We start from the raw sequence: 92069 nt of genomic DNA on the forward strand, positions 1-92069 counted from the left end.
CAGCTTCATGACCGGATAGAAGAATTTTGCGCCCGGCACCGCCAACCGCAAGTCACAGGCCAGCGCCATGCCAAAAGCGCCGCCCGCCAGCGTGCCGTTCAACGCCGCGATGGTCAGGCAGGGCGCCGCCGCAATCCGCCCCGACAGCGCTTCCCACAAACCCGATGTTGCAAGCCCCGCGCGCGCTTCATCCAGATCGGCACCCGCACTGAAAACCTTGCCGCGCCCTGTCAGCACCAATGCACGCGCACCACCCACACAGGCCGCGTCCACCGCATCGCATAATTCCTGCAACATCGCGGCAGTCAGCGAATTCGCCTTGTCGGGCCTGTCCAGCGTCAGGGTCCAGACATTGCCCGTTTCGTGCAGGTGTATCACTGCACGCCCACGCGCGCGCGGATATCCGGTTGGCGCAGCGACACTTCGCGCCCGATCCAGCCATCGGCATCAGGGGTACACATCCAGACCAGCGCCTGCGCGGCCCATTCAGGCGGGATATGCGCGGACCAATCCAGCTGGCTTACAGCATTCACGCCGCTGGCCTTGATGTCGCGCTGCATATCGGTGGCCACAGTGCCAGGTGACAGACTCATGATGCGCAGACCATGGGCGCGCGCTTCGGTATCGGCCACGCGGGTCAGCATCAGCGCGCCCGCCTTGGAACTGCAATAGGCGCCCCACCCTTCCAGCGGGTTATGCGCCGCGCCCGACCCCACGGTGATGATACTGCCGCCACCCTGCGCCTGCATGACCGGCAGCGCCGCGCGCATGCCGTGGAACACACCTTTCAGGTTAATGTCGATCAAGCGTCCGAAATCATCAGGGGAAAGGTCCGACAGCATGCCGATAGGGTCGATAATGCCTGCATTGTTGACCAATACATCCAGCCGCCCGAACCGGTCGCACATGGCAGCAACCGCACCCTGAACAGCGGCAAAATCCGCCACATCGCAGGCCAGCGGCACTGCACCGGTTTCCTGCGCCAGCGCGTCCAGCGCATCCTTGCTGCGCGCGGCCATGCCCACCTGCGCGCCCGCGGCCACAAATGCACGCACCGCAGCTGCCCCTATACCGCGGCTGGCCCCTGTGACCAACACCACCTTGCCAGCCAGTGAAGTTGCATCAAACCCCATTCCTGCCCCCGTCATTCAGTAATCCCGTTCAAAAAACAGCCCGATACCCGCGCGACCCTGGTTGTCAATCCGCCCGCGCGCAGTCAATGACGGCGACAGGTCTATATTGATTGATACTTCACTGTCACCCTGCGGCTGAATTTCCACGTCCGTGTAGATATTCTCGGTCAGGTAACGCCCCAGCCGGACAGAGGTTTCCCCGTCTTCAGTCGTGCGCACATCCAGATCATCCAGCCCGATATTGCGCCGCAACCGTTCAAGGATGCCCTCACCATGCCCAGATAACGTGGCCAGTGACGAGGCAAGCTGCGCAGCCTGAAGCACACTCAGGGTTTCAAACCCGCGCCCGAACAACAGCAGGGACACGACCTCTTCTTCCGGCAGTTCGGGGGTGGATTCGAACCTGATTTCCGGCGCATCCGCCCGCCCTTCCAGCACAATCCGCGCTGTAATCCCCGACCGTTCAGTCGAGGCGACAAGCCGCACAAACGGCACCAGATCACCCTGCAGGCTGGCAAACCCTTCGTTCAGCGTGAAGCGGTTGCCCAGCAGATCCAGCCGCCCGCGGATCAGCCCGAACTGACCAATGGGAATCGGGTCCGCTGTGGTGCCTGTCAGGCGCAACTGCCCGCCCAACTCCGCATCTAGGCCCCGCCCGCGAATGAAAATCCGGTTGGGGGCATCAATCGTCAGGTCCAGACTTGACGGACGCCGCACACGGCCATGGGTTTCACCTGCAAAAATACCGGCGCGCTGGCGGGTTTGACGCGCGGTCGCTGTTTCGCCCTGATGCCGGATATTGGGTGGAATATATCCGCGCGACACCAGACCAACACGCGGAATGCGGATTTCCGTACCATCCAGCACCAGATTGCCTGCCAGATCAGGCCCTTGCGTCAACGCACCGGAAATCACCACATCACCCGATACATCTGTCTGGAACAGTTGCGGGTCCTGAATGCGCACATCTGTCAGGCGCGCGCGCAGATCAGCGTTCAGGGGGGGCGTCAGGTCGATATTGCCCGTCAGGCTGACATTGCCGCCTGCCGCCGCCCGCCCCTGCACATCAATTGCCGCCCGCCCGCCTGACAGTTGCGCGCGTGCGGAAATGTCTGTCAGGCGGATATTCCGCCGCGGCAACACCAGTTGCGCGCCCGTCGCCTCGGCGGTGCCGGAAACGGAACTCAGCGCAAGCGGGCCGTTCAACGCCAGATCAAACCGCGCCGGCCCCTGCACGGAACGCGGCTCAAGACGCGGGTTGATCAACGCAATATCACCGCCGCCACTGGCACGCAGATCACCGCGCATATCGCGCGATATGCTGCCGGACGCCTGCACCGACAGGCCCGCTGGCCCACTTGCCGTCAGGTCCAGCGCGAAGGCATCGCCAGTGTCACGCACATCGCCCGACAGGGTGACAGGACCGCTAATGCCCGGCGCGACCAGCGCCAGATCACGCAGCCGCGCATCCACACGCATGACCGGGCGATCCTGAACGCTTTCGCCGGAAATATTCGCCGTCAGGTTCGGCCCGGACAGACGCGCGTCTTCTATCATCAATGTATCGTCACGCTGGATAACCCGCGCAGTCACCTGATTGGTGCCTGCCAGCACACGGTTTGCCACATCATTCCCAAGGCGCAGGTCGCGCGCCGTCAGTTCCAGATCAAGCGCGCGGGTATCACCATCTTCGCGCAGGCCAACCCCGCCCTGGATATTGCCGCCGAAACCCGGACGAACGGACCCCAGCGACCCAAGGGTGAAATCCGCATCCAGCTGTGATGCGCCCGCTGCATAGCGACCAGTGGCCGATAAGTTCAGCACTGCATTTTCAAGGGTCAGCGCAGTCAGATCAAAGGCCGCGCCGTCACGCCGCCCTTCGATCTGCAACAGGGTTTCACCGCGCAATGCGCGGTTTGCGTCCTGCTGGCCCACTGTCAGGTCTTGCGCGCGGGCCTCGATGACCACAGCTTCACGTTCCAAAGGGCCATCAATGGCGATACGCGCATCAATCGCGCCACCAAAATCACCGCCAAGCACCGAAAGATCAGCAAAATCCACATCGCCGCGCAGGCGGATATCCTGCTGCGATACCTGCCCGCGCAGATCAGCGCGCAGGGTCTGGGCCTGTGCGGTCAGCTCATGCAGGGTCACAATCCCCCCGCGCCCGTCCGCATTCAGTGAAATCACGCTTTCGCCCGCCAGAAGGCGGTCAAGCTGTTCCTGCCCGAATGTCAGATCATCCCCGCTGAAACGGGTCTGCACAGTGAACCGGTCGCGCTCCGGCCCGATGCGCCCTTCGGCACGCGCGCGCACCGCCCCCGACAGGGGCCGCCCCGCCAACAGCGACAAGCGAGAGATATCCAGAAATTCCGCCTGACCATCGGCAAAAAGAACACCGTCTTCCAGCCGGGCGCGGCCATTGATGGTGAAATTCCGCCCCTCCAGTAGCACACCAGGCAGCAACAGCGGCCGCCCTTCGCGCCAGATAAACGCAACCGACCCCGTCATCGAGCGGCCCAGCGCTTCTGCAAGGCCCTGATCGCGCGCCGATATCCCCAGCGCCGAAAAATCGATCAAGGCATCAATAACGTCGATATCTTCGCCAAACCCTTGCGAGGTAATTCGCCCCAACCCATTGACGAACAGGCTTTCCACCGCGATATCGCCATTATCGAACCCGATCAGGTCCAGAACCAGCTCCCAGTCGTCGCTGACGGATGCATCAAACACCAGCCGCAAATCAGCCTGTTCGATGCTGGTATCCGAACCGGCCACCGGCAACAGCACACGCGCCCCGTCGCGGTCACGGATTTCGCCGCGCAGGTCAATCAGCTCCGGCAGATTATCCGCGCCCATGCGCACCCGACCGTCCAGTTGCAGTGTTTCGGTCTGAATGTGCAGATTATCCAGCGACAGGCGGCCATCATCAAATCTGCGGGCTTCTGTGCGCAAACGGCTGTCACCGCCGAAAAAGGGGTGGAATTCCGGCTGCAACAGCGGGCGCAGATCGCCGCCAAGATCCAGCCGCACCGCCTGTGCAACCCCCGGCAGCGTGGTCTGCAAGCCGAACTCGCCGGTGACACGGCGCTGACCATCCGTATCCAGCGCGATTTCGGCATCAAAGCTGTCAACCGGGCCTTCGCCCTGCACACGCAACGCCACTGACGGCAGATCGGGAACATTCAGCAACGTTACCGCCAACCCACCCGGCGCTTCCTGAACATTCAGGTCCAGAGACAATATGCGGGTATCGTTGGAAAACCCGGCATCCAGCAGAAACTGGCCCGCAATATCATCCAGCCGGTCAATCTGTAATCTTGCATCGCCTTCGCCATCCGCAAGCGTTGCACGCCCGCTGACACTTGCGCGTAATTCCTGCCCCAGAAGCGGCGCACCAAGGACCACTTCATCGAAGGTCAGTTGCCCAAGATCTATGGAGACGGGAAGTTCCGGCAGTTCAAACCGCCGCAGCGGCACCAGATCTTCCGGCGCTTCGCTTACCGGCGCGCGCAGGATTTCGACACGCTGCGCGGAAATTTCGGCGATTTCGATCCGGCGCTGGAACAAGGCGGAACGATTCCATTGCAGGGTGGCCCCTGTCACCCGCAGCCAGATGCCATCATCATCTTCGATGGTCATCTCATCAAATGTTGCGCGCGATGACAACGCCCCGCGAAACCCTGAAATCCGCACAGCGCGGCCGCGGTCCGACAGGCTGTCCTGCAACAGCCGCGTCAGGAAACCGACATCGCTTTCGCCCGGCTCAGGGGCGATATCTTCCAATCCCTGTGCTGTGACCGTCACCGGCAAAACCGTCATCAGACAGACAAGCGCCAATGATATGATGCGCAATATCCGCATCAAAACGCCTGACCTATGCCCAGATACAATTGCGGGCCGCGCCCCGTCGCCCCGCGCACAGGCATCCCGACATCCAGCCGCAGCGGGCCAACAGGCGTGTCATAGCGCAACCCCAGCCCCGCACCCGCATGCCAGCCGGACTGGCCGGAAAACACCCCTTCGGACACATAGCCCGCATCAGTAAAGGCAACCAGACCAATGGTTTCCGTGGCGCGCATGCGCCCTTCCAACGACAGCGCCGCAAAACCCCGCCCGCCAGACCGCACACCACCCGGCGACACGCCCAGCGACCGGAAGGGCTGGCCCCGGACGGACCCGCCGCCACCGGAATAAAACAGGAAATCGCGCGGCGTGCGGTCAATCGCCGCCCCGAGAACGGCACCCGCCTGCGCGCGCGCCGCCAGAACGAAACGGTCGTCTTCACCAAAACCGAAATAGCTACGCGCATCCACATAGGCGCGCGCGCCGCTATCAGCCGCGCCGACACCATAGAACGGCGTCAGATCGGCCTGAAGATAGGTACCGCCGGTGGGCGCGCGTTCATCGTCACGCCGGTCCCATTCCAGCGTCAGCGGCAACAAAAGTAGCCGGTAATTCCGCCGGATAGCCAATGTCGGGCCAAAACGCGCCTGTTCCACCAGCGCGCCCACACCGGCACCGAATGTCAACTGATCACTGAAACGATGCGACAGGCCAATGTCCAGCCGCGCGCGGCGGGCACGAAAATCATCTTCGCGCTCATTTTCTGCCAGAACACCAAGGGTCAGTGTTGTATCGGGGGTAAATGTCGCGGGGCGCGAAAATTCCAGTGCAAGGCGGTAATCGCGCCCACCCCGGCGCGCTGCAAGCCCGCCAACCATTGCTTCAATCCGCAACCGTTCGGCCCCGCCCAGAAGGTTCCGGTGCAACCAAAAGCCGGACACCTTCGCCCCGCTTTCGGTGTCCAGTTCAATGCTCGCGCCAATCCGGCGCAACGGCGCTTCGACCACAGCGGCGTTGATGTCCAGCGAACCATCGGGATTGCCTTCTTCCGCCTCGCGCAGGGCGACAGATGCAAAAGTGCCGGTGCGGCGCAACCGTTCCGCCGCGCGCTGCACATCATCGGGCGAGAAAACCTCGCCCGTGGGCAGCCCTGCGATTTTCACAATCCTGTTCGGGCGGGTGCGTTCCTGCCCGCTGGGGCGTAACTGACCGAAGGTGAAACGCGGGCCGGGGTCTATTGATACATCGACATCCAGTTCCTGCGCAGGATGGCGCGCGGTAATCTGCTGACGGACAGGTTCGGCCTTGGCATGGCCCTGATCACGCCAGCCATCAATGGCCGCGCCCGCAGTGTCACGAATGATGGTGCTGCGCGCCGACCGCCCGGTGGCAAACCCGGCGGGCAGTTCCGTTTCAGGCGCAAGCGGACCGATCTGCGCGCGCCCGAACACAAAAGGCGGCCCGGCATTTAACTGCACATCGATCACGCCAATATTGGCCGGCGGGTTCAGGGGTGAAATATCTGCCGCTTCGCGCCCGTTGATACGAATGCTGATACCCGGCGCATAATAGCCCGCCTCATAGAACAGGCCGATCAACTGGCCATATTCCGCCCGCGCGATGGTGAAAACCTCAAACGGGTCGGACAACCCGTCATCGCGCGCGGCGCGCAGCAAGGATGCCTGCTGCAATACCCGTTCCAGCGCGCTGTCACCGCCGGTTACGGTAAAGCGCAGGTCTTCGAACCCTGCCGCGGGATGGGCAAGTGCCAGACCAAACAGAAGTGATTGCGCCACGCTGGCCAGTCGGCTACGCGCGACCCCCTGCAGTTTCTTCAAGTGGCATTCCACCCATAAATATCGACGACGACGCATTACCCTTTTGTTGTTGCAGATCAACCGTCACGGGACAACTCGAAACTTTTGCTGCTGGCGATACACTGCCTGTTATCGGTGTGTTGACCAATAAGCCGGTGCGCCCTTGTTGCATTTGCGCCCGGGTGCTATGTCGCCTTGCAGAATTCATACGAAAAAGGAGCTTGGGCGGATGTCTCAAGACTATGTGATCAAGGATATCGCGCTGGCGGATTTCGGGCGTAAGGAAATCGACATTGCCGAAACGGAAATGCCCGGCCTGATGTCGCTGCGCGAAGAATATGGTGCCGCCCAGCCACTGAAAGGGGCGCGGATTGCCGGTTCCCTGCATATGACCATCCAGACCGCTGTTCTGATTGAAACGTTGGTCGCGCTGGGTGCGGATGTGCGCTGGGCGTCATGCAACATCTATTCCACCCAGGACCACGCTGCCGCTGCCATTGCCGCGGGCGGAACACCTGTTTTTGCCATCAAGGGCGAAACACTTGAAGAATACTGGACCTATACCGACCAGATCTTCCAGTTTGCGGATGGCGCGAACATGATCCTGGATGACGGTGGCGATGCGACAATGTACATCCTGCTGGGCGCAAGGGTGGAAGCGGGCGAAACCGACCTGATCGCCACACCTACCAGCGAAGAGGAAGAATTCCTGTTCGCGCAGATCAGGAAACGCCTTGCCGCTAGCCCGGGCTGGTTTGCGCGCCAGCGTGACCTGATCAAGGGTGTGTCCGAAGAAACCACAACCGGCGTTCACCGTCTGTATGAATTGCACAAGAAAGGGCAGCTTCCTTTCCCGGCAATCAACGTGAATGACAGCGTGACCAAGTCGAAATTCGACAATAAGTACGGCTGCAAGGAATCGCTGGTTGACGGTATCCGCCGCGCCACCGACACCATGATGGCCGGCAAGGTGGCCGTGGTCTGTGGCTATGGCGATGTCGGCAAAGGGTCCGCCGCCAGCCTGCAGGGCGCGGGTGCGCGCGTGAAAGTGACCGAAGTTGACCCGATCTGCGCGCTGCAAGCCGCCATGGACGGGTTCGAGGTTGTGTTGCTGGAAGATGTGGTGAAAACCGCCGATATCTTCATCACCACCACTGGCAACAAGGATGTCATCCGCATCGAGCATATGCGCGAGATGAAGGATATGGCGATTGTCGGCAATATCGGCCATTTCGACAATGAAATTCAGGTCGCCGCGCTGAAAAACCACAAATGGACCAATATCAAGGACCAGGTGGACATGATCGATCTGCCGTCCGGCAATCGCATGATCCTGCTGTCGCAAGGCCGCCTGCTGAACCTTGGCAATGCGACCGGCCACCCCAGTTTCGTGATGTCGGCAAGTTTCACCAATCAGGTTCTGGCCCAGATCGAGTTGTGGACCAAGGGTGATGAATACGCGCCCGGTGTCTTTATCCTGCCGAAGGCCCTGGATGAGAAGGTCGCGCGGCTGCATCTGGGCCGGATCGGGGTAAAGCTGACCGAATTGCGCCCCGATCAGGCCAGCTATATCGGCGTTCCCGTGGAAGGCCCGTTCAAGCCCGAGCATTACCGCTACTGATCCGGCTTTTGCTGACGGAAAAAGGGGGTGCTTGCACCCCCTTTTATTATGTCTGGCCCTGCGCTGCGCTACGGGCGGTTTAAGTATCTGGTTTGCATCCCCGTCAGGGCTTTTCGGGATGCAAGCCCAGATGCCGCGTGCCGCGTGCCGCCGCCAATGTGATCTGGTGCTGGCGTTCGCGAAAGGCCGCGCGTCGCGCCGGGGTGAATTCGTCCACGCAATGATGGCATTGCACGCCTTCTTCATACTCCGGCCTGCGCGTATCTTCGGGCCATAGCGGGCGGCGGCAGGCATGACACATGACATGCGGGCCGGGCTTCAGCCCGTGTTCAACAGACACGCGCTGATCAAAGACAAAACACGCGCCCTGCCACATGCTTTCATCCTGCGGCACGTCTTCCAGGTATTTCAGAATGCCCCCTTTCAGGTGATAGACATCCGTAACGCCTTGTTGCAGCAGGAAATTCGTTGACTTTTCGCACCGAATACCACCTGTGCAGAACATGGCGATCCGCTTGTTGTGGAAACGTTCGCGGTTTTCTTCCCACCATTGCGGAAAGTCGCGGAAAGATTTTGTGCCGGGGTCAACGGCCCCTTCGAATGTGCCGATAGCCACTTCGTAGTCATTGCGCGTGTCGATAACAGCGACATCCGGCGCGCTGATCAACGCGTTCCAGTCTTGCGGCGCAACATAGTGGCCAGTGCCTGCGCGGGGGTCCACATCCGGCTGGCCCATGGTGACGATTTCGCGTTTCAGCCGCACTTTCATCCGGCCAAAGGGCATGGTTTCTGCGGGGCTTTCCTTCCAGTCCAGCGCGGCACAGCCGGGCAGGGCACGGATATGCGCCAGAACCGCATCAATCCCGTCGCGCGTGCCCGCGATGGTGCCATTGATCCCTTCGCGCGCCAGCAGTAGCGATCCCTTGACGCCTTGCCCTTCGGCCAGCGCCAGCAGCGGGCCGCGCAAGGCGGCGGGGTCATCGAATCGGGTGAAGTGGTATAGCGCGGCAACTGTCAGCATGATGCTGCATTTACTGCCCGGTTTGCGACTGCGCAAGCCTGCGGCGTTGACGCAGGCAGATTGTGTGCTTAGCCATTCTTTCATGAACAGGAGGCCACGCCATGACCCATGCGCTGATCGTCATTGACATGCAGAACGACTTTTGCCCCGGCGGCGCGCTGGCTGTGGCGAACGGCGATACGATTGTCGCGGGCATAAACGCGCAGATGGCGCAGGCCGACGCAGTGGTTCTGACACAGGACTGGCATCCGGCCGGGCATTCATCCTTCGCAAGCATGCATGAAGGCTGCGCACCTATGGATTCTGTGGATATGCCCTATGGCACGCAGGTTTTATGGCCCGACCATTGTGTGCAGGGCAGCCATGGCGCGGATTTTCACCCGGAACTGGACACCACCCGCGCCGACCTGATCCTGCGCAAAGGGTTTCGCCCCGATATCGACAGTTATTCGGCGTTTTTCGAAAACGACCAGACCACCCCGACCGGGCTGGAGGGGTATCTGCGCACGCGCGGAATTACGGAACTGGATTTCGTGGGTCTGGCCATGGATTTCTGCGTTGCATGGTCTGCGCGCGATGCGGCACGACTGGGGTTCAATACGCGCGTTCTGACCGCGCTTTGCCGGGGGATAGACATTGACGGGTCCGTAGCGCGCGCGCAGGCTGATTTGCGCGCCGCCGGTGTGGAGTTGGTGTAACCATGGATATTGCCACGCGCGTTTACAACCACCGCTGGAAGCTGGACCCGATTGTGCGGTCACTGATCGACACGGATTTCTATAAACTATTGATGTGTCAGTCAGTTTTTACCAATCACCCGCATACGCAGGTGACCTTCAGTCTGATCAACCGGGCAACCCATATTCCATTGGCGCGGCTGATTGATGAAGGCGAGTTGCGCGAGCAGCTGGACCATATTCGCGCGCTGTCCCTGTCGCGCGGCGAATCCACCTTTTTGCGCGGCAACATGTTCTATGGCAAACGCCAGATGTTCCGCCCCGATTTCATGGAATGGTTCGAAGGGTTCCGCCTGCCGCCCTATCATCTGGAACGTGTCGGCGATCAGTATGAACTGACATTCGAGGGCACTTGGTCCGAAGTGATGCTGTGGGAAATACCGGCGCTGGCAGTGTTGATGGAATTGCGGTCACGCGCCGTGCTGGGGCGGATGAAACGCTTTGAACTGCAGGTATTGTATGCGCGCGCGATGACACGCCTTTGGGAAAAGATTACCCGCCTGCAACAGATTGACACGCTGCGCATTGCAGATTTCGGCACCCGCAGGCGGCATTCCTTTCTGTGGCAGGACTGGTGCGTGCAGGCCATGATGGAAGGGCTGGGCACGCGGTTCACCGGCACATCAAACTGTCTGATCGCCATGCGCCGAGAGGTAGAGGCCATCGGCACCAATGCCCATGAGTTGCCCATGGTTTACGCCGCGTTGGCCGAAGATGACGACGCGCTTGCCAGCGCACCCTATCAGGTGCTGGCCGACTGGCAGGCCGAACATTCCGGAAATCTGCGCATCATTCTGCCAGATACCTATGGCACTGCGGGTTTTCTGGACCGCGCGCCCGACTGGCTGTCGGACTGGACCGGCATTCGCATTGATTCGGGCGATCCAGCCGAAGGGGCCGAGACCGCCATACGCTGGTGGCAGGATCGTGGGCAGGACCCGCGCGAAAAACTGATCATTTTCTCGGACGGGCTGGATTTGAACCGCATTGAGGACCTGCACGCCAGGTTTGCCGGGCGCGTGAAGGTCAGTTTCGGCTGGGGCACATTGCTGACAAATGACTTTCGCGGGTTGGCGCCAGATGACGGGCTGACGCCGTTCAGCCTTGTGTGCAAGGCCGCAGCCGCCAACGGCCGCCCGACCGTCAAGCTGTCCGACAACCCGAACAAGGCGATGGGCCCCGCAGAGGAGATTGTGCGCTACAAGCGTGTTTTCGGGGTGGGCGATCAGGCAGCACAACCTGTGGTTGTTTAATCTCTGGTTACCATAACAGCAAAAATCAGCGCAGGCGGCACAATGTCACACCGATTTTTGGTGACAGGTGCCCTGTCCTGTGGTGCAATATAACTGTCGCAATCAGAGAAGGAGGACATTGAATGTCATTGAGTTCACATATTACAGAACTCCGCCGAAAGCACGAACACCTCTCTGAAAAGGTAGAAACAGCACAGCGAAGCCCCGGAATTGATGATCTGGAAGTCGCCGCCCTGAAAAAACAGAAGCTTCGCCTGAAAGAAGAAATCGAGCGTCTGTCCCATACATAACGCATATTTTCCACGAAAAAGAAACGGCCCGCATCACGCGGGCCGTTTTTTACCTTGCTGACAACCAGATCAGGCGAAGAACTGCGCGCCATTCGCGCTGATCGTTGATCCGTTGATGAATGCAGCGTCGTCAGCGACCAGAAAGGCCACGCAGCGCGCAATTTCTTCGGGCTCGCCAAGGCGGCCTGTCGGAATTTGGCCGATGATCGCCTCGCGCACCTTTTCAGGCACAGCCATGACCATTTCGGTCGCAATATAGCCGGGGCAGACCGCGTTTGCCGTAATGCCGAACCGCGCGCCTTCCTGAGCAAGGCTTTTCACAATGCCCAGATCACCGGCCTTGGTTGCGGCATAATTCACCTGACCAAACTGGCCCTTTTGCCCGTTGATCGAAGAAATCACCACGATTCGCCCGAATTTGCGTTCGCGCATGCCGGGCCATACCGGATGGACCGTGTTGAATACACCGGTCAGGTTGGTGTCGATCACTTCACGCCATTGTTCCGGTGTCATTTTATGAAACGGCGCGTCACGGGTGATGCCTGCATTCGCCACAACAATATCGATCGGGCCAAGATCGGCCTCTACCTGCGCGATGCCCGCCTTGGACGCATCATAATCCGCTGCGTTCCATTTATAGGTCTTGATACCGGTTTCTTCGGTGAATGCTGCGGCCGCCGTGTCATTTCCCGCATAGGTTGCGGCGACGGTGCATCCCTGTGCTTTCAACGCTTGCGAAATTGCCGCGCCAATGCCACGCGATCCGCCGGTTACCAATGCCACTCTTGCCATGTTCTCCCCCTCTGTCAGGAATTATGCTTGGAAATAATCGGTATCGAAAACTGAAGGGCTACGCAAGAATATTACGTAACCCTTCTAGTGCTTAGCGTTCCAGGCACATGGCAACGCCCATGCCGCCGCCGATGCACAATGTTGCCAGGCCTTTTTTCGCGTCACGGCGCTGCATTTCAAACAACAACGTGTTCAGGATGCGGCAACCCGATGCGCCGATCGGGTGACCAATGGCGATTGCGCCGCCATTCACATTCACCTTGTCGACATCCCAGCCCATATCCTTGTTCACGGCGCAGGCCTGTGCGGCAAAGGCTTCGTTCGCTTCGATCAGGTCCAGATCTTCGGGTTTCCAGCCGGCCTTTGCCAGAGCCTTGCGGCTGGCATAGATCGGCCCGACACCCATGACCGACGGGTCCAGCCCGGCGGTGGCGTAGCTGGCAATGCGTGCCAGCGGGGTCAATCCGCGCTTTTCGGCTTCTTCCGCGCTCATCAGCATCACCGCTGCCGCGCCATCATTCAGGCCCGATGCATTGGCCGCCGTGACGGACCCGTCCTTGGCAAACGCCGGGCGCAGTTTCTGCATCGCTTCAATGGTCGCGCCGTGGCGGATATACTCATCCTGATCGACGGTGATATCCCCCTTGCGGGTTTTGACGATGAAGGGCGCAATCTCATCGGCAAATTTACCGGCCTTCTGGGCGGCTTCGGCCTTGTTCTGGCTGGCAACGGCGAAAATGTCCTGCTCTTCGCGGCTGATCTGCCATTTCTCGGCCACGTTTTCGGCGGTCTGGCCCATGTGATAGCCGTTGAATGCGTCCCACAGCCCGTCGCGGATCATGGAATCGATCATTTTCATATCGCCCATTTTCTGACCTGCGCGCAAATGCGCAACATGCGGGCTGAGGGTCATGTTTTCCTGTCCGCCCGCCAACACGATGGCCGCATCGCCCAGCTGAATATGCTGCGCGCCCAGCGCAACTGCCCGAAGCCCGGACCCGCAGACCTGATTGATGCTCCAGGCGGCGGATTCGATGGGCAGGCCCGCATTGATATGCGCTTGCCGTGCGGGGTTCTGGCCCTGACCAGCGGTCAGCACCTGGCCCAGGATGGTTTCAGACACCTCTGCCTTGTCGACGCCGGCGCGCGCAACCACGGCGTCCAGAATGGCCGCGCCCAGATCATGCGCGGGTGTATTGGCAAATGCACCACCAAACGAGCCGACAGCCGTGCGGGCGGCAGAAACGATAACGACATTGGTCATGGAGACTCCTCTCTCGATCCTCAAACATCCTGATGACAATGGCAGAATTGCCATCAAGCGCCATGCAGGGATACCAATGTTTTAACATGCCCGCGCGTCAAGGCAATGAAACTTCCGACACTGCTGGCGCAATCACCAACCGCAAAGCACGGAATCGCCCCTGTTTCATAGAATTCCCGGGGAAATGCATATGGGTTTGTTCTGGCTGAAATGACAGTTTGTTTCCACGATTCGCCTCTCTGCCCATGGACAGATCTGCCAAGACTGCGCTAAAACGCGGGCGGAGGTTCCTGTTGGACAAACGTAACGCAAAATATCATCTGGGTCAGGTTGTGCGCCATCGTAAGCACCCGTTTCGCGGGGTCATCTTTGATGTCGATCCTGCATTTTCAAATACTGAAGAATGGTACGACGCCATCCCCGAAGAAAGCCGGCCCCACAGGGATCAGCCTTTTTACCACTTGCTGGCGGAAAACGATGAGAGCTTTTACGTCGCATATGTGTCCGAACAAAACCTTGTGCTGGATGATTCAGGGCAGCCGCTGGAACATCCGGACCTTCATGAATTGTTTGGGGATTTCCGCGAAGGCAGTTACCCGCTTCAGATTCACATGAATTAGGGCAGCCCCGCGTGTTCATTCGCATTTGTCCCAACCTGATCGCCTGATTGCCCACATTCGGATGCAGAACGCCGCTTTCAGGTTTGTCATGCGCATGCTCCCAAACATACGTCACACAAAACCGGTTTCGCTTTGTTTTGTAACATGCGCTAGGCATTCTGGCTGCAGGATTGGCAATTGACATCGCCCGCGCGCTGCCCGGCAATACGAAACTGCAGGATGTTCTGTTCCCCCATACGCGTATATGTCAGATCCCGCGTCAGAGCCCTGATCAGAAACCAGCCATAGCCCCCTTCGCTCAGGCTGTCCGGGGCGGGCAGGGTATTTCCCAGTGTTGCCGGGTCAAACGCGGCACCGTAATCACGAAGCATACAGACCACACCACAATCCGAGACGGATAATTGCAGACAAACCCGGCCATGGCAGTCGCCGTAGCCATGGCGCGCAATATTACTGAGGGCTTCTGCAAGCACCAACGTCAGATCATCATGCACTTGCGCGTGGACGGGGTTTGACCTGAGAAAGATGTCGACCTCCTCAAGCAGCGCCCTGAACCTGGGCAGGCTGCTTTCATCTTCAAGCACAAGCATCCTGATGGTATCCATAATCCGCTGGTTCTCCTGTCGTGCATAGGTTCTCTTGTCGTGCATATGGGGTGTTTGCCCCATCCGGTACGACCCTATTCCGCTGCAGACAGGTCGCGCATTTGCGGAAGTTCGTCATGAATGCGAAAGACAGTGTCCATTCTGGTCAGACGAAACACCTTCATCACACCCACACTTGGCGCAGCAAGTTCCAGTGGCCGTTCCGCCCCCAGCAGTTTCATCGCGCCGACAATGGCCCCAAGCCCGCTGCTGTCCATGAATTCGACATTTGATAATCCCAGAATCACGGGGCTTCCGGGATGTGCTGTCGCGCTGCGGATCGCATCCTTGAACGCAAGTGCGACGGCTGCATCAAGGCGGGTTTCCAGCACATCAATGACCAAGGCCCCCGCTGATTGCCCTATTGAGAGTTGCATGTAACCTGCTTCCTTTTCATTGCCTATGGCAAGCATAGGCGGCAAAGATTACCAGGAAGTTGCAACGCATATGTGATCAGGGGGAGGAATATGGAAAAAGTGGCAATTCTGGGGGCCGCGCGCACGGCTATGGGCGGGCTGCAAGGGGTGCTCAGTACCGTATCAGCGGCAGAACTGGGCGGCGCAGCCATTTCCGGCGCACTGAAGGATGCAGGCATCGGCCCGACACATATCGAAGAACTGCTGATGGGCTGTGTCCTGCCTGCAGGGCAGGGACAGGCCCCGGCGCGGCAGGCCGGGTTTGCCGCCGGGTTGTCACAGGATGTGCCCGCAACAACACTGAACAAGATGTGTGGATCAGGCATGAAGGCCGCAATGATTGCCCATGATCAGATCGCGCTGGGGCAGTCGGGCGCTGTGATTGCCGGCGGCATGGAAAGCATGAGCCTTGCGCCCTACCTGCTGCCGAAAATGCGGGTGGGCGCGCGACTGGGGCACGGGCAGGTGATTGACCACATGTTCCTTGACGGGCTGGAAGACGCCTATGACAAGGGCCGCCTGATGGGCAGTTTTGCCGAAGATTGCGCCGGGCATTACGGATTTACCCGCGAAGACCAGGATAAATACGCGCTGGAATCACTGTCGAATGCACTGTCAGCCATGGATAGCGGCGCGTTCGCGCGTGAACTCACGCCCGTTTCCGTGGCAACCCGCAAAGGCGATACATTGGTTTGCGAAGATGAACAGCCCCGGTCCGCCCGCCCCGACAAGATACCCCATCTGAAACCGGCATTCCGCAAGGATGGCACAGTGACGGCGGCAAATTCGTCCAGCATATCAGATGGTGCAGCGGCTTTGGTGCTGGCATCTGGCAACACCGCAGAGGCATTAGGCGTTGCGCCGCGCGGCTGGATCTGCGGCCATGCCAGCCATGCGCAGGAACCGGGCTGGTTCACAACCGCGCCCGTCCCTGCGGCGCGCAAATTGCTGGACCGGCTGGGTTGGCAGGTATCGGATGTGGACCTGTGGGAAGTGAATGAAGCCTTTGCCGTGGTTCCCATGGCCTTCATGCGCGAGATGGGATTGCCGCGCGATGTGGTCAATGTGAATGGCGGGGCCTGCGCGCTTGGTCACCCGATCGGCGCGTCAGGCGCGCGTATCATGGTCACGCTGCTGAACGCGCTGGAACGTCACGGGTTGAAGCGCGGGATTGCGGCAATCTGTATCGGCGGTGGCGAAGGGACTGCGATTGCCATTGAGCGCGGGTAGGGTAGCAAAAGGGGGCGCCCTTGCCCCCCATCGAGGGGGGACGCGGGCGCGAAGCATAGGGCTGCGCCCTTGCTTCATCTTATTGGAAAGGCCGGATAATGCAGGATTACGAAGCGCTTTCGCAACGCATCTTTGCGCTGACGGAAGGTGAAACCGATACCGTTGCGCTGATGGCAACCATCGCCTGCGAGGTGCATCACAGTGACGACCGGTTCAACTGGACGGGGTTCTACCGTGTCACAGCGCCCGGAATGCTGAAGATCGGTCCCTATCAGGGGGGACATGGCTGCCTGGTCATTCCGTTTTCACGCGGGGTTTGCGGGGCCTGCGCCCGCAGCGGGCAGGCGCAGCTTGTCGCGGATGTTCACGCCGTCGCGGACCATATCGCATGCTCCCACAGCACGCGGTCCGAACTTGTCCTGCCCGTCCATAACCGCGATGGGGAACTTATCGCCGTGTTCGACATTGACAGTGACCAGCCCGACGCCTTTAGCTGCGCTGACAGGGACGGGTTGCAAGCCATCCTCGACAGGGTATTCGCACAGGATCTGACATGACACATCTTTGGGTTCGCGCCGAACAGCGCCCGCAGGAAGAACGTGTGGGCATAACACCCGAAGGCGTTGCCGCCCTGATTGCGCGCGGCTTTCAAGTAACGATAGAGGACAGCCCTTGCCGCGCCCTGCCCTTTGCCCCCTATCTGGAGGCAGGCGCCGAGGCTGCGCCCTATGGCAGTTGGCCCGATGCCCCGGAGGATGCCATCATTTTCGGATTGAAAGAGCTGCCAGAGGATGACAGCCCGCTACGCCACCGTCACATCATGTTCGGCCATGCATTCAAGGGCCAGCCCGCAGGCCAGCGCCTGCTGGCGCGGTTTCGCGCGGGCGGGGGCGTATTGTATGATCTGGAATACCTGACGAATGATCAGGGCCGCCGCGTGGTGGCATTCGGCTACTGGGCGGGATATGCAGGTGCGGCAGTGTCGCTTCTGGCATTTGCAGCGCAGGCGCGCGGGGACATATGCCCGCCCGTTGCGCGCTTTGCCGACCGGCACACCATGGCCCATGCGGTTGCCGAAGCCCTGTCAGGGCTGGCGGCGCCGCGCGTGCTGATCATCGGGGCGTTGGGGCGTGTGGGAACGGGTGCCGCTGATCTTTGCGCTGCCGCTGGCGCCACGACCACCCGCTGGGACATGGCGGAAACCGCGCATGGCGGACCATTCCCCGAAGTGCTGGCGCATGATGTGTTTCTGAACTGCATTCTGGCCAGCCCCGGCACGCCGGTTTTCGTGACTGCCGATGCGGTCACATCACCACGCGCGCTGCGCGTCATCGGCGATATTGCCTGCGATCCGACATCGGAATTTTCGCCGGTCAAGGTTTATGACCGGGTGACGGATTGGGAAAACCCCGTGCTTCGGGTGGCGACGGATCCGGTTCTGGATGTGATGGCAATTGATAATCTGCCGTCACTTCTGCCGGTCGAGTCCTCCCATGATTTTGCAGCGCAGCTTCTGCCCCATCTGCTGGGTCTGGATGACCTTAGCGCGGGGGTATGGGGTCGGGCAGGGGCGGTGTTCGAACAGCATCGCGCATGACCACCCGCGCCCGTTGCACTGCCAGAATACCGGCCATGATGACCACGACACCGATGATGTCATACAGGCCCAGCGATTCTGACAACAGGACTGCGGCCACGGCCACGCCGAAAAACGGGTTCAGGAAGTGATAGGTCGCGGCCCTGACCGCACCAATCCGCGCAACCAGCAGAAACCAGACCCATGTCGCGGCCAGACCGGGCACCAGCACCGTATAGCTGAAAGCGCCCGCCAATTGCCATGTCCAGTTGACCTCAAAACTCTCAAATGCCAGCGCGGGGCCGATCAGGATCGCCGCGCCCACCAGCATTTGCAGGCCCACAATCATCAGCAGATTGCCCCCGCTGGCAGATGCACCCCGCACCGACAGGGTGGCAACCGTCAAGGCAACCACACCCGCCACGCATAATATCAGGCCAAACAGATCAACCCCGCCGGACAGACGCGCGCCCATGATGATGGCAACACCGGCAAACCCCGCAAACAGCCCCACCACCGCCAGCGGTCGCAACCGCTCGCCCAGTACCAGCCAGCTTGCCAGCGCCACCAGAAGCGGCATGGTTGATGCGATAATGGCGGCAAGCGAGGCTTCAATCGTCTGCATCGCGATGAAATTCAGCCCCAGATACAGCGCATTCTGCGACAGCCCGAAAATGAATGTCGCGCGCCATTGCGCAGGCGTCAGATGCCAGCTTTGGCCCAGCGCGCGCGCGATGGCTATGCCGATCAACCCCGACAATAGAAACCGCAGCGACAGCGCCAGCATGGGCGGCGCATCAGCAACGATCATCCGCGCGGAGGTAAAAGCCGACGACCACATCAACGCGAAGGCCAGACCCATCAGAAGCGCACGTATATCCAAAACCGGCCCCTTTCGCTGCACATGTGAAGCGATAACGCGATTTTGCGGCAAATGCCAGCGCAGGAATGCCCCCGCTGGCATCGGACGGGGAATCTGCTTATTTCGGGGGCAGGCGCGTCGCCCCGTCCAGCCGGATGGTAGTGCCGTTCAGATAGGGGTTTTCAATGATCTGCGCGACCATCAGCGCATATTCCGCCGGATCGCCCAGCCGCGCGGGAAAGGGAATATTTGCCGTAATCGCAGCAGTAGTTTCTTCGGGCAGGGTTTCCATCATCGGGGTGCGGAACAGTCCCGGTGCAATTGCCATGCAGCGAATGCCTGAACGCGCAAAATCCCGCGCAGCAGGCAGGCACAGTGCGGAAATGCCGCCCTTGGATGCAGCATAGGCCGCCTGGCCCACCTGCCCGTCCTGCCATGCCGCCGAGGATGTATTGATAACCACACCGCGTTCGCCGCCCGTCAGCGGGTCCAGCGCCTGCATGACCGCCGCACCATGGGCCATGACGTTGAATGACCCGATAAGGTTCACGCGGATCACCCGTTCAAACAGATCGGTCGAAGGGGTGCCGTCACGATTCACAACCCGCGCGGCCAGCCCGATACCCGCGCAATTTACCACCGCGCGCAATTGCCCGCCCGCATCCTCCACTGCCTGCGCGATATTTTCGCCGACCTGCGCGGCATCGGACACATCCACCTGATAGGCGCGGCCACCTGTTTCGGCCGCGACGGCCGCACCACGCGCCATATCGAAATCGAAAATCGCCACTTCTGCGCCCAGCGCCGCCAGATGGCGCGCTGTTGCCGCGCCCAGCCCACTGCCGCCACCTGTGACAATGGCCAGATGCCCCTTGATCTGCATATGCGTTCCTCCTCCTGCCTGAATGCATCAGGTTATGCCGCGCGCCGCACCCGCTGCCAAGCCCCGCTTGCCTGTTTGCCTGCCCTGTCCTATGTCTGACCAAAGCAAGAGGATCCCATGCCCCCACCCCGCGCCTGGCAAAGAATGCTGTCTGGCCGCAGGCTTGACCTGCTGGACCCGACACCTGTTGACATTGAAATCGAAGACATCGCCCATGGCCTTGCCTTCGTTGCGCGCTGGAACGGCCAGACGCGCGGTGACTGGCCCTATTCCGTGGCGGAACATTCGCTTCTGGTCGAAGAAATATTTACCCGCAGCACGTCCAAGCCGGAACCGCGCTGGCAGCTTGCGGCCTTGCTGCATGATGCGCCTGAATATGTCATCGGGGACATGATTTCGCCGGTCAAAGCCGCTGTCGGCCCCGGCTATGGCGCGCTGGATGACCGGCTGACTGCGGCGATTCATATCCGCTTTGGCCTGCCCGCGACGCTACCCGCGCCGGTAAAGCGCAGGATCAAGGCTGCAGACAAGCTGTCGGCATGGGTGGAGGCAACGCAGATCGCAGGCTTTTCCGTGACTGAAGCAAACCGCTTCTTCGGCCGCGCCGACCCCCATCTGGCCAACGGGTTGCAATTGCATCTGCGCCCCCCGACCAGAACGCGCGCCGCCTATATTGCCCGGTTTGAAACCCTGCTTGCCGCGCTTTGATTTCCCGCAATACCCCCAAAGGACGCGCCATGACTGACACGTTTGACACCCGCAAATCCGTTGCCGCCGCGTGGTTTCGTGAATTACGCGACCAGATTGTTGCCGCCTTTGAAGTGGTCGAGGATGGCCACACGACAGGCCCACTGTCAGACCGCGCGCCCGGGCGGTTTGAACTGCGCGAAACCACCCGCAGCGGGCCGGACGGACAGGATGCAGGCGGCGGCTTGATGAGCGTCATGCGCAATGGCCGCGTGTTCGAAAAAGTGGGGGTCAATGTATCGCAGGTCTATGGCCAGCTGGGCGAGGCTGCGCAGCGGTCCCTGACCGCACGCAAGGAAATTCCGGGGCTGGATGCCGACCCCCGTTTCTGGGCCAGCGGCATTTCCCTTGTCGCCCATATGCAGAACCCGCATGTCCCCGCTGTCCATATGAACACGCGCATGTTCTGGACACCGGGGGGCTGGTGGTTCGGGGGCGGCGCGGACCTGAACCCCTGCATCGAATATGCCGAAGATACCGCCGATTTTCACCAGACCCTGAAAGGGTATTGCGACCCGCATGGCGTAGAATTGTATCCGCGCTTCAAGGAATGGGCGGATGAGTATTTCTTCATCCCCCATCGCAAACGCGCGCGCGGGGTGGGCGGCATTTTCTATGATGATTACTGCACAGGCGACTGGGGCGCTGATTTTGCCTTCACCCGCGATGTGGGCCGCGCCTTCCTGCCCGCGTTTCTGGCACAGGTGGAACGCCGCCGCAACATGGGCTGGTCCGATGCCGACAAGGAAACGCAGCTTATCCATCGCGGGCTGTATGCGGAATATAACCTTGTTTATGACCGGGGCACCAAATTCGGGCTGCAAACCGGCCATGACCCCGATGCCGTGCTGATGTCGCTGCCGCCCTTCGCGCGCTGGGTGTAGGGCATGTTGCGGGACTAAGCAGGAATCGGCTTTCCACTTATCAAGTCAGCAAAATCAATGGGTTACAGTAAGTTGCGGGGCAAAGACCGTAAAGCCGCGCCGTCGGCGGGCCGTCCCGCAGCCCACCGATGTCGCGGGCTTTATCAATATTCCCGTGTCTGTTTCAGATCAGGAATATCCGCAAGCGCCCCGCACCGGCCCGCCTTATCCCCCGTATTTCCGCCAGATCGCACCATCGCCCAGACCCTGCACAAAGGCCGCATGCGCAGCGCTTTCAGCATCGGTCAGGCGTGGGGGTAGGGGGGCAGGGCGTTTTGGCAATGGCTGGCGCGACTGGTTCGCACTGGCACTGCCGGATGATGAACTCAGCCCGAAATCCGGCTGTTGCCCACCCAGAAGTTCCAGATACACCTCTGCCAGAATTTCACTGTCCAGAAGCGCACCGTGCAGGGTGCGCGACGAATTATCAATGGCAAAGCGGCGGCACAGCGCATCAAGCGACGCCGGCGAGCCGGGAAATTTCTTGCGCGCCAATGCCAGCGTGTCAAATGCGCGGTCATTGGGCAGCGGCGGCAGGTTCAGCCAGCCCAGTTCAGCGTTGATGAACCGCATGTCAAAGCTGGCATTATGGATCACCAGCCGGTCATCCCCGATAAAGGCCAGAAAATCCTGTACGATATGCTTGAACACCGGCTTGTCGCGCAGAAAATCATCGCCCAGACCATGCACCTCGAACGCTTCTTTCGGCATCGGGCGTTCGGGGTTGATATATTGGTGATAGGTATTCCCTGTGGGCATCAGATTCACCAGCTCAACCACACCGATCTCAACAATCCTGTGCCCTTCGCTGGGTTCAAACCCTGTCGTTTCGGTATCCATCACAAGTTCGCGCATCATCTGCCCCCAAGTTCCGCAATCACATCACGCACTTTGGCACGTGCGCTGTCCATATCAACGGTTTCAATGATGAAATCCGCGCGCGCACGTTTTTCCGCATCCGGCATCTGCCGCGACAGGATCATATCCAATTGTTCCGCCGTCATATCATCGCGCGCAAGCACACGGGTACGCTGAATATCAGGCGGCGCGGTCACAACCAATACCCCGTCCACCGATATGCCCCCTTCCAGCAGCAACGGCACGTCCAGCACCACCAACGGCGCCCCTGTGCCCGCGATGAACGCTTCCCTGTCTGCCGCCACCAGCGGGTGTACCACGGCTTCCAGGCGCCGCAACGCGGTCTTGTCCTGCGCGATCCAGTCTTTCAGGCGGGCGCGGTCAATTGCGCCATCCACCACGGCTTGCGGGCATAATGCGCCCACTGGCCCCACGGCAGCGCCGCCCTTGGCATATAACGCGTGTACCGCGGCATCTGCGTCCCATACCGGCACCCCCTCATTGCGGAACATTTGCGCGGTGGTTGATTTGCCCATGCCGATGGACCCGGTCAGGCCCAGCACATAGGGCGTCATTGGCCCAGCACCGCAAGGCGCAGCGCATCCGTCACCTGTGGTGTCTGCCCGAACCAGCGTTCAAACCCCGGAACCGCCTGATGCAACAACATGCCCAACCCATCCACAACCGGATTGCCCCGCGCCTGCGCGCGTATCAGCAAATCCGTCATCAAGGGCGTATAGACGATATCTGTGACCAGCGCCGCCGGTGACAGCCCGTCCAGCGGCATGTCCAATGCAGGATTCCCCGCCATGCCCAATGCGGATGTATTGACCAGTAAGCCCAGATCATCCAGCCCTTGCGCCCGGTCCGCCCAGTCGCAAACAGTAACCTGCGGGCCGAATTCCTGTGCCAGCCCTTCGGCGCGTGCACGTGTCCGGTTGCACAGCCGCACTTCCGGCACACCCGCATCCAGCAACGCCACGATAACGGCCCGCGCGGCACCACCGGCACCCAGCACCAGCGCCGGCGCGGCACTTGGCTGCCAATCCGGCGCGGCCTGTCGCAAATTCGCTAAAAACCCGTAACCATCGGTATTATCAGCATGAATATGCCCGTCAGCGCCAAATGTCAGCGTATTTGCCGCGCCAATTCGGGCCGCGACAGGCGACACATCATCCGCCAGCGTCAGAACATGTTCTTTATGCGGGATCGTAACATTGGCCCCTACAAAACCCATACGCGGCATGGTCCGCAACACGGTTTCCAGATCCGCCGGGTCAACATGAAGCGGCACATAATGCCCGCGCAAACCATATTCGCGCAGCCATGACCCATGCACCAGCGGCGATTTGCTGTGCCCGATCGGGCACCCGATGACCCCGGCCAGTGGTATCTTGCTCATCCCTCAATCACCCCGCGCAAGGACAAATAATTCAGCAATTCCAGCAAGGGCAGGCCAAGTATGGTGAAATAGTCGCCCTGCACCTGAGCAAACAGCCGCACGCCTTCTTCTTCCAGCTTATAGGCACCCACGGATTCGGAAATGCCGGGCCAATTCCGCGCGATATAGCTGTCCAGATAGCTGTCTGAAAACTGGCGCATCGTCAACCGCGCCACACCCACATGTCGCCAGACCGGCTCTCCATTCTGATACAGCACTGCCGCCGACAAAAGCTGATGCGTCTGGCCACGCAATTGCAGCAACTGGGCGCGCGCCTTCTGCGCGGTTTCGGGTTTCTCCAGACATGCGCCTTTCAGTGACAACACCTGATCACATCCCAACACCAATGCATCCGGCCTGCGCCCCGCAACCTTGCGCGCCTTGCTTTCGGCCAGCGTGTCGGCAATATCGCGCGGCGGCGCCCCATCCATGACCAAAGCGTCACGGATCGCGTGTTCATCAACCCGCGCCGGATGAACATCCACATCCAGCCCCGCGTTGCGCAACATTTGCGCCCGAATGCCAGAACCAGAAGCCAGAATGAAGGACATGTGGATAACCCTGTGTGAATCCCGCAGGACAACGAAGGTGCAAAACACCAACAACCCCGCCATTATGGCTTTGCTGTCATTTTACCCACCCTCACGCAAGGCCCCATGGCGGAAAATCCACATGTTCAATGCTGAATCCGGGCACTGTGGATAACATGAAATTCTGGTTTCTGAAATTTGTATATTCTTGTTTCGTTCCACTATAACTTATTGAATTATATTACACTTTAAGAAAAATCTTACATTTCTGACATTTGTATTCCTGTGTGTATAACTGTGGATAAAAACCTTATCCCCATATCAACAGGCCCTACTAACAACATCATTTCCTTTCTATATTTCTTTATTTATTAGAAGGGACAGATGAAAGGCTGAAACATGCTCGCAACCCTCTATCCCTGGATCAAGGCACTTCACATCATGGCTGTCATCAGCTGGATGGCCGGGTTGTTCTATCTGCCACGGCTGTTTGTCTATCACGTTGAACGTGGGCATGATGCACAGGGCATGGATAATGTGTTTCAGGTCATGGAACTGAAACTGCTGCGTGTCATCATGAACCCCGCAATGATCGTGGCATGGGTCAGTGGGCTGACATTGGCTGCAATGCCATGGGTGCTGAATACCAGTGCTATCTGGCCCTACAGCAAACTGGCAGCACTGATCGGCATGACATGGTTTCATATCTGGTGCGCCAGACGGCGGCGCATTTTTGCAGAAGGCGGGAATACACTGACCGGGCGGCACTACCGTATGATGAACGAAGTGCCCACTGTGCTGATGGTCATCATCGTTCTTTCAGTCGTGGTGAAATTCTAGCGCAGATTGACTCTGTCCTTGTATTGTTGTATCGGGACTTTGCTTTGCCGTCCGGCGAAAGCGTTTCACGTGAAACAGTCGCACCAATATCCCGCCACCCCCTGAACCGGGCATGCGGGCAAGCAGGATTTCCCATGTCTGATGTCATGACCCCGGATGCCGAAACCGATATCGAAATCGAAGAACCCGGCAGTCTGAACCTGGCCGACCTGAAGGCGAAAAGCCCGGCTGAGCTGTTGGCTATGGCCGAAGATCTGGAAATTGAAAACGCCCCGTCCATGCGCAAGGGCGAGATGATGTTTTCCATCCTGAAAGAACGCGCCGAAGAAGGCTGGACCATCTATGGCGATGGCGTGATAGAAGTGCTGCAGGACGGGTTTGGTTTTCTGCGCTCGCCAGAGGCAAACTATCTGCCCGGCCCTGATGATATTTATGTCTCCCCTGAAATGATCCGCCAGTATTCCCTGCGCAGTGGTGATACAATTGAAGGTGAAATTCAGGCGCCCGCTGAAAATGAACGCTATTTTGCCATTACCAAGGTAACCCAGATCAATTTCGACGGTCCGGAAATGGCCCGCCACAAGGTTCATTTCGACAACCTGACGCCGCTGTATCCGGATGAACGCCTGTGGATGGAAACCAGCGATCCCGCCACAAAGGACCGCTCTGCACGGATCATCGACATTGTGTCGCCCCTGGGCAAGGGGCAGCGCGCGCTGATCGTCGCGCCCCCGCGCACGGGTAAAACCGTTCTCCTGCAAAACATCGCCCACAGCATCGAGAAGAACCACCCCGAATGCTATCTTATCGTTCTGCTGATCGATGAACGCCCGGAAGAAGTGACGGACATGCAGCGTTCCGTGAAGGGAGAGGTGATTGCCTCCACCTTCGATGAACCGGCGACCCGCCACGTTGCCGTGTCCGAAATGGTCATCGAAAAAGCCAAGCGTTTGGTCGAACATAAACGCGATGTGGTCATTTTGCTGGATTCCATCACCCGCCTTGGCCGCGCGTTCAACACCGTTGTACCCAGCTCTGGCAAGGTGCTGACAGGTGGGGTCGATGCCAACGCCCTGCAGCGCCCCAAGCGCTTCTTTGGGGCCGCACGCAACATCGAAGAAGGTGGTTCACTGACCATTATCGCAACAGCCCTGATCGACACCGGCTCGCGCATGGATGAAGTGATCTTTGAAGAATTCAAGGGCACAGGTAACAGCGAAATCGTTCTTGACCGCAAGGTTGCTGACAAGCGCGTATTCCCGGCCATCGACATTCTGAAATCCGGCACCCGGAAAGAAGAACTTCTGATCGAGAAGATGGACATGCAGAAAACCTTCGTTCTGCGCCGTATCCTGAACCCGATGGGCACGACAGATGCGATCGAATTCCTGATTTCCAAACTGAAGCAAACCAAGACCAACAGCGATTTCTTCGACTCGATGAACGCATAAGGGGGCCGCGATGGATACGATTTTCGCGCTGGCCTCTGCCCGCGGGAAATCGGGCGTCGCGGTCATTCGTCTGTCTGGTCCGCAAGCACATGCTGTCGCAGGCGCGATGGCAGGCACCCTTCCGCCGCCGCGCCAGACCGCATTGCGCAAGCTGGTTACCCCCGCTGGCGAATTGCTGGACCATGGGCTGGTCGTGGTGTTCGGCCGCGGTGCCAGCTTCACCGGCGAAGATGTGGTCGAGTTCATGTTGCATGGCAGTCTTGCAACCGTTGCTGCGGTCGAATCCTGTCTGGCGCAGGATCACGGCTTGCGGCTTGCGGAACCGGGCGAATTTACCCGCCGTGCGCTGGAAAATGGCGTCATGGACCTCACGCAGGTCGAAGGGCTTGGCGATCTGCTGGATGCCGAAACTGAAAGCCAGCGCCGGCAAGCGCTGCGCGTGCTGGAAGGGGCAATCGGAAAACTGGTTGGCGGGTGGCGTAACCATCTGCTGAAAGCCGCCGCATTGGTTGAAGCTGGCATAGATTTCGTTGAAGAAGATGTTGGGAACTGGGATGACCAGATTCTTGTGGAACTTCAAACTGTTCGGGACCAACTGCAGTCTGAAATTGCAGGGCAGGGCGCACGTGAACGGGTACAGACCGGGTTTGAAATTGCGCTGGTCGGTTCCGTCAATGCGGGAAAATCCACCCTGCTGAATGCACTTGCGGGGCGCGAAGCGGCGATCACATCAGAAATTGCCGGAACCACCCGCGACGTGATTGAATTACGCATGGATATCGGCGGTTTTGCGGTCACGTTGCTGGATACGGCCGGTCTGCGCGAAACAGATGAAGTGATCGAATCCATCGGGATTGAACGCGGACAGGCGCGCGCCAGGCATGCCGATATGCGCATCATCTTGTGCGATTCGCCCTTTGACCCACCACCGGTAGCAGTTTTGCCAGATGATATTGTTCTGTTCAGCAAGGCCGATCTGTATCCTGACCAACCGGGTGGTGTTTCTGGTAAAACAGGGCAAGGGCTGGATATGCTGCTTGACCGGATCAAATCAGAGCTGGCGCAACGGGTAGCGCGAGACGGGGTGACAGTGCGCCGCCGCCATCTACAGGCGATGCTGTCCGCGCAAGCCGCCCTGAGCGAAGCGATTGATAAATTGTCGTCACAGGACTATATCCCGGAACTGTTGGCAGCCGACATCCGCCAGGCAATCAACGCGCTTGATTCGCTGATTGGTAAAATAGATGTAGAGGATCTGCTGGGGGATATTTTCAGTTCCTTCTGTATCGGCAAATAGGAGTGTTTCACGTGAAACATTACGACGTCATTGTGATTGGTGGTGGCCATGCCGGAACAGAAGCCGCGCTTGCGGCCGCGCGCATGGGGGCGCAGACGGCGCTTGTCACCTTCCGCAAGCAGGATCTGGGCGTCATGTCCTGCAACCCCGCGATTGGCGGTCTGGGCAAGGGCCATCTGGTGCGTGAAATTGACGCCCTTGATGGGCTGATGGGTCGCGCCGGGGACTATGCTGCAATTCAGTATCGGCTGTTGAACCGGTCCAAGGGGCCAGCGGTGCAGGGGCCACGGGTTCAGGCAGACCGCAAACGCTACGCTGAATTTGTCGGGCGCACCGTTCTGGCCGCTGACGGGCTGGATGTGATAGCCGGTGAAGTGACCGCATTGTTGATAGAAGGGGACTCTGTTGTCGGCATAACGCTGAACTCCGACACAGATATACGCGCGCAATCCGTTGTTCTGACCACCGGCACATTCCTTGGTGGCAAGGTGTTCATCGGCGATGTGAGCTTTGCGGCGGGGCGCATGGGAAATGCTGCATCCAGCATACTTGCCCAGCAATTGCGCGGGCTTGGCCTGCCGATGGGGCGGTTGAAAACCGGAACGCCGCCACGGTTGGACGGAAAAACCATCAACTGGGACATACTGGAGAAGCAACCGGGTGATGAAGACCCCGAATTCCTGTCCTTCCGGACCGACCATGTCATCGCAAATCAGGTGGCTTGCGCAATCACGCATACCAACCCGCAAACCCATGATATTATTCGTGAAAACCTGGCGCTGTCAGCCATGTATGGTGGCCATATCGAAGGGGTGGGGCCGCGCTACTGCCCGTCGATCGAAGACAAGATCACCCGCTTCGCTGATAAATCATCGCATCAGGTCTTTCTGGAACCCGAAGGGCTGGATGATGACACGGTATATCCCAACGGCATCTCCACATCTTTGCCGGAAAATGTGCAAGAAGCCTATGTCCGGACAATTTCCGGGTTGGAGGATGTTCGCATCCTGCAGCCGGGTTACGCCATTGAATATGATTATCTGGACCCCCGCGCGCTGAAATCCACCTTGCAATTGAAGGCGCTGAACGGGTTTTACCTGGCGGGGCAGATCAACGGCACAACCGGGTATGAGGAAGCGGGCGCACAAGGCTTGGTCGCGGGGCTGAATGCCGCGCTTGGTGCATTGGGGCGCCCGCCCGCAAGTTTCAGCCGGGCCGACAGCTATATCGGTGTCATGATTGATGACCTGATTTCCCGCGGCGTGGCCGAACCCTACCGCATGTTTACATCGCGCGCAGAATACCGCCTGTCCCTGCGCGCCGATAATGCAGATCAGCGGTTGACCCCGCTGGGGCTTGATCTGGGCTGCATTTCTGATGAACGCACGGCCGCGTTTCTGACCAAGACCGACCGGTTGGACCGCGCCCGCAACCAGATGCGCGCCGTCACGTTCACATCGCGGCAGTTGAACGCGAATGGCCATAAGGTCAGTGAAGACGGGGTCCGCCGCGACGCGCTGACTTTGCTCGGGTTGCAGGGGTTTGATTTCGCGACACTGGAATTGCTCGCGCCAGATCTGGCGCAGATCGATGCGCAAACCAAGGCGCAGCTGGAGAAAGAGATGGTGTATCACGCCTATCTGGAACGGCAGAATGCACAGATCAGGGCGCTGAAGGCTGATGAGAATCGTCGCTTTCCGGATGGGTTCGATTTTGCGTCCGTCAGCGGGTTATCGCATGAGTTGATTGGCAAACTGATGACGGCGCAGCCCGAAACGATGGCGCAGGCCGCCAGAATTGACGGCATGACCCCGGCCGCGCTGGTGCTGCTGCTGTCTCGTTTGCAGCAACGCGAAAGGCGTGCGTCGGCATGACAGAAACCACGATTGCCGGCATCAATGTTTCACGTGAAACAATGGACCGGCTGAATGCATATTCCGCGCTGCTGGAGAAGTGGAATCGCAAGATAAATCTGGTTGCGCCCGCCACGATACCGACCCTGTGGCAGCGGCATATCGTTGATTCCGCGCAGGTATTTGCCCTGACACCCCGCGATGTAGGGGTTTGGGCGGATTTCGGATCCGGGGGCGGCCTGCCCGGTGCGGTGTGTGCGATTCTGGCGGCGGAGCATATGCCGGAGTGTCATTTTACCCTTGTTGAAAGCGATAAACGCAAGGCCGCGTTCCTGATGACAGTTGCGCGTGAACTGGGCCTGCCGGTGCGTGTGCTGGCCCAACGGGTTGAGGCAGTAGATCCGTTGAATGCGGGGGCGGTTTCTGCGCGCGCGCTGGCGCCGCTCCCGCAACTATTGGCATGGATCAGCCCGCATCTTGCACAGGGGGGAATAGCGCTTTTGCCGAAGGGAAAAACATGGCAGGAAGAACTTGAAGCCGCCCGTTCTGAATGGCAATTTGCTGTTACTCCGCATATCAGCCAGACCGACCCGGCGGCGCGTTTGCTGGAAATAAAGGATCTTTCGCGTGTCTAATCCAGGAACCACCCGAATCATTGCGGTTGCCAATCAGAAGGGTGGCGTAGGCAAGACGACAACGGCCATCAACCTGGCTTCCGCATTGGCGGAGCAGGGCATGCGGACATTGCTGATTGATCTGGACCCGCAAGGAAATGCCTCGACCGGGCTGGGGGTGGAACCGGGGGCGCGAAAATACACCACATATGACCTGATTTTTGCAGAGGTTCCGGCAGGAAAAATCATCGTCCAGACGGAACAGGACGGTCTATATCTTGTCCCTGCAACGACTGATCTTTCGTCGGCGGATATTGAACTGATGTCGCGGGCCAGACGGTCGCATCTGCTGCATGATGCGCTGCGCCAGCCGGATATATTCCACGAGGGGTTTGACTATATCCTGATTGATTGCCCGCCATCGCTGAGTTTGCTGACGGTCAATGCGATGGTGGCGTCGCATTCGGTTCTGGTGCCGCTACAGGCGGAATTTTTTGCGCTGGAAGGATTGTCGCAACTTATGCTGACTGTACGCGAATTGCGTGACACGGCGAATCCGCAGCTGCGCATCGAAGGTATTTTGCTGACGATGTATGACAAGCGCAACAATCTGGCCCAACAGGTCGAAGAAGACGCACGCGGGAATCTGGGTGATCTGGTCTTTGAAACCATTATTCCGCGCAATGTACGTATCAGCGAAGCGCCATCCTATGCGGTGCCGGTCTTGCGCTATGACACGCAGTCAAAAGGGGCGGTGGCCTATCGGCAGCTTGCTGTAGAATTGCTGACAAAACATAATAAATCCCTAAGGGAAAGGGCAGTATCATGACCGAACGCAAGCTGGAACGCCGTGGGCTGGGCCGGGGTCTATCCGCGTTGATGGCGGATGTCACGGCAACGACGCAGACCGATAGCGCAGTGGGCGAACACCAGGGTCGTGAACAGCGCTTGCCGGTTGAAAAACTGGTGCCGAACCCTGATCAGCCACGGCGGCATTTTGATGACACCTCGCTTGCTGAACTTGCGGCTTCGATCAAGGAAAAGGGCGTTATCCAGCCGCTGATCGTCCGGATGAAGGGCGATATGTATGAAATCATCGCGGGCGAGCGGCGCTGGCGTGCCGCGCAGCGTGCGCAGGTTCATGAAGTCCCTGTAATCATTCGGGATTTTACCGATACTGAAGTGCTGGAAATCGCGATTATCGAGAATATCCAGCGCGCCGACCTGAACCCCGTGGAAGAGGCGATGGGCTACCGCCAGTTGATCGAGCGGTTTGGCCATACGCAGGAAAAACTGGCAGAGGCGATGGGCAAAAGCAGATCGCATATCGCCAACCTGATGCGCTTGCTGACCTTGCCTGAAGATGTGCTGGCCATGTTGCGCGAAGGGCGGTTAAGTGCCGGTCATGCGCGGGCGTTGATTACCGCTGATCTGCCATCGACATTGGCCCGCAAGGTTGTGGCCGAAGGGCTGAGCGTGCGTCAGACAGAGGCGCTGGTGAAAAAGCCAGATGTGGAATCGCGCAAGAAAACCGCAAGCCGTAGCAACCAGAAAGATGCGGATCTGATTGCCCTGCAAAATGACCTGTCAGCGGCGCTGAAACTGCCTGTCGATATTACCTATGACGGCGGCGGCAAGGGGCAGGTGGTCATCAAATACCGGTCGATGGAAGAAATGGACCGTCTGTGCAAGGTGTTGGGCAACCCTATTGTATAAGCAGTTCCCGCAGCAGGGCGTTCAGAATAGGGCGTCCTGTTGCGGTTGCGGCGATGCGGTCGGCGTTTCTGGTCATGAACCCGTCTGACACCAGTGAATCGATACGCTCAGCAGGCAGGGAATGCCCAGCAAGTGTTTGATAACGTTGAATATCTGCCCCTTCCGACAGGCGCAACGACATCATCAGATATTCCAGCGCCTGTTCATCCCGGGGAATGGTCCGGCGCGGGCTTTCGCCATGGCCTTTGGTTGTAACCTGATCCAGCCATGTCTGGGGGTGCAGGGGTGTTTGCGTGGCGATACGGGCGTTGCCAGTGGTCAGCCGCCCATGTGCGCCGGGGCCAATGCCTGCATAATCGCCATAGCGCCAGTAAATCAGGTTATGGCGCGATTGCGCGCCGTCGCGGGCATGGTTGGATATTTCATAGGCGGGCATGTCATGTGCATCACAAATTTCCTGTGTTATCATATACATATCAGCGGAAATATCGTCATCTGGCAGCCCTTGCAGCCCGCCTTTTGCATGCCGCGCCCCGAATGCAGTGCCGGATTCGATGGTCAGTTGATATAGCGATAAGTGGTCAACGGCCATAGACAGCGCTTCCTGCAATTCGGCCTGCCATTGTGGCAATGTCTGGAATTGCCGCGCATAGATCAGGTCAAAGCTGACACGATCAAACGCTGCACGGGCAATATCAAACGCCGCGCGCCCTTCGGCCACGGAATGCAGGCGGCCAAGGCGACGCAGATCAGTGTCATTCAGGGCCTGAATGCCCATGGACACGCGATTGACGCCCGCATCGGCATAGGCGCGAAAGCGCCCCGCTTCGACGGATGAGGGGTTTGCTTCCAGCGTCACCTCGAAATCATTGGCGGTGGTCCAGCGGGCGCGAATGCGGTCCAGCAGGGCGGCAACGGTTTCGGGGTCCATCAGGCTGGGGGTGCCGCCGCCGAAGAAAACGGTGTTCAGCAACCGGTCGCCGGTATCAAGTGCGATGCGATCAATTTCCGACAGATAGGCGGCAGCCCATGCGCGTTGATCGATATGGGCCGCGACATGGCTGTTAAAATCGCAATAGGGGCATTTCGACTGGCAGAACGGCCAATGAATATACAGGCCGAAGCCGCCATTCTGCCAGTCTTGCATGGTTCAGCCTTTCAGCGCGGTCACTTCGATCTCGATCAGCATTTCCGGCTTGATCAGACCGGCGATGACCATCGTGGCGGCGGGGCGGATTTCGCCCATTGCCTCGCCCAATGCGGGCAGCAGGTCATCCAGCAGGGCGGCATCGGTCAGGGTGTATTGCACACGCACAATGTCGTCCATGGCAAAACCGCCATCGGCAAGGGCCTTGGCGATGGTGGCAAAACAGTTGCGCGCCTGATCGGCCACGCCTGCGGGCATGGTCATTGTGGCATAGTCATAGCCGGTGACACCGGACACAAAGCACCAATCCCCTTTGACCACAGCGCGGCTGTAACCCATGGTTTTTTCGAACGGGGAACCGGTTGAGATGCGTTTCACGTGAAACATCCTTTCAGTAGGGCGGCGATGGCTGCGCCGCGATGGGAAAGCGCGTTCTTTTCATCCGGCGTCATTTCCGCAAATGTGCGTTGACTGCCTTCGGGCTGGAACATGGGGTCGTATCCGTGGCCGGTCTGGCCACGACAGGGCCAGACAAGCTGACCATGAACAAAACCTTCGAACACTTCTTCATGGCCATCGGGCCAGGCCAGCACCAACGTGCAGCAAAACCGTGCGTGCCAGGGCTGGGGCGCGTTGCGTTCCAGCAGTTTCGCATGGGTTTTTTCCATGGCCATGGTGAAATCACGGCCATTCGGGGTTTCGGCCCAATCGGCGGTATACACACCGGGGGCATTGTCGAGGGCCATGACCTCCAGCCCGGAATCATCGGCCAGCGCGGGCAGGCCGGTGGCATGCGCTGCGGCATGCGCCTTGATCCGCGCATTGCCGATGAAACTGGTTTCGGTTTCTGCGGGTTCGGGCAGGGCATATTCCGCAGCTGACGTGACCGAAATACCCAACGGTCCCATGATCTGGCGGAATTCTTCCAGTTTGCCAGCATTATGGGTGGCAAGCAGCAGGGTGTTTTCGGAAAACGTTCTCATATGATGGCGGCTTTCTGGGCGGCAACCAGTTCGCTGACGCCTTTTTCAGCAAGATCCATCAGCTTGTCCATCTCAGTGCGGGAAAATGTCGCGCCTTCGGCGCTCATCTGCACTTCTACCAACCGGCCGGAACCAAGCAGGATAAAGTTTCCGTCAACACCTGCGCTGCTGTCTTCGGCATAATCCAGATCCAGCACGGGCTGACCTGCATAAATTCCACAGCTTACCGCCGCCAGATAGTCGGTTACCGGGTCTGATACAATATCGCCTGCTTTCAGCAGTTTGTTCACCGCCAGCCGCAATGCAACCCAGCCGCCGGTAATGGCCGCGCAACGGGTGCCGCCATCGGCCTGAATGACATCGCAATCAATGGTGATCTGGCGTTCACCAAGCGCGGAACGGTCCACACAGGCGCGCAAGGAACGCCCGATAAGGCGTTGAATTTCAATGGTTCTTCCTTGCTGCTTGCCGGATGCGGATTCGCGGCGCATGCGGGTATTGGTGGACCGTGGCAGCATGCCATATTCCGCCGTGACCCAGCCAAGGCCGGTATTGCGCAGGAAGGGCGGTGTGCGGTCTTCCAGGGATGCAGTGCAGATGACCCGGGTGTCGCCGATGGTGATCAGGCATGACCCTTCGGCGTGTTTGGTGACATTGGGTTCGATTGAAATGTTGCGTAAACTGTCTAAGTCACGTCCAGAGGGGCGCATGGCAGATATCCTTTCATCCTTTGGGTTCCGCATACAGGGACGCATAGGCGGTGCGCAAGCCTGATACCCCTTGAATTATGTGCTGTTTTCAAGTCGATTTATGATGTTCTGAACCCGCATCCGCCATAAGGTTGCCCATGCCTGAAACCCGAACCTCCGCTGATCTTCTGTCTGAAATGAACGACCGCTCCCGCGAGGTGTTTCGCAGGGTGGTGGAATCCTATCTTGGATCAGGGGTGCCTGTCGGGTCGCGTAACCTGACACGCGACATGAGCGAGAAAGTATCCGCCGCAACGGTGCGCAATGTTATGCAGGATCTGGAATATCTGGGTCTGCTGGACAGCCCGCATGTGTCGGCGGGGCGCGTGCCCACCAATCTGGGCCTGCGCCTGTTTGTGGATTCATTGCTGGAAGTGGCGCCGCTGGATAATGCCGACCGCGCGAAGCTGGACAGCACCCTGGGCAGCAATGAGCGCGATGTTTCCAGTTTGCTGGATGCGGTGGGTGGCGCGTTGAGCGGCGTGACGCATGGCGCGTCGCTGGTGTTGTCGCCCAAACATGAAGCGGCGCTACGCCATATCGAATTTGTCAGTCTTGCCCCGGAACGGGCGCTGGTTGTGCTGGTTTTCGTGGACGGGCATGTTGAAAACCGCGTGTTTACCCCACCACGCGGGCTGACCCCTTCGGCCTTGCGCGAGGCCGCGAATTACCTGAATTCCATGGTGGAAGGGGCAAGTGTTACCGAACTTCTGGCGCGGTTCCGCCGTGAAATCAGCCGCAACCGGCGCGAGATTGACGTGCTGGCAGCAAGCCTTGTGGAACAGGGGCTTGCGGTCTGGGAAAATGAGGGCGAACCACAGGAACGCCTGATTGTGCGCGGGCGCGCGAATCTGCTTGACGAAGGGGCCGGCACTGAAGATATCGACCGCATCCGGACCCTGTTCGATGATCTGGAACGCAAGCGCGATATTGCTGAGTTTCTGGAACTGACCGAACAGGGCGAGGGCGTGCGCATTTTTATCGGGGCGGAGAACCGACTTTTTTCGCTGACGGGTTCAAGTCTGGTGGTTTCCCCTTATATGAACGCAGAACGCAAGATTATTGGTGCGGTCGGCGTGATTGGTCCAACGCGGCTGAATTACGGGCGGATCGTGCCGATTGTGGATTACACGGCGCAGCTTGTCGGGCGGATATTGTCCGACCGCCAGGCAGAGTGAAGGAAAGAAAAACGATGGCCGAGCCGAAACCAAAACTGCATCCGGAAACCGAAGCGGATGTATCGCAGGACCAGACAGCGCAGCAGGATGCGGACGCATCTGATTACGCCGACCCCTATCTGGCGCTGGAGGCGGAACTGGAAGCGCTGCGCAAGGAACGCGATGAAATGCGTGACCGCATGATGCGCGCACTGGCCGATGCGGAAAACAGCCGCAAACGCGCCGAAAAGGACCGTCGCGATGCGCAGCTGTATGGCGGGTCCAAGATCGCGCGTGATATTCTGCCGGTCTATGACAATCTGGCCCGCGCGCTGAATGCCGTGAACGAAGATACCCGCAGCGCTGCCGGTGGTCTGGTTGAAGGTGTGGAACTGACGCTGCGCGAATTGACGAATGTGATGCAGAAACATGGTGTCGAACGTATCAGCCCTGAAGTGGGGGACATGTTCGATCCCCATGCGCATCAGGCCATGTTTGAAGCGCCAGTGCCGGATTTCAAGGCAGGCCAGATCATTCAGGTCATGGCGGACGGGTTCAAACTGTATGAACAACTGCTGCGCCCCGCGCATGTGGGGGTTTCGTCCACGCCAGCAGGGTAAAGGGGTATTCCGCCCCTTTTATTGAGTGTTTCCAGTCAGATGAAGTTCAGGACCGGCTAAGGGATTTCAGTTCATACAGCAGGTCCAGCGCCTCTTTGGGTGACAGCTCGTCCGGGTTTATCCGGGCGAGTTTTTCTGTTGCGGGGCTGGATTGTGGCGCTTGCGGTGCGGGCGTGCGCGCGGCGGAAAACAGCGGCAGGTCATCGATCACGGCCTTGGGGTTCTTGCCGCTTTCGCCTTGTTCCAGGGCTGCAAGTACTTCGCGGGCGCGGGTGATCACGCTGTCGGGCAACCCAGCCAGCCGCGCCACCTGCACCCCATAGCTGCGATCGGCCGCGCCACGTTTGACTTCATGCAGGAAGATCACCTCGCCTTCCCATTCCTTGACCGTGACCGTGGCGTTTTCAACCCCTGTCAGGCGGCCCGCAAGCGCAGTCATTTCGTGGTAATGCGTGGCAAACAGGGCGCGGGTGCGGTTTACATCATGCAAGTGTTCCAATGTGGCCCAGGCAATGGACAGCCCGTCATATGTGGCCGTGCCGCGCCCGATTTCGTCCAGGATGACCAGCGCGCGGTCATCGGCCTGATTAAGGATCGCAGCAGTTTCGACCATTTCAACCATGAAGGTTGACCGCCCGCGCGCCAGGTCGTCACTGGCCCCCACGCGGCTGAATACCTGGCTGACAAGGCCGATATGTGCATCTGCTGCAGGCACCCATGCGCCCATCTGCGCCAGAATCGCAATCAGCGCGTTCTGGCGCAGGAAGGTTGATTTACCGGCCATGTTGGGACCGGTCAGCAGCCAGATTGCGGCACCATCCGCAGCGCTCAGGTCGCAATCATTGGCGATGAAGGTATCACCGGCGCGCGTGAGGGCGGATTCGACCACCGGATGACGCCCGGCGGTAACAGCAAAGGCGCGCGAATTGTCCAGACGCGGCGCGCACCAGTTGCGCGCCAGTGCCAGATCGGCCAGCGCGCAGGCAAGGTCGATTTCAGCCAATGCACGCGCAGCAAGTGCCAGATGATCAGCGCAGGCCAGAACCGCAGCACGCAATTGCGCAAACAGGCGTTTTTCGATTTCCAGTGCGCGGGCGCCTGCATTCAGGATGCGGGTTTCCATTTCTGACAGCTCGACGGTGGTGAACCGCACCTGATTGGCTGTTGTCTGGCGGTGAATGTAGCGTGCTGACAGGGGTTCGGACAGCATGCGGTCGGCATGGGTGCTGGTCACTTCGATAAAGTAACCCAACACGTTGTTATGCTTTATTTTCAGCGACTGGATGCCGGTGTCCTGCGCGTAATCGGCCTGCATTGTGGCGATCACACTGCGGCCTTCGTCGCGCAGCGTGCGCGCGTCGTCCAGGTCCGGGTCATGGCCGGGGGCGATGAAGCCGCCATCACGCGCCAGAAGCGGGGGTTCGGCCACAAGTGCGGCATCCAGCAGATCCAGAACCTGATCATGGCCGGTCAATGCCTGTTGCGCCTGTTCAATCAGGGGCGGGCATTCAGCATTGGCCAGAACCTGTGCAATCCGGGCGGCCTGTGTCAGCCCGTTGCGGATGGCGGCCAGATCGCGCGGACCGGCGCGGTCCAGCGCAATGCGCGACAAGGCGCGGTCGATATCGGGCACTTCCTTCAGGGAATCGCGCAGATCTTCGCGCAGGCGGTTCTGCCCGTGCATGAAACTGACAGCGGTCTGGCGCGCAAGGATCGTGTCCAGCCGGGATGAGGGCGAGGACAGGCGGCGTTCCAGCAGCCGTGCCCCTGCCGCCGTCACGGTGCGGTCGATAACCTGCAACAAGGCACCATCGCGCCCGCCCGCCAGCGATTGTGTCAGTTCCAGATTGCGGCGGGTGGCAGCGTCGATCTGGACAAGATCATTGGCTGAATCGCGGAAGGGCGGGTGCAGAAGCGGCAGCTTGCCGCGTTGGGTCATGTCCAGATAATCGACCAATGCACCAAGGGCCGCGTGTTCCGCGCGGCTGAACTGGCCGAACCCGTCAAGGGTCTGCACCTTGTAAAGGGTGCACAGGCGTTTCTCGGCGGACTGGCTGTCGAAACTGGCGGGCGCCAGAGGCGTCAGGGCCGCGCCCATATCATCGGCAACCGGGCGCAGGCTTTCGGCATGGGTGTCGCTGACCAGCATTTCGCGCGGGGCAAGCCGCGCGAGTTCAGGGCCAAGGCGCAGGCGCGTGCAGGGCATGACACGCAACTCGCCCGTTGAGATGTCGGCCCAGGCCAGCGCGCCATCGTCGCGCAGTTCCGCATAGGCGGCAAGGAAGTTGTGGCGGCGGGCATCCAGAAGCGAATCTTCAGTCAGGGTGCCGGGGGTGACAAGGCGCACGACATCACGCGCCACCACGGATTTATAGCCGCGTTTTTTTGCCTGTTCGGGGGTTTCCATCTGTTCGGCGATGGCCACGCGAAACCCCTTGCGGATAAGGGTCAGCAGATACCCCTCAGAGGCGTGATGGGGCACGCCGCACATGGCGATGTCGCGGCCCAGATGCTTGCCGCGTTTGGTCAGGGCAATATCAAGGGCGGCGGCGGCGGCCACTGCATCGTCAAAGAACAGTTCATAGAAATCGCCCATGCGGTAGAACAAGAGCGCATCGGGATGCTGTTCCTTGATCTGAAGATATTGGGCCATCATCGGGGTGACGGTGTCGTTCACGGGGCGCTGTTCCTTGTCGTGCAATTTGCGCGAAGGTAGCGAAAGGCGCGGGCGGGGGAAAGGGGGCGCTCGCGCCCCCTCTTGTGCGCGCTTGCGCACAATTCACCCCCTGAGGATATTTGAACCAGACTGAAACAGGGCATTGGCAGCGCTAACAACAGGATTCCCTTTATTTACCGCAACCGTTCAACTGGTTATGACAGACATAATCAGGAGGAGCAGTGCCCATGTCCCGCAAGTCGAAATTCACCGCAGAAGAGGCATTGGCCTATCATCATGCGCCCGCACCCGGCAAATATGAGATTGTCGCGTCAAAACCGATGGCGACGCAGGCGGATCTGTCGCTGGCCTATAGCCCGGGTGTGGCCATTCCCGTTCAGGCCATCGCGGACGACCCGCAGGCGGCCTATGATTACACCACCAAGGGCAATATGGTGGCTGTCATATCGAACGGGACGGCCATTCTGGGGATGGGGAACCTTGGTGCGCTGGCATCCAAGCCGGTGATGGAAGGCAAGGCGGTGCTGTTCAAGCGGTTTGCGGATGTGAACGCGATAGATATCCTGCTGGACACTGAAGATCCCGAAGAGATCATCAATGCCGTGAAGCTGATGGGACCGACCTTTGGCGGGGTAAATCTGGAAGATATCAAGGCACCGGAATGTTTTATTATTGAAACCCGGCTGAAGGAGATCATGGATATTCCGGTATTCCATGATGACCAGCATGGCACGGCGGTGATCTGTGCTGCGGGGCTGATCAATGCGCTGGAATTGTCGGGCAAGAAGATCGAAGATTGCCGGATTGTCCTGAACGGGGCCGGTGCTGCGGGGATTGCCTGTCTGGAGCTGATCAAGTCGATGGGCGCGCTGCATGACAATTGCATCATGTGTGACACCAAGGGGGTGATCTGGCAGGGCCGGACCGAGGGGATGAACCAGTGGAAATCCGCGCATGCCGCGCGCACAGACGCCCGCACGCTGGAAGAGGCGATGGTGGGCGCGGATGTGTTTCTGGGCGTGTCGGCCAAGGGGGCCGTAACCCCCGAGATGGTGGCGAGCATGGCCGATAACCCGGTGATTTTTGCCATGGCCAATCCCGATCCCGAGATTACGCCAGAAGAAGCGCAGGCCGTGCGCGCGGATGCGATTGTGGCCACGGGGCGCAGCGACTACCCCAATCAGGTGAACAATGTTCTGGGCTTTCCCTATCTGTTCCGGGGTGCGCTGGATATCAATGCGCGCGCCATCAATGACGAGATGAAGATCGCCTGCGCGCGTGCGCTTGCCGGACTGGCGCGCGAGGATGTGCCTGATGAAGTGGCCATGGCCTATGGGCGCAAGCTGAGTTTCGGGCGGGATTATATTATTCCCACGCCGTTTGACCCGCGGTTGATTTACACAATTCCGCCTGCTGTTGCGAAGGCGGGCATGAAAACCGGTGTGGCGCGGCGCCCGATTGTGGATATGGACGGCTATGTCCAGTCGCTGAAGGCGCGGATGGATCCGACCGCCAGCATCCTGCAGTCCATTCATGCGCGGGCAAAGCAGGCGCAATCACGCATGATTTTTGCCGAAGGCGATGACGAACGTGTTCTGCGTGCCGCTGTGGCCTATCAGCGCGGGGGGTATGGGCAGGCGCTGATTGTGGGCCGTGACGATGATGTCAGGGCCAAGCTGGAGGCAGAGGGCCTGGGCGATGCGGTGCGTGAACTGACGGTCGTGAATGCCGGAAATACCCGGCATCTGGGCACCTATAAGGACTATCTTTATGCGCGCCTGCAACGCCATGGGCATGACCAGAAGGATGTTCACCGTCTGGCCGCGCGCAACCGCCATGTCTTTGCGGCGCTGATGCTGGCGCATGGCCACGGGGATGCGTTGGTGACAGGTGCGACGCGCAAATCCGCGCATGTGCTGGGGCTGATTAACCATGTTTTTGACGCGCGTGCGCAGGATGGCGCAGTGGGTGTGACAGCGGTGTTGCACAAGGGCCGGATTGTGCTGATTGCCGACACGCTGGTGCATGAATGGCCGTCGGAAACCGACCTTGCCGATATTGCCACGCGCGCGGTATCGGTGGCGCGGCATCTGGGGTTGGAGCCGCGCGTGGCCTTTGTCAGTTTTTCGACATTCGGTTACCCGGTATCTGAGCGCGCCGAGAAGATGCAGCTTGCGCCGCGCATTCTGGACGAGCGCGGGGTGGATTTCGAATATGAAGGGGAAATGACCGTTGATGTTGCGCTGAACCCGAAGGCCGCCGCGCATTACCCGTTTTCACGCCTGACAGGGCCTGCGAATATTCTGGTCGTGCCCGCACGGCATTCCGCATCGATCAGCGTCAAGCTGATGCAGGAAATGGCAGGCGCAACTGTGATCGGCCCCATTCTGGCGGGTGCGCCAAAGCCCATCCAGATTTGTTCAACCGGATCAACAGTCAGCGACATCCTGAACATGGCCGTCATGGCCAGTTGCGAGATTGTCTGAAAACGGCGCATTTGCGCCGCCGCGCCATTGGTGGGCTTTGGCCCATAGTGGCGCGGCGGGCCGTATGTCTGGGCGGCGCGTCCTAGCCTGCGAAGGGCGCTGAACTGCCCCAGACCTCGCGCACGCGCTGGTCGCGCCCGCAGGCCTGACGATAGCCCTTATAGGCTACGCGCCGTTCCACCCAGCCAAAGCGCGTCAATGTGCGTTCGGCTGAATTGGCGTAATTCTGGTGAAAATCATCCGCATCATAGAATGTCGCGGCATCGCGGACCGGGGTGACGATGCTTCTGCCAAGTTCCGCTTCGGCAGCAGTGATGGCGGCTTTTGCCTGCGCGGTCTGGGCGGGGGTTGCAAAAATGGCGGTGGTATAATGCGCGCCACGGTCGCAGAACTGTCCGCCCGCATCCAGCGGATCAATGGAGCGCAGGAACATGTGCAAAATCTGGTCATAGCTGACGCGGCCAGGGTCAAAACTGATGATGGCTGCCTCCAGATGGTCGGTGCGCCCGCGCGCAACATCGTCATAAACGGGATTTGGCGTGGTGCCCCCGGTGAAGCCGACACGCACGTCAACAACGCCGTTCACGCGCCGGAAATCGGATTCCACACACCAGAAACAACCACCTGCGACAATGGCGGTCTGAACCTGTTGCGCGGTGGCAGGCAGGGTAGGGGAAAGCATGGCGATCAGCCAGAAAGCGAATGCGTGCAGCCTCATGTCCGGTATCCTTTGATATGGGTTCATGAACATTACGTTACAAAGCCGTGGAAATTTCGGGTATTGGTATCACAAGGGGGTGAAAACCGCACATTGTCTGCGTGAAAATCGCCAGTTCCCGCTGTGGTGCGCGCAACTTATGTGTTGGCGAGACAGAAAGGGTATATCATGAGCGGAAAATCAGAACCACGTAGCGGCCCCGTTATCGGCCATGTTCATCTAAAAATCGCGGATCTGGATCGTGCGATCGCATTCTACCGTTTGCTTGGGTTTGAGGTGACCCAGCGCCACGGCGCGCAGGCCGCTTTCATGGGCGCGGATGGCTATCACCACCATATCGGGCTGAACACATGGGAAAGCGCCGGTGCCGGCCCGGCGCCCTCCGGGCATACGGGCCTTTATCATCTGGCGGTGCTTTATCCGGACAGGGTTGCGCTGGCGCAGGCCTTGAATCGGGTGGTTCAGGCAGGTGTGCAGCTTGACGGCGCTGCTGATCATGGCGTGTCAGAAGCGCTGTATTTCCGCGACCCGGACGGCAATGGCGTGGAAATATACCGCGACCGTCACCCCGATGAGTGGCCCCGCGATGCGGATGGGCAGTTGAGTATGCACAATGCACGGCTGGATGTGGCGGCGCTGCTGGATCTGGCGCAGTCTGACTGACGCGATCAGATCGGCAGGCCCCGCATCAGGCGCGGCAGATCACCCGAAAGCCCCGCAGCTTCGCGGATGAACCGGCGGCGCAGGCCGGGCAGGGACTGAACAACCCCCATGCCAAGGCCCCGCACGCCCCGCAACAGCGCTGAATCGTTGGAAAACAGGCGGTTCACGCTGTCAGTGCCAAGCGCCATCATCATGGTGTCGAAGCGCCGCCATTGCTGGTAGCGCTCCAGCACGATGGGGCTTGAAATATCTTCACCACGGCGGGCGGCCAGAATCAACACCTCGGCCAGCGCGGCAATATCGCGCAGCCCGAAATTGAACCCCTGACCCGCGATCGGGTGCATGCCATGCGCTGCATCGCCCACCAGCGCCAGGCGCGGGCCGATGAAACTGTTGGCAAGGGTCAGCCGCAATGGATAGGCAAAGCGCTTACCCTCCAGCGCGATCGCGCCCAGAAAATCCCCGAAACGCGGGCGCAGCGCATCCAGATAATGCGCATCATCCATGGCGTGAATGTCTGCGGCAGTGGCGCTGCTCTCACTCCAGACAATCGATGACCGGTTCCCCGGCAGCGGCAGAATGGCAAGCGGGCCTGCGGGCATGAAGAACTGATGTGCGCAGCCCTGATGTGGATCGTCATGCGCAATGGCGCAAACCAGCGCGGTCTGGCCGTAATCCCAGCCGGTGCGCTTGATGCCCGCGCGCTGCGCCACAGCACTGTCGCGCCCGTCACAACCGACCAGAATCCGTGCGCGCAAGACCTGCCCGTCATCGGTGGTCGCGGTTATACCATTGGCGCCAATGTTCTGCGCCACCACGCGGCGCCCCTCTATCTGGGTGATGTTCGGATCCGTGTCCATCGCTTCCAGCAGCGCGCGGCGCAGATACCGGTCTTCCAGCATATGGCCCATCGGGCCTTCTTCAATCTCGGCATGGTCGAAATGCAGGAAAAAAGGCGCAGCCCCTTCGCCCGCGCGCCCGTCGCTGGCCTTGATTTGCAGGATGGGCTGCGCGTCCTGCACAACGTTTGCCCATATACCGATCCCGTCCAGAACGCGGGTAGATGCCAGCGCCAGCGCATAGGCCCGCCCGTCAAATTCCGCCCCTTCGCGCGTGTCGCGGGGCAGGGCGTCCACCACAGTTACGCGCAATCCGCCCTGTGCCAGCGCCAGCGCCAGCGATGGACCATTCAGCCCGCCGCCCACAATCAGGATATCTGCATCATATGTCATGCTCCAGATATGGCATGCGACCGGCGCTTGTCCATGCGGCAAAGCGGTCAAATTTGCTGTTCCCATTTCATCTTGTGCAAAATACTCTCTGGGGGTGCGGGGGCAGACAGGCCCCTGTCGGGTGCAAAATTCAGGGATTCCGCAATATGACCGATGCTTGGCTGACCAGACCTGCCGCAGATCAGGGGCGCGCCATCGATGCGGGCGACCTGTGCCCGCTTGCCCTGACCGAAGCCTATCTGGCGGCCATCAATGGCCATGACGCCGGGCCACGCATTTATGCGCGCCTGACCGAAAGCCGCGCGCTGGATGAAGCTATCGCCGCGCGTGACCGCGCCCGCGCGGGGTTGCGCCGTCATGCGCTGGACGGGGTGCCGCTGTCATGGAAAGATCTGTTCGACACGGCAGGGGTTGCCACCGAAAGCGGATCTGCCGTGCTGAAAGGCCGCGTGCCCGGTCATGATGCCGACCTGTTGCAGACCATGACACGCGCCGGGACAATCTGTCTGGGCAAAACACATCAGACGGAATTTGCCTATTCCGGTCTGGGGCTTAATCCGGTGACGGCCACGCCGCCCTGTGTGAATGACCCTGACGCCGTGCCGGGGGGCAGTTCTTCCGGGGCGGCCGCGTCGGTTGCGTTCGGGCTGGCAGCGGCGGCGATGGGGTCGGACACTGGCGGGTCGGTGCGGATTCCCGCAGCGTGGAATGATCTGGTCGGTCTGAAAACCACGCATGGACGGCTGTCCCTGCAAGGTGTGGTGCCCCTTGCCCCGAAATTCGACACCGCTGGCCCACTGGCCCGCAGTGTCGAGGATTGCGCGCTGCTGCTGTCGGCGCTGGAAAACCGGCCCGCGCCCGATCTGCGCGGGGCCAGCCTGTCGGGGCGGCGGTTTCTGGTGCTGGATGGTGCGCCTTTCGACGGTATCCGCGATCTGCCTGCGCGCGCATTTGAAGGCGCGGTTGACAGGCTGGCCGGGGCGGGTGCGCAGATTACACGCAGATCGCTGGCATGTGTTTCTGACGCATTGGCCTTGTCGGCGGTTATTTACACGCCTGAATGTTATGCCGTCTGGCGCGACCGGATCGAAGCCGCGCCCGATGTCATGTTCCCGCCGGTTCTGGAACGTTTCCGGTCCGGGCGGGACCATCTGGCCAGTGACTATATTGCCGCATGGGATGCGCTGATGCGCCATCGCGCCACCTATCTGGATGAAACGGCAGGCTATGACGCCGTGTTGTTGCCAACTGCCCCTAATATGCCGCCGAATGCACAGCGCCTGATGCAGGATCACGCCTATTTCACTGCAGAGAACCTGTTGACCCTGCGCAACACGCGGATCGGCAACATGCTGGGGTTATGCGCGTTGACCTTGCCGACGGGCGTGGCATCGACCGGCATCAGCCTGATGTGCCCGCCGATGAGTGAAGACAGGCTTCTGCGTTTGGGGGCCGCGGCGGAGGCGGTGATGGGCGGTGCATGACAAGACCCTCAGCAGCATAGCGACAAGGCATTACCCTCTGTGGTCATTCATGACGGCAATTCTGATCGTTTATTACGCAGTTCCGGTGTTTCAATACACGCTAAACGGCCCATACATAGAAGAATTGGACCGCGTTGGTTTTGAAGGGCCGGTTGCGAGGATAATGATTTTTAGCACGGCGCTGCAGCAAGCCGCAGGGCTTGGTCTGGCGGTACTGGCGGTGGGGTTTGCGGCCTTTGCCTATGGGCGCGTCGCGTTCCGGGTCGGGATGGTGTGCGCAGTTTCGGTCGTTTTTGTGCCGCATTTGATGGTCTTCGGCATTGTGTATGGCGGCATAGACGGCCCCACTCACACGGCGGCACTTACTTTTGCAGAACGGCTGTTCTGGATTGTTCCATCGACGATGGGATTTGCGCTCGCTCTGGCCTGTCTGAGGTTTTATCCGCGAGACCTTACGCGCAGTCTGTTTGTGGCGCTTCTGATGTTGTCGTTGGGCATGCCCTTGCTGGGCAAAGAGGTTTTGCTGGTCTATTGGGGTTTGCTGATCGCGTTTGTCATCGTGTTCGCATTGCGCCCATCCCGGCGCGGCGATGTTCCTCAAGCGGCCCGACCGTGGATGCTGGCATCAGCGGCCAGTTTTGCCTTGTCATTCCTTATATATGTCGTGCCAGATGTTGTTATTGCGCTGGGCCAAAGCAGCTTTTCCGTGCGGATGGAAAGCATAGTGAAGGCGCTTCAATTGCCCTATTTCAGCTATGAAATGTCGAGCGCGAAAGCGTTGGTGGTGGCTGCTTTGCTGAGTTTGAACGCGGGCTTGCCAATGCGACGGATATTGCTGGTTTTTGCTACGCTGGCCATAGGAAGCGAGTTGATCGTGATCGCGACAGAGATGCGGCTTCGTCTGTATATGGATCCTTATTTTGCGATTTGGATGTTGATTAATCTGGGGGCCGCTGTTCAGTTTTTTGCCCTGATCGTCGCGATCTTGCTGCATTGGTTGCGACCCAGCAGAGTTTGGCGGGGGTGATCCGGCTATCTGTAGTAGTTGTCTGCGACTAGATATCGATATGTAGTATTCGGGCGAAAGCTTCTATGAAAATGCCACAATTTCGCGGGGTTATTGGAAAAACTTCTGTCGTTTTTCTGGACGGCGCGGCCCCTGCGCGTTATCCTGCACCCAATAATGGGGCAAAAGACCCCGAGCAGTTGAGGCAGTCCATGGCATTCCCAGAGCGGTTTTCGAACCTGCCTGAATACGCATTTCCGCGCCTGCGCGCGCTTCTGGATCATCATCAGCCCGGTGGTGACCCTGTTGCCATGACCATTGGCGAACCGCGCCATGAAATGCCGCCCTTTCTGGCCGATGTGCTGAACGCACATATTGCGGGTTTCGCAAAATACCCGGTGAATGAGGGCGTTCCGCAGCTGCTGAATGAAATTCAGGGCTGGATTTCAAGGCGTTACGGCGTCACCCTGAAACCAGAGAACCTGATGGTTCTGAACGGCACCCGCGAAGGGCTGTTCAATGCGGCCCTTGCCCTGTGCCCCGAACACAAGAACGGGAAAACGCCTGTCATCCTGACGCCGAACCCGTTTTATCAGGTCTATGCTGTGGCGGCGCTTGCCGTGGGGGCAGAGCCGCGCTTTGTGGCCGCAACCGCAGCTACCGGTAATTTGCCCGATTATGGCAATCTGCCCGGCGATGTTCTGGACCGCGTGGCCATTGCCTATGTCTGCTCGCCTGCAAATCCACAAGGGTCGGTTGCTGATGCTGCCTATTGGCGTGATCTGATCGCGCTGGCTGAAAAGCATGATTTCCGCATTTTCGCTGATGAATGCTATTCCGAGATTTACCGCGACACGCCGCCCCCCGGTGCGTTGGAAATTGCCGCCGAAATGGGTGCGGACCCGGAAAGGGTGCTGTCCTTTCACTCGCTGTCGAAACGGTCAAATCTGCCGGGTCTGCGGTCGGGCTTCGTGGCGGGTGGTGTCGAATGCATACGCCGTATCCGGCAGTTGCGCGCCTATAGCGGTGCGCCGCTGCCTGAACCGTTGCAGTATGTTGCCGCCGCCGCCTGGGCGGATGAGGCGCATGTGGACCGGTCGCGGGCGCTGTATCAGCAGAAATATGCGCTGGCGGACCGCATTTTCGGAAATGTGCCCGGATATGTGGGGCCGGAAGGCGGGTTTTTCCTGTGGCTTGCGGTTGACGATGGCGAAGCCGCCGCGCTGAAGCTGTGGACGGAAACCGGCATCAGGGTATTGCCCGGCGCGTATCTGTCGCGCGATGTGGACGGTTTCAACCCCGGACACGGGTTTATCCGCGTGGCCATGGTGAATTTGATCGACGAATTGCAGGATGCGCTGATCCGGTTGCGCACCTGCCTGTATATCTAACCCGAAGGGCGCGTCAGATGGCATCTTACAATATTGACAAGCGCGATCCGCTTCTGGACAGCAAACTGCAGGCTGTTTTGCAAAAGCGTGGCCGCGAACTGGCAGGAATCGGGTTGGGGGTGCTGGCGGTTGTCTGTGGTCTGATGCTGGGGTCGTATTCGCCCGCCGATCCGGGCTGGATGGTGACAAGCGATGCGCCGGTGCAGAACTCCCTTGGCCGTCTGGGCGCCACGATTGCATCGCCCCTGATGGTGATTGCCGGTGTCGCATCCTGGGGGTTTGTTCTGTTTCTGGGGGGCTGGGGCCTACGGCTGGTTCTGGGGCGCGGTCATGAAGCCGTGATGTCGCGCGGCGTATTCCTGCCGCTGGCGGTTGCGGTGACGTCCATATGGTGCGCCAGTTTTGTGCCCAGCCAAAGCTGGGACATGTTGTATGGCATGGGCGGTGTGTTTGGCGACACGGTGCTGGGGGCAGTGGTAAACGCGCTTCCCATGTCGCCTGCGGCTGGTGTCGGGTTCATGTCGCTGCTGTTGCTGTTTGCAACGCTTGCGGTCTGGGGCTTCGTGATGGGTGTCAACCGGCACGAGGCGTTGCTTTTCGCGCGGTTCCTGCTGACGGGGCTTATTCTGACCTATGCAGGCGTTATGACGGCGTTGCGCGGTGGCGTTGTCGGCGGCGTCCGCGGGGCCAAAGTCGCCGGCGGTGTTGTGGCGCGCAGGGTGCAGGATCATATGCATGCCCGCGCAGAAAATGCGCACAGGGCGCCGCCCCCGCCCGAATATTACGACCGCGAACCGATGGTTCAGCGTGCGCAGGCATCGCAGGAACCGGTCCTGACCCGCCGGGGTGCGCCTGTCATCCGCCCCACCGGGTATGCCAACAATGACTGGCATCAGGATGATAACGATGTTCTGATTGACCCGATGGTTGCTGATATGCCCCCGCCCGCGCGTATGCGCGAACCCCTGCGTTACAGCGCCCCCCCCGAGGAAGAACAACGCGGCGGCCTGTTGTCCAAGCTTAAATCCCTGAGCATGCGCAGTGCGGAACCCGCGCCCATGCCGGAACCCGAATTGGTTGAACGGCAGCCGCACAGCGCTGCCATGTCAGCGCAGGCGCCCGCGCCTGATCGGATCAGCAGCCGCATTGCAGATGCCGTGCGCCACCGCAAGCATGCCAAACCGGTGCAAGTGTTCAACCCGAACCTGCGGCCGCCCCTAAATCCCGGCCAGCGCCCGGTGCAGGAGCCGCCATTGCGGGCACCTGTGCAGGACAATCGCCAGCCAGACCCGGTAGCTGAAGCAACACAGCCGCCCCTTGCCGCGGCGACATTCACGGCGCAGATGGCCGCACCGGTTCTGGGCAGTGTTCATATGCCCGACTGGATGCTGGCGGCGCAGCCTGTGGCGCCGGAACCAACACCTTCGGCGGAACCGGCAACCCCGCAAATGCAAGTGTCTTCACCACAGGAACCCGCAATGGCAATGCGCCCCGGTCAGGTTTTGCAGCGCCGCGTTGTGGCGACTGCGCCGGTCAAGCCGCAGACCTCGCGCCAGGCGCGCGCCGAGGCAGAGCCGGGTTTTACCTTTGATGCAGGCGAAAGCGTTGCCTATGAACTTCCGCCGTTGTTGCTGTTGGAAAACCCCGCCAATGTGCAGCGCTATTCCCTGAGCGATGAAGCGCTGGAAGAAAACGCGCGCATGCTGGAAGCGGTGCTGGATGATTATGGCGTGCGCGGTGAAATTGTCAGCGTGCGCCCCGGCCCTGTTGTCACGCAATATGAACTGGAACCCGCGCCGGGGCTGAAAGCCAGCCGTGTCATTGGTCTGGCCGATGACATTGCGCGGTCCATGTCGGCGCTGTCAGCGCGGGTGTCCACGGTTCCGGGCCGGTCCATCATCGGGATCGAACTGCCCAATGCGCACCGCGAAAAGGTGGTTTTGCGCGAAATCCTGTCCGCACGCGATTTTGGCGATACGCAGATGCGCCTGCCGCTGGCGCTGGGCAAGGCCATTGACGGTGAACCGGTGGTCGCCAACCTGGCCAAGATGCCGCATTTGCTGATCGCGGGTACCACGGGGTCAGGTAAATCCGTGGCCATCAATACCATGATCCTGTCATTGCTGTACCGGTTGACGCCGGATGAATGCCGCATGATCATGATTGACCCGAAAATGCTGGAACTGTCGGTATATGATGGCATTCCGCACCTGCTGTCGCCCGTTGTGACCGACCCGAAAAAGGCCGTTGTCGCGCTGAAATGGGTCGTGGGCGAGATGGAAGAACGCTATCGCAAGATGTCCAAGATGGGCGTGCGCAATATCGAGGGCTACAATGGCCGCGTGCGCGAAGCCCTGGCGCGTGGCGAAATGTTCAAGCGCACCATCCAGACCGGATTCGACGATGAAACCGGTGATCCGGTATTCGAAACGGAAGAATTCGCGCCGGAACTGCTGCCCTATATCGTTGTCGTCGTGGATGAGATGGCAGACCTGATGATGGTGGCCGGCAAGGAGATTGAGGCCTGCATTCAACGCCTTGCGCAAATGGCGCGGGCCTCGGGCATTCACCTGATCATGGCCACGCAGCGCCCGTCAGTCGATGTGATCACCGGCACCATCAAGGCGAACTTCCCCACGCGGATTTCGTTTCAGGTGACCAGCAAGATCGACTCGCGCACCATTCTGGGTGAACAGGGCGCCGAACAGCTGCTGGGTATGGGCGATATGCTGTATATGGCGGGTGGCGCGCGGATTACCCGTATCCACGGCCCCTTTGTCAGCGACGAAGAGGTGGAGGAAATCGTCAACCACCTGAAATCCTTTGGCCCGCCGGATTACAAATCGGGCGTGGTGGACGGGCCGGAATCCGACAAGGAAGCTGATATTGACGCTGTTCTTGGCCTTGGCGGCAATACCACGGGCGAAGATGCGTTGTATGATCAGGCCGTGCAGGTGGTTATTCAGGACCGGAAATGTTCGACAAGCTATATCCAGCGCAAACTGGGCATCGGTTATAACAAGGCCGCGCGTCTGGTTGAACAGATGGAAGATGAAGGGCTGGTCACAGCGGCAAACCATGTCGGCAAACGCGAAATCCTGATCCCGGAACAGGGGTAGCGGAAGCCGCCGACCCGATACTGTTCAGCATTTCAAGACAATCAGCGCTTATCGTGTTGATTGTTCTTTTGTGTCAGCATGACCCTTCATGTTGCAACCGTTAAGGCGGTGTTGTGCGTTGACAAGCCCGTGCTGATTGCATCAATTTATCGAAAATTTTCTGTGAGAGAGTGATGTTATGGAAAGTATGCTTTTTTGTTTTTAGGTATTGGCGCCGTGGCGATGATTGCGGCCATGGTCGACAATTCTTCCGACAGTGACCCCGACGAGGACAATGACGAAGAAATCGAACTGATCAGAGAGAATGGCCAGATAGTGCTGCAGGGCACCAGCGGGTCGGATCTGATAACGCCGCTGGATTTGCAGCGTATCTATATTGAAACCTGGCAAGAAAGTATGTTCCAGCAGCGGATTAACGAAATTCGGGGCGGTGCGGGCAATGATACGATCACCGCCGATAGTTTTGGTGACCCGGACAACCCCGGTATCTGGTTGTGGGGACAGAGTGTTGACCTTATTTCCGGCGGTCCGGGGGATGACCTGATCACCAAGAACACACCCTTTATGGCCGACATTTACGGCGGCGACGGGAATGACACCATTATCGCGGCCAATGCACGGATTTATGCTGGTGCCGGCGATGACGTAATTGTCTCGGAGTCGTATTATTCCGACGAAGAAGTTGAGACACAAATCATCCGCGCTGGCTCCGGGGACGATACTGTCATTGTTAACAACGGTTTTGCCGATATTCGCGGCGGCGACGGGAATGATACTTTCATTTTGAATTACGACCGCCCTGTCATGGATTCTAACGGAATTGTCGTTAATGACTTCCCGCGGTTCGGCAATGTGATCATCCGTGATTTCGACCCTGAAACAGACCTTCTGCGGATCAACCTGCCAGCATCCGGAAGTGGTAATGTCGAATTGGAATCGATCCAGCAGCGCGATGCCGGGGTGCGCATCAATCTGACGCTCACTGTGCCACCCTCGGGTGACGGTGAAGATGAAGGCGGCGTTTTCCGGGCGCGTATCTTCCTGCATGGCGTGACCGGCGTTGACGATTTCGACGTCGAAAACACAGATGCGGCGACAACTGTAACCTTCGGCAGGGACTGATGGGGCTGCGGTGGTTTGTCTGACGGGTAACCGGCCGGTAGAAAGGTGCCCGGCGGCAACTCTCTGCCTTGTGTAGGGCGCGTGATCACATCGTGGCTTTGCCAGACACGCATCCTGCATTATTTAGGTAATCATGAGTATTACACGCCGTTCCCTTTTCCTGTCCCTGCCAGCGCTTGCGCTGGTCCGGCCAGCCATGGCCCAGGCCATTCCGCTTGCGGAAATCTCGGGCTATTTTAACAGCTTCACCACCGCCGAAGGGGAGTTTACGCAGATAAACCCCGACGGGTCGCTGGTAACGGGCCGGATGTTCATCCGCCGCCCCGGCCGCATGCGGTTTGAATATGACCCGCCCGAACGCGCATTGGTCATGGCGGGCGGCAGTCAGGTGTCGGTGTTTGACGGGCGGTCCAATCAGGGACCAAACCAATACCCGCTGCGGCACACGCCGCTGAACATCATTCTGCAAGAGAATGTGGATTTCCAGCGCGCGCGCATGGTCGTTGGCCATACTGTTGATGGCGACGTGACAACCGTTGTCGCCCAGGACCCTGACAATCCGCAATACGGGTCCATCCGGCTGAACTTTTCCGCCAACCCCACGGAATTGCGCCAATGGGTGGTCCGCGATGATACTGGCGCGGAAACAACGGTCATTCTGGGCAATATGCGCTTTGGCGGCCAGCTGTCGGCGCGGTTATTCGATGTCTCGGCAGAAATGGAACAGCGGCGCCGGTAAACGCAGGCACGCGCCCCGGATATGACACCGCATTGCGGGTGATTCATGCTTGCAAATGCGGGATACGCTGTCATGATGATGGAATAACATCATTATGACCGGATTCCACCATGGCCAGACGCCCGACCGTGCAGGATGTGGCCCGCGAGGCCGGCGTAAGCGTGACCACGGTTGACCGCGCGCTGAACGGTCGCCTGCGTGTTCGCGAAGATACCTTGCGCAAGATCGCAGATGCTGCGCATCGCGTGGGCTATCACGCGCGCGGGCTGCTTTCGCAGAATCTGGATGCGGCCAAGCCCGAAGTCACGTTCGGTTTTGTCCTGATCAAGAAAGCGCAGGAATTCTATCAGAATTTCGCGCGCGAGATTGAAACCGCCATCGCCGCGCGCCCCGACATAAGGGGGCGGGCGATCATCCGCTATGCGTCATCTCAGTCGCCCGATGATTTTGCAGAAGCGCTCAAGGCGCTGGGGCCGAAATGTGATGCGGTGGCGGCGGTGGCGGTCAATCATCAGCGGTTGACACAGGCGGTGCAGGAACTGCAGGCAGATGGCGTGCCGGTCTTTTCGCTGCTCAATGACTTCGCCCAGGGCGTGCGGCGCAATTATCTGGGCCTGAACAATATGAAAATCGGGCGGGTTGCGGCCTGGATGGTCACGGGGCGCGCCAGACGGCCCGGCAAGCTGGCGGTCTTCGTGGGCGGAAATCGCTGGCATGGGCATGACCTGCGCGAAGTGGGGTTCCGGTCCTATGTACGCGAGAATGCGCCGGAATTCACCGTGCTGGAAACGCTGGTCAACCTGGAAACCCGACAACTTACCTATGAGGCAACACTGGATCTGGTACGCCGCCACCCGGACCTTGCGGGTATTTATATCGCGGGCGGCGGGATGGAGGGCGCGATTGCCGCGATGCGCGAATTGCATGCCAGCCCGCGCATTGCGCTTGTTGTCAATGAACTGACGGATGACAGCCGCGCCGCGCTGGCCGATGGTTATGTGACCATGGCCATCTGTACGCCTTTGGCGGAGCTTTGCACCGATCTGGTTGATCTGATGCTGCGCGCAACGCAGGGTGGCGATGGCGGGATTGCGGGCCAGCATTTTCTGGATCCGCGCATCATCCTGCCGGAAATGGCGTAAATACGTCATTTAGCATGCGCAGAAATACGTCATTAATGACGGAAAAACACGGCTGGCAGATTGACTGAATCGGTTTCCGGGGGCAGCGTGCAGCGCAACAGGCCTGTGCCGCAAGGATGATGCTTCATGAAATTCGCCCTCAACCAGATGACAGCCCCGCACCTGCAATTCGCCGGTTTTCTGGATCTGGCGCGTGATCTTGGATGCATGGGCGTGGAGTTGCGCAATGACATGGGTGCGCTGAACCGCCCGTTGTTTGACGGGCTGGCCCCCGAACAGGCGGGCGAGATGGTGCGCGCGCGGGGCTTACGGTTTCTGGGGTTGAGTCAGGTCTACCCGTTCAACAGCTGGAATGACGACCGCGCCGCAGAGGTAGTGTCGCTAATCGATACAGCAAAGCGTGCGGGTGCGGAAACCATCAGCCTGATCCCGCGCAATGACGGCACCGGTGGCGCAGAGGGCGAACGGCAGGCCAATCTGCGCGTGGCGCTGAAAGAATGCTATCCGATGCTGGGCGCCGCTGACATGATCGCGCTGGTCGAACCATTGGGCTTTGTCCGGTCGTCGCTGCGGTCCAAGACGGAACTGGTCGAGATGATTGCCGCGCTGGACATGGCTGACCGCGTTCGCATTGTGCATGACACGTTTCATCACACGCTGGCGGGTGGCGGGGCGCTGCATGCCGCGCAGACTGGCATTGTGCATATTTCTGCCGTGGTTGACCCGGCATTGCCGGTTGAACAGATGGAAGATGAACATCGCGTGCTGATCGACAGCCGTGACCGGCTGGGCAATATCGATCAGATCGCGGCGCTTCTTGCGGCGGGGTATGACGGTGTGTTCAGCTATGAATGTTTTTCACCCGAAACGCAGGCGCTGGCCGATCCGCTGACCGCGCTGCGCCAGTCTTTTGATTTCATTTCCGCCCGGTTACGGGCCAAGGCCGCCTGAGCGGAAAGGAATTCCGGCAGAGGAACAAGGTGCGCCGGACACCATCACTGGGAGGAGCCAGAAAAATGAAGAAAACCCTGTTAGCTGCCACAGCGGCCACCGCAATGATGGCATCTATGGCCAATGCGCAGAATATCGGCGTATCGATGGCACTGTTTGATGATAATTTCCTGACTGTGCTGCGCAATGGCATGATCGACCTGGCCGCAGAAATGGACGGCGTGAGCCTTCAGGTTGAAGATGCACAGAATGACGTGGCCCGGCAGCTGGACCAGATCAACAATTTCGTCGCCTCGGGCGTAGAGGCAATCATCGTCAACCCGGTTGACACCTCTGCCACGGAAGCCATGAGCAATGCCGCTGCAAGCGCTGGCGTGCCGCTGGTCTATGTGAACCGCCAGCCGGTCAATGTGGATACGCTGCCTGACAATCAGGCGTTTGTCGGCTCCAACGAAATCGAATCGGGCACTCTGGCTGCGTTCGAGGCCTGCATGTTGCTGCGCGCCGCAGGCAAGACAGAATCCGCCAATATCTATATCATGATGGGCGAATTGTCGAACCAGGCAGCCGTTCAGCGTACCAAGGATTTCGATGATATCCTTGGCATCGACATGTGTAATTTCATGAATGTGATTGACCGTCAGACCGCCAACTGGTCGCGCGATCAGGCACAGGATCTGATGACGAACTGGCTGTCATCAGGCGAACCGTTCGACGCGCTGCTGTCCAATAATGACGAAATGGCAATTGGCGCCATTCAGGCCATGAAGGCAGCGGGCATTTCCATGGATGATGTCATCGTCACCGGCGTGGATGCCACGCAGGATGCGCTGGCTTCAATGCAGGCCGGGGATCTGGACGTGACCGTGTTCCAGAACGCGGCGGGTCAGGGTTCCGGCGCGCTTCAGGCCGCGCTTGATCTGGCAGCGGGCGAGTCTGTCGCGACCAAGGTCTATATCCCGTTTGAACTGGTCACACCGGAAAACCTGGATGACTATCTGAGTGCCAACTGATCACGCATAAGATCGGACCGGCTGACGACAGGGGCGGCGGAACGCAGCGCCGCCCCAATGCCGGATAACATGGAGGATACCGTCATGGCAGACGCGATCATGGGAATTGGCGGTCTGAAATATGACCACAAGAAACGTCACCGGCCGCCGGAACTGAACGTTTTTCTGGCGTTGATCCTGATTATCGGGGTGTTCGAGATTCTGGGGCAGACCCTGCCCTATATGAACGGGCAAAGCTTTCTGTTCGACACACAGGGGCGGTTTGACAGCATTTTCAACGAAGCGCGTCTGAAAATCGTCATTCTTCAGGTTGCCATCATCGGGATTATCGCGCTGGGGGTAACGCAGGTTATTCTGACTGGCGGGATTGACCTTTCTTCCGGGTCTATTGTCGGGGCGACCGCGATGATCGCCATGAGTTTCGCGCAAGTCGGCGAAGTGAACGGAAGCCCCAATACACGGGCGGTATTCTTTGAACAGGGCTGGGTAGATCTGCCTGTGATGATACCGGTCATGGTCGGGCTGGCCTGTGGCCTGTTCGCGGGGCTGATCAACGGGCTGCTGGTGGCTTATACGCGCATTCCGCCCTTCATTGCGACACTTGGCATGATGGTTACCGCGCGCGGGGTGGCGAAATGGTGGACCAAAGGGCAGCCAGTGTCCTTCCCTACCGAAAGTTTCGCGACCATCGGTGCCGGGATGACACCTGTCTATATCTTCGTTGCGCTGGCGGTGCTGTTCTATCTGATCATGCGCCACACGGTTTATGGCAAGCATACCTATGCTATCGGGTCCAACATGGATGCCGCGCGCATGTCGGGTATCAATGTTCAGCGCCATCTGACCATGGTTTACACCATCGCGGGCGGGTTGGCAGCGATTGCTGCGATCGTGCTGAGTTCCAAGAACCTGACCGCGCAGGCGGGCATGGGCGTCATGTATGAACTGGACGCTATTGCCATGGCCGTGATCGGGGGCATTTCGCTGCAGGGCGGGCGCGGGTCGATCATCGGCACGGCGCTGGGCGCGCTGATTTTTGGGGTGATCATCAGCGGTTTCACCTATCTGCGGCTGGATGCCTATTACCAGGAAATGGCCAAGGGCGCGATCATCGTGGGCGCCGTTGTGCTGGATCAGTGGCGCCAACGCCGCGCCGCGCATCGGCTGTGAAGGGAGCATGGACATGAACGACATCATTCTGGAAACCCGTGGCCTGACCAAACACTATGGTGGTGTTCACGCGCTGGAAGACGCCAATTTCACCCTGCGCAGGGGTGAACATGTGGCCATCATGGGCGATAATGGCGCGGGTAAGTCCACCTTTGTCCGACAGATCACCGGCGTCGAACAACCTACCCGTGGCGAAATCCACTTCGATGGCAACAAGGTCGAGTTCAAAGGCCCGATCGAAGCACGCGAAGCCGGCATTGAAGCTGTCTTTCAGACACTTGCGCTGGCGGATCATCTGGACGTGCCCGATAACCTGTTTCTGGGGCGGGAAAAGACGAAATGGAACTGGCTTGGCCCGTTCCGGCGGCTGGATTACGCGGCAATGCATGCCGACACGCTGGCGGCGCTGGAAAAGACCGGGGTCAAGATCCCTTCCATCCGTAACACGATTCAGTTCATGTCGGGTGGGCAGCGGCAATGCGTGGCGATAGCGCGCACTGCGACCTTTCATTCCAAACTGACCATCATGGACGAACCCACAGCGGCGCTTGGCGTACAGGAAACCGCGCAGGTGGAAAACATTGTCCGCGCGCTGAAGGAACAGGGCGAACCATTGATCCTGATCAGCCATAACATGCGGCAGGTGATGGATCTGTGTGACCGGATTGTCGTGTTCCGGCGCGGGCGTATCTGCGCCAATCTGCGCGCCGCAGATGTGAGTGGTGAGGAGGTTGTGGCCTATATCACCGGCGCGAAAACCCAGGCGGAATACATGGTCGAAGACGCGCTGTAAGCTATATCGAACGAAAACCCGATGCGCCCGCCTTGCGGGGCATCCCTCCTTTCAAAGGTTCCGAAATGACAACACGTTTTGCCGTTCTGGGCGCAGGCCGCATCGGCCAGGTGCATGCCCGCGCCATCGCACAGGTTGACGGGGCGGCACTTGTCGCCATCGCCGACCCCATCAGCGCCGCAGCCGAAGCCATGGCCACGAAATATGGCTGCGATATCCGTTCCATTGACGCTATCGAAGCTGCGGATGATGTCGATGCCGTGGTTATCTGCACGCCCACCGACACGCATGCCGATCTGATTGAACGGTTCTGCCGCGCGGGCAAGGCGGTGTTTTGTGAAAAACCGGTTGATCTGGACACAGCGCGCGTGCGGGCCTGCCTGCAAGTGGTCAAGGAAACCGGCGGCCGGGTCATGGTGGGGTTCAACCGCCGTTTCGACCCCGATTTCGCGGCGCTGAAAGCCGCGATTGATGCAGGCCGCATTGGCAAGGTCGAAATGGTAACTCTGATCAGTCGCGACCCCGGCGCGCCGCCTTACGACTATATCACCAGTTCAGGCGGGATTTTCCGCGACATGACAATCCATGATTTTGACATGGCGCGCTGGCTGCTGGGCGAGGAGGTGGAAACCGTCATGGCACAGGCATCAGTGCTGACCGACCCGAAAATAGGCGCGCTGGGTGATTTTGACAGCGCGAATGTCATCCTGCGCACCGCAAGCGGGCGGCAGGCCATCATCACCAATTCCCGCCGCGCAACCTATGGCTATGACCAGCGGATCGAGGTTCTGGGCGAAACCGGCATGGTCAGTGCGCGCAATCAGCATGCAGCAAACATCCAGTTCGCCGATGCGCAGGGGTTTCATGATGCGCCTTTGCTGAATTTCTTCATGACCCGTTATACTGCGGCCTATGCTGCTGAAATCGCGGCATTTGCGGCGGCGCTGCGCGACGGCAGTGCCATGCCCATCACTGCCGGGGATGGGCTGCGCGCGCTGGAACTGGCCGATGCGGCGCTGCAATCGGCCCAAAGCGGGCAGGCGGTGCGGCTGGTCGCGTCAGCACAGAAAGTCGCATGATGTCCCATGGCGTGGCATTGATTGGCACCGGCTTCATGGGCAAATGCCATGCGCTTGCATGGCGTGGGGTCGCGCCTGTCTTTGGTGGTGTTCATCCGCGTCTGGAAATCCTGTGCGATGTGACACAGGCACAGGCCGACGAATTTGCCGCGCGTTTTGGCTTCGCGCGTGGCATGGCCGATTGGGAAGCGGCAATCAGTGATCCGGCGGTTGATGTGGTGTCCATCACGACGCCCAATGGTCTGCACCGCCCCATGGCGGAAGCCGCCTTGCGCGCGGGCAAGCATGTCTGGCTGGAAAAGCCGATGGCGCTGACGCTTGCGGACGCGCAGGCTATGGCCGCCCTCGCTGCCGCCCATCCCCGTCAGGTCACGCTTCTGGGTTATAACTACCTGCGTGCGCCTGCATTTCAGGCCGCCCTTGCATTGGTGCAGGACGGCAGGATCGGCACGCCGCTGGCCTTTCGCGGGGTCTATGACGAAGATTACTGCGCCGATCCGGCGCTGCCCTGGTCCTGGCGGATGACGCATGAAGGCGGCGGTCTTGGTGCGCTTGGGGATCTTGGCTGCCATCTGGTCAGTGTTATGGTGGCCCTGATGGGCGAAGTCACCGAAGTTACCGCGATGACGCAGATTGCCGTGCCACAGCGCCCTGCGCCCGATGGCCCCCGCACGGTCGAGAATGAGGACAGCGCACTGGCGCTTATCCGTTTCGCCAGTGGTGCGCAGGGGTCATTTGCCACCAGTCGCGTGGCGCGCGGTCGGAAATGCCGGTTGCAATGGGAAGTGCATGGCAGCGATGGGACAATCGTGTTCGATCAGGAAAACATGAACGAGCTTTGGATTCATCGTGCCGGTGAAGCGGGTTTTACCCGCCATCTGACAGGCCCGGACCAGCCTGATTTTGCAGCGTTCTGTCCCGCACCGGGCCATAATTTCGGCTTCAATGAACAGAAAGTAATAGAGGCGCGCGACCTGATCCGCGCTATTGATGGCGGCGTGCCCTGTGGCCCCGATTTTGCCGAAGGGGTGCAGATCGAGCGGATCATTCACGCCATGGCGCGTTCACAGGGCCGCCCCGTCCGCATGGAGGATATGAAACATGACGCAGCTTGACCTGATCACGATTGGCCGGTCGTCGGTGGATCTATACGGCGCGCAGGTTGGTGGGCGGCTGGAAGATATGGGCGGTTTCGCCAAGTATATCGGCGGCAGCCCCACGAATATTGCCTGTGGCACTGCGCGGCTGGGGCTGCGGTCAGCGGTAATCACGCGGGTCGGGGACGAACATATGGGCCGTTTCATCCGCGAACAGCTGGCCCGCGAAGGGGTGGATGTGCGCGGCGTGGTGACGGATGCGGACCGTCTGACCGCGCTGGTATTGCTGGGTATCCGTGATGAGGACCAGTTTCCGCTGATTTTCTACCGCGAGAATTGCGCGGATATGGCGCTGTGCGAAGATGACATTGACGAAGGGTTCATTGCATCCGCCCGCGCGCTGTTGCCCACGGGCACGCATCTAAGCCACCCGCGCACAGAAGCGGCGGTGCTGAAGGCGCTGCGTCTGGCGCGGAAGCATGGTGTCAGAACCGCGCTGGACATTGATTACCGCCCGAACCTGTGGGGCGTGGCCGGGCATGGTGATGGCGAAAACCGCTTTGTGGAATCGGCGGCGGTGACGGAAAAACTGCAAGCATCTTTGCATTTCTTTGACCTGATTGTGGGCACTGAAGAAGAATTCCACATCGCAGGCGGCACGACAGATACGATTGCCGCACTTCGTGCCGTGCGGGCCGTGTCGGATGCGGTGCTGGTGTGCAAACGCGGCGCGGCAGGCGCCGTGGCGTTTGAAGGCACGATCCCCGACAGGCTGGATGATGGCCAGACCGGCCCCGGATTCCCCATTGAGGTGTTCAATGTTCTGGGCGCGGGGGACGGGTTCTTTTCCGGCTTGATGAAGGGCTGGCTGGATGGGGCGGACTGGCCGACCGCACTGAAATACGCCAATGCCTGCGGGGCATTCGCGGTGTCGCGCCATGGCTGCACCCCCGCCTATCCGTCGCTTGCGGAACTGGAGTTCTTTCTGGAACGTGGCGTGATCCGGCCTGATCTGCGCAATGATGCGGCGCTGGAGCAGATTCACTGGTCCACCAACCGCGCGCGCAATCATGGGGCGGACTGGCCAGATTACCGCATCTTCGCCTTTGACCACCGGATTCAGCTTGAAGAAATGGATGGCTACACCCCTGAACGCGGCGCTGCGTTCAAGGAACTGTGCCTGCAAGCCGCGCTGTCGGTTCAGGATGGGCGCGCGGGCTATGGCATTCTGTGCGATGACCGGATCGGACGGCGGGCATTGCACGCGGCCAGTGGCACTGGGCTGTGGGTCGGGCGGCCTGCAGAATGGCCGGGGTCACGGCCCCTGACGCTGGAACCGGCACTTGGCCCCGATTGCGGTGGCCTGGAGGCATGGGCGCGGGGGAATGTGGTGAAGGTGCTGTGCTTTTGCCACCCTGATGATGACGCGGGCCTGTGGGCGGAACAGATTGCCACGGTCAGGCGGTTATACGCGGCGGCGCGGCGCAACGGGCTGGAATTCCTGCTGGAAGTAATCCCGTCCAAAGCGGGCGCAGTGGATGAGCAGACCACCGCACAGGTGATTTCACGGTTTTACGACGAAGGGGTGTTTCCGGACTGGTGGAAGCTGGAACCACTTAGGACGCGCGCGGCCTGGGCCAATGCCATTGCCGCGATTGAAGCGCATGACCGCTATACGCGCGGGATTGTCGTGCTGGGGCTGGACGCGCCAGAGGATGATCTGGCAGCCAGTTTCGCCACCGCCGCGCAATTTCCGCTGGTCAAGGGCTTTGCCGTGGGGCGCACGATCTTTGGGGATGTCGCGCGGCGCTGGTTTGCAGGCAAGGTCGATAATGCGGGCGCGATCGCCGAGATGGCTGCCCGCTACGCGCGGCTTTGTGCGGTCTGGGACGGTGCGCGGGCACAGGCACGCGATGCGGCCTGAAGGGGGTCTGGGGGCGCGGCCCCCGGAATATTCTGGGCAAGATGAAGACGGGAAGGATAAGGCATGAGCGGGACAGTTCGGTTGACAGCGGCGCAGGCCATGGTGCGTTGGTTGTCGGTACAAATGGCCGAGGATGGCGCGCGCTTCATCGCGGGTGCCTGGGCCATATTCGGGCATGGAAACGTCGCAGGACTGGGCGAGGCATTGCACGGCATTGGCGATGATTTCCCGACATGGCGGGGACAGAATGAACAGACCATGGCGCATGCTGCTATTGCCTATGCCAAGCAATTGCAGCGCAGGCATGCGATGATGGTGACATCCAGTATCGGGCCGGGGGCCACGAATATGGTGACCGCAGCGGCGCTGGCACATGTGAACCGCTTGCCGGTGCTGTTTGTGCCGGGGGATGTGTTTGCCGGGCGCGGGCCGGACCCGGTGCTGCAACAGATCGAGGATTTCACGGATGGTACGGTTTCCGCAAATGACTGCTTTCGCCCGGTCAGCCGTTATTTTGACCGCATCACCCGGCCTGAGCAGCTTCTGACCGCCCTGCCCCGCGCGCTTCGGGTCATGACTGATCCCGCCGATTGCGGGCCCGTTACGCTGGCGTTCTGCCAGGATGTTCAGGCCGAGGCCTATGACTGGCCAGAGGCATTCTTTACGCCCCGGATCTGGCGTATCCGGCGCCCCTCCCTTGATCAGGGCGAGATCTGGCGCGCCGGCAGCCTTATCCGCGCGGCGCAACGCCCAGTAATCGTCGCCGGGGGGGGCGTGCATTTTTCCGGGGCCTGTGACGATCTGGCGCGCTTCGCAGAGGCGCACGGCATTCCCGTGGTGGAAACGCAGGCGGGCAAATCGGCGTTGCACTGGGAACACCCTTGGAACTTTGGGCCGGTCGGCGTGACGGGCGCCGAATGTGCCAACCGGCTGTGCGCAGAGGCAGACCTCGTTATCGGCGTCGGCACCCGCTTTCAGGACTTTACCACCGGTTCATGGGCATTGTTCAAGAACCCCGGATGCCAGCTTCTGTCGATCAATGTGGCGGCTTATGATGCCCTCAAACACGGGGCCGAAGCTGTTCAGGGCGATGCTGCGCTGGCTTTGGCTGCGCTGGGGGCCGACCTGCGCGATCACAAGGCGCCGCCGCCGCTGGACCTGCGCGATGACTGGTTTGCCCGTGTCGATCCGCTGACGTTGCCCCCTGCCAACGCCAACAGTCTGCCAACCGACCAACAGGTGATCGGCGCCGTTCAGCGCACGGTGCACAATGATACGGTGGTCATGTCGGCGGCGGGGACCATGCCCGGAGAATTGCACAAGCTGTGGAAATCCACGCGCACGGGCGATTATCACATGGAATACGGCTATTCCTGCATGGGCTACGAGGTGGCGGGCGCGATGGGTATCAAACTGGCGGAGCCCGCGCGCGACGTGATCTGCATGCTGGGCGATGGCAGCTATATGATGGCCAATTCGGAACTGGCAACCGCGGTGATGATGGGCGTTCCCTTTACCGTCGTGCTGACCGATAATCGTGGGTATGGCTGCATCAACCGGTTGCAGATGGGCACAGGCGGGGCGGAGTTCAACAACCTCTATGCCCATGCGCGGGTTGAGAACCAGCCGCAGATTGATTTTGCTGCCCATGCAAGCGCCATGGGTGCAGAGGCCGTCAAGGTGGCCAGCATTGCCGAGCTGGAATCGGCACTGGCCGCGCGCGCGGGCAAGACGCGCCCCTATGTGATTGTCATTGACACTGACCCATACCCCAGCACGCCCCATGGCGGGCATTGGTGGGATGTGGCCGTGCCGGAAGTCAGCCCGCGTGCGGATGTGCGCGCGGCGCGTGAAAATTATGAAACCAAGCTGAAAGACCGCCCATGATCCAGTTCGGCACCAACCCCATCGCCTGGGCCAATGATGATGATCACAGCATTGGCGCAGATATTCCGACCGCGCGCATATTGCACGAAGCGGGTGAACTGATCGGCTTTGACGGGATCGAGAACGGCCATCGCTGGCCAGACGACCCCGAGGAGTTGCGCGCGACCCTTGCCGCGCATGGGCTGGCCTTCATTTCCGGCTGGTATTCGTGCCAGTTGCTGGTGCGGTCCGTGGCTGCGGAAATCGAAGCCTGTCAGGCGCATCTGGCGAAGCTGCGGCACAATGGCTGCAAGGTGATGATCGTATGCGAGACATCGAATGCGATTCATGGCGGCGATGTGCCGCTGGCGCAGCGCCCGAAGCTGACAGCGGCAGAAATGCAAGGTTTTGCCGCGAAGCTGGAGGAATTCGCAGCCTATCTGGCCGGGCAGGGGATCACGCTGGCCTATCACCACCATATGGGCACGGTTATTGAATCTCCGGATGACATTGACGCGCTGATGGCCGCGACCGGGCCGCATGTGCATCTGCTGTTTGACGCGGGGCATTGCCATTTCGGCGGGGGGAACCCTGAAACGGTGCTGGCGCGTCATGTCGGGCGCGTGGCCCATTTCCATGCCAAGAATGTGCGCGACCCCATTATGGCACAGGTCCGGGCGCAGGGGCTGTCCTTCCTTGACGGGGTGCGCGCGGGTGTGTTTACGGTGCCGGGTGATCAGGAAGGCGCGATTGATTTCGAACCCCTGCTGGCGATCCTTGCGCGGGCCGGTTATGATGGCTGGATCGTGATAGAGGCCGAACAACTGCCCGATGCGCGCAACCCGCTTCTGTACCAGACCCTTGGCCTGCATACGCTGAAGCGTCTGGCCGCAAAGACAGGATTGACCCCATCGCAATGAAATTTCTGGATGTGCAGCACCCGTTCTTTCGCCCGCTTTGGCGACGGGTGGCGGTGGTGACGCTGTGTCTGGGCTGGGCCGTGTTTGAAATTGTCACGGGCAGCCCGTTCTTTGCCATATTGTTTGGTGCGGCGGGGCTTTATTGCGCGCATCAGTTCTTCATCGCTTTTGACCCGAAAGACCCGGAATAAAGGAAATCCTGATGTCGCATTTGCTGCGGAAACCGACAAGCGCCACGGGCCTTGTCCATGATATTACACCGGAAAATGCGGGCTGGGGCTATGTGGGGTTTCAACTGCACCGGCTGGTGGCGGGTGCTGTGGCTTCGGGCCTGACGGGCGGTCAGGAAGCAATCCTTGTCATGGTCGAAGGGCGCGCGCAGGTGCAGGCCGCCGGGCAGGATTGGGGCCTTATGGGGGAGCGGATGGATGTGTTTGAAAAAACGCCGCCGCATTGCCTGTATATCCCGCCCGCGCAGGGCTGGCAGGTGGTGGCTGAAACCGACTGCACGGTTGCGCTGTGTCTGGCACCGGGCAAGGGCAACCACCCTGCGCGGCGTCTGGGGCCGGATGGCATAACCCTGACCCAGCGCGGCGAAGGCAGCAATACCCGCTGGATCAACAATATTGCCATGGAAGATGCGGATGTGGCCGACAGCCTGCTGGTGACAGAAGTGTTCACCCCTGCGGGGAACTGGTCCAGCTATCCCAGCCACCGCCATGATGAAGATGATTTTCCGCGCATCACCTATCTGGAGGAAAGCTATTACCACCGCCTGAACCCCGCGCAGGGTTTCGGCATCCAGCGGGTCTATACCGAAGATGGCAGCCTTGATGAAACCATGTCGGTGAAAAACCACGATGTGGTGCTGGTGCCGCGCGGCCACCACCCCTGCGCCGCGCCGCACGGGTATGAAATGTATTACCTGAATGTCATGGCCGGCCCGTTGCGCAAATGGCGCTTCGTGGCGGACCCGGACCATGAATGGCTGATGTGACGGGGTGGGCTGAAAGCGCGATTGCATCAGGCTGAAACGGTTATCGGGAATGCCTAAGCGCGGAACCAAGGGCGCAAGCCCGCCGCGCCACCGGCGGGCCGTCCCGCGGCCTGCCGGTTCGGCTGGTGTTGTGCCAAGCCATATAGGTCGGAGTTATGCCGCCTGCATAAATTGAACTCGTATAGCGTGGGACCGCCAGACCCCGGCCCACCGCTGGCGCGGCTTGGTGCATGACCTGCGGCCCGTTTCAGGCCGATCACGATGAAAGCGCTGCTCGGCGATGGTGGAATGCTCCGGATCGGGCCCGACAGAGAGGCCCGCGCGGAACATCGCCTCGATCTGGGCGCGGGTCAGGCCGTGCTTTTCACATTTGGCGCTAACGCCGTGGTCCCAGTCGAAAGTGATCATATTGTATGTACAAATGTGCGGACAGTAAAGACGCCCGTGTGGCGGTTCGAGTTACTCAATAGGCCCATATAAGGTCTTTGGGTTTGGGATAAGTATGAGGAATATCTGAAATTGAAAAGGGGACCTCCAATTCGTTGAAGGTTGCTCTTGGTGCTTCAATTATTCCTGTTTCGTTCGAGTAGCGAATTGAAATCTTTAAATATCTTCTTAATACGGAAAGCGGCAGAAACCTATCTTTTGACTTAGCCCAGACTAATGCATCTTGTTTCCCTTTGGAGCTGTTGCACCGTATACAACAAAAAACCAAATTCTCTGCGGAATCGGCTCCACCAGTTACTCGCGCGAACAAGTGGTCCAACGACGGATTATCTGTCGAGCCACAATAGCTGCATCGCCCTCTGGATAAAAGCTTGTCGCGTTCATCAAAATACAGAGATCGAGGAGAGGTTGTCCCATCAGTAAGCGCTTTATATAGCTTTGCGCGGATCATATAGTACGGGACGCCGTATTTTTCTGCCCCGTTTCTAACTGCGGCATCTGCCATTGCCAAGTTAGCGTATGACCAGAAAAGAACCTGTCCGAGCGTGTCGAAGCTACGGCGTCCCATCTTCCCTCTACCTCGTAAACTTCTTATACTTCACCCGCTTCGGTTCCAGCGCGTCCGGTCCAAGGCGGCGTTTCTTGTCGTCTTCGTAGGCGGCGAAATTGCCCTCGAACCATTCGACATGCGCCTCGCCTTCAAACGCTAGTATGTGCGTACACAGCCGGTCAAGGAAGAAGCGGTCGTGGGAGATGACCACGGCGCAGCCTGCGAAATCTTCCAGCGCGGCTTCGAGCGCCTGCAGGGTTTCCACGTCCAGATCGTTGGTCGGTTCATCGAGCAGCAGCACATTGCCGCCTGCGCGCAGCAGTTTGGCCATATGCACGCGGTTGCGTTCCCCCCCCGACAGCAGGCCGACTTTCTTTTGCTGATCGCCGCCCTTGAAGTTGAAGGCACCGACATAGGCGCGGGAATTCACCTCTGCATCGCCAAGGGCAATGATGTCCAGCCCGTCGCTGATTTCTTCCCAGACGGTTTTATTCGCGTCCAGCGCATCGCGCGACTGGTCCACATAGGACAGCTGCACTGTGTCGCCGAATTCAATCGTGCCCTCATCAGGTTGTTCCTGACCGGTCAGCATGCGGAACAGCGTGGATTTGCCCGCGCCATTGGGGCCGATCACGCCGACAATGCCGCCCGGCGGCAGGGCAAAGGACAGGTCTTCGATCAGCAGGCGGTCGTCATAGCCCTTTTTCAGGCCCTCAATCTCGATCACTTTGCTGCCAAGGCGCGGGCCGTTGGGAATGATGATCTGCGCGCGACCGATCTTTTCACGCTCGGACTGGCCTGCCTTTTCTTCATAAGCGGCGATCCGTGCCTTGGATTTGGTCTGCCGTGCTTTCGCACCAGCCCGGATCCATTCCAACTCGCGTTCCAGCGATTTCTGGCGCGACTTGTCTTCGCGCGTTTCCTGCGCCAGGCGTTTGGCCTTTTGTTCCAGCCATGCGGAATAATTCCCTTCATAGGGAATGCCGCGCCCACGGTCGAGTTCCAGAATCCAGCTGGTAATGTCATCCAGAAAGTAGCGGTCATGGGTGACGATCAGGATGGTGCCCTTGTAGTCGATCAGGTGTTTTTGCAGCCAGGCAATGGTTTCGGCGTCCAGGTGGTTGGTCGGTTCGTCCAGCAGCAGCATGTCGGGCGCTTCCAGCAGCAGCTTGCACAGCGCAACGCGGCGTTTTTCGCCACCTGACAAGGTTTCGACCGATGCTGTGTCGGGCGGGCAGCGCAGCGCTTCCATGGCGACATCGATCTGGCTGTCCAGATCCCACAGGTTTTCGGCGTCGATCTGGTCCTGCAGGGCGGCCATTTCATCGGCGGTTTCGTCCGAATAATTCATCGCCAGTTCGTTGTAGCGGTCCAGTTTCGCCTGTTTTTCAGCGACACCCAGCATGACATTGCCGCGCACATCCAGGCTGGCGTCAAGGTCGGGTTCCTGCGGCAGGTAGCCCACTTTCGCACCCTTCGCGGCCCATGCCTCGCCGGTGAAATCCTTGTCGGTGCCCGCCATGATGCGCAGCAGGGTGGATTTCCCCGCGCCATTCACGCCCACAACCCCGATCTTCACCCCCGGAAGGAAGGACAGGCGGATATTCTCAAAGCATTTCTTGCCGCCGGGATAGGTTTTGGACACACCATCCATGTGGTAGACATATTGATAGGACGCCATGTGCTTTCCTTCGTGTAACTTGGGGGTTTGGCCTTCCCTAGCGCATGGACGGACCGTGCTGCAAGCGGGACGGGCGGAAACGGAAAACCCCCGCGGCTTGCGCGGGGGCATATCATAGGGGCCAGCGTGCCTTAGTTGGCGACCGGCGCATCGCCCTGCTGGGCGCGCAAGGCGGCCTGACGCTGGATTTCCTGCTTGTACAGGGCCAGAAAATCAACTGTGTCGAGGTTCAGCGGCGGGAAGCCACCATCGCGCGTGACATCAGAAATGATGCGGCGTGCGAAAGGGAAGATCATGCGCGGGCATTCGATCAGCAAAAACGGATGCAGCTGTTCCGCGGGCACGTTTTCGATCAGGAAAACACCGACATAGTCCAGCTCAACGATGAACAGCGCCTGATCATCTTCCTTGTTCTTGGACGTGATCTTGAACTTGGTCGCCACTTCATACTGGTTTTCCACGTCGCGCTTGTTGGCGTCAAGGCTGACCTGAACCTGAATGTCGGGCTGGACATTGCTGCCCTGCAGCTTCTTCTGCGCGGCCACGTTTTCAAACGACAGGTCGCGGACAAACTGCGCCAGAACGCGCATGTTCACTTTCGGGGCTTCGGCGGGCTGCGCGCCGTTGGTTTCTTCTGCCATGGTTGCAAGGCTCCTGTTGATGGTCAGTTATTCTTGGGCGCGCTTGTAGCAGGGGGGGGCGGGTGGCTCAATCCCGCTTTTCCTGTGGTGGCAGGCGGTGTGGGTTTTCATGCACCTCTGGCTGGGTCTCATAGTCGCCGTCAATTATGTCATCACGGGCAGGGCGGACAGAATGCGCGGCGCGGGTCTGAAGAACCAGACGCGACAGGATCAGTGCGCGAACTGGCGGCAGCAGCAGCAACATGCCGAGAGTATCGGTAAAGAAGCCGGGCAGCACGACCAGCAACGCGCCGATCATACGCAAGGCGGAATGGGCCATCGGGCTTGCGGGGCTGGCATCGCGCGCAAGGGCCGCGCGCACGCTCTCGGCGTTGCGATGGGGTTCCAGCCGCATAAGCATAACGCCAAGCGCGGCCGTGGCAAAAACCCATGCCAGCGTGGCGATCACGCCAATTTCACTGCCGAGTTGAACAAAAAGCGCGATTTCAATGACAGGAACGGCCAGTATGGCTATCAGAATCCGCATCTTTCGGCCTTTCGTCAGAAATGATGTTACCGTGGAAGGTAGACTTGCCCGCCAACGCACCTTACATAGGCATCAGAACCGCCATACCAACCCCTGGCCGAGGTAACAATGGAACCCGCCGTGATCCAGCTTCTTATTCTTGCCGGCATTGCTGTCTTTCTTATCCTGCGCCTGCGCGCTGTTCTTGGAACGCGCGACGGGTTTGAATCAAAACCGGTGCAGCGTGGTGATGGCGCATCCGAACCATTGTCGAAACCCCGCTTCGAAGTGATAGAGGGGGGGCCTGACACGGATATCACCGATCATGTTCCTGAAGGGTCCGACATGGCCAGGACACTGGCGCGGATGAAAGCGGTTGATCCCGATTTCAGCGTGGGGGAATTTCTGCAAGGTGCGCGCGGCGCATATGAGATGATTCTGATGGCGTTTGAATCGTCGGATATGGATTCGATTCTGCCCTTCCTGTCGCGTGACGTGTTCAACAGTTTTGACGAAGTTGTGCAGTCGCGCGAACAGCAGGGGCTGCGGGTCGATGCGACATTCGTTGGCCTGCGCGAACTTGAACTGATTGGCGCGGTTTTCGATGAAACCAACAATGAGGGTGAAATCACCGTCAAGTTTCTGGGCGAACTGACATCCGTGGTGCGCAAGGCCGACAGTGGCGAAATCGTTGAAGGTGACCCGAATGAGATCAAGCGCCAGCGTGATGTCTGGACCTTCGGACGTGACATGACGTCTGACAGCCCGAACTGGAAACTGGTCGCCACCGGCGAGTGACATTCGGAGGCAGGGGATGAGATGACCCGCAAATCCCGCAGGTTGCATCCCGAAGACCTGGAATTATGGGGCCGCGTCGCGAAAAGCGCGCGGCCTTTGAAATCCGATTTGGCAAAGGCGTTTGATGCGCCGGAGCAGGCAGAACCGGTATTCGCGCCCACGCCGGTAAAGCCACCGCCGAAGCCCCCGCGTCAGGGTGGAACCGTCCTGCGGCCCACCCCCCCCGACAGGCCCGCCATGCATGACCTTGCGCGCCCGTTGCCGGATGCGCTGGCCGGGGCGCCGGTCAGCATGGACAAGCGCAAGTTCCAGCGCATGACGCGGGGAAAGTTGCAGCCGGATGCGCGGATTGATCTGCATGGCATGACGCTGGCACAGGCCCATGCCGCGCTGAATGGATTTATCCTGCGGGCGCAGTCGCAGGGTTTGCGGCTGGTACTGGTCATCACCGGCAAGGGGAAATCGGTTGCTGATGACGGCCCGATCCCGCGCAGACGCGGTGCATTGAAGCATGATGTGCCACAATGGCTGCGCATGGCCCCGCTGGCGGGCGCGGTACTGGAACTGCGCGAAGCGCATCTGCGCCATGGGGGCAGCGGTGCGTATTATGTATATTTGCGCAAGGGGCGATAAGGCTCTGCGCAGGCAAGCGCCGCCCCACCCACCCGCCCGCGTGCGCTTGCCTGCGCAGGTCGGCCCCTTGGCAAGCGGGGGGATTTGCGGCAAAGGGTCATGTCCGAGCAAGGGGCCAGACAGATGACATTCCGTTTTGACATATCCGCCCGTGACGGCAGTGCGCGCAGCGGCACCATTCACACCCCGCGCGGGGATATTCGCACGCCCGCCTTCATGCCGGTGGGCACGGCGGCGACGGTCAAGGCGATGATGCCTGAATCGGTGCGCGAAACCGGTGCGGATATCCTGCTTGGGAATACCTATCATCTGATGCTGCGCCCGACGGCCGAACGCATCGCGGCTTTGGGTGGGTTGCACAGGTTCATGAACTGGGACCGTCCTATATTGACGGATTCGGGCGGTTTTCAGGTCATGTCGCTGGCCAGTTTGCGCAAGCTGACGGAAGAAGGCGTGCGTTTTGCCAGCCATATCGACGGATCTCGCCATATGCTCAGCCCGGAACGGTCAATGGAAATCCAGCGATTGCTGGGGTCCGACATTGTGATGTCTTTTGACGAATGCACCCCGTTTCCCGCTGATGAAAAAGTGGCGCGCGCGTCGATGGAATTGTCGATGCGCTGGGCGGCGCGGTCGCGGGACGCATTCGGCGACAGGCCGGGTTATGCGCTGTTTGGCATACAGCAGGGGTCGGTTTACCGCGACCAGCGCGCCGAAAGCGCCGAAAAGTTGCGTGCGATCGGGTTTGATGGCTATGCCATCGGCGGGCTGGCCGTGGGCGAGGGGCAGGACCTGATGTTTGACGTGCTGGATTATGCGCCCGGCCAGCTGCCCGATGACAAGCCGCGCTATCTGATGGGGGTGGGCAAGCCCGATGACATTGTGGGCGCTGTGCAGCGCGGCGTTGATATGTTCGACTGCGTGCTGCCATCGCGTTCGGGGCGGACGGGGCAGGGCTGGACCGCGCGCGGGCCGGTGAATCTGCGCAATGCGCGACACCGCGACGACCCGCGCCCACTGGAAGAGGGCTGCCCCTGTCCGGCCTGCCGCAATTACAGCCGCGCCTATCTGCACCATGTCATCAAGGCGGATGAAATCATCGGTTCCATGCTGCTGACATGGCATAATCTGGCCTATTACCAGCGGCTGATGCAGGGGTTGCGTGACGCTATTTTTGCAGGCACCCTTGACAGGTTCGCTGCATCCTTTCATGCGATGCGTGCTGAGGGTGACATAGACCCCATCTGACACACACAGGAGGGCCGAATGGCCGCTGACATGCTTTCGACCGTGGTAAAGCCGATTCACCGCGAGGGATACAAGTTCATCCCCGTGTTTGCGGCTGCAACGCTGGTCATGTTTCTGATCTGGCAGCCGCTGGGGTGGGTCGGGCTTGGCCTGACTGTGTGGTGCTACTATTTTTTCCGTGACCCGGACCGCCAGACCCCGGTGCGCGAGGGGTTGCTGGTCAGCCCCGCCGATGGGGTGATTTCCCTGATTGAGCCCGCCGTACCGCCAGCAGAGCTGGAAATGGGCGATCAGCCACTGACACGCGTTTCGGTGTTCATGAATGTGTTCAACTGCCATGTGAACCGTGCGCCGATTGCGGGGCGGGTTACGAAAATCAGCTACCGGCCGGGTAAATTCCTGAACGCATCGCTGGACAAGGCATCGGTAGACAACGAGCGGAATTCCATGGCGCTGGAAATCGCGGACGGGCGCAGGATCGCCGTGGTCCAGATTGCCGGATTGGTGGCACGGCGCATCCTGTGCGAGGTGGAAGAAGGGCAGACGCTGGAAACCGGCGCGCGTTTCGGGATGATTCGGTTCGGGTCGCGCGTGGATGTGTATCTGCCTGAAGGTGTGCAGCCACTGGTAGCGCTTGGCCAGACGATGATTTCCGCCGAAACGGTGATTGCGGACCTGACCAGCACAGAGCCGCGCCGCGTGGCCGCGATCCGCTGACATGACACCGCGCCGCGATACCCTGTCATTCGTGCAGCTTGTGCCGAACCTTGTCACCATCATGGGCATGTGTGCGGGGTTAAGCGCCATTCGCTACACATTTGACGGGCGGTTCGAGCTGGCGGCGGCCCTGATCATTCTGGCGGCGATTCTGGATGGTATCGACGGGTTGCTGGCGCGCAAGCTGAATGCGGCAAGTTCCTTCGGCGCGGAACTGGACAGCTTTTCTGATTTTGTCAGTTTTGGTGTGGCGCCGGGGATTCTGGTTTTCGGTTATGCGCTGACAGGGCCAATGGCCGGGTTCGGCTGGGTGTTTGTACTGGTTTTCGCAGTCTGCGCCTGTCTGCGGCTGGCCCGTTTCAATATCAGCCGTACTGTCGCTGATGGCGCAAGCCAGCGTCATTTCGTGGGTGTGCCGGCACCGGCTGGCGCAATGCTGGGTTTGCTGCCGGTCTATGCGGGGCTGGCGGGTATGGTTGACCCGTCACGTTTTCCGGTGCTGACGGCGTTCTATCTGGCGGTGGTGGGCTTGCTGATGGTGTCGCGCCTGCCAACGCCGTCGCTGAAGGGAATCCGGATCAAGCGTGAACACGCGATCTGGGTGCTGGTCGGGATGAGCGTTTTTGTGGGTTTCCTGTTCTTGCGGACATGGTTCACACTGGTTGTCGCTGACCTGCTGTATCTGGGTGTTCTGGGGTCGCTGGCGCTGCGGCATTTCAGAAAACAAAAAGCAGTAGAGTAGGGCGTGTTTTTTGCCGATAGCCGCTTGACGCGGGCAGATGGTTCGCATAATTGGACCGCACAGCGCGGTTGTAGCTCAGTTGGTTAGAGTACCGGCCTGTCACGCCGGGGGTCGCGGGTTCGAGCCCCGTCAACCGCGCCACTTATAAAAAACTCCTGCCTTCGGGCAGGAGTTTTTTGCTTTTGGTCTGTGGAGAGCCCCGAAGGCGTGGGACAAACTTCTGGCTACTGTTGCGCTGTCACCGCCGCAATCGCCTGCGGCACCAACGCGCCGCGATGGCCGATGACTTCGCGGCTAAGGGCGTGTCCCGCGCGAATGGCAGTGGTGCAATCCGCCCCGTTCAGCCATGCGGCCAGATAGCCCGCGTTGAAACTGTCGCCTGCCGATGTTGTATCAACAGGGGTTTCGGGGATCAGATCCATGATGTCGCCAGTGCCATGCGCGCCGCCAAAACACATCGGCCCGCCCCCGTTCTTGACCACGACATGGCCTGCGCCAAGTGTCAGATAGCGATTGATCGTGGTTTGCATGTCAGCATCGCCGAAATGGGCGGCCTCGTCATCGAAGCTGGGCAGGACCAGGTCCGCCAATGCAGCGGTCGTTTCGACACTTTCGCGCATCGTGGTTGTATTGTCCCACAGGCGCGGGCGCAGATTGGGGTCGAATATGACCTGCGTTCCCGCCGCACGCGCCGCTTTCAGCGCATCCAGCAGGGTTGCGCGGGCCTTGGGCGGCAGAATCGCGATTGTAATGCCGGACAGATAGGCGATTTTGCAGCCAGCAAGGGCATCATGCAGGCGTGCAGGATCATCTGCCAGCGCCTTGGCGGCGGATGAGTCGCGCCAATAGCTGAAACTGCGTTCGCCCTGATCCAGACTGATGGCATACAGACCGATTTCGCGTGATGGGTCACGGCTGACATGGGTGGCGTCAATGCCTTCGGTGGTCAGGAAATCCAGCATACGCTGCGAAAACCGCCCTTCGCCCACCCGCGACAGATAACCCACGCGCCAGTCTTCGCCCAACAGGCGGCGCAGATACCAGGCTGTGTTCAGGGTGTCCCCTGCAATGCCAAGCCGCCAGTATTCCGCCTGGTCTGATTGTGACAACTCGACCATCGCTTCACCGATGGACAGGATAAAGGGTGTGGTCATGCGTGTGGTCCCGGCTTTGCAGTCTGAATCGGTCGGAAGTGATGTATCGGGCAGGCCCCGATTTCCGCCGAAAACTGGAATATTAGTCTGCTACATGTTTCGGATGCCGCGCGGCGATTGTCAATCGCTTTGCCAAAGACGCGCATGTGGGAAGGGAAAGCCCAAAGCGCGGCGCAAAGGGCGAAACCCGCCGCGCGTATGGGCGCGCGGCCGGATGACTGGTTAGAGGTTTTTCGGGCAATTGTGAGTTGCGCCACGATGCACTTTATTTGGGGATTGAGTGAATATCGTGCACGGATTACCGGATATGCAGTGCGATCTTCAGGTCATTCACCGCATTGACCTGACTCTCGCTCAGATCATTGCCGACAGCGTTCTCAAAAATCTGTCCAACCTGATCCCAGGCTTGACTGCCTTCAATTTTATAGAGACGTCGGCCAAGGCGAGACACAGCCGCCTGAGCACCACCGCATTGATCCACCAGCCAAACTGACAGAACCCGCATTTCTTCCGCGTCTGCCCCTGAAAGGCGGTAAGCGTTGTGCAAAGCCAGATCCAGCCGGGTACGTGATTCTTTGGTCGGCAGGTCATCCAGGCGGATAAATGCTTCACCCAAGGCCGCGATTGCCAGTCGCACATCGTCGATTCCCTCGACCGGGTGCGCCTTTAGTTGCCGACGGAAGGCGATCTTGCGCGGCGCATTGCGCGCCACCGTCACGGCATCCTGAGCAGCAGAGATCGCATCCTCCGGGTTGCGCCGCGCCCACCACCAGATAGCACCACCAATCGCCAGAATAATCCCAGCCAGAATATGCATCTCATCAACCCCGTATGCCGCAGAACCACAAAAAACGGCATGCTACACCAACGGCGGTCGGCCGCAAGATCCCACATTGCTGTCACCCGAACATCGTCTGCGCAACCGAGGGCGCGTCTGTGGCAGACAGGGAACCGTTTGTCAGGTGGCGGACACTAGATATCCTTCATCAGGCGCAGTGCATCATAGATTGCCGCGTGAATATTGCGCGCGCTGACCGCATCGCCAATGCGGAAAAGCCTGAAATCCCCTTGCGTGTTATGCGTCAGGGTTTGTGGTCGGCCAGTGGTCAGGGCGTCATAATCCACAGCCCCCAGATTGACCGAATGCGGCTTCAGGTCGAAATACAGATCATCCAGCGGCATGGTGCCGTAATTCACGACAATCTGGTCATAGCTCTGGCTTGTGGTGAAATCGCTGTAATCAGTGCCGATGGTTGCTTTCAGGCGGTTGCCGTCGCGGGTGACGTTCAGCAGGCGCCGCGCCACTGTGAACATTACGTCCTTATCCTGGAGTGCGCGCATATATGGTACAAGGTTCATGGCCATGATATCAGGCGCGATGCTGCGGTCCGGGGTCATGATTTCAACGCTGGACCCTGCGTTTGCGGCCACTTCTGCGGCCATCACCCCCGGATGATCGCCGCTTTCATCATAGATCAGCACGCGGGTTGCGGGTTTCACATCGCCCGCGATCATGTCCCATGCACTGATAACCAGTGGCTGGTCGTGGCCGGATTCAAACAATTCGGTATTGGGCAGGCCGCCTGTCGCAATGATCACCACATCAGGTTTTTGCGCAATGACATCATCTGCGTCTGCAAAGGTGTTGAACCGGAACACCACATCGCGCGCGGCGCATTGGGCCATGCGCCAGTCAATGATGCCGATCATCTCGCGGCGGCGGGGGTTCTGCGCGGTCAGCCGGATCTGCCCGCCGGGGTCTGGTTGTGCCTCAAATACGGTCACGTCATGGCCGCGCTGTGCGGCCACGCGCGCCGCTTCCAGACCGGCAGGTCCGGCACCGACCACCACCACGCGCTTGCGGTTGCGCGCGGGCGTGATGACATGGGGCATGGTCTGTTCGCGGCCCGTGGCGGGGTTGTGGATGCACAGTGCTTCGCCCGCCTGATAGATGCGGTCCAGGCAATAGGTCGCGCCAACGCAGGGGCGGATATCTTCTTCGCGCCCTTCGATGATTTTGCGGACGATATGCGGGTCGGCCATATGGGCGCGCGTCATACCCACCATATCCAGCAGGCCAGCCGCAACAGCATGGCGCGCAGTGGCGACATCAGGGATGCGGGCGGCGTGAAAAACCGGCATGCCAGTGGCCGCCTTGACCGCGCCTGCGAAATCCAGGTGCGGGGCGGATTTCATACCCTGAATGGGAATCACGTCGGTCATTGCAGGGTCGGTATGAATGCGCCCGCGAATGACATTCAGGAAATCGACCATCCCGCAGGCTGCCAGCCGCCTGGAAATTTCCAGCCCTTCGGTAGCCGTGATCCCGCCTTCCGTCACTTCGTCTGCGGTATAGCGGATACCAAGTATAAAGCCATCACCCACCCGCGCACGAATTCCGCGCAGCACGTCAAACAAAAGCTGCATGCGGGTGTCGAGGGTCCGGCCCCCATATGGCCCATCCAGATCATTGGTCAGCGGTGACCAGAACTGGTCCAGCAGGTGGCCGTAAACCTGCAACTCGATCCCGTCCATGCCGCCCGCCTGCATGCGTTCGGTCGCATCTGCGAAATCACGGATGATGCGGTCAATATCCCAATCTTCCGCGCGTTTCGGGAAGGCGCGGTGCGCGGGTTCGCGGTGTTTGCTGGACGACAGGGATGGCAGCCAGTCGCCCTTGTTCCAGCCGGTGCGGCGGCCCAGATGTGTCAACTGGATCATGACAGCGCAGCCGTGGTCATGGCAGGCATCGGTCAGCGCGCGGATATGCGGCACGACTTCATCCTTCCAGGCCAGAATATTGTTGAACACCGGCGGGCTGTCGCGCGACACGGACGCGGACCCCGCTGTCATGGCCAGCGCCACGCCCGCCCGGGCGCGTTCAGCATGATAGGCGACATACCGTGCTTTCGGCATGCCATCTTCGGGATAGGCCGGTTCATGCGCCGTGGTCATGATCCGGTTGCGCAATGTCAGGTGTTTCAGCTGATAGGGTTGCAGTAGGGGGTCATTGCGCATGTCGGGTTCCGTTTGGCTGAATGCGGTGTGGGCAATAGCTTGCATCGGCAGGTTTGGTTTCGTTGGGGGCGTATCGGGGCGACTGCGTGGGGGCCGTCTTCAGCCGCGCGCCCAGCTCAGTGCTTTCCGCCGTGTCGCGACGGGTACAGCTTGTGGCAGATGTGCCTTCTTTCAGCATGGCGTCCCCGATTCAGCATGGCCAGCCCCCGCAGGTTCGATTAAATGTTCACATATGTCAAGTTTTTGTTCAGATGTGTCGATTGTCTTGCCCCCCGCCCGGCTTGCCGCTAGATTCGCCATATGGATCAGGCGCATTCAACAGCAGCAGCAGACAAGGTCAGCGGGTGGCGCGGATCGCGTGAATTATGGCTGGATGCCGCGCAGGAATCTTTTGTCGAATCCGGGCTTGATGCAGTGAAAATTCAGCCGCTTGCCGCGCGGCTGAACTTGTCGCGCACCAGTTTTTACTGGTTTTTCAAGGACCGGGCGGAATTGCTGGATGCGTTGCTGGACAATTGGGAAAACGTGAATTCCGGCAGCCTTGCCAGCGCGACCAGCGCCTATGCCGAAACCATCAGCGAGGCAGTGCTGAACCTGATCAGCATTTTCCTGCAGGGAGGCCCGTTTCAGGCACGTCTTGATCTGGCGGTGCGTGGTTGGGCGCACCAGTCCGATTCCGTGGCTGCGCGGGTGCATGCCGCTGATGAATTCCGCCTGCGCGCCATCCGCGCCATGTTCACGCGATTCGGCTATGGCGCGGGCGAAGCTGATGTGCGTGCGCGCACGGTGTATCTGGTGCAGATCGGCTATATCGCGATGCAGGTACACGAAGACATGGCCACACGCATGAACCGCATTCCCGATTACGTGGTGACATTTACCGGATGCAGGCCAAGCGATGCCGAATTGCGCCGTTTTTACGCCACGCACGGGTTTTGCGTGCCGGAAATGCCGGACCCGGCCTGACAGCCGGGCCCGGTGCGGGTTCAGTGAACCAGTTTTATGCGCGGTGTGTCATCGCTTTCGGACAGACGCCCGTTGATGACAAGCCCGTCAGGCCCTGCAGTTACCGGCACGGTGCTGCCGTCCAGCACCTCGCCGCTCAGCAACATTTCGGCAAGCGGGTCTTGCAGATGGCGCTGGATGACCCGCTTCAGCGGGCGCGCACCATAGACCGGATCATAGCCTTTGTCGGCCAGCCATGTGCGGGCGGCGGCGTCCAGATCCAGCGTGATCTTGCGCGCCAGCAGCCGTTTCAGCAACCGCGCCATCTGGATATCGACAATCGCATCCATATCCTGCCGTGCCAGCCGGTCAAAGATGATGGTTTCATCCAGCCGGTTCAGGAATTCAGGGCGGAAATGGGCGCGCACGGCATCCATCACCTGTTCCCGTGCCTGCACGCCATCAGAATCTTCCGGCAGTAGCGACAAAGCCTGCGATCCAAGGTTAGACGTCAGGATGATCAGCGTTTGCTTGAAATCCACCGTGCGACCATGCCCGTCCGTCAGTTGCCCGTCATCAAGCACCTGCAACAGCACGTTGAACACTTCCGGGTGGGCCTTTTCCACCTCGTCAAACAGTACGACCTGATAGGGTCTGCGCCGCACCGCTTCGGTCAGCGCGCCGCCTTCTTCATAGCCCACATAACCCGGAGGGGCGCCGATCAGCCGCGCGACACTGTGTTTTTCCATGAATTCCGACATGTCGATGCGCACCATCGCGCTGTCATCATCAAACAGATATTCGGCCACGGCCTTGGTCAGTTCGGTCTTGCCCACGCCGGTTGGCCCAAGGAACAGGAAACTGCCAAGTGGGCGGTTTTCGTCGTTCAACCCGGCGCGCGCACGGCGCACCGCATTGGCCACGGCGCGCACCGCGGCATGTTGACCGACGACGCGCTTGTGCAACTCATCCTCCATGCGCAGCAGCTTGTCGCGTTCGCCTTCCAGCATTTTCGATGTGGGAATGCCTGTCCAGCGTTCCACGACTTCGGCAATCTGTTCGGGGCGAACGGCATCGGCGACCATCTTCTGGGCTTCGCGGGCTTCCGCTTCTGTCAGTTTGCGTTCCAGTTCGGGGATGTCACCATATTGCAGCCGCCCGGCAGTGGCGAAATCGCCGCTGCGTTTGGCGGTCTCCAGATCGATGCGCGCGCGGTCCAGGTCTTCCTTGATCCTGCGCGCTTCTTCCAGCTTGTCGCGTTCCGACTGCCACGTTGCGGTCAGTTCGGCGCTGCGTTCCTGCAAATCGGACAATTCGCGTTCCAGCGTTTCCAGCCGGTCGCGCGATGCGGCGTCATCTTCCTTGCGCAGGGCTTCCGACTCGATCTGCTTTTGCAGGATGTCGCGGTCAAGCGCGTCCAGTTCTTCGGGTTTGCTGTCCACTTCCATGCGCAGGCGCGACGCGGCTTCGTCCATCAAATCAATGGCCTTGTCGGGCAGAAAGCGGTCGGTGATATAGCGATGCGACAGTGTAGCCGCTGTCACCAGTGCCGAATCCGAGATGCGCACGCCATGGTGCAGTTCGTATTTTTCTTTGATCCCGCGCAGGATGGAAATTGTATCCTCGACGGTCGGTTCCTCGACCAGAACAGGCTGGAAGCGCCGCGCAAGGGCCGCGTCCTTTTCCACATGTTTGCGGTATTCGTCCAGCGTGGTCGCGCCGACGCAATGCAGTTCACCCCGCGCCAATGCGGGTTTGATCAGGTTGGCGGCGTCCATCGCCCCTTCGGATTTGCCAGCACCGACCAGGGTGTGCATTTCGTCAATGAACAGGATGATTTCGCCATTGGCCGCGGTGATTTCCGACAGGATGGCCTTCAGGCGTTCCTCAAACTCGCCACGGTATTTCGCGCCAGCAATCAGCGCGCCCATGTCCAGTGCCATCAGCGACTTGTCGCGCAGGGATTCGGGCACATCGCCATTAACGATGCGCAGCGCCAGACCTTCGGCAATGGCGGTTTTCCCGACACCGGGTTCCCCGATCAGAACAGGGTTGTTCTTGGTGCGACGTGACAACACCTGCATCGAACGGCGGATTTCCTCGTCCCGGCCGATAATGGGGTCGATCTTGCCGTCGCGGGCGGCCTGTGTCAGGTCGCGGGCGTATTTCTTCAGCGCGTCATACCCTTCTTCGGCGGAGGAGCTGTCAGCGGTGCGCCCTTTGCGCAGGTCATTGATGGCGCTGTTCAGCTTCTGCGCGCTGACCGCGCCTGCATCCAGCGCGTCCTTCGCGTCGGATTTCACCAGCGCCATCGCAGTCAGCAGACGTTCCACCGTGACATAGCTGTCGCCCGCCTTCTTGGAAATCTGTTCGGCCTGATCCAGCACTTTCGCGGTCTGGGGGTCGATATAAATCTGGCCATCTCCGCCGGATACTTTGGGCAGTTTGGCCAGTGCAATGTCATTGGCCTGCGTCACGCGGTCAGCTGCACCACCGGCGCGCTGAATCAGGTTGGCGGCCATGCCCTGATCATCATCCAGCAGGGCTTTCAGCAAATGTGTGGGTGTTACGCGTTGGTGGTCTTCGCGCAGGGCGATGGTCTGCGCCGCTTGCAGGAAGCCCCGTGCGCGTTCGGTAAATTTTTCCAGATTCATCTGTGCTCTCCTTCATAAGCGCCCTGAAATAAGGGGGCCGCCTGCCATGCAGCGCGGCACCATGTCGGGCCTTGAGGCTTATTTGGGAAGGCGTGTTGCCTGTTGCAAGACGGGCACAGTCGATACAGTGCGAAAATCGCTTACAGGCGCGGGAATGCCAGCGCGGACCAGTCCAAACCAGTTCCGCGACGCAGGATAAACCGCCCCCAATCGGGCGTTTCCGGTGCCTGCGGCGCGCGAAGAAACCCCAGCTTCTCAACCAGCCGCAAAGAAGCGCTGTTGTCGCGGTGAATGCGGGCCTCGATCTGTTGCAGGCCGGGGAATTTTGTAAAGCAGCGATGGGCAAACACCCCGACCATCGGCGCGGCCAGCCCCTTGCCCCAATGCTTGCGCGCCAGCCAATAGCTGATTTCACCGGACGCAGGCGGCGTCGCGCCCGTTGCCCATTGCAGCCGGGCCTGCCCGACAAGCTGGTCCTGCCAATACACCGCCCGTACCTTGTGATGGGACGCTTGCCCTGACAGGGCGATAAGATCCTGCGCCAGTTCAAGCGTCATGGGCGCGGGATAATCTTCGTGCATGTAGGTCCACAAGTCCGGGTCATCCAGCATCTGCTGATACAGGGGCGCATCATCCTTGTGCCAACTCAGGAACTGAAATCCGCCAACCAGATATTCGGGCGGCGCAGGCAGTCTGGTTGTTTCGATACGCTTGCCGCGCAGCAGGTCGGGGACATCCCTGCCGGGACGCGGTTCATCGATGGGATATGCAGCGCTCATCATGTCATCCAATGGCATAGCTGATCTTGCTTCAATATTTAGGTTAACAAGATAGACAGGTTATTCCGCCGGGTCAGCAGAAGACAGCGCAAACTTTTCGTGATCAACAGATGAAATCAGCATATTGTTCCTGCATGCGATACATTCTGCGGCGATTGTCTGGTTTGTGTAAAATGCCAGCCCGGCGGATCAGCACAATGACGCCTGCCACACCATTTGCAAACGCCGGAAGGTGCCGTGATCGGACGGGTGCAATGTGGGAAGAACCCGAATATGGTGATGCCTCTGCCTGCCCTTTTGTGCAGGCAATGATATATTGACGTCACAAGCTGTGAAACCGGCATGAAAAGGATAAGCGTACCGTGATTATGGGGGTTGTGCTGGCGGGTGGGCGGGCCACGCGCATGGGCGGCGGCGACAAAGGTCTGCGCAGGGTCGCGGGGCAGTTCCTGCTGACGCATGTGCTGGACCGGTTGACCCCACAGGTTGCGGCTGTGGCCCTGAACGCAAATGGTGATCCGCAACGGTTTGACGGGTTCGGCCTGCCGGTGCTGCCGGATTCACTGCCGGATTTTCCTGGCCCGCTGGCAGGCATTCTTGCGGGGCTGGACTGGGGCGCGCGGATGGGGGCCGCGCACATTGTTACCGTCGCGGCCGACACACCGTTTTTCCCGCATGATCTGGTCTTGCGGTTGCAGGGCGCGGCGGGGAACTCAGGGGTGGCGGTTGCGGCCACACGGCGCAATGGCGCGTTGCAGCTACAGCCAACTTTTGGCCTGTGGCCAGTGGCGCTGCGCGACGATCTGCGCGCGGAATTGTTGCGCGGTCTGCGCAAGGTCATGCTTTGGGCTGAAAGACATGACGCGGGCATTGCCGAATTCGGTACAGATCCGCTTGACCCGTTTTTCAACATCAATACGCCCGAAGACCTGAGTCTGGCGGAGCATCTGGCGGGGACGGGATGACAGGGCGGGGGCCGGATGGAACCCCGCAGGGGTTTGATCGCATTCTGGTGGTAGACTGGTCAGCCAATTCGACTCCGAAACGTGGGGCCGATTCCATCTGGATCGGCAGCGCAGGCGCAGGGGCCACCCCGCCGGAAAACATGCCGACGCGCGCATTGGCAATGGACGGATTGCGTGCGCGGATCAATGCAGGGCTGAGCGCGGGCCATCGTGTTCTGGTAACCTTTGACATCGGGTTCGGGTTTCCGGCGGGTTTTGCGCAGCGCGTAACAGGGCAGGCCAGCGCGCTGGCGGTCTGGGACTGGCTGGCGCTGCGGATCACGGATGATGCGCGCAACCGCAATAACCGTTTTGATGTCGCAGCCGGAATCAACCGCCTGTTTCCGGGGGTCGGGCCGTTCTGGGGGCGGCCTGTGGGGCGCGACCTGCCGGACCTGCCGGACAAAGGCACCGCACGGCAGGGGCATGGGCTGGCAGAACTGCGCGCGACAGAAGCGCTGTGCGCGGGGGCGCATCCGATGTGGAAGCTGTACACGACAGGGTCGGTCGGGTCGCAAAGCCTGTTGGGACAGGCGCATTTGGCCCGGCTGCGGGTTGAATATGGCAGGCATCTGGCGGTCTGGCCGATGCAGGGCGCGGGTGCGCAAGTGGTGCTGGCGGAAACCTATTTGTCGTTGATCGGGGCTGCGGTACGGGTGGCGCAGGGTTATGCCTGTAAGGATGCCGCGCAGGTTGACTTGCTGGCGCGGGCCTTTGCCGGGGTCGATATGGCAGGGCTGCTGGTTGCCCCGGCGGCGGCGCATGTGTTGCGCGACGAAGGGTGGATTCTGGGGGCAGGGCATGACAAGGCGCTTTTGGGCGCACTGGATGTTGCTGCATAAGCGTTTGGAAGGGGGCCCGCGCGTGGCCCCACCCCCCCACCCTGACCGGACGCTTGCAGCGCCCGGCCAGGCCACGCGCGGACCCCCTGTTGCGTCCTTGGATGCTGCAGCCGGATTTGCCGGGAAAATCCCAATGGTTGTATCATATTGATTCTTAACAACTAAAAGTAGAACTAGCGCGAAACCCCGTTCTTAAACGGTGTTGATGGCGCGATCTGTTGCATAACTTCGCTAAATCGCGCCGGAAAGTGGCGATTGTCGCCGTTATGTCCCGCCCTGACCCAATTCTTGCCTGATTTCGGTGCGATTGTCGGGGCTTGTGAAATGGTAATTCGGGGCGTGACGATGGACAGACTGACCGAGATGGAAGCGTTTGCGACGGTGGTTGATCAAGGAGGTTTCACTGATGCGGCGCGCAAGATGGGCATTTCGAAATCAGCTGTGTCCAAGCATGTGTCGGCATTGGAAGCGCGCCTTGGCGCGCGCCTGCTGAACCGCACCACGCGCCGTGTCAGCCCCACGGATATCGGGCTTGCCTACTATGACCGCGCGCGCCGGGTGCTGAATGATGCGGGCGAAGCGGATAATCTGGTCGCGTCCATGCAGTCAGCCCCTTCGGGCATTTTGCGCATTGCTGTGCCCACGGATTTCGGTGCCGCGCATGTGTCACCCCTGCTGGGCGAGTTTCTGGAACGTTATCCGGATGTGTCGGTCAACATGGTTCTGAAGAACCGGTATGTCGAACTGATTTCCGAAGGATTTGATCTGGCTATCCGCATGGGCGACATGGATGACAGCAGTCTGCGCGCCCGCAAGATATGTGAAACCACCCAGCGGTTGATCGCCTCGCCCGCCTATCTGGCAGAACATGGGCGGCCTGCGCGGATTGATGACCTGAATGATCATCGTTTGCTGTATTATTCGCATAATGCCGCAACTTCGGTATGGCGCATAACCGCCCCATCGGGAGAGGTGCGGCAAGTGCGTTCGGCAACATGGTTTTCCGTGAATGACGGCCAATCCCTTCTGAACGCCGCGATAAACGGGCTTGGCATTGCGTATCTGCCCAGCTTCCTGTTCGCGCGGGCCATGAAAAACGGGTTGGTGCAGGATGTCATTCCTGATTTGCCGCGTGATGTTCAGGCCATGCACGCTGTTTACCCGTCGGGGCGGTATACCCAGCCGAAAGTGCGTGCGCTGATTGATTATCTGGTGGAAAAATTCAGCAACCGCAATGTCAGCGGCTGGTAACCTGCCAAAGAAGGATCAGGCAGGTCAGTCTCTGTGATAGGGACTGCCTGCCAGAATTGTTGCGGCACGATAAAGTTGTTCCGTCAGCATGACGCGCGCCAGCATATGCGGCCAGACCATTGCCCCGAAAGACACCAGTTTATGCGCGCGGGCGCGTAAATCGGGGTCCAGCCCGTCGGCACCGCCGATCACGAATGCCATATCCATGATGCCCGCATCGCGCCTTGTTGCGATATGCTGCGCGAAATCGCGCGAGGACATGACCTGTCCGCGTTCATCAAGGGCGATGATTTCCGCGCCATCGGGAATGGCGCGATCCAGCAGCTTTGCCTGTTCGGACGCGGTCACGGCCTTGCGGTCATCAAGCTGGTGTTCCAGACATGGGCCAAGGGACAGTGCGCGGCCCGTGCGGTCGAAACGCGCAAGATAGTCGTCAATCAGCGCGCGTTCCGGTCCCTTGCGGATGCGCCCGATGGCACAGATATGCAGGCGCATCAGGTGGCGGGCACACGGCCTGCATCCTGCCACATCTTTTCAAGCTGGTAAAATTCCCGCACTTCCGGGCGGAAGATATGCACAACGACATCGCCGGTGTCGATCAGCACCCAGTCGCCTGTGTCCTTGCCTTCGACACGGGCGGTCAGGCGATAGGTCTCCTTCAGCCGGTCCATCAATTTCTGTGCCATGGCCGCGACTTGCCGTGTTGAACGACCGGTTGCCACGACCATGTGATCTGCCATGGCTGATTTCGCCCGCAGGTCAATGGTCACGATGTCTTCGGCTTTATCATCGTCAAGCGAGGTCAGAACCAGATCCAGAAGCGCATCGCTGCTAAGGGGTGCAGGTGCCGGGGGTGCTGTGCGGGCCGCGAGGGCGGTAGGTTCTGTGGTAGACAGAGAACTGTCCTCCTGATGTGGAAAAGTTGACAGGGACAATTTAACATGCTGCCGGGGGTTACTCAATCATCCAGATGGCGCGTCAGCGGGGTTGCGGTAACTTTTTGCGTAGAAATTACGTGATGCGCCGGGCGTGAAGCGTTGCCTATGGTCTGATTCGGGCGTATGACAACCGCCATGACACGTTATTTCGACATGACAGACCATGCGCGCCTGCCGCAACGCTTTCAGCGTGAAAACCGGTCTGTACTGGCACGACTTCGCTGATCTGCCCTGTCCGGCCCCTTTGGGCCGCTTCCTTCAGCACCGCCAATTCCTCTGATCGCAAGAGAGATCGCCATGACTGTAGCCAAGACTCTGTATGATAAAATCTGGGATGCCCATGTTGTCCATGAAGACAAGGACGGCACCTGTCTGCTGTATATTGACCGCCATCTGGTTCATGAAGTGACCAGCCCGCAAGCCTTTGAAGGGCTGCGCATGACCGGGCGCACCGTGCGGGCGCCGGAAAAAACCATTGCCGTGCCGGACCATAACGTGCCCACCACGCCCGACCGCGAAAACGGGATCGAAAACCCCGAATCCCGCATTCAGGTGGACGCATTGGACAGGAATGCGCGCGAATTCGGCGTCAACTATTACCCGGTGAACGATATTCGTCAGGGCATCGTTCATATTGTCGGCCCCGAACAGGGCTGGACACTGCCGGGCATGACCGTTGTTTGCGGCGACAGCCACACGGCAACCCATGGCGCATTCGGTGCGCTGGCCCATGGGATCGGCACATCGGAAGTTGAACATGTGCTGGCTACGCAGACGCTGATCCAGCAAAAATCGAAGAACATGAAGGTGGAAATCACCGGTTCCTTGCGCCCAGGCGTGACCGCCAAGGACATTACCCTGTCGGTAATCGGGGTGACGGGCACTGCTGGCGGCACCGGCTATGTGATTGAATATTGCGGGCAGGCCATCCGTGAATTGTCGATGGAAGGGCGCATGACTGTGTGCAACATGGCCATCGAAGGCGGCGCGCGCGCTGGCCTGATTGCGCCTGATGAAAAGACGTTTGAGTATGTCAAAGGGCGCCCGCATGCCCCCAAGGGCGCGCAATGGGATGCCGCGCTGGCATGGTGGAAAACGCTGAAATCCGATGACGATGCACATTGGGACAAGGTTATCACCCTGCGCGGCGAAGATATTGCGCCGGTGGTGACTTGGGGCACCAGCCCTGAAGATGTGCTGCCCATCACCGCAAATGTTCCAGCCGCAGAAGATTTTGCTGGTGGCAAGGTGGATGCCGTGCGCCGCGCGCTGGACTATATGGGTCTGAAACCGGGCCAGAAGCTGACCGATATCGAAATTGATACTGTTTTCATCGGGTCATGCACCAATGGCCGGATTGAGGATCTGCGCGCTGCTGCCGCAATCCTGAAGGGCAAGAAAATCAAGCCGGGTCTGCGCGCCATGGTCGTGCCCGGCTCCGGGCTGGTGCGTGCGCAGGCTGAAGATGAAGGGCTGGCGCAGATTTTCATCGATGCGGGCTTTGAATGGCGTCTGGCGGGTTGCTCGATGTGCCTGGCAATGAACCCCGACCAACTCAGTCCGGGTGAACGTTGCGCGGCTACATCCAACCGCAATTTTGAAGGGCGCCAGGGCCGTGGTGGCCGCACACATCTGATGTCACCCGGAATGGCGGCTGCGGCGGCGATTACCGGTCGCCTGACGGATGTGCGGGAAGTGATGACCGAGTCCGCCTGATTTCATCTTGCCCTATATACTCTGGGGTCCGGGGCATAGCCCCGGCGCCTCGGACGAGGAGACGACAATGGATAAATTCAACACCCTGACCAGCATCGCGGCGCCCATGCCGCTGGTCAATATCGACACTGATATGATCATCCCAAAGCAGTTCCTGAAAACAATCCAGCGTTCAGGGCTGGGCAAGAACCTGTTTGACGAAATGCGCTTTGATGACAATGGTAATGAAATCCCGGATTTCGTGCTGAACCAACCTGCCTATCGGCAAGCGCAGATTCTTGTTGCGGGCGACAATTTCGGTTGTGGCTCGTCGCGGGAACACGCGCCCTGGGCATTGCTGGATTTCGGCATTCGCTGCGTGATTTCCACCAGCTTTGCCGATATCTTCTACAATAACTGCTTCAAGAACGGGATTCTGCCGATCGTGCTGCCGCAGGACCAGGTTGATGTGCTGATGGACGATGCCCGCAAGGGAGAGAATGCGCGCATTTCAATCGACCTCGAATCGCAGACAGTGACAAGTGCCGACGGACAGCAATTCCATTTTGAAATTGATCCGTTCAAGAAGCATTGTTTGCTGAACGGACTGGATGATATCGGCCTGACATTGGAGAAAGTATCGTCAATTGACAGCTTTGAGAAGCAGGCAAGCCAGTCCCGTCCCTGGGTTTGAGCGCGCAAAGCGCTTTTAAATGTGGCTTTTTTCAGACGGCACCCGCTTCGGGTGCCGTTTTTTCTCCACAAATTTGATGCAAAGTCGCGACAGTTCGACCGTGAAATGGCCATAGCCTTGCGCAATAGTCATTTGAGTCTTGCGAGGGTGGCGGGAAATGGGCAATTTTGTGGCAAAAATAAGGCGGACGTTTCCGGAAGTTCCGGAAATCATGCGTCCCGTCGGAAATAAGCGCTCCGTATTGTCGGAAAGGCGCGGGATAAGGCAAGGTAGCAGGTCGTCCATGTCGCAAGTCGGAAGCGCTTTTCTGCGCGGTTTTCTCATGGTGCTCCTTGTCTTGGTACCGGCCCTGTTACTGCCCGGTATTTCGCAGGATATTTCGCAAGGACTGACGTTGATTGCGCTGATCGCAGGTGTTGTGGTGGTGGTGGAATATACTGCGCGCCACCCCGGACTTATCGAATTCCGCGATGCCAAACCTTATAACCGTGCTCGTTTTGCACTGTTTTTCGCCATTGTGCTCGCCCTGACGATGATGCAGCGCGCGGTCAGTCTGCATGACGGGCAACATGTGCCGCAGATTGCCATGTGGCTGGGCGCTGCGCTTGATTTCAATTTCAGCCCGGTGCGCATGTTGCGCGCGGCCCTGCCCGCAGGGCTGACCCAGGAACATGGGGCAAATGTGCAGGCCGCGGCCTCGGTCGCGTTCGTGCTGGCGCAGCTTGGGTTGCTGGGGTTTCTGGCGGCGGTTTACATGCGCTACTGGCCCAACCGCAGTTCGGTGCTGAATGTCTGGGTGAACCTGCCCAATTTTGACCCGACCAAGGGAATAGATGTTGTCCACCGGCTGGAGCGTGAGGGGCAGGTTAACATTTTGGTAGGGATTATACTGCCATTCTCCTTGCCGGTCCTGCTGCATATTTCCAGCCTGCTGGTGCAGCCATTGACCCTTGAAACGCCGCTGTCATTGGTCTGGGGTGTCGCATTATGGGCTTTTGTGCCGGTCAGTCTGGTCATGCGCGGGGTCGCGATGTACCGCGTCGCGCAGCTTATCCGCGCCCAACGTCGACGCATTGCCGATGCGGAAGCATCCGTACCCTTGCCCGTGCGATCTGCCTATTCCTGATATGCCTGATCGGGGCCAGTGCCGCCACAGCCGGGTCCGACAGTCCCGATGCCGAACTGCGGCTTGCGTTCTGGCGGGTTGATCTGGGCGGCCGCGGCCCCGGACTGGCGTTGCGCGACATTCTGGAAAATGCCCCCGCGCCGGTGGCCAAGGCGCAGCTTATTGCGCATGTCGCGCCGGATGTGCTGGTCCTGTCCGGGCTGGATCATGACCATGATGGGGTCGCATTAGCTGCTTTTCGCGACCTGATTGCCAGTTATGGCCATGTGATGGCGCATGTTTTTGCATTTCCGTCAAATGCGGGCCTGCGCACAGGGCTGGACATGACGGGGGACGGGCGCGCATGGGGGCCGGATGATACGCAGGGCTATGGTGACTTTGCCGGGCAGAAGGCGCTGGCCATCCTGTCGCGATTCCCGATCCTGCCCGAAAAATCCCGTGATTTCAGCGAATTTCTGTGGCGTGACCTGCCCGAAAGCCTTAGCCCTTACGCGCCCGGGGGGTCCATGCCGGACCCGGTACGACATGGGCTGCAACGGCTGTCCAGCACCGGCCATTGGGATGTGGCGCTGGACCTTCCCGATCGCAGGCATTTGCATCTGCTGGTCTATCAGGCTGGCCCCCCGGTGTTTGGTGGGCGAAGCAATCGCAATCTGCATCGCAACCATGATGAAACGGCGTTCTGGCGGCATTTTCTGGATGGCGCTTTGCCCATGCCGCCGCCAGATGCGCCATTCGTGCTGATGGGTGGCAGCAATCTGGACCCGTTTGACGGCGATGGACTGCATGACGCGATGCGCGGTTTGCTGGCCCATCCGGCGGTGCAGGATCCGCAACCTGCCAGCGACGGCGCGCGGCACGCGGCGCAGGCAGGTGCCAGCAGCGCGCATCAGGGACCGCATGTGCATGACACGGTTGACTGGCCGCAGGTTCCGGGGCCGGGAAATCTGCGGGTAAGCTACATCCTGCCTGCGCGCAGCCTGAAGGTGACCGGGGCGGGGGTGTTGTGGCCGTTGCCCGGCACACCGGAGTCCACGCTTCTGGGCGACCCGGATGACCCGCCAACACGGCATCGGCTTGTCTGGGTCGATATTGACGCAAATGGCATCTGGCGGGCCGCCGAAAACGCTTCTGAAAGGCCTTTCTCCTCAACGGAACCGGCCCCGGTCGCGACAGCTTTTCCGCAACTCGATGAGGGAGCTTGAAAGACCAGCCCATTTGGGCGCAAGCGCCGCGCTGGTGGAAGGCGGCACCGTCGAATAAGCCGGTCCGCTGCATCAATCTGTTTTCAGGACATCCTTGCAGACAAGTGCTGCTGAATTCGTTAGATAATTCATGTATTCTGCGGCGAAAAGGACATCATACATGGGCTATATACTTGCGATAGATCAGGGGACGACATCGAGCCGTGGGATTGTTTTTGACGGTCAGATGCGGATTTCTGCGATCGCGCAGGAGGAATTTCCGCAGCATTACCCGGCCTCTGG

Annotated in this window: 87 protein-coding genes and 1 tRNA gene (1 of these 88 only partly in view); 54 read left to right on the top strand and 34 right to left on the bottom strand. The window is 59.7% G+C overall.

What is annotated here, in order from left to right; translation table 11 throughout:
- The 4 genes in view from PUT78_RS12055 to PUT78_RS12070 are tightly spaced (each overlapping or abutting the next) and all read right to left on the bottom strand, a layout consistent with a single transcriptional unit that may run on beyond the window.
- Window positions 1-378: the 5' portion of an enoyl-CoA hydratase/isomerase family protein gene (locus PUT78_RS12055; protein WP_274352517.1), read on the bottom strand. Its footprint begins 237 nt before the window's first position; only the first 378 of its 615 coding nucleotides appear in the window; the start codon lies at window positions 376-378; its stop codon lies beyond the left edge, outside the window.
- Entirely contained in the window at window positions 375-1148 is a 774-nt protein-coding gene (locus PUT78_RS12060) for an SDR family oxidoreductase (RefSeq protein ID WP_274352518.1), read from the bottom strand. The genes PUT78_RS12055 and PUT78_RS12060 overlap by 4 nt, the downstream gene beginning before the upstream one ends.
- Window positions 1149-4997, bottom strand: a complete 3849-nt coding sequence (locus PUT78_RS12065) for a translocation/assembly module TamB domain-containing protein (RefSeq protein ID WP_274352519.1) — start codon at window positions 4995-4997, stop codon at window positions 1149-1151.
- The gene (locus PUT78_RS12070; protein WP_274352520.1) at window positions 4997-6817 is read right to left on the bottom strand and encodes an autotransporter assembly complex protein TamA; all 1821 of its coding nucleotides are present in this window, start codon (window positions 6815-6817) and stop codon (window positions 4997-4999) included. Before PUT78_RS12070 ends, PUT78_RS12065 begins: the two co-directional genes overlap by 1 nt.
- Before the next feature lie 208 nt (window positions 6818-7025).
- Here PUT78_RS12070 and ahcY point away from each other — a divergent pair, with 208 nt between their 5' ends.
- Entirely contained in the window at window positions 7026-8417 is a 1392-nt protein-coding gene (gene ahcY, locus PUT78_RS12075; protein WP_274352521.1) for an adenosylhomocysteinase, read from the top strand.
- 103 nt (window positions 8418-8520) lie between these two features.
- On the opposite strand, the gene trhO is transcribed toward ahcY, so the two are convergent.
- A complete protein-coding gene (gene trhO / locus PUT78_RS12080) occupies window positions 8521-9438 on the bottom strand; it encodes an oxygen-dependent tRNA uridine(34) hydroxylase TrhO (RefSeq protein WP_274352522.1) in 918 nt (305 codons plus the stop codon).
- A gap of 101 nt (window positions 9439-9539) precedes the next feature.
- On the opposite strand from trhO, the gene pncA reads away from it, so the two are divergent.
- From pncA to PUT78_RS12095, 3 genes are all read left to right on the top strand, one after another.
- Window positions 9540-10136, top strand: a complete 597-nt coding sequence (gene pncA / locus PUT78_RS12085; RefSeq protein ID WP_274352523.1) for a bifunctional nicotinamidase/pyrazinamidase — start codon at window positions 9540-9542, stop codon at window positions 10134-10136.
- Window positions 10137-10138: 2 nt separating this feature from the next.
- The gene (gene pncB, locus PUT78_RS12090; protein ID WP_274352524.1) at window positions 10139-11428 is read left to right on the top strand and encodes a nicotinate phosphoribosyltransferase; all 1290 of its coding nucleotides are present in this window, start codon (window positions 10139-10141) and stop codon (window positions 11426-11428) included.
- Between the two features lie 122 nt (window positions 11429-11550).
- Window positions 11551-11718 carry a YdcH family protein gene (locus tag PUT78_RS12095; RefSeq protein ID WP_274352525.1) on the top strand — a complete coding sequence of 56 codons (168 nt, stop codon included), beginning with the start codon at window positions 11551-11553 and terminating at the stop codon, window positions 11716-11718.
- 69 nt (window positions 11719-11787) lie between these two features.
- On the opposite strand, the gene phbB is transcribed toward PUT78_RS12095, so the two are convergent.
- Together phbB and PUT78_RS12105 are read right to left on the bottom strand one after the other, a co-directional pair.
- Complete coding sequence (phbB, locus tag PUT78_RS12100; protein ID WP_274352526.1) at window positions 11788-12510, bottom strand: acetoacetyl-CoA reductase; 723 nt, start codon at window positions 12508-12510, stop codon at window positions 11788-11790.
- A 91-nt stretch (window positions 12511-12601) separates the two neighbouring features.
- Window positions 12602-13774 (bottom strand): acetyl-CoA C-acetyltransferase, encoded by a 1173-nt coding sequence (locus PUT78_RS12105; protein WP_274352527.1) that lies wholly within the window; start codon window positions 13772-13774, stop codon window positions 12602-12604.
- 293 nt (window positions 13775-14067) lie between these two features.
- On the opposite strand from PUT78_RS12105, the gene hspQ reads away from it, so the two are divergent.
- Window positions 14068-14394: a heat shock protein HspQ gene (gene hspQ / locus PUT78_RS12110; protein ID WP_274352528.1), complete on the top strand. Its 327-nt coding sequence runs from the start codon at window positions 14068-14070 to the stop codon at window positions 14392-14394.
- Between the two features lie 149 nt (window positions 14395-14543).
- On the opposite strand, the gene PUT78_RS12115 is transcribed toward hspQ, so the two are convergent.
- Both PUT78_RS12115 and PUT78_RS12120 read right to left on the bottom strand, forming a co-directional pair.
- Window positions 14544-14999, bottom strand: coding sequence for an ATP-binding protein (locus PUT78_RS12115; protein WP_274352529.1), 456 nt, complete (start codon window positions 14997-14999; stop codon window positions 14544-14546).
- Between the two features lie 74 nt (window positions 15000-15073).
- Window positions 15074-15415: an STAS domain-containing protein gene (locus tag PUT78_RS12120; protein ID WP_274352530.1), complete on the bottom strand. Its 342-nt coding sequence runs from the start codon at window positions 15413-15415 to the stop codon at window positions 15074-15076.
- 90 nt (window positions 15416-15505) lie between these two features.
- Here PUT78_RS12120 and PUT78_RS12125 point away from each other — a divergent pair, with 90 nt between their 5' ends.
- The 3 genes from PUT78_RS12125 to PUT78_RS12135 all read left to right on the top strand — a co-directional run bounded on the left by PUT78_RS12125 (window position 15506) and on the right by PUT78_RS12135 (window position 18281).
- Window positions 15506-16684 (top strand): thiolase family protein, encoded by a 1179-nt coding sequence (locus tag PUT78_RS12125; RefSeq protein WP_274352531.1) that lies wholly within the window; start codon window positions 15506-15508, stop codon window positions 16682-16684.
- Between the two features lie 98 nt (window positions 16685-16782).
- Window positions 16783-17241: a GAF domain-containing protein gene (locus PUT78_RS12130; RefSeq protein ID WP_420793496.1), complete on the top strand. Its 459-nt coding sequence runs from the start codon at window positions 16783-16785 to the stop codon at window positions 17239-17241.
- Entirely contained in the window at window positions 17238-18281 is a 1044-nt protein-coding gene (locus PUT78_RS12135; protein ID WP_274352532.1) for a saccharopine dehydrogenase, read from the top strand. Before PUT78_RS12130 ends, PUT78_RS12135 begins: the two co-directional genes overlap by 4 nt.
- Here PUT78_RS12135 and PUT78_RS12140 read toward each other — a convergent pair.
- Window positions 18226-19143 (bottom strand): DMT family transporter, encoded by a 918-nt coding sequence (locus PUT78_RS12140; RefSeq protein ID WP_274352533.1) that lies wholly within the window; start codon window positions 19141-19143, stop codon window positions 18226-18228. The genes PUT78_RS12135 and PUT78_RS12140 overlap by 56 nt on opposite strands.
- Before the next feature lie 97 nt (window positions 19144-19240).
- Window positions 19241-20005, bottom strand: coding sequence for an SDR family NAD(P)-dependent oxidoreductase (locus tag PUT78_RS12145; RefSeq protein ID WP_274352534.1), 765 nt, complete (start codon window positions 20003-20005; stop codon window positions 19241-19243).
- A 117-nt stretch (window positions 20006-20122) separates the two neighbouring features.
- Between PUT78_RS12145 and PUT78_RS12150 the strand changes: the two genes are divergently transcribed.
- Together PUT78_RS12150 and hemF are read left to right on the top strand one after the other, a co-directional pair.
- A complete protein-coding gene (locus tag PUT78_RS12150; RefSeq protein WP_274352535.1) occupies window positions 20123-20713 on the top strand; it encodes an HD family hydrolase in 591 nt (196 codons plus the stop codon).
- Between the two features lie 29 nt (window positions 20714-20742).
- On the top strand, window positions 20743-21636 hold the full coding sequence (gene hemF / locus PUT78_RS12155) for an oxygen-dependent coproporphyrinogen oxidase (RefSeq protein WP_274352536.1): 894 nt from the start codon (window positions 20743-20745) through the stop codon (window positions 21634-21636).
- 204 nt (window positions 21637-21840) lie between these two features.
- Here hemF and dnaQ read toward each other — a convergent pair whose 3' ends face one another.
- From dnaQ to PUT78_RS12175, 4 genes are read right to left on the bottom strand one after another with little or no spacing between them, the layout of a single operon-like run.
- Window positions 21841-22530, bottom strand: coding sequence for a DNA polymerase III subunit epsilon (gene dnaQ / locus PUT78_RS12160; RefSeq protein ID WP_274352602.1), 690 nt, complete (start codon window positions 22528-22530; stop codon window positions 21841-21843).
- Complete coding sequence (gene coaE, locus PUT78_RS12165; RefSeq protein WP_274352537.1) at window positions 22530-23108, bottom strand: dephospho-CoA kinase; 579 nt, start codon at window positions 23106-23108, stop codon at window positions 22530-22532. Before coaE ends, dnaQ begins: the two co-directional genes overlap by 1 nt.
- A complete protein-coding gene (locus tag PUT78_RS12170) occupies window positions 23105-23935 on the bottom strand; it encodes a shikimate dehydrogenase (protein ID WP_274352538.1) in 831 nt (276 codons plus the stop codon). The genes coaE and PUT78_RS12170 overlap by 4 nt, the downstream gene beginning before the upstream one ends.
- Window positions 23932-24525, bottom strand: a complete 594-nt coding sequence (locus PUT78_RS12175; RefSeq protein WP_274352539.1) for a Maf family protein — start codon at window positions 24523-24525, stop codon at window positions 23932-23934. Before PUT78_RS12175 ends, PUT78_RS12170 begins: the two co-directional genes overlap by 4 nt.
- Before the next feature lie 378 nt (window positions 24526-24903).
- Between PUT78_RS12175 and hemJ the strand changes: the two genes are divergently transcribed.
- The 7 genes from hemJ to PUT78_RS12210 all read left to right on the top strand — a co-directional run bounded on the left by hemJ (window position 24904) and on the right by PUT78_RS12210 (window position 32275).
- A complete protein-coding gene (hemJ, locus tag PUT78_RS12180; RefSeq protein ID WP_274352540.1) occupies window positions 24904-25344 on the top strand; it encodes a protoporphyrinogen oxidase HemJ in 441 nt (146 codons plus the stop codon).
- A gap of 146 nt (window positions 25345-25490) precedes the next feature.
- Entirely contained in the window at window positions 25491-26795 is a 1305-nt protein-coding gene (rho, locus tag PUT78_RS12185; protein WP_420793497.1) for a transcription termination factor Rho, read from the top strand.
- A 10-nt stretch (window positions 26796-26805) separates the two neighbouring features.
- Complete coding sequence (mnmE, locus tag PUT78_RS12190) at window positions 26806-28092, top strand: tRNA uridine-5-carboxymethylaminomethyl(34) synthesis GTPase MnmE (protein ID WP_274352542.1); 1287 nt, start codon at window positions 26806-26808, stop codon at window positions 28090-28092.
- A gap of 2 nt (window positions 28093-28094) precedes the next feature.
- Window positions 28095-29966 carry a tRNA uridine-5-carboxymethylaminomethyl(34) synthesis enzyme MnmG gene (gene mnmG / locus PUT78_RS12195; RefSeq protein WP_274352543.1) on the top strand — a complete coding sequence of 624 codons (1872 nt, stop codon included), beginning with the start codon at window positions 28095-28097 and terminating at the stop codon, window positions 29964-29966.
- Complete coding sequence (rsmG, locus tag PUT78_RS12200; protein WP_274352544.1) at window positions 29963-30580, top strand: 16S rRNA (guanine(527)-N(7))-methyltransferase RsmG; 618 nt, start codon at window positions 29963-29965, stop codon at window positions 30578-30580. Before mnmG ends, rsmG begins: the two co-directional genes overlap by 4 nt.
- Window positions 30573-31388, top strand: a complete 816-nt coding sequence (locus PUT78_RS12205; protein WP_274352545.1) for a ParA family protein — start codon at window positions 30573-30575, stop codon at window positions 31386-31388. The genes rsmG and PUT78_RS12205 overlap by 8 nt, the downstream gene beginning before the upstream one ends.
- Complete coding sequence (locus PUT78_RS12210) at window positions 31385-32275, top strand: ParB/RepB/Spo0J family partition protein (RefSeq protein WP_274352546.1); 891 nt, start codon at window positions 31385-31387, stop codon at window positions 32273-32275. The genes PUT78_RS12205 and PUT78_RS12210 overlap by 4 nt, the downstream gene beginning before the upstream one ends.
- On the opposite strand, the gene hemW is transcribed toward PUT78_RS12210, so the two are convergent.
- From hemW to rph, 4 genes are read right to left on the bottom strand one after another with little or no spacing between them, the layout of a single operon-like run.
- Complete coding sequence (gene hemW / locus PUT78_RS12215; RefSeq protein ID WP_274352547.1) at window positions 32265-33422, bottom strand: radical SAM family heme chaperone HemW; 1158 nt, start codon at window positions 33420-33422, stop codon at window positions 32265-32267. The two genes, PUT78_RS12210 and hemW, sit on opposite strands and share 11 nt — an antisense overlap.
- Window positions 33423-33425: 3 nt before the next feature.
- Entirely contained in the window at window positions 33426-33800 is a 375-nt protein-coding gene (locus PUT78_RS12220; protein WP_274352548.1) for a RidA family protein, read from the bottom strand.
- Window positions 33797-34405, bottom strand: coding sequence for an RdgB/HAM1 family non-canonical purine NTP pyrophosphatase (gene rdgB / locus PUT78_RS12225; protein WP_274352549.1), 609 nt, complete (start codon window positions 34403-34405; stop codon window positions 33797-33799). Before rdgB ends, PUT78_RS12220 begins: the two co-directional genes overlap by 4 nt.
- Window positions 34402-35115 (bottom strand): ribonuclease PH, encoded by a 714-nt coding sequence (gene rph / locus PUT78_RS12230; RefSeq protein WP_274352550.1) that lies wholly within the window; start codon window positions 35113-35115, stop codon window positions 34402-34404. Before rph ends, rdgB begins: the two co-directional genes overlap by 4 nt.
- A gap of 137 nt (window positions 35116-35252) precedes the next feature.
- Here rph and hrcA point away from each other — a divergent pair, with 137 nt between their 5' ends.
- Together hrcA and PUT78_RS12240 are read left to right on the top strand one after the other, a co-directional pair.
- Window positions 35253-36332, top strand: a complete 1080-nt coding sequence (gene hrcA / locus PUT78_RS12235) for a heat-inducible transcriptional repressor HrcA (protein ID WP_274352551.1) — start codon at window positions 35253-35255, stop codon at window positions 36330-36332.
- Window positions 36333-36346: 14 nt separating this feature from the next.
- On the top strand, window positions 36347-36931 hold the full coding sequence (locus tag PUT78_RS12240; RefSeq protein WP_274352552.1) for a nucleotide exchange factor GrpE: 585 nt from the start codon (window positions 36347-36349) through the stop codon (window positions 36929-36931).
- 46 nt (window positions 36932-36977) lie between these two features.
- On the opposite strand, the gene mutS is transcribed toward PUT78_RS12240, so the two are convergent.
- Window positions 36978-39587 (bottom strand): DNA mismatch repair protein MutS, encoded by a 2610-nt coding sequence (gene mutS, locus PUT78_RS12245; protein WP_274352603.1) that lies wholly within the window; start codon window positions 39585-39587, stop codon window positions 36978-36980.
- Window positions 39588-39835: 248 nt separating this feature from the next.
- Here mutS and PUT78_RS12250 point away from each other — a divergent pair, with 248 nt between their 5' ends.
- Complete coding sequence (locus PUT78_RS12250; RefSeq protein WP_274352553.1) at window positions 39836-42094, top strand: NADP-dependent malic enzyme; 2259 nt, start codon at window positions 39836-39838, stop codon at window positions 42092-42094.
- Window positions 42095-42176: 82 nt separating this feature from the next.
- On the opposite strand, the gene msrA is transcribed toward PUT78_RS12250, so the two are convergent.
- The gene (msrA, locus tag PUT78_RS12255; RefSeq protein ID WP_274352554.1) at window positions 42177-42812 is read right to left on the bottom strand and encodes a peptide-methionine (S)-S-oxide reductase MsrA; all 636 of its coding nucleotides are present in this window, start codon (window positions 42810-42812) and stop codon (window positions 42177-42179) included.
- A 168-nt stretch (window positions 42813-42980) separates the two neighbouring features.
- On the opposite strand from msrA, the gene PUT78_RS12260 reads away from it, so the two are divergent.
- The gene (locus PUT78_RS12260; RefSeq protein ID WP_274352555.1) at window positions 42981-43475 is read left to right on the top strand and encodes a VOC family protein; all 495 of its coding nucleotides are present in this window, start codon (window positions 42981-42983) and stop codon (window positions 43473-43475) included.
- 5 nt (window positions 43476-43480) lie between these two features.
- On the opposite strand, the gene PUT78_RS12265 is transcribed toward PUT78_RS12260, so the two are convergent.
- The gene (locus tag PUT78_RS12265; protein ID WP_274352556.1) at window positions 43481-44707 is read right to left on the bottom strand and encodes an FAD-dependent monooxygenase; all 1227 of its coding nucleotides are present in this window, start codon (window positions 44705-44707) and stop codon (window positions 43481-43483) included.
- A 146-nt stretch (window positions 44708-44853) separates the two neighbouring features.
- On the opposite strand from PUT78_RS12265, the gene PUT78_RS12270 reads away from it, so the two are divergent.
- From PUT78_RS12270 to iolB, 18 genes are all read left to right on the top strand, one after another.
- Window positions 44854-46191, top strand: coding sequence for an amidase (locus PUT78_RS12270; protein ID WP_274352557.1), 1338 nt, complete (start codon window positions 44854-44856; stop codon window positions 46189-46191).
- Window positions 46184-47218, top strand: coding sequence for a hypothetical protein (locus tag PUT78_RS12275; protein ID WP_274352558.1), 1035 nt, complete (start codon window positions 46184-46186; stop codon window positions 47216-47218). The genes PUT78_RS12270 and PUT78_RS12275 overlap by 8 nt, the downstream gene beginning before the upstream one ends.
- A gap of 191 nt (window positions 47219-47409) precedes the next feature.
- Window positions 47410-48588: an aminotransferase class I/II-fold pyridoxal phosphate-dependent enzyme gene (locus tag PUT78_RS12280; RefSeq protein WP_274352559.1), complete on the top strand. Its 1179-nt coding sequence runs from the start codon at window positions 47410-47412 to the stop codon at window positions 48586-48588.
- A 17-nt stretch (window positions 48589-48605) separates the two neighbouring features.
- A complete protein-coding gene (locus tag PUT78_RS12285) occupies window positions 48606-51707 on the top strand; it encodes a DNA translocase FtsK (RefSeq protein WP_274352560.1) in 3102 nt (1033 codons plus the stop codon).
- 222 nt (window positions 51708-51929) lie between these two features.
- Window positions 51930-52829 carry a hypothetical protein gene (locus PUT78_RS12290; protein WP_274352561.1) on the top strand — a complete coding sequence of 300 codons (900 nt, stop codon included), beginning with the start codon at window positions 51930-51932 and terminating at the stop codon, window positions 52827-52829.
- 133 nt (window positions 52830-52962) lie between these two features.
- Window positions 52963-53568, top strand: a complete 606-nt coding sequence (locus PUT78_RS12295) for a LolA family protein (RefSeq protein ID WP_274352562.1) — start codon at window positions 52963-52965, stop codon at window positions 53566-53568.
- Window positions 53569-53678: 110 nt separating this feature from the next.
- Window positions 53679-54710 carry a LacI family DNA-binding transcriptional regulator gene (locus PUT78_RS12300; RefSeq protein WP_274352563.1) on the top strand — a complete coding sequence of 344 codons (1032 nt, stop codon included), beginning with the start codon at window positions 53679-53681 and terminating at the stop codon, window positions 54708-54710.
- A 126-nt stretch (window positions 54711-54836) separates the two neighbouring features.
- Window positions 54837-55661 (top strand): TIM barrel protein, encoded by an 825-nt coding sequence (locus tag PUT78_RS12305; RefSeq protein WP_274352564.1) that lies wholly within the window; start codon window positions 54837-54839, stop codon window positions 55659-55661.
- Between the two features lie 65 nt (window positions 55662-55726).
- A complete protein-coding gene (locus tag PUT78_RS12310) occupies window positions 55727-56674 on the top strand; it encodes a sugar ABC transporter substrate-binding protein (protein WP_274352565.1) in 948 nt (315 codons plus the stop codon).
- Window positions 56675-56758: 84 nt separating this feature from the next.
- Window positions 56759-57844, top strand: coding sequence for an ABC transporter permease (locus tag PUT78_RS12315; protein WP_274352566.1), 1086 nt, complete (start codon window positions 56759-56761; stop codon window positions 57842-57844).
- Window positions 57845-57857: 13 nt separating this feature from the next.
- Window positions 57858-58637, top strand: coding sequence for an ATP-binding cassette domain-containing protein (locus tag PUT78_RS12320; protein WP_274352567.1), 780 nt, complete (start codon window positions 57858-57860; stop codon window positions 58635-58637).
- A 65-nt stretch (window positions 58638-58702) separates the two neighbouring features.
- The gene (gene iolG, locus PUT78_RS12325; protein WP_274352568.1) at window positions 58703-59716 is read left to right on the top strand and encodes an inositol 2-dehydrogenase; all 1014 of its coding nucleotides are present in this window, start codon (window positions 58703-58705) and stop codon (window positions 59714-59716) included.
- Window positions 59713-60831 carry a Gfo/Idh/MocA family protein gene (locus PUT78_RS12330; protein WP_337994678.1) on the top strand — a complete coding sequence of 373 codons (1119 nt, stop codon included), beginning with the start codon at window positions 59713-59715 and terminating at the stop codon, window positions 60829-60831. The genes iolG and PUT78_RS12330 overlap by 4 nt, the downstream gene beginning before the upstream one ends.
- Window positions 60818-62737: a bifunctional 5-dehydro-2-deoxygluconokinase/5-dehydro-2-deoxyphosphogluconate aldolase gene (locus PUT78_RS12335; protein ID WP_274352569.1), complete on the top strand. Its 1920-nt coding sequence runs from the start codon at window positions 60818-60820 to the stop codon at window positions 62735-62737. The genes PUT78_RS12330 and PUT78_RS12335 overlap by 14 nt, the downstream gene beginning before the upstream one ends.
- A 63-nt stretch (window positions 62738-62800) precedes the next feature.
- Entirely contained in the window at window positions 62801-64624 is a 1824-nt protein-coding gene (iolD, locus tag PUT78_RS12340) for a 3D-(3,5/4)-trihydroxycyclohexane-1,2-dione acylhydrolase (decyclizing) (RefSeq protein ID WP_274352570.1), read from the top strand.
- A complete protein-coding gene (gene iolE, locus PUT78_RS12345) occupies window positions 64621-65523 on the top strand; it encodes a myo-inosose-2 dehydratase (protein ID WP_274352571.1) in 903 nt (300 codons plus the stop codon). The genes iolD and iolE overlap by 4 nt, the downstream gene beginning before the upstream one ends.
- Window positions 65520-65714, top strand: coding sequence for a hypothetical protein (locus PUT78_RS12350; RefSeq protein ID WP_274352572.1), 195 nt, complete (start codon window positions 65520-65522; stop codon window positions 65712-65714). Before iolE ends, PUT78_RS12350 begins: the two co-directional genes overlap by 4 nt.
- An 11-nt stretch (window positions 65715-65725) precedes the next feature.
- Window positions 65726-66520, top strand: coding sequence for a 5-deoxy-glucuronate isomerase (gene iolB / locus PUT78_RS12355; protein ID WP_274352573.1), 795 nt, complete (start codon window positions 65726-65728; stop codon window positions 66518-66520).
- Window positions 66521-66983: 463 nt separating this feature from the next.
- On the opposite strand, the gene PUT78_RS12360 is transcribed toward iolB, so the two are convergent.
- The 4 genes from PUT78_RS12360 to PUT78_RS12375 form a co-directional block, all read right to left on the bottom strand.
- Window positions 66984-67535 carry an HNH endonuclease gene (locus tag PUT78_RS12360; RefSeq protein WP_274352574.1) on the bottom strand — a complete coding sequence of 184 codons (552 nt, stop codon included), beginning with the start codon at window positions 67533-67535 and terminating at the stop codon, window positions 66984-66986.
- Between the two features lie 7 nt (window positions 67536-67542).
- Window positions 67543-69198: an energy-dependent translational throttle protein EttA gene (ettA, locus tag PUT78_RS12365; RefSeq protein WP_274352575.1), complete on the bottom strand. Its 1656-nt coding sequence runs from the start codon at window positions 69196-69198 to the stop codon at window positions 67543-67545.
- Between the two features lie 131 nt (window positions 69199-69329).
- On the bottom strand, window positions 69330-69839 hold the full coding sequence (secB, locus tag PUT78_RS12370; RefSeq protein ID WP_274352576.1) for a protein-export chaperone SecB: 510 nt from the start codon (window positions 69837-69839) through the stop codon (window positions 69330-69332).
- 67 nt (window positions 69840-69906) lie between these two features.
- Window positions 69907-70365, bottom strand: coding sequence for an FxsA family protein (locus PUT78_RS12375; protein WP_274352577.1), 459 nt, complete (start codon window positions 70363-70365; stop codon window positions 69907-69909).
- A 108-nt stretch (window positions 70366-70473) separates the two neighbouring features.
- Between PUT78_RS12375 and PUT78_RS12380 the strand changes: the two genes are divergently transcribed.
- From PUT78_RS12380 to PUT78_RS12405, 6 genes are all read left to right on the top strand, one after another.
- On the top strand, window positions 70474-71142 hold the full coding sequence (locus PUT78_RS12380; RefSeq protein WP_274352578.1) for a Tim44/TimA family putative adaptor protein: 669 nt from the start codon (window positions 70474-70476) through the stop codon (window positions 71140-71142).
- Between the two features lie 21 nt (window positions 71143-71163).
- A complete protein-coding gene (locus PUT78_RS12385; protein WP_274352579.1) occupies window positions 71164-71775 on the top strand; it encodes a Smr/MutS family protein in 612 nt (203 codons plus the stop codon).
- A 123-nt stretch (window positions 71776-71898) separates the two neighbouring features.
- Window positions 71899-73023, top strand: coding sequence for a tRNA guanosine(34) transglycosylase Tgt (gene tgt / locus PUT78_RS12390; RefSeq protein ID WP_274352580.1), 1125 nt, complete (start codon window positions 71899-71901; stop codon window positions 73021-73023).
- Window positions 73024-73041: 18 nt separating this feature from the next.
- Window positions 73042-73740: a phosphatidylserine decarboxylase gene (locus PUT78_RS12395; RefSeq protein WP_274352581.1), complete on the top strand. Its 699-nt coding sequence runs from the start codon at window positions 73042-73044 to the stop codon at window positions 73738-73740.
- 1 nt (window position 73741) lies between these two features.
- The gene (gene pssA / locus PUT78_RS12400; protein ID WP_274352582.1) at window positions 73742-74482 is read left to right on the top strand and encodes a CDP-diacylglycerol--serine O-phosphatidyltransferase; all 741 of its coding nucleotides are present in this window, start codon (window positions 73742-73744) and stop codon (window positions 74480-74482) included.
- Between the two features lie 64 nt (window positions 74483-74546).
- A tRNA-Asp gene (locus tag PUT78_RS12405) sits at window positions 74547-74623 on the top strand.
- 83 nt (window positions 74624-74706) lie between these two features.
- Here PUT78_RS12405 and PUT78_RS12410 read toward each other — a convergent pair.
- The 3 genes from PUT78_RS12410 to PUT78_RS12420 form a co-directional block, all read right to left on the bottom strand.
- Window positions 74707-75636 (bottom strand): sugar kinase, encoded by a 930-nt coding sequence (locus PUT78_RS12410; RefSeq protein ID WP_274352583.1) that lies wholly within the window; start codon window positions 75634-75636, stop codon window positions 74707-74709.
- A gap of 298 nt (window positions 75637-75934) precedes the next feature.
- Window positions 75935-76453, bottom strand: a complete 519-nt coding sequence (locus PUT78_RS12415; RefSeq protein WP_274352584.1) for a hypothetical protein — start codon at window positions 76451-76453, stop codon at window positions 75935-75937.
- A 155-nt stretch (window positions 76454-76608) separates the two neighbouring features.
- Window positions 76609-78654, bottom strand: a complete 2046-nt coding sequence (locus PUT78_RS12420) for an NADH:flavin oxidoreductase (RefSeq protein ID WP_274352585.1) — start codon at window positions 78652-78654, stop codon at window positions 76609-76611.
- Between the two features lie 300 nt (window positions 78655-78954).
- Here PUT78_RS12420 and PUT78_RS12425 point away from each other — a divergent pair, with 300 nt between their 5' ends.
- Entirely contained in the window at window positions 78955-79620 is a 666-nt protein-coding gene (locus PUT78_RS12425; RefSeq protein WP_274352586.1) for a TetR/AcrR family transcriptional regulator, read from the top strand.
- A gap of 20 nt (window positions 79621-79640) precedes the next feature.
- Here PUT78_RS12425 and clpB read toward each other — a convergent pair whose 3' ends face one another.
- Both clpB and PUT78_RS12435 read right to left on the bottom strand, forming a co-directional pair.
- Window positions 79641-82253, bottom strand: coding sequence for an ATP-dependent chaperone ClpB (gene clpB / locus PUT78_RS12430; RefSeq protein WP_274352587.1), 2613 nt, complete (start codon window positions 82251-82253; stop codon window positions 79641-79643).
- Between the two features lie 140 nt (window positions 82254-82393).
- Complete coding sequence (locus tag PUT78_RS12435) at window positions 82394-83035, bottom strand: GNAT family N-acetyltransferase (RefSeq protein ID WP_274352588.1); 642 nt, start codon at window positions 83033-83035, stop codon at window positions 82394-82396.
- A 365-nt stretch (window positions 83036-83400) separates the two neighbouring features.
- Between PUT78_RS12435 and mobA the strand changes: the two genes are divergently transcribed.
- From mobA to PUT78_RS12450, 3 genes are all read left to right on the top strand, one after another.
- Window positions 83401-83997 (top strand): molybdenum cofactor guanylyltransferase MobA, encoded by a 597-nt coding sequence (mobA, locus tag PUT78_RS12440; protein WP_337994681.1) that lies wholly within the window; start codon window positions 83401-83403, stop codon window positions 83995-83997.
- On the top strand, window positions 83994-84878 hold the full coding sequence (locus PUT78_RS12445; protein ID WP_274352590.1) for a molybdopterin guanine dinucleotide synthesis: 885 nt from the start codon (window positions 83994-83996) through the stop codon (window positions 84876-84878). Before mobA ends, PUT78_RS12445 begins: the two co-directional genes overlap by 4 nt.
- A 345-nt stretch (window positions 84879-85223) precedes the next feature.
- Entirely contained in the window at window positions 85224-86129 is a 906-nt protein-coding gene (locus tag PUT78_RS12450; protein ID WP_274352591.1) for a LysR family transcriptional regulator, read from the top strand.
- Between the two features lie 24 nt (window positions 86130-86153).
- Here PUT78_RS12450 and rlmH read toward each other — a convergent pair whose 3' ends face one another.
- Together rlmH and rsfS are read right to left on the bottom strand one after the other, a co-directional pair.
- Window positions 86154-86624 (bottom strand): 23S rRNA (pseudouridine(1915)-N(3))-methyltransferase RlmH, encoded by a 471-nt coding sequence (gene rlmH, locus PUT78_RS12455; RefSeq protein WP_274352592.1) that lies wholly within the window; start codon window positions 86622-86624, stop codon window positions 86154-86156.
- The gene (gene rsfS / locus PUT78_RS12460) at window positions 86624-86947 is read right to left on the bottom strand and encodes a ribosome silencing factor (protein ID WP_274352605.1); all 324 of its coding nucleotides are present in this window, start codon (window positions 86945-86947) and stop codon (window positions 86624-86626) included. The genes rlmH and rsfS overlap by 1 nt, the downstream gene beginning before the upstream one ends.
- Window positions 86948-87364: 417 nt before the next feature.
- On the opposite strand from rsfS, the gene leuC reads away from it, so the two are divergent.
- Window positions 87365-88783 (top strand): 3-isopropylmalate dehydratase large subunit, encoded by a 1419-nt coding sequence (gene leuC / locus PUT78_RS12465; protein ID WP_274352593.1) that lies wholly within the window; start codon window positions 87365-87367, stop codon window positions 88781-88783.
- A 67-nt stretch (window positions 88784-88850) separates the two neighbouring features.
- Window positions 88851-89456, top strand: a complete 606-nt coding sequence (leuD, locus tag PUT78_RS12470) for a 3-isopropylmalate dehydratase small subunit (protein WP_274352594.1) — start codon at window positions 88851-88853, stop codon at window positions 89454-89456.
- Between the two features lie 15 nt (window positions 89457-89471).
- Here leuD and PUT78_RS12475 read toward each other — a convergent pair whose 3' ends face one another.
- Window positions 89472-89780 carry a hypothetical protein gene (locus tag PUT78_RS12475; RefSeq protein WP_274352595.1) on the bottom strand — a complete coding sequence of 103 codons (309 nt, stop codon included), beginning with the start codon at window positions 89778-89780 and terminating at the stop codon, window positions 89472-89474.
- Between PUT78_RS12475 and PUT78_RS12480 the strand changes: the two genes are divergently transcribed.
- From PUT78_RS12480 to PUT78_RS12490, 3 genes are all read left to right on the top strand, one after another.
- On the top strand, window positions 89779-90582 hold the full coding sequence (locus PUT78_RS12480) for a hypothetical protein (RefSeq protein ID WP_274352596.1): 804 nt from the start codon (window positions 89779-89781) through the stop codon (window positions 90580-90582). The two genes, PUT78_RS12475 and PUT78_RS12480, sit on opposite strands and share 2 nt — an antisense overlap.
- A 110-nt stretch (window positions 90583-90692) precedes the next feature.
- The gene (locus tag PUT78_RS12485; RefSeq protein ID WP_274352597.1) at window positions 90693-91787 is read left to right on the top strand and encodes an endonuclease/exonuclease/phosphatase family protein; all 1095 of its coding nucleotides are present in this window, start codon (window positions 90693-90695) and stop codon (window positions 91785-91787) included.
- Window positions 91788-91947: 160 nt separating this feature from the next.
- The coding region (locus PUT78_RS12490; RefSeq protein ID WP_274352606.1) for an FGGY family carbohydrate kinase at window positions 91948-92069 on the top strand (122 nt) is incomplete at its 3' end.

This window comes from Roseinatronobacter alkalisoli, from assembly GCF_028745735.1.
In the GTDB taxonomy this organism is placed as follows: Bacteria; Pseudomonadota; Alphaproteobacteria; order Rhodobacterales; family Rhodobacteraceae; genus Roseinatronobacter; species Roseinatronobacter alkalisoli.

What these genes read in the sequence shown, in the direction of transcription:
- PUT78_RS12135 (WP_274352532.1), top strand. Translation starts at nt 17,238, where the DNA reads ATGACACATCTTTGGGTTCGCGCCGAACAGCGCCCGCAGGAAGAACGT.
- msrA (WP_274352554.1), bottom strand. Translation starts at nt 42,812, where the DNA reads ATGAGGCTGCACGCATTCGCTTTCTGGCTGATCGCCATGCTTTCCCCT.
- PUT78_RS12270 (WP_274352557.1), top strand. Translation starts at nt 44,854, where the DNA reads ATGACCGATGCTTGGCTGACCAGACCTGCCGCAGATCAGGGGCGCGCC.
- PUT78_RS12260 (WP_274352555.1), top strand. Translation starts at nt 42,981, where the DNA reads ATGAGCGGAAAATCAGAACCACGTAGCGGCCCCGTTATCGGCCATGTT.
- PUT78_RS12445 (WP_274352590.1), top strand. Translation starts at nt 83,994, where the DNA reads ATGACAGGGCGGGGGCCGGATGGAACCCCGCAGGGGTTTGATCGCATT.
- PUT78_RS12410 (WP_274352583.1), bottom strand. Translation starts at nt 75,636, where the DNA reads ATGACCACACCCTTTATCCTGTCCATCGGTGAAGCGATGGTCGAGTTG.
- PUT78_RS12145 (WP_274352534.1), bottom strand. Translation starts at nt 20,005, where the DNA reads ATGCAGATCAAGGGGCATCTGGCCATTGTCACAGGTGGCGGCAGTGGG.
- PUT78_RS12450 (WP_274352591.1), top strand. Translation starts at nt 85,224, where the DNA reads ATGGACAGACTGACCGAGATGGAAGCGTTTGCGACGGTGGTTGATCAA.
- PUT78_RS12315 (WP_274352566.1), top strand. Translation starts at nt 56,759, where the DNA reads ATGGCAGACGCGATCATGGGAATTGGCGGTCTGAAATATGACCACAAG.
- PUT78_RS12120 (WP_274352530.1), bottom strand. Translation starts at nt 15,415, where the DNA reads ATGCAACTCTCAATAGGGCAATCAGCGGGGGCCTTGGTCATTGATGTG.
- pncA (WP_274352523.1), top strand. Translation starts at nt 9,540, where the DNA reads ATGACCCATGCGCTGATCGTCATTGACATGCAGAACGACTTTTGCCCC.
- mobA (WP_337994681.1), top strand. Translation starts at nt 83,401, where the DNA reads ATGGGGGTTGTGCTGGCGGGTGGGCGGGCCACGCGCATGGGCGGCGGC.
- hemW (WP_274352547.1), bottom strand. Translation starts at nt 33,422, where the DNA reads ATGCAAGACTGGCAGAATGGCGGCTTCGGCCTGTATATTCATTGGCCG.
- PUT78_RS12130 (WP_420793496.1), top strand. Translation starts at nt 16,783, where the DNA reads ATGCAGGATTACGAAGCGCTTTCGCAACGCATCTTTGCGCTGACGGAA.
- coaE (WP_274352537.1), bottom strand. Translation starts at nt 23,108, where the DNA reads ATGACGCCCTATGTGCTGGGCCTGACCGGGTCCATCGGCATGGGCAAA.
- ahcY (WP_274352521.1), top strand. Translation starts at nt 7,026, where the DNA reads ATGTCTCAAGACTATGTGATCAAGGATATCGCGCTGGCGGATTTCGGG.
- rlmH (WP_274352592.1), bottom strand. Translation starts at nt 86,624, where the DNA reads ATGCGCCTGCATATCTGTGCCATCGGGCGCATCCGCAAGGGACCGGAA.
- PUT78_RS12065 (WP_274352519.1), bottom strand. Translation starts at nt 4,997, where the DNA reads ATGCGGATATTGCGCATCATATCATTGGCGCTTGTCTGTCTGATGACG.
- PUT78_RS12425 (WP_274352586.1), top strand. Translation starts at nt 78,955, where the DNA reads ATGGATCAGGCGCATTCAACAGCAGCAGCAGACAAGGTCAGCGGGTGG.
- PUT78_RS12420 (WP_274352585.1), bottom strand. Translation starts at nt 78,654, where the DNA reads ATGCGCAATGACCCCCTACTGCAACCCTATCAGCTGAAACACCTGACA.
- dnaQ (WP_274352602.1), bottom strand. Translation starts at nt 22,530, where the DNA reads ATGCGCGAACTTGTGATGGATACCGAAACGACAGGGTTTGAACCCAGC.
- PUT78_RS12310 (WP_274352565.1), top strand. Translation starts at nt 55,727, where the DNA reads ATGAAGAAAACCCTGTTAGCTGCCACAGCGGCCACCGCAATGATGGCA.
- PUT78_RS12385 (WP_274352579.1), top strand. Translation starts at nt 71,164, where the DNA reads ATGACCCGCAAATCCCGCAGGTTGCATCCCGAAGACCTGGAATTATGG.
- PUT78_RS12250 (WP_274352553.1), top strand. Translation starts at nt 39,836, where the DNA reads ATGTCCCGCAAGTCGAAATTCACCGCAGAAGAGGCATTGGCCTATCAT.
- PUT78_RS12240 (WP_274352552.1), top strand. Translation starts at nt 36,347, where the DNA reads ATGGCCGAGCCGAAACCAAAACTGCATCCGGAAACCGAAGCGGATGTA.
- PUT78_RS12115 (WP_274352529.1), bottom strand. Translation starts at nt 14,999, where the DNA reads ATGGATACCATCAGGATGCTTGTGCTTGAAGATGAAAGCAGCCTGCCC.
- pncB (WP_274352524.1), top strand. Translation starts at nt 10,139, where the DNA reads ATGGATATTGCCACGCGCGTTTACAACCACCGCTGGAAGCTGGACCCG.
- PUT78_RS12290 (WP_274352561.1), top strand. Translation starts at nt 51,930, where the DNA reads ATGATTGCGGCCATGGTCGACAATTCTTCCGACAGTGACCCCGACGAG.
- leuD (WP_274352594.1), top strand. Translation starts at nt 88,851, where the DNA reads ATGGATAAATTCAACACCCTGACCAGCATCGCGGCGCCCATGCCGCTG.
- PUT78_RS12350 (WP_274352572.1), top strand. Translation starts at nt 65,520, where the DNA reads ATGAAATTTCTGGATGTGCAGCACCCGTTCTTTCGCCCGCTTTGGCGA.
- iolB (WP_274352573.1), top strand. Translation starts at nt 65,726, where the DNA reads ATGTCGCATTTGCTGCGGAAACCGACAAGCGCCACGGGCCTTGTCCAT.
- PUT78_RS12265 (WP_274352556.1), bottom strand. Translation starts at nt 44,707, where the DNA reads ATGACATATGATGCAGATATCCTGATTGTGGGCGGCGGGCTGAATGGT.
- iolD (WP_274352570.1), top strand. Translation starts at nt 62,801, where the DNA reads ATGAGCGGGACAGTTCGGTTGACAGCGGCGCAGGCCATGGTGCGTTGG.
- mutS (WP_274352603.1), bottom strand. Translation starts at nt 39,587, where the DNA reads ATGATGGCCCAATATCTTCAGATCAAGGAACAGCATCCCGATGCGCTC.
- hrcA (WP_274352551.1), top strand. Translation starts at nt 35,253, where the DNA reads ATGCCTGAAACCCGAACCTCCGCTGATCTTCTGTCTGAAATGAACGAC.
- PUT78_RS12480 (WP_274352596.1), top strand. Translation starts at nt 89,779, where the DNA reads ATGGTGCTCCTTGTCTTGGTACCGGCCCTGTTACTGCCCGGTATTTCG.
- iolG (WP_274352568.1), top strand. Translation starts at nt 58,703, where the DNA reads ATGACAACACGTTTTGCCGTTCTGGGCGCAGGCCGCATCGGCCAGGTG.
- rdgB (WP_274352549.1), bottom strand. Translation starts at nt 34,405, where the DNA reads ATGAGAACGTTTTCCGAAAACACCCTGCTGCTTGCCACCCATAATGCT.
- trhO (WP_274352522.1), bottom strand. Translation starts at nt 9,438, where the DNA reads ATGCTGACAGTTGCCGCGCTATACCACTTCACCCGATTCGATGACCCC.
- mnmE (WP_274352542.1), top strand. Translation starts at nt 26,806, where the DNA reads ATGGATACGATTTTCGCGCTGGCCTCTGCCCGCGGGAAATCGGGCGTC.
- PUT78_RS12175 (WP_274352539.1), bottom strand. Translation starts at nt 24,525, where the DNA reads ATGTCCTTCATTCTGGCTTCTGGTTCTGGCATTCGGGCGCAAATGTTG.
- hemF (WP_274352536.1), top strand. Translation starts at nt 20,743, where the DNA reads ATGACTGACACGTTTGACACCCGCAAATCCGTTGCCGCCGCGTGGTTT.
- PUT78_RS12170 (WP_274352538.1), bottom strand. Translation starts at nt 23,935, where the DNA reads ATGAGCAAGATACCACTGGCCGGGGTCATCGGGTGCCCGATCGGGCAC.
- PUT78_RS12295 (WP_274352562.1), top strand. Translation starts at nt 52,963, where the DNA reads ATGAGTATTACACGCCGTTCCCTTTTCCTGTCCCTGCCAGCGCTTGCG.
- tgt (WP_274352580.1), top strand. Translation starts at nt 71,899, where the DNA reads ATGACATTCCGTTTTGACATATCCGCCCGTGACGGCAGTGCGCGCAGC.
- ettA (WP_274352575.1), bottom strand. Translation starts at nt 69,198, where the DNA reads ATGGCGTCCTATCAATATGTCTACCACATGGATGGTGTGTCCAAAACC.
- rho (WP_420793497.1), top strand. Translation starts at nt 25,491, where the DNA reads ATGACCCCGGATGCCGAAACCGATATCGAAATCGAAGAACCCGGCAGT.
- PUT78_RS12210 (WP_274352546.1), top strand. Translation starts at nt 31,385, where the DNA reads ATGACCGAACGCAAGCTGGAACGCCGTGGGCTGGGCCGGGGTCTATCC.
- pssA (WP_274352582.1), top strand. Translation starts at nt 73,742, where the DNA reads ATGACACCGCGCCGCGATACCCTGTCATTCGTGCAGCTTGTGCCGAAC.
- PUT78_RS12125 (WP_274352531.1), top strand. Translation starts at nt 15,506, where the DNA reads ATGGAAAAAGTGGCAATTCTGGGGGCCGCGCGCACGGCTATGGGCGGG.
- clpB (WP_274352587.1), bottom strand. Translation starts at nt 82,253, where the DNA reads ATGAATCTGGAAAAATTTACCGAACGCGCACGGGGCTTCCTGCAAGCG.
- PUT78_RS12060 (WP_274352518.1), bottom strand. Translation starts at nt 1,148, where the DNA reads ATGACGGGGGCAGGAATGGGGTTTGATGCAACTTCACTGGCTGGCAAG.
- PUT78_RS12300 (WP_274352563.1), top strand. Translation starts at nt 53,679, where the DNA reads ATGGCCAGACGCCCGACCGTGCAGGATGTGGCCCGCGAGGCCGGCGTA.
- PUT78_RS12335 (WP_274352569.1), top strand. Translation starts at nt 60,818, where the DNA reads ATGACGCAGCTTGACCTGATCACGATTGGCCGGTCGTCGGTGGATCTA.
- PUT78_RS12320 (WP_274352567.1), top strand. Translation starts at nt 57,858, where the DNA reads ATGAACGACATCATTCTGGAAACCCGTGGCCTGACCAAACACTATGGT.
- PUT78_RS12375 (WP_274352577.1), bottom strand. Translation starts at nt 70,365, where the DNA reads ATGCGGATTCTGATAGCCATACTGGCCGTTCCTGTCATTGAAATCGCG.
- PUT78_RS12415 (WP_274352584.1), bottom strand. Translation starts at nt 76,453, where the DNA reads ATGCATATTCTGGCTGGGATTATTCTGGCGATTGGTGGTGCTATCTGG.
- PUT78_RS12360 (WP_274352574.1), bottom strand. Translation starts at nt 67,535, where the DNA reads ATGGGACGCCGTAGCTTCGACACGCTCGGACAGGTTCTTTTCTGGTCA.
- PUT78_RS12395 (WP_274352581.1), top strand. Translation starts at nt 73,042, where the DNA reads ATGGCCGCTGACATGCTTTCGACCGTGGTAAAGCCGATTCACCGCGAG.
- PUT78_RS12105 (WP_274352527.1), bottom strand. Translation starts at nt 13,774, where the DNA reads ATGACCAATGTCGTTATCGTTTCTGCCGCCCGCACGGCTGTCGGCTCG.
- rph (WP_274352550.1), bottom strand. Translation starts at nt 35,115, where the DNA reads ATGCGCCCCTCTGGACGTGACTTAGACAGTTTACGCAACATTTCAATC.
- PUT78_RS12280 (WP_274352559.1), top strand. Translation starts at nt 47,410, where the DNA reads ATGGCATTCCCAGAGCGGTTTTCGAACCTGCCTGAATACGCATTTCCG.
- PUT78_RS12095 (WP_274352525.1), top strand. Translation starts at nt 11,551, where the DNA reads ATGTCATTGAGTTCACATATTACAGAACTCCGCCGAAAGCACGAACAC.
- phbB (WP_274352526.1), bottom strand. Translation starts at nt 12,510, where the DNA reads ATGGCAAGAGTGGCATTGGTAACCGGCGGATCGCGTGGCATTGGCGCG.
- PUT78_RS12435 (WP_274352588.1), bottom strand. Translation starts at nt 83,035, where the DNA reads ATGATGAGCGCTGCATATCCCATCGATGAACCGCGTCCCGGCAGGGAT.
- PUT78_RS12150 (WP_274352535.1), top strand. Translation starts at nt 20,123, where the DNA reads ATGCCCCCACCCCGCGCCTGGCAAAGAATGCTGTCTGGCCGCAGGCTT.
- PUT78_RS12475 (WP_274352595.1), bottom strand. Translation starts at nt 89,780, where the DNA reads ATGAGAAAACCGCGCAGAAAAGCGCTTCCGACTTGCGACATGGACGAC.
- secB (WP_274352576.1), bottom strand. Translation starts at nt 69,839, where the DNA reads ATGGCAGAAGAAACCAACGGCGCGCAGCCCGCCGAAGCCCCGAAAGTG.
- PUT78_RS12285 (WP_274352560.1), top strand. Translation starts at nt 48,606, where the DNA reads ATGGCATCTTACAATATTGACAAGCGCGATCCGCTTCTGGACAGCAAA.
- PUT78_RS12330 (WP_337994678.1), top strand. Translation starts at nt 59,713, where the DNA reads ATGATGTCCCATGGCGTGGCATTGATTGGCACCGGCTTCATGGGCAAA.
- leuC (WP_274352593.1), top strand. Translation starts at nt 87,365, where the DNA reads ATGACTGTAGCCAAGACTCTGTATGATAAAATCTGGGATGCCCATGTT.
- PUT78_RS12305 (WP_274352564.1), top strand. Translation starts at nt 54,837, where the DNA reads ATGAAATTCGCCCTCAACCAGATGACAGCCCCGCACCTGCAATTCGCC.
- hemJ (WP_274352540.1), top strand. Translation starts at nt 24,904, where the DNA reads ATGCTCGCAACCCTCTATCCCTGGATCAAGGCACTTCACATCATGGCT.
- PUT78_RS12380 (WP_274352578.1), top strand. Translation starts at nt 70,474, where the DNA reads ATGGAACCCGCCGTGATCCAGCTTCTTATTCTTGCCGGCATTGCTGTC.
- iolE (WP_274352571.1), top strand. Translation starts at nt 64,621, where the DNA reads ATGATCCAGTTCGGCACCAACCCCATCGCCTGGGCCAATGATGATGAT.
- rsmG (WP_274352544.1), top strand. Translation starts at nt 29,963, where the DNA reads ATGACAGAAACCACGATTGCCGGCATCAATGTTTCACGTGAAACAATG.